Source organism: Methylotenera sp. (assembly GCF_030684185.1).
In the GTDB taxonomy this organism is placed as follows: domain Bacteria; phylum Pseudomonadota; class Gammaproteobacteria; order Burkholderiales; family Methylophilaceae; genus Methylotenera.
This window is the reverse complement of sequence record NZ_JAUXOY010000027.1, coordinates 57672-173014: the sequence shown is the minus strand read 5'-3', so window position 1 is coordinate 173014 and position 115343 is coordinate 57672. Positions and strand designations below refer to the sequence as shown.

101 protein-coding genes (2 of these 101 cut by a window edge) are annotated in these 115343 nt (G+C 43.4%); 52 read left to right on the top strand and 49 right to left on the bottom strand.

Annotated features, from left to right (window positions below; all coding sequences use genetic code 11):
* The 4 genes in view from Q8J82_RS10785 to Q8J82_RS10770 are tightly spaced (at most 34 nt apart) and all read left to right on the top strand, a layout consistent with a single transcriptional unit that may run on beyond the window.
* A protein-coding gene (locus Q8J82_RS10785) for an alginate export family protein (RefSeq protein WP_304908338.1) crosses the window boundary here: on the top strand, nt 1-1159 show its 3' portion. Its footprint begins 230 nt before the window's first position; only the last 1159 of its 1389 coding nucleotides appear in the window; the start codon falls outside the window, past its left edge; it ends in the stop codon at nt 1157-1159.
* 34 nt (nt 1160-1193) lie between these two features.
* Entirely contained in the window at nt 1194-3650 is a 2457-nt protein-coding gene (nirB, locus tag Q8J82_RS10780) for a nitrite reductase large subunit NirB (RefSeq protein WP_305328293.1), read from the top strand.
* A gap of 31 nt (nt 3651-3681) precedes the next feature.
* The gene (gene nirD / locus Q8J82_RS10775; protein ID WP_304890591.1) at nt 3682-4020 is read left to right on the top strand and encodes a nitrite reductase small subunit NirD; all 339 of its coding nucleotides are present in this window, start codon (nt 3682-3684) and stop codon (nt 4018-4020) included.
* A gap of 12 nt (nt 4021-4032) precedes the next feature.
* Nucleotides 4033-6795 (top strand): nitrate reductase, encoded by a 2763-nt coding sequence (locus tag Q8J82_RS10770; RefSeq protein ID WP_305328292.1) that lies wholly within the window; start codon nt 4033-4035, stop codon nt 6793-6795.
* Nucleotides 6796-6815: 20 nt separating this feature from the next.
* Here Q8J82_RS10770 and chrA read toward each other — a convergent pair whose 3' ends face one another.
* Complete coding sequence (gene chrA, locus Q8J82_RS10765; protein WP_370653535.1) at nt 6816-8195, bottom strand: chromate efflux transporter; 1380 nt, start codon at nt 8193-8195, stop codon at nt 6816-6818.
* A gap of 274 nt (nt 8196-8469) precedes the next feature.
* Here chrA and Q8J82_RS10760 point away from each other — a divergent pair, with 274 nt between their 5' ends.
* The 6 genes from Q8J82_RS10760 (at nt 8470) to mltF (ending at nt 13424) form a co-directional block, all read left to right on the top strand.
* Complete coding sequence (locus tag Q8J82_RS10760; protein ID WP_304890668.1) at nt 8470-8847, top strand: hypothetical protein; 378 nt, start codon at nt 8470-8472, stop codon at nt 8845-8847.
* A 17-nt stretch (nt 8848-8864) separates the two neighbouring features.
* Nucleotides 8865-9356, top strand: coding sequence for a transcription elongation factor GreB (greB, locus tag Q8J82_RS10755; RefSeq protein ID WP_304908058.1), 492 nt, complete (start codon nt 8865-8867; stop codon nt 9354-9356).
* A complete protein-coding gene (gene earP, locus Q8J82_RS10750) occupies nt 9319-10521 on the top strand; it encodes an elongation factor P maturation arginine rhamnosyltransferase EarP (RefSeq protein ID WP_305252097.1) in 1203 nt (400 codons plus the stop codon). The genes greB and earP overlap by 38 nt, the downstream gene beginning before the upstream one ends.
* Nucleotides 10522-10567: 46 nt before the next feature.
* Complete coding sequence (gene efp / locus Q8J82_RS10745; protein WP_304890671.1) at nt 10568-11128, top strand: elongation factor P; 561 nt, start codon at nt 10568-10570, stop codon at nt 11126-11128.
* A gap of 122 nt (nt 11129-11250) precedes the next feature.
* On the top strand, nt 11251-11928 hold the full coding sequence (rpiA, locus tag Q8J82_RS10740; protein ID WP_304908059.1) for a ribose-5-phosphate isomerase RpiA: 678 nt from the start codon (nt 11251-11253) through the stop codon (nt 11926-11928).
* A gap of 62 nt (nt 11929-11990) precedes the next feature.
* Nucleotides 11991-13424, top strand: a complete 1434-nt coding sequence (mltF, locus tag Q8J82_RS10735) for a membrane-bound lytic murein transglycosylase MltF (RefSeq protein ID WP_370653544.1) — start codon at nt 11991-11993, stop codon at nt 13422-13424.
* Nucleotides 13425-13446: 22 nt separating this feature from the next.
* On the opposite strand, the gene serS is transcribed toward mltF, so the two are convergent.
* Genes serS through Q8J82_RS10715 form a run of 4 tightly spaced genes read right to left on the bottom strand, consistent with a single transcriptional unit; the run spans nt 13447 to nt 19071 of the window.
* On the bottom strand, nt 13447-14727 hold the full coding sequence (serS, locus tag Q8J82_RS10730; RefSeq protein ID WP_304908060.1) for a serine--tRNA ligase: 1281 nt from the start codon (nt 14725-14727) through the stop codon (nt 13447-13449).
* Between the two features lie 8 nt (nt 14728-14735).
* Nucleotides 14736-16073 carry a replication-associated recombination protein A gene (locus Q8J82_RS10725; protein ID WP_305328291.1) on the bottom strand — a complete coding sequence of 446 codons (1338 nt, stop codon included), beginning with the start codon at nt 16071-16073 and terminating at the stop codon, nt 14736-14738.
* A 32-nt stretch (nt 16074-16105) separates the two neighbouring features.
* On the bottom strand, nt 16106-16723 hold the full coding sequence (gene lolA / locus Q8J82_RS10720) for an outer membrane lipoprotein chaperone LolA (RefSeq protein ID WP_305252095.1): 618 nt from the start codon (nt 16721-16723) through the stop codon (nt 16106-16108).
* A gap of 32 nt (nt 16724-16755) precedes the next feature.
* Complete coding sequence (locus tag Q8J82_RS10715; protein WP_305328290.1) at nt 16756-19071, bottom strand: DNA translocase FtsK; 2316 nt, start codon at nt 19069-19071, stop codon at nt 16756-16758.
* Nucleotides 19072-19186: 115 nt separating this feature from the next.
* Here Q8J82_RS10715 and Q8J82_RS10710 point away from each other — a divergent pair, with 115 nt between their 5' ends.
* The 5 genes from Q8J82_RS10710 (at nt 19187) to tmpT (ending at nt 22325) form a co-directional block, all read left to right on the top strand.
* Entirely contained in the window at nt 19187-19651 is a 465-nt protein-coding gene (locus Q8J82_RS10710) for a Dps family protein (protein WP_304891298.1), read from the top strand.
* Nucleotides 19652-19796: 145 nt separating this feature from the next.
* Complete coding sequence (gene trxB / locus Q8J82_RS10705; RefSeq protein ID WP_304891299.1) at nt 19797-20741, top strand: thioredoxin-disulfide reductase; 945 nt, start codon at nt 19797-19799, stop codon at nt 20739-20741.
* Complete coding sequence (locus Q8J82_RS10700; RefSeq protein ID WP_370653560.1) at nt 20716-21351, top strand: Smr/MutS family protein; 636 nt, start codon at nt 20716-20718, stop codon at nt 21349-21351. The genes trxB and Q8J82_RS10700 overlap by 26 nt, the downstream gene beginning before the upstream one ends.
* Before the next feature lie 57 nt (nt 21352-21408).
* Nucleotides 21409-21612, top strand: a complete 204-nt coding sequence (locus Q8J82_RS10695; RefSeq protein WP_304891300.1) for a (2Fe-2S)-binding protein — start codon at nt 21409-21411, stop codon at nt 21610-21612.
* A gap of 14 nt (nt 21613-21626) precedes the next feature.
* Nucleotides 21627-22325: a thiopurine S-methyltransferase gene (gene tmpT / locus Q8J82_RS10690; RefSeq protein ID WP_304891301.1), complete on the top strand. Its 699-nt coding sequence runs from the start codon at nt 21627-21629 to the stop codon at nt 22323-22325.
* A gap of 122 nt (nt 22326-22447) precedes the next feature.
* Here the strand turns inward: tmpT and Q8J82_RS10685 are convergent, their stop codons facing one another.
* The 6 genes from Q8J82_RS10685 to Q8J82_RS10660 form a co-directional block, all read right to left on the bottom strand.
* Nucleotides 22448-24274: an ABC transporter ATP-binding protein gene (locus Q8J82_RS10685; RefSeq protein ID WP_305252093.1), complete on the bottom strand. Its 1827-nt coding sequence runs from the start codon at nt 24272-24274 to the stop codon at nt 22448-22450.
* Between the two features lie 83 nt (nt 24275-24357).
* Nucleotides 24358-24837, bottom strand: a complete 480-nt coding sequence (gene ispF, locus Q8J82_RS10680) for a 2-C-methyl-D-erythritol 2,4-cyclodiphosphate synthase (RefSeq protein ID WP_304907904.1) — start codon at nt 24835-24837, stop codon at nt 24358-24360.
* A gap of 7 nt (nt 24838-24844) precedes the next feature.
* Nucleotides 24845-25528 carry a 2-C-methyl-D-erythritol 4-phosphate cytidylyltransferase gene (gene ispD / locus Q8J82_RS10675; RefSeq protein WP_304907903.1) on the bottom strand — a complete coding sequence of 228 codons (684 nt, stop codon included), beginning with the start codon at nt 25526-25528 and terminating at the stop codon, nt 24845-24847.
* A gap of 148 nt (nt 25529-25676) precedes the next feature.
* Entirely contained in the window at nt 25677-26276 is a 600-nt protein-coding gene (locus tag Q8J82_RS10670; protein ID WP_305328289.1) for a PEP-CTERM sorting domain-containing protein, read from the bottom strand.
* Between the two features lie 80 nt (nt 26277-26356).
* Nucleotides 26357-27559: an ammonium transporter gene (locus tag Q8J82_RS10665; RefSeq protein ID WP_304909613.1), complete on the bottom strand. Its 1203-nt coding sequence runs from the start codon at nt 27557-27559 to the stop codon at nt 26357-26359.
* Between the two features lie 193 nt (nt 27560-27752).
* Entirely contained in the window at nt 27753-28427 is a 675-nt protein-coding gene (locus Q8J82_RS10660) for a hypothetical protein (RefSeq protein WP_305328326.1), read from the bottom strand.
* A gap of 193 nt (nt 28428-28620) precedes the next feature.
* Between Q8J82_RS10660 and Q8J82_RS10655 the strand changes: the two genes are divergently transcribed.
* The gene (locus Q8J82_RS10655) at nt 28621-28932 is read left to right on the top strand and encodes a DUF3301 domain-containing protein (RefSeq protein ID WP_304891055.1); all 312 of its coding nucleotides are present in this window, start codon (nt 28621-28623) and stop codon (nt 28930-28932) included.
* A 331-nt stretch (nt 28933-29263) separates the two neighbouring features.
* On the opposite strand, the gene Q8J82_RS10650 is transcribed toward Q8J82_RS10655, so the two are convergent.
* Together Q8J82_RS10650 and Q8J82_RS10645 are read right to left on the bottom strand one after the other, a co-directional pair.
* On the bottom strand, nt 29264-29722 hold the full coding sequence (locus Q8J82_RS10650; RefSeq protein WP_305328288.1) for a bacterioferritin: 459 nt from the start codon (nt 29720-29722) through the stop codon (nt 29264-29266).
* Between the two features lie 41 nt (nt 29723-29763).
* Nucleotides 29764-31842, bottom strand: coding sequence for a TonB-dependent receptor domain-containing protein (locus Q8J82_RS10645; RefSeq protein ID WP_305328287.1), 2079 nt, complete (start codon nt 31840-31842; stop codon nt 29764-29766).
* Between the two features lie 154 nt (nt 31843-31996).
* Between Q8J82_RS10645 and hslO the strand changes: the two genes are divergently transcribed.
* A complete protein-coding gene (gene hslO, locus Q8J82_RS10640; RefSeq protein ID WP_305328286.1) occupies nt 31997-32920 on the top strand; it encodes an Hsp33 family molecular chaperone HslO in 924 nt (307 codons plus the stop codon).
* Nucleotides 32921-32987: 67 nt separating this feature from the next.
* Here the strand turns inward: hslO and Q8J82_RS10635 are convergent, their stop codons facing one another.
* Nucleotides 32988-33479 (bottom strand): pilin, encoded by a 492-nt coding sequence (locus Q8J82_RS10635; RefSeq protein WP_305328285.1) that lies wholly within the window; start codon nt 33477-33479, stop codon nt 32988-32990.
* 13 nt (nt 33480-33492) lie between these two features.
* Nucleotides 33493-34287, bottom strand: a complete 795-nt coding sequence (locus tag Q8J82_RS10630; RefSeq protein WP_305328284.1) for an RNA methyltransferase — start codon at nt 34285-34287, stop codon at nt 33493-33495.
* Between the two features lie 129 nt (nt 34288-34416).
* Between Q8J82_RS10630 and Q8J82_RS10625 the strand changes: the two genes are divergently transcribed.
* The 5 genes from Q8J82_RS10625 to Q8J82_RS10605 all read left to right on the top strand — a co-directional run bounded on the left by Q8J82_RS10625 (nt 34417) and on the right by Q8J82_RS10605 (nt 38531).
* Nucleotides 34417-35598, top strand: a complete 1182-nt coding sequence (locus tag Q8J82_RS10625) for an extracellular solute-binding protein (protein WP_305328283.1) — start codon at nt 34417-34419, stop codon at nt 35596-35598.
* 81 nt (nt 35599-35679) lie between these two features.
* Nucleotides 35680-36369 carry an aquaporin Z gene (gene aqpZ / locus Q8J82_RS10620; protein ID WP_304892222.1) on the top strand — a complete coding sequence of 230 codons (690 nt, stop codon included), beginning with the start codon at nt 35680-35682 and terminating at the stop codon, nt 36367-36369.
* Between the two features lie 159 nt (nt 36370-36528).
* Nucleotides 36529-37245 (top strand): pseudouridine synthase, encoded by a 717-nt coding sequence (locus tag Q8J82_RS10615; protein ID WP_305326851.1) that lies wholly within the window; start codon nt 36529-36531, stop codon nt 37243-37245.
* A gap of 153 nt (nt 37246-37398) precedes the next feature.
* Nucleotides 37399-37803, top strand: coding sequence for a hypothetical protein (locus Q8J82_RS10610; protein ID WP_305328282.1), 405 nt, complete (start codon nt 37399-37401; stop codon nt 37801-37803).
* Between the two features lie 158 nt (nt 37804-37961).
* Nucleotides 37962-38531 (top strand): lipocalin family protein, encoded by a 570-nt coding sequence (locus Q8J82_RS10605; RefSeq protein ID WP_305326849.1) that lies wholly within the window; start codon nt 37962-37964, stop codon nt 38529-38531.
* 16 nt (nt 38532-38547) lie between these two features.
* Here Q8J82_RS10605 and Q8J82_RS10600 read toward each other — a convergent pair whose 3' ends face one another.
* The 9 genes from Q8J82_RS10600 to Q8J82_RS10560 form a co-directional block, all read right to left on the bottom strand.
* Nucleotides 38548-39414 carry a TraB/GumN family protein gene (locus Q8J82_RS10600; protein ID WP_305328281.1) on the bottom strand — a complete coding sequence of 289 codons (867 nt, stop codon included), beginning with the start codon at nt 39412-39414 and terminating at the stop codon, nt 38548-38550.
* Between the two features lie 62 nt (nt 39415-39476).
* Nucleotides 39477-41630: a YgiQ family radical SAM protein gene (locus Q8J82_RS10595; RefSeq protein ID WP_304908013.1), complete on the bottom strand. Its 2154-nt coding sequence runs from the start codon at nt 41628-41630 to the stop codon at nt 39477-39479.
* A gap of 294 nt (nt 41631-41924) precedes the next feature.
* The gene (gene hypE / locus Q8J82_RS10590; RefSeq protein ID WP_305328280.1) at nt 41925-42980 is read right to left on the bottom strand and encodes a hydrogenase expression/formation protein HypE; all 1056 of its coding nucleotides are present in this window, start codon (nt 42978-42980) and stop codon (nt 41925-41927) included.
* Nucleotides 42977-44119, bottom strand: a complete 1143-nt coding sequence (hypD, locus tag Q8J82_RS10585) for a hydrogenase formation protein HypD (RefSeq protein WP_305328279.1) — start codon at nt 44117-44119, stop codon at nt 42977-42979. The genes hypE and hypD overlap by 4 nt, the downstream gene beginning before the upstream one ends.
* On the bottom strand, nt 44116-44337 hold the full coding sequence (locus Q8J82_RS10580) for a HypC/HybG/HupF family hydrogenase formation chaperone (protein WP_305328278.1): 222 nt from the start codon (nt 44335-44337) through the stop codon (nt 44116-44118). Before Q8J82_RS10580 ends, hypD begins: the two co-directional genes overlap by 4 nt.
* 9 nt (nt 44338-44346) lie before the next feature.
* Entirely contained in the window at nt 44347-45522 is a 1176-nt protein-coding gene (locus Q8J82_RS10575) for a carbamoyltransferase HypF (RefSeq protein WP_305328325.1), read from the bottom strand.
* Nucleotides 45483-46319 (bottom strand): hydrogenase nickel incorporation protein HypB, encoded by an 837-nt coding sequence (gene hypB / locus Q8J82_RS10570; RefSeq protein ID WP_305328324.1) that lies wholly within the window; start codon nt 46317-46319, stop codon nt 45483-45485. The genes Q8J82_RS10575 and hypB overlap by 40 nt, the downstream gene beginning before the upstream one ends.
* A 49-nt stretch (nt 46320-46368) precedes the next feature.
* A complete protein-coding gene (gene hypA / locus Q8J82_RS10565; protein WP_305328277.1) occupies nt 46369-46713 on the bottom strand; it encodes a hydrogenase maturation nickel metallochaperone HypA in 345 nt (114 codons plus the stop codon).
* Nucleotides 46713-47300 carry a HupE/UreJ family protein gene (locus Q8J82_RS10560; RefSeq protein ID WP_305328276.1) on the bottom strand — a complete coding sequence of 196 codons (588 nt, stop codon included), beginning with the start codon at nt 47298-47300 and terminating at the stop codon, nt 46713-46715. Before Q8J82_RS10560 ends, hypA begins: the two co-directional genes overlap by 1 nt.
* Nucleotides 47301-47516: 216 nt before the next feature.
* On the opposite strand from Q8J82_RS10560, the gene Q8J82_RS10555 reads away from it, so the two are divergent.
* The 5 genes from Q8J82_RS10555 to Q8J82_RS10535 all read left to right on the top strand — a co-directional run bounded on the left by Q8J82_RS10555 (nt 47517) and on the right by Q8J82_RS10535 (nt 52658).
* Entirely contained in the window at nt 47517-49325 is a 1809-nt protein-coding gene (locus tag Q8J82_RS10555) for an NAD(P)H-dependent oxidoreductase subunit E (protein ID WP_305328275.1), read from the top strand.
* On the top strand, nt 49312-50037 hold the full coding sequence (locus tag Q8J82_RS10550) for a 2Fe-2S iron-sulfur cluster-binding protein (RefSeq protein ID WP_305328274.1): 726 nt from the start codon (nt 49312-49314) through the stop codon (nt 50035-50037). Before Q8J82_RS10555 ends, Q8J82_RS10550 begins: the two co-directional genes overlap by 14 nt.
* Nucleotide 50038: 1 nt before the next feature.
* The gene (locus Q8J82_RS10545; RefSeq protein WP_305328273.1) at nt 50039-50590 is read left to right on the top strand and encodes an NADP oxidoreductase; all 552 of its coding nucleotides are present in this window, start codon (nt 50039-50041) and stop codon (nt 50588-50590) included.
* Between the two features lie 72 nt (nt 50591-50662).
* A complete protein-coding gene (locus Q8J82_RS10540) occupies nt 50663-52162 on the top strand; it encodes a Ni/Fe hydrogenase subunit alpha (protein WP_305328272.1) in 1500 nt (499 codons plus the stop codon).
* Nucleotides 52163-52166: 4 nt separating this feature from the next.
* Nucleotides 52167-52658: a hydrogenase maturation protease gene (locus Q8J82_RS10535; RefSeq protein WP_305328271.1), complete on the top strand. Its 492-nt coding sequence runs from the start codon at nt 52167-52169 to the stop codon at nt 52656-52658.
* A gap of 36 nt (nt 52659-52694) precedes the next feature.
* Here the strand turns inward: Q8J82_RS10535 and Q8J82_RS10530 are convergent, their stop codons facing one another.
* The 3 genes from Q8J82_RS10530 to Q8J82_RS10520 form a co-directional block, all read right to left on the bottom strand.
* On the bottom strand, nt 52695-53045 hold the full coding sequence (locus Q8J82_RS10530) for a DUF3147 family protein (protein WP_305328270.1): 351 nt from the start codon (nt 53043-53045) through the stop codon (nt 52695-52697).
* Between the two features lie 61 nt (nt 53046-53106).
* A complete protein-coding gene (locus tag Q8J82_RS10525) occupies nt 53107-54513 on the bottom strand; it encodes a multicopper oxidase family protein (protein WP_305252591.1) in 1407 nt (468 codons plus the stop codon).
* Nucleotides 54514-54515: 2 nt separating this feature from the next.
* Nucleotides 54516-55880, bottom strand: a complete 1365-nt coding sequence (locus tag Q8J82_RS10520; protein WP_305252592.1) for a TolC family protein — start codon at nt 55878-55880, stop codon at nt 54516-54518.
* A gap of 698 nt (nt 55881-56578) precedes the next feature.
* Here Q8J82_RS10520 and aat point away from each other — a divergent pair.
* Both aat and Q8J82_RS10510 read left to right on the top strand, forming a co-directional pair.
* Nucleotides 56579-57271, top strand: a complete 693-nt coding sequence (gene aat, locus Q8J82_RS10515; protein ID WP_304890798.1) for a leucyl/phenylalanyl-tRNA--protein transferase — start codon at nt 56579-56581, stop codon at nt 57269-57271.
* A 169-nt stretch (nt 57272-57440) separates the two neighbouring features.
* Entirely contained in the window at nt 57441-58214 is a 774-nt protein-coding gene (locus Q8J82_RS10510) for an arginyltransferase (protein WP_305326843.1), read from the top strand.
* Nucleotides 58215-58265: 51 nt separating this feature from the next.
* Here Q8J82_RS10510 and Q8J82_RS10505 read toward each other — a convergent pair whose 3' ends face one another.
* Together Q8J82_RS10505 and Q8J82_RS10500 are read right to left on the bottom strand one after the other, a co-directional pair.
* On the bottom strand, nt 58266-58781 hold the full coding sequence (locus Q8J82_RS10505; RefSeq protein ID WP_305326842.1) for a hypothetical protein: 516 nt from the start codon (nt 58779-58781) through the stop codon (nt 58266-58268).
* A gap of 59 nt (nt 58782-58840) precedes the next feature.
* Complete coding sequence (locus Q8J82_RS10500; RefSeq protein ID WP_305328269.1) at nt 58841-60625, bottom strand: aldehyde dehydrogenase family protein; 1785 nt, start codon at nt 60623-60625, stop codon at nt 58841-58843.
* Nucleotides 60626-60774: 149 nt separating this feature from the next.
* On the opposite strand from Q8J82_RS10500, the gene Q8J82_RS10495 reads away from it, so the two are divergent.
* The 3 genes from Q8J82_RS10495 (at nt 60775) to aroA (ending at nt 64698) form a co-directional block, all read left to right on the top strand.
* Nucleotides 60775-62367, top strand: a complete 1593-nt coding sequence (locus Q8J82_RS10495) for a hypothetical protein (protein WP_305328268.1) — start codon at nt 60775-60777, stop codon at nt 62365-62367.
* Nucleotides 62368-62495: 128 nt separating this feature from the next.
* Entirely contained in the window at nt 62496-63389 is an 894-nt protein-coding gene (locus Q8J82_RS10490) for a prephenate dehydrogenase/arogenate dehydrogenase family protein (protein ID WP_305328267.1), read from the top strand.
* A 28-nt stretch (nt 63390-63417) separates the two neighbouring features.
* Complete coding sequence (aroA, locus tag Q8J82_RS10485) at nt 63418-64698, top strand: 3-phosphoshikimate 1-carboxyvinyltransferase (RefSeq protein ID WP_304891085.1); 1281 nt, start codon at nt 63418-63420, stop codon at nt 64696-64698.
* 262 nt (nt 64699-64960) lie between these two features.
* Here the strand turns inward: aroA and Q8J82_RS10480 are convergent, their stop codons facing one another.
* The gene (locus Q8J82_RS10480) at nt 64961-65185 is read right to left on the bottom strand and encodes a DUF2061 domain-containing protein (RefSeq protein ID WP_305252600.1); all 225 of its coding nucleotides are present in this window, start codon (nt 65183-65185) and stop codon (nt 64961-64963) included.
* Nucleotides 65186-65283: 98 nt separating this feature from the next.
* Here Q8J82_RS10480 and cmk point away from each other — a divergent pair, with 98 nt between their 5' ends.
* The 6 genes from cmk to Q8J82_RS10450 all read left to right on the top strand — a co-directional run bounded on the left by cmk (nt 65284) and on the right by Q8J82_RS10450 (nt 70877).
* A complete protein-coding gene (cmk, locus tag Q8J82_RS10475) occupies nt 65284-65979 on the top strand; it encodes a (d)CMP kinase (protein ID WP_305328266.1) in 696 nt (231 codons plus the stop codon).
* Nucleotides 65980-66117: 138 nt separating this feature from the next.
* On the top strand, nt 66118-67638 hold the full coding sequence (rpsA, locus tag Q8J82_RS10470; protein ID WP_304891088.1) for a 30S ribosomal protein S1: 1521 nt from the start codon (nt 66118-66120) through the stop codon (nt 67636-67638).
* A gap of 62 nt (nt 67639-67700) precedes the next feature.
* Entirely contained in the window at nt 67701-67982 is a 282-nt protein-coding gene (locus tag Q8J82_RS10465) for an integration host factor subunit beta (protein WP_013148307.1), read from the top strand.
* A gap of 237 nt (nt 67983-68219) precedes the next feature.
* Complete coding sequence (gene lapB, locus Q8J82_RS10460; protein ID WP_304891089.1) at nt 68220-69407, top strand: lipopolysaccharide assembly protein LapB; 1188 nt, start codon at nt 68220-68222, stop codon at nt 69405-69407.
* Nucleotides 69408-69451: 44 nt separating this feature from the next.
* Nucleotides 69452-70192 carry an orotidine-5'-phosphate decarboxylase gene (gene pyrF / locus Q8J82_RS10455; protein ID WP_305326837.1) on the top strand — a complete coding sequence of 247 codons (741 nt, stop codon included), beginning with the start codon at nt 69452-69454 and terminating at the stop codon, nt 70190-70192.
* Nucleotides 70193-70352: 160 nt separating this feature from the next.
* Nucleotides 70353-70877, top strand: coding sequence for a helix-hairpin-helix domain-containing protein (locus Q8J82_RS10450; RefSeq protein WP_305252602.1), 525 nt, complete (start codon nt 70353-70355; stop codon nt 70875-70877).
* 159 nt (nt 70878-71036) lie between these two features.
* Here the strand turns inward: Q8J82_RS10450 and Q8J82_RS10445 are convergent, their stop codons facing one another.
* Nucleotides 71037-71516: a hypothetical protein gene (locus tag Q8J82_RS10445; protein WP_304891092.1), complete on the bottom strand. Its 480-nt coding sequence runs from the start codon at nt 71514-71516 to the stop codon at nt 71037-71039.
* 128 nt (nt 71517-71644) lie between these two features.
* Complete coding sequence (gene metG, locus Q8J82_RS10440) at nt 71645-73798, bottom strand: methionine--tRNA ligase (protein ID WP_305328265.1); 2154 nt, start codon at nt 73796-73798, stop codon at nt 71645-71647.
* 244 nt (nt 73799-74042) lie between these two features.
* Here metG and apbC point away from each other — a divergent pair, with 244 nt between their 5' ends.
* Nucleotides 74043-75131 carry an iron-sulfur cluster carrier protein ApbC gene (gene apbC, locus Q8J82_RS10435; protein WP_305326835.1) on the top strand — a complete coding sequence of 363 codons (1089 nt, stop codon included), beginning with the start codon at nt 74043-74045 and terminating at the stop codon, nt 75129-75131.
* 43 nt (nt 75132-75174) lie between these two features.
* Here apbC and Q8J82_RS10430 read toward each other — a convergent pair whose 3' ends face one another.
* The 4 genes from Q8J82_RS10430 to Q8J82_RS10415 all read right to left on the bottom strand — a co-directional run bounded on the left by Q8J82_RS10430 (nt 75175) and on the right by Q8J82_RS10415 (nt 80185).
* Nucleotides 75175-75594, bottom strand: coding sequence for a group II truncated hemoglobin (locus Q8J82_RS10430; RefSeq protein WP_305326834.1), 420 nt, complete (start codon nt 75592-75594; stop codon nt 75175-75177).
* Nucleotides 75595-75628: 34 nt separating this feature from the next.
* Entirely contained in the window at nt 75629-76828 is a 1200-nt protein-coding gene (purT, locus tag Q8J82_RS10425; protein WP_305326833.1) for a formate-dependent phosphoribosylglycinamide formyltransferase, read from the bottom strand.
* Nucleotides 76829-76967: 139 nt separating this feature from the next.
* Complete coding sequence (locus Q8J82_RS10420; RefSeq protein ID WP_305328264.1) at nt 76968-79490, bottom strand: ABC transporter permease; 2523 nt, start codon at nt 79488-79490, stop codon at nt 76968-76970.
* Complete coding sequence (locus tag Q8J82_RS10415; protein WP_305328263.1) at nt 79487-80185, bottom strand: ABC transporter ATP-binding protein; 699 nt, start codon at nt 80183-80185, stop codon at nt 79487-79489. Before Q8J82_RS10415 ends, Q8J82_RS10420 begins: the two co-directional genes overlap by 4 nt.
* Nucleotides 80186-80187: 2 nt before the next feature.
* On the opposite strand from Q8J82_RS10415, the gene Q8J82_RS10410 reads away from it, so the two are divergent.
* Nucleotides 80188-80901 carry an arylesterase gene (locus Q8J82_RS10410; RefSeq protein ID WP_305328262.1) on the top strand — a complete coding sequence of 238 codons (714 nt, stop codon included), beginning with the start codon at nt 80188-80190 and terminating at the stop codon, nt 80899-80901.
* Nucleotides 80902-80907: 6 nt separating this feature from the next.
* Here the strand turns inward: Q8J82_RS10410 and tilS are convergent, their stop codons facing one another.
* From tilS to Q8J82_RS10365, 9 genes are all read right to left on the bottom strand, one after another.
* Nucleotides 80908-82284: a tRNA lysidine(34) synthetase TilS gene (gene tilS / locus Q8J82_RS10405; RefSeq protein WP_305328261.1), complete on the bottom strand. Its 1377-nt coding sequence runs from the start codon at nt 82282-82284 to the stop codon at nt 80908-80910.
* Nucleotides 82253-83224, bottom strand: a complete 972-nt coding sequence (locus Q8J82_RS10400; RefSeq protein WP_305328260.1) for an acetyl-CoA carboxylase carboxyltransferase subunit alpha — start codon at nt 83222-83224, stop codon at nt 82253-82255. The genes tilS and Q8J82_RS10400 overlap by 32 nt, the downstream gene beginning before the upstream one ends.
* 53 nt (nt 83225-83277) lie before the next feature.
* Entirely contained in the window at nt 83278-86787 is a 3510-nt protein-coding gene (gene dnaE, locus Q8J82_RS10395) for a DNA polymerase III subunit alpha (protein ID WP_305328259.1), read from the bottom strand.
* A 287-nt stretch (nt 86788-87074) separates the two neighbouring features.
* Nucleotides 87075-89909 (bottom strand): EAL domain-containing protein, encoded by a 2835-nt coding sequence (locus Q8J82_RS10390; protein WP_305328258.1) that lies wholly within the window; start codon nt 89907-89909, stop codon nt 87075-87077.
* Between the two features lie 603 nt (nt 89910-90512).
* The gene (locus tag Q8J82_RS10385; RefSeq protein ID WP_305328257.1) at nt 90513-95588 is read right to left on the bottom strand and encodes an Hpt domain-containing protein; all 5076 of its coding nucleotides are present in this window, start codon (nt 95586-95588) and stop codon (nt 90513-90515) included.
* Between the two features lie 91 nt (nt 95589-95679).
* Nucleotides 95680-97440: a methyl-accepting chemotaxis protein gene (locus tag Q8J82_RS10380; RefSeq protein WP_305326829.1), complete on the bottom strand. Its 1761-nt coding sequence runs from the start codon at nt 97438-97440 to the stop codon at nt 95680-95682.
* A 137-nt stretch (nt 97441-97577) separates the two neighbouring features.
* Nucleotides 97578-98102 carry a chemotaxis protein CheW gene (locus tag Q8J82_RS10375; protein ID WP_305328256.1) on the bottom strand — a complete coding sequence of 175 codons (525 nt, stop codon included), beginning with the start codon at nt 98100-98102 and terminating at the stop codon, nt 97578-97580.
* Between the two features lie 79 nt (nt 98103-98181).
* The gene (locus tag Q8J82_RS10370; RefSeq protein WP_305326827.1) at nt 98182-98547 is read right to left on the bottom strand and encodes a response regulator; all 366 of its coding nucleotides are present in this window, start codon (nt 98545-98547) and stop codon (nt 98182-98184) included.
* Between the two features lie 2 nt (nt 98548-98549).
* The gene (locus Q8J82_RS10365) at nt 98550-99005 is read right to left on the bottom strand and encodes a PleD family two-component system response regulator (protein WP_370868648.1); all 456 of its coding nucleotides are present in this window, start codon (nt 99003-99005) and stop codon (nt 98550-98552) included.
* Nucleotides 99006-99313: 308 nt separating this feature from the next.
* On the opposite strand from Q8J82_RS10365, the gene Q8J82_RS10360 reads away from it, so the two are divergent.
* Together Q8J82_RS10360 and tpx are read left to right on the top strand one after the other, a co-directional pair.
* The gene (locus tag Q8J82_RS10360) at nt 99314-100465 is read left to right on the top strand and encodes an FIST signal transduction protein (RefSeq protein ID WP_305328255.1); all 1152 of its coding nucleotides are present in this window, start codon (nt 99314-99316) and stop codon (nt 100463-100465) included.
* 151 nt (nt 100466-100616) lie between these two features.
* Complete coding sequence (gene tpx / locus Q8J82_RS10355; RefSeq protein WP_305328254.1) at nt 100617-101120, top strand: thiol peroxidase; 504 nt, start codon at nt 100617-100619, stop codon at nt 101118-101120.
* Nucleotides 101121-101132: 12 nt separating this feature from the next.
* Here tpx and Q8J82_RS10350 read toward each other — a convergent pair whose 3' ends face one another.
* From Q8J82_RS10350 to Q8J82_RS10335, 4 genes are all read right to left on the bottom strand, one after another.
* Nucleotides 101133-101486: a nucleotide pyrophosphohydrolase gene (locus tag Q8J82_RS10350; RefSeq protein ID WP_305328253.1), complete on the bottom strand. Its 354-nt coding sequence runs from the start codon at nt 101484-101486 to the stop codon at nt 101133-101135.
* A gap of 36 nt (nt 101487-101522) precedes the next feature.
* Nucleotides 101523-102668 carry a class I SAM-dependent RNA methyltransferase gene (locus Q8J82_RS10345; RefSeq protein ID WP_305328252.1) on the bottom strand — a complete coding sequence of 382 codons (1146 nt, stop codon included), beginning with the start codon at nt 102666-102668 and terminating at the stop codon, nt 101523-101525.
* Nucleotides 102669-102750: 82 nt separating this feature from the next.
* Entirely contained in the window at nt 102751-103575 is an 825-nt protein-coding gene (locus tag Q8J82_RS10340; protein ID WP_305328251.1) for a polyamine aminopropyltransferase, read from the bottom strand.
* Nucleotides 103575-105497 carry a ribonuclease catalytic domain-containing protein gene (locus Q8J82_RS10335; protein ID WP_305328250.1) on the bottom strand — a complete coding sequence of 641 codons (1923 nt, stop codon included), beginning with the start codon at nt 105495-105497 and terminating at the stop codon, nt 103575-103577. Before Q8J82_RS10335 ends, Q8J82_RS10340 begins: the two co-directional genes overlap by 1 nt.
* 176 nt (nt 105498-105673) lie before the next feature.
* Between Q8J82_RS10335 and Q8J82_RS10330 the strand changes: the two genes are divergently transcribed.
* The 10 genes from Q8J82_RS10330 to Q8J82_RS10285 form a co-directional block, all read left to right on the top strand.
* Nucleotides 105674-106090: a Fur family transcriptional regulator gene (locus Q8J82_RS10330; RefSeq protein WP_305326821.1), complete on the top strand. Its 417-nt coding sequence runs from the start codon at nt 105674-105676 to the stop codon at nt 106088-106090.
* 189 nt (nt 106091-106279) lie between these two features.
* Nucleotides 106280-106483 carry a hypothetical protein gene (locus Q8J82_RS10325; protein ID WP_305326820.1) on the top strand — a complete coding sequence of 68 codons (204 nt, stop codon included), beginning with the start codon at nt 106280-106282 and terminating at the stop codon, nt 106481-106483.
* Nucleotides 106484-107023, top strand: a complete 540-nt coding sequence (locus Q8J82_RS10320; protein ID WP_305328249.1) for a ZIP family metal transporter — start codon at nt 106484-106486, stop codon at nt 107021-107023.
* Nucleotides 107024-107033: 10 nt separating this feature from the next.
* On the top strand, nt 107034-108038 hold the full coding sequence (locus Q8J82_RS10315) for a GTP-binding protein (RefSeq protein ID WP_305326818.1): 1005 nt from the start codon (nt 107034-107036) through the stop codon (nt 108036-108038).
* A 29-nt stretch (nt 108039-108067) separates the two neighbouring features.
* On the top strand, nt 108068-109282 hold the full coding sequence (gene zigA / locus Q8J82_RS10310; RefSeq protein WP_305326817.1) for a zinc metallochaperone GTPase ZigA: 1215 nt from the start codon (nt 108068-108070) through the stop codon (nt 109280-109282).
* A gap of 30 nt (nt 109283-109312) precedes the next feature.
* The gene (locus Q8J82_RS10305) at nt 109313-111316 is read left to right on the top strand and encodes a TonB-dependent receptor (protein ID WP_305326816.1); all 2004 of its coding nucleotides are present in this window, start codon (nt 109313-109315) and stop codon (nt 111314-111316) included.
* Between the two features lie 12 nt (nt 111317-111328).
* Nucleotides 111329-112039: an ABC transporter ATP-binding protein gene (locus tag Q8J82_RS10300; protein WP_305326815.1), complete on the top strand. Its 711-nt coding sequence runs from the start codon at nt 111329-111331 to the stop codon at nt 112037-112039.
* 30 nt (nt 112040-112069) lie between these two features.
* Complete coding sequence (locus Q8J82_RS10295; protein WP_305326814.1) at nt 112070-113488, top strand: DUF3526 domain-containing protein; 1419 nt, start codon at nt 112070-112072, stop codon at nt 113486-113488.
* Nucleotides 113482-114732, top strand: coding sequence for a DUF3526 domain-containing protein (locus tag Q8J82_RS10290; RefSeq protein WP_305326813.1), 1251 nt, complete (start codon nt 113482-113484; stop codon nt 114730-114732). Before Q8J82_RS10295 ends, Q8J82_RS10290 begins: the two co-directional genes overlap by 7 nt.
* Nucleotides 114733-114755: 23 nt before the next feature.
* Nucleotides 114756-115343: the 5' portion of a GTP-binding protein gene (locus tag Q8J82_RS10285; RefSeq protein ID WP_305328248.1), read on the top strand. The gene runs 444 nt beyond the window's last position; 588 of the gene's 1032 nt are visible here — the first part of the coding sequence; it begins with the start codon at nt 114756-114758; the stop codon falls past the right edge of the window.

The window sequence follows — 115343 nt, the reverse complement described above, 5'->3', positions numbered from 1 at the left end:
AAATGCTTTTACTTTGCGTAGTTTGATTGGCTGGCAAACCTCCCCTTTTCATAATTTCAGCCTTGCCGCTCAGCTAATTAATGTGGCAAAACTAAATGACAATTACAATGATGGCACCAGCTTTACGCCCATTAATGCTGCATCAAATCAGCCTGATAGACTTGGTTTTGCTAAAGTAGTTGACCCTGATCAAACCAATATCAATCAGGCTTACATTGACTGGATGGGGATTAAAAATACCAAATTTCGTTTGGGCCGCCAGCAAACAAATTTGGACAACATGCGTTTTATTGGCGACATTGGCTTTAGGCAAGTGATGCAAGTTTTTGACGGTATTTCCGTGACTAATAAAACCATTCCTGATACCAATGTATATTTAGCGCACTTTGAGTCGGTTAATCAAATCAATACCAGATATCGCACCGCAGGTGCTTTAGAGATTGCAAATATGAAATACAGCATTTCTCCTACAGAAAGTATTACTGGGTATGGCTATTTTTCAAGGTTTGACGACTTAGGGTTTGGCAATGGCTGGTTTGGTGCAGGCACGTTAAATAACAACGGGAAACTCAATGCTATTGCTAATCAATCCAACAAAACATTAGGTTTGCGTTTAGATGGAATCCATCCGTTTAACCCAAATTTAAGAGCGCTTTACACTGCGGAATACGCAAAACAAACCGATTACTCAGGCGGCGACAGCCGTATAGATGCGCATTATTACAAATTAGGCGGTGGTGTCGGTATCGATGCTTTCAATATTCGCATCGACCATGAAAAGCTCTCAAGCAATAATGGAAAATTCTCATTCCAAACGCCATTTGGCACTAACCATTTGTTTCAAGGCTGGGTTGATAAGTTCTTGGCAACTCCTGGAGATGGCATTAAGGATACATTTATCACAGCAACTTATCGCCTGGATGACTTCATGTTCTTTGCGGATTATCACCTCATCAATGCTGACCAGGATTTTGCCAAAGTTGGCGGTGGCACAGGAAATAAATACGGCAAAGAATGGAATGCTGCCGTTACTTACAACGTGAATAGCAACATCATGACCAAGCTGGAATACGGTAAATTTACTGAAAGTGACCAATACAATGCTGGTCGCATCAGGGATACCGATAAGTTGTGGCTAACCGCGATGTACACGTTTTAATTTGCTATTCAATAGCATCAATAAGATAAAAAATATGCAGAAAACTCCATCAAAGATGAAACTAGTAGTAGTGGGTAACGGTATGGCAGGTATGCGTACGGTTGAGGAACTATTAAAAATAGCACCTGAACTTTATGACATTACTGTGTTTGGTGATGAGCCCTACCCTAACTACAACCGCATCATGCTATCGCCAGTGTTGGCGAATGAGCAAACTGTTGATGACATTATCTTAAATACCCGTGAATGGTATGCAGAACACAACATCACGTTGTACACAAATGCACGTATCAATAAGATTGATCGCAAAAATCGCGTGGTATATACGGAAGATGGAACAAGTGCGGAATATGACCGGTTGCTGCTGGCTACAGGCTCAAAACCTTTTATGTTGCCAATTCCAGGGAAGGATTTAGAGGGCGTGATTGGTTATCGCGACATTAAAGATACTAACGAGATGATAGCCACAGCAAAAACGCATAAACATGCGGTGGTGATTGGTGGCGGCTTGCTTGGTCTGGAGGCAGCTAACGGCCTGAAAATTCAGGGCATGGAAGTAACAGTGGTACACAAAAATGAATGGCTATTAGAAAAGCAGCTTGATAAAACCGCAGGAAAAATGCTGCAAAAGAATCTGGAAGCTAAAGGCCTTAATTTCTTACTGCAAAAAAATACCGAACTGTTAATTGGTGATACCCCTGATGCTAATGGAAAGTGCCGAGTCAAAACTGCGCGCTTTACTGATGGCCTGGAAATTGCTGCCGATTTAGTGGTAATGGCAATAGGCATACGCCCAAACTTCGCACTGGCTGAATCTGCCGGAATTTATTGTAACAAAGGTATTGTGGTGAACGACACCATGCAAACTTATGACCCACGCATTTACGCGGTGGGTGAATGTGTTGCACACCGTGGCATTTCATATGGCCTGGTTGCACCATTATTTGAAATGGCAAAAGTATGTGCAACCCACTTAGCTAATTTTGGCATTGGCTTATATAAGGGCTCAGTCACTTCAACAAAATTAAAGGTCACTGGCATTGATTTATTCAGCGCAGGTGATTTTACTGGTGATTCAGACACTGAAGAAATAGTTTTACACGACGCAGTAGGCGGGATATACAAAAAGCTCGTCATCAAAAATGACAAAATCATAGGCGGCGTGCTTTATGGGGATACCACGGACGGTTCGTGGTATTTTCAAATGCTTAGAGATGGCAAAGCCATTCATGAGATTCGCGACCATCTGATGTTTGGTCAAGACTCTTTGGGTAACACTGGGCATCAAGGTCAAAACAAAGCCGCAGCCATGAACAATGAAATGGAAGTATGCGGTTGTAATGGCGTGTGTAAAGGTACCATTGTAAAAGCCATTCAAGACCAAGGTCTATTCACGATAGATGATGTGAAAAAGCAGACGAAAGCAGGTTCAAGCTGTGGTTCATGCGTAGGTTTGGTGGAGCAAATACTTGCTTCTACTTTAGGCGGAGGTTACGCACCTCCATCTACCAGTAAAGCAATATGTGGCTGCTCGGATAAAAATCATGAAGAAGTGCGGGCAGAGATTCGTGCACATAAATACTTAAATATTCCAGATGCAATGAAAGGTATGGCCTGGCGCACACCAAATGGCTGCGCTACTTGTCGACCTGCGCTTAATTATTATCTGCTTTCTAGCTGGCCACATGAGGCTGTAGACGATCCACAATCACGTTTTATTAACGAGCGTGTACACGCCAACATTCAAAAAGATGGCACATTTTCAGTCATCCCGCGTATGTATGGCGGTGTTACCACGCCAGATCAATTACGTAAAATTGCTGATGTGGCAGATAAATATGCAGTGCCGATGGTGAAAGTCACAGGCGGTCAGCGCATTGATTTGCTTGGAGTAAAAAAAGAAGACTTGATGGGCATGTGGAAAGACTTGGATATGCCTTCCGGCTATGCATACGCCAAAGGAATCCGCACCGTAAAAACTTGTGTTGGTTCAGAATTCTGCCGATTTGGTACTCAAAACTCCACACAAATGGGTATTGATATTGAAAAAGCATTCGATCACATGTGGGCGCCGCATAAGGTGAAGTTTGCGGTCTCAGGTTGCCCGCGCAACTGTGCTGAATCAGGTATTAAAGATGTTGGCATCATTGGGGTAGATTCGGGCTGGGAAATCTATGTAGGGGGTAACGGTGGCATTAAAACCGAAGCTGCACAGTTCCTTTGTAAGGTAAAAGGTCATGATGAAGTGCTGGAATATTCAGGCGCATTCATCCAAATCTATCGCGAAGAAGCGCGCTACTTAGACAGAACTGTACACTGGATTGAACGTGTTGGTTTAGAGTATGTAAAACAGCGCATACTGGAAGACTCTGAAGGGCGAAAAGCCGCATACGAACGATTGCTGTTCGCCCTGCAGGGTGTTGTAGACCCTTGGGCAGAACGTGTGAATAATCGCGATAAACATAAAGAGTTTGAGACGATTTCAGTTTAGTCATTTTTATTAAGAGTTTTGAAAGAAGTATATGACACATTGGGTTAAAGTCGCACCTTTAAATGAAATTCCAGCATTAGGCGCTCGTATTGTCCGTAGTAAAGGCATTGAAATTGGCGTGTTCCGCTTAGAAGATGACCGCATCTTCGCAATCAACAATCAATGCCCACACAAGGGCGGGCCATTATCGGAAGGTATTGTTTATGGCGACAAAATCGCCTGCCCGATGCATAGCTGGAAAATAAGCTTGATTGACGGAAAGGCTGAAGAACCTGATGTAGGACAAACGGCCTGCTTTAACACCAAAGTTGAAAATGGTTTTGTTTACCTGGAATTAAAAGATCCAGAATTAAAGGACCTAGAGTTATAAAGATTAACTGCTTTGATTAAACAAACCAAATCAACTTGTTGCTACTGTGGCGTGGGCTGCGGCGTCATCATTCACTCCGAAAATGACATAATTGTCGATGTCAAAGGAGATCCTGATCACCCTGCCAACTTTGGGCGTTTATGCACTAAAGGCGCTACGCTACACCTTACCGCAAAGCTTGACAATCGCTTGCTGTATCCTGAAATGCGTTTAACACGCGATGCAATCCGCAAGCGTGTTTCCTGGGATGATTCCTTAGACTATTTAACCGAGAAATTTGCGCAAACAATCGAGAAACACGGCCCCGATGCTGTAGCTTTTTATATCTCAGGTCAATTGTTGACCGAGGATTATTATGTATTTAATAAGCTTGCCAAGGGCTTGATTGGTACAAACAACGTTGACACTAATTCACGGCTATGTATGAGTTCCGCAGTCACTGGATATAAAGCAACACTGGGTGCTGATGCCCCGCCGGCCTGTTATGAAGATATTGACCATACTGATTGTTTGTTTATTGCTGGCTCAAATACTGTGTTTGCCCACCCTATTATTTTTAGGCGCATTGAAGATGCCAGGACAAAAAATCCTAACCTGAAAATAATCGTGGTGGATCCGCGCCGCACCGACACCGCACAGGCGGCTGATTTACACCTTGCGATTTTGCCAGGAACCGATGTAGCGTTATTCAATGGCATGTTACATGTGATGCTGTGGGAAGGTCTGCTTGATATGGCGTACATCAACGCCCATACCAACGGCTTTGCGGAATTGAAAGAAACCATCCGTGAATACACGCCAAAGATGGTGGCTGACATTTGCGGCGTCAAAGAAGCAGACATCATTACTGCGGCCAAATGGTTCGGCAAAGGGCCGAGTTTGTCTATGTATTGCCAAGGGCTAAATCAATCTATTCATGGTACTGATAAAAACGCCGCATTGATTAACTTGCACTTGGCCACGGGGCAAATAGGCAAGTTAGGTGCCGGGCCGCTATCACTCACAGGTCAACCTAATGCGATGGGTGGGCGCGAGGTGGGCGGCATGGCCAATCTCTTGTCTGGTCACCGTGATATGGACAATGCTGAGCATCGCGCAGAAGTAGCAAAACTCTGGAACGTAGAAAGTGTGCCAGAAACACCTGGTAAAACAGCTGTCGAGATGTTCGACGCGATTAAAGATGGCAGCATCAAAGCCATTTGGATTGCCTGCACTAACCCTGCGCATTCCATGCCAGACCTTAATAACGTACTATTAGCTTTAAACAAGGCTGAATTAGTCGTGGTACAAGATGCCTTCAGCAACACAGATACCTGCCAATATGCCGATATTTTGTTACCAGCGAGTACATGGGGCGAAAAAGAAGGCTCTGTCACCAACTCTGAGCGCCGCATTACTCATGTAAACCCAGCGGTACAACCCCCTGCCGAAGCACGTCATGATTGGGAAATTATGGTGGACTTTGCACAGCGTTTAGAAAAACGTTTGGCGACCAACCGTACCTTGGGCTTGTCGAAGGGCGCGACTAAAACCCTATTTCCTTACACTAGTGCTGAACAAATTTTTAACGAACACCGAGAAACCACACGTGGTCGTGATTTAGATATCACAGGTTTAAGCTACGCCTTACTTGATGAACAAGGCCCACAACAATGGCCATTTATTACCGGCGACGTTACTGGCAAAGCACGTCTATACGCAGATGGCATGTTTCAAAAACCGGATGGCAGAGCACAATTTGTGAATGTGACCTACAAAGGTACTGCAGATAAAACTGATGCACGTCACCCACTGCACCTGCTGACAGGTCGCCTGCGTGACCAATGGCATGGCATGAGCCGCACAGGGTCGGTTGCACAGTTATTTAATCATGCGGAAGAGGCTGTTATTCATATGAGTGCAGATGATATGACGCGACGTTCGATTAAACATGGCGACATTGTGAAAGTGAGCAATAAACGCGGAAGCTTAGTGCTGCCAGCGCAAACATCGAATGAAGTTAAACCCTCACAAACCTTTATTGCCATGCACTGGGGAAGCCAGTTTATGCATGGCTTGGGTGTAAATGCATTGATGCCTGCAGCTTTTGATAAAACCTCAAAACAGCCAGAACTCAAGCATACCGCAATTAAAATTGAAAAATTAGAGTTGCCCTGGCGCATGACGGTAATGCGCACTATTCAAGATTTAAGCTTGCTACAAAAAGTACGTGTTTTATTAACCAACTTTGAATATGCCAGTTGCGGCTTATTTGGTCGCGCCACCGAACACCACGCTGGCATGTTAGTTTTACGTGCGGCACATAAGGCAGCGCCTGAAGCCACATTAATTGCTGAAATTGATGCCATACTTGGCATGACAGATGACATGCCACTACTCAATTATATTGATGCTAAACGTGGAGTTAGCAAACGTATTCTGGTTGAAAATAATCTATCCAATAACAACCCTGAAGTTACTGGCGTCCGCTTGGTAGGCGAAACCCTGGCCTCAGACTGGTTAAAAGATATAATGACCACTGGTGAATTTAGCCCTGAGTTACGCCGCTGGGCGTTAGCGCCGCTAAGTTTGCCGCCAGCAGGTCAGCGTAGCCGCGGTAAAATCGTATGTAATTGTTTAGATGTAGCTGAAAACGACATTACTGACACCATACAACTAGGCGCAGATTTAATCACACTTCAAAATAAATTGAAATGTGGCACGGAATGTGGTTCCTGTGTGCCAGAATTAAAACGGCTAGTTCTTCAACATGGCATTAAAATTCACACACTATAGGCACTCAGAAATAATTAACCTCAATACAATACTGAAACGATAAAACCCAATACTGCAAATATTGAAATCAATTTAATAATACTGATTTTCAATCTAAATAATGCAAAAAAACCAAGTACCGCAAGGGTTACTGACAACCAGTCAATGCCGAAAATAATCGTATTCTCAATATAAACTTCATTCGGTAAAAAAACGTGTATTGCAAAAAACAATGCCAAACTTAAAATCACCCCCACCACGGCAGCTGTAATAGCTATAAGGGGTGCAGTAAACTTTAAATTGCCTTGCGTACTTTCAATAAATGGGCCGCCCATAAAAATAAACAGAAACGACGGTAAAAAAGTGAAGAATGTGGCGATAGTGGCTGCCACTATTCCAGATAACAACAGGCTATCAGTACCCAATATTTGATGCGTCCATCCGCCAACAAACCCTACAAAGGCTACCACCATAATTAACGGGCCTGGTGTAGTTTCACCCAAGGCTAAACCATCAATCATTTGTATGGGTGTTAGCCATTGATAATGCTCGACTGCACCTTGGTATACATAAGGCAATACTGCATACGCACCACCAAAAGTGAGCAATGCCGCTTTGGTGAAAAACCAGCCAATTTGCGTAATCGTTGCCTGCCAACCATACATTATCACTAATAAACCCATGGCAAATAACCACAAAACCATACCTGCAGCCAATACTTTCAATAAGTGCTTAAAGTTAAATGTTGCATATTCAGGTGTAGGTGTATCATCATCAATCACCGCCTTACCATAACTTTTATTAGATGCATGATGTCCACCGCCAGCACTAAACGTACTTGGGGAATAACGACTGCCAACATAGCCTATTAAGGCAGCAAATAACACAATTAACGGGAATGGCAGGTGAAACACAGCAATAGCAATAAATGATGCAAAAGTGATCATCCACAGCCATTTGTTTTTTAAAGCACGGCTTCCGATTCTATAGGCCGCAAAAAGAACAATAGCAACTACCGCAGGCTTAATGCCATACAACGCGCCTGCAACTGCTGGTAGATTGCCATATTGTAAATATACAAAAGTAAGTGCGATTAAAATAAACAGAGAAGGCAATACAAATAAACACCCTGCAATTAGCCCACCCTTTGTTCGATGCATTAACCAGCCTATATAGGTAGCCAATTGTTGAGCTTCAGGCCCTGGTAATACCATGCAGTAGTTCAATGCGTGTAAAAACCGCTTTTCTGAGATCCAGCGCTTTTTCTCCACTAAGTCGTGATGCATGATGGCAATTTGCCCAGCAGGCCCGCCAAAGCTGATAAAGCCTAATTTTAACCAATACCAAAAAGCATCTTTTAGCGTAGGCGCAATAGTCGCATCTTCAACACTTTTAAATTTATCCTTGTTTTCAATATTCACAGAGGCCTCTAAGAGTTTAAAAATAACTTTTAACCGGTTTCATTTTAGCCTAACGAACTCAACCCAGAGTCAGCTTACCTGTAGATTTATCCCTACAATATTGAATACAAGTTTCAGAAAAATGTCCGAACAGGTATTATCTGATTTTATCCTAGTTTGTCACCAGACTAACTTTACACTCCATGAAAACACATGGTTAACTAACAATCAATATCCCTGTTTAAGGTTTGTTTGATAGACTAAAAAGTGTCTTTTTTTAATTTTAAGGTAGCGTATGTTCAGTAATCTAAAAATCTTATTAAAGTATTTGATATGGGCAGTGATTATTCCAATTTCTCTTTTTGTTTTATATACCTGGGCAGCGCTCACTTGGGTTTATTCATCAGGTGAACGCGCAGGTTACGTGCAAAAACTGTCTGAAAAAGGATGGGTTTGCAAAACTTATGAAGGCGAATTGATATTGGTTTCCATGCCCGGCACGCAGGCAGAAAAGTTCTTTTTTACCGTCCGGGATAAAACCGTCGCTAAAAAAATCGATGATACTGTAGGCAAGCGAGTGCGTCTAGTTTATGAGGAGCATAAAGGTTTGCCAAGCTCATGCTTTGGTGACACTGCTTACTTCGTTACAGACATTAGTGTTTTGGATAAATAACACCAGAACCTTATAGAATGGCAGACGAGAAAAACTACATCACGCCGCAAGGCCACGCAGCTATTGAGGCTGAATTTCAGCAACTACTCAAAGTAGAACGCCCAGAGTTAGTAAAAGTCGTTTCATGGGCGGCAGGCAATGGCGACAGAAGCGAAAATGGCGATTACATTTACGGTAAAAGGCGTTTACGCCAAATTGACAGTCGTTTACGTTTTTTAATGCAACGTATGGATTTAGCGGTCATTGTCGACCCAGCCAAGCAACAAGGTTTGAACAAAATATTTTTCGGTGCTTGGGTAACTCTGTTTTCACTCAAAGACGACACAGAACATACTTATCGTATTGTTGGAAAAGATGAATTAGAACCGTCACTTGGTTATATTAGCTGGGTTTCACCCCTTGCCCGCGCCATGCTAGGCAAGCAGATTGGTGATGTGGTCAAAGTCCCCACGCCTGCAGGTGAAGATGAGTATGAAGTCATCGCAATTCAATACACCCCGCCAAGTTAAGCAATACGATATGAGCAATAAAGCAGGTCGTCGTTGGGATGTTTTTTGCCGCATTGTAGATAATTTTGGCGACATAGGCGTATGCTGGCGGTTAAGCCAGCAATTAGCACACGAACACCATCTGCAAGTGCGGCTATTCATCGATAACCTTGCCATTGCAAGCAAAATCATCCCCAGCTTAAATGCCGAACTTCCGTCACAAACTATCAATAGCGTTGAAATATGCACTTGGCCTAATGCTGATGAGGACATCAAGCCCGCGGACGTTGCCTTAGAAACCTTCAGCTGCGAATTACCAGCCACCTACTTGGAGGCAATGCAAGCGAGTACATTATGGGTGAATTTAGAATATTTATCAGCCGAACCTTGGGTTGCAGATTTCCACGCCAGAGGTTCTAACAACACCAAAATCACTCGACATTTTTTCTTTCCAGGCTTTACTGATGCAACAGGTGGCTTGATTCGAGAAACTAATATTTTTCAAAAAAATCAAAAACTTGCAAAAAGCCCGCCACTTCAATGTGATTTTTTACAAAGCCTCAACTTAGTACATGATGATGCGCTAAAAATATCATTGTTTAGCTATCCCCATGCGCCTATTCCGTCACTGTTAAACGCCATGGCAGAATCAAATCAACGCATACATTGTTATGTGCCTATCAGCAGTATTTTTCCTAAAGTTGCAGAATATTTTGGCATAGATAGCTCACAACTCAATACCATTCAAACTGGCGAAAAGTTTAGCCAAAAAAATCTAAATGTCACTATATTGCCATTCTTAAGCCAAAGCGATTACGACAAACTGTTAGCGATTTGTGACATCAATTTCGTACGCGGTGAAGATAGCTGGATTCGTGCCATTTGGGCAGCTAAGCCCTTTATTTGGCAGCCGTATTTGCAAACTGAAAATACACACATCACTAAATTGGATGCATTTCTCGATTTATTTTATTCCAGCTGTGATGAAACAGCCAAGTACTCTGTATCCGAAGCACATTCTGCATGGGTGGCAGACAATATAACAATACCAGTTTGGCAAAATTATTTAAATAACCTACCGACAATAAAGCGATTTACATTGCAACAGGCAAATCAACTGGCAGAACAAACCGACCTTGCCGCTAAGCTGGTGATTTTTTTGCAAAAATTATCAGTTAAGGTATAATTCGCGGCTTTATTATTTAACCTATTACAATCAGTAAGGCAATCTCATGAAAACAGCTCAAGAACTCCGCGCCGGCAATGTCATAATGGTTGGCAACGACCCATTAGTAGTGATTAAAGCCGAATATACTAAATCTGGCCGTAGCACTGCTGTTGTAAAAATGAAATTTAAAAATTTGCTCACTGACACGCCTAGCGAGACCATCTACGGTGCTGGCGACAAGTTTGAAGTCATCGTACTTGAGAAAAAAGAAGCGACTTATTCTTACTTTGCAGATCCAAGCTATGTGTTTATGGATGCAGACTATAACCAATACGACGTAGATGCAGAATTCATGGCCGATGCCCTGCCTTACCTTGAAGATGGCATGACAGTCGACATTCGCTTTTACAACGAAAAACCTATTTCAGTAGAATTGCCAACCACGGTTGTGCGCGAAATCACCTATACAGAGCCTGCTGTTAAAGGCGATACCTCAGGTAAAGTCATGAAACCCGCTAAAATCGCTTCTGGTTTTGAATTTCCAGTGCCATTATTTTGTGCGCAAGGCGATAAAATTGAAATCGACACACGTACTGGCGAATATAGAAACCGCGTGTTGAAATAAGTTTTTACTTAGCGAAACTTAACAATTAAGGAGGCCTTTGCCTCCTTTTTTTATGCCCAAAAGGAAATATTCGCGTTAATATACAGGGATACTTCAATAAAAAACAATCGCTGGAGAATGTAATGAACGACAAACAATTGGTCGCTTTACAGGCCGCAAAATATGTAAAAAGTGGCATGCTTGTTGGCTTGGGCACTGGCTCTACTGCCAATTACTTCATTGAGGAGCTTGCTCGTCTACAGCGTGACGAAGGGCTGAAAATAACCACGGTAGCAAGCTCCACTATCAGCGCCCTCAGCGCCCAGTCACTACATCTTCCCATCGTAGCTTTAGAGCATATCAGTAGTATTGATTTGTATGTAGATGGTGCTGATGAAATAACGCCAGACATGACGCTACTTAAAGGCCGAGGTAGTGATTTGGTGAAAGAAAAACTACTCGCTAAGGCTGCCCGCCAATTTATTGCCGTGGCTGACGAAAGTAAACTGGTCAATCACATTGGCCAAAATTTTTTAATCCCAATTGAAGTCATTCCCTTTGCCTGGCAACTCACTAAAAAAAGCCTTGAAGGTGTTGGTGGGCAAGGTGCTTTACGCCCTAACCCCGCTAAAGATGGCTTCTGGGTAACTTCTCACGGTAGCTACGTACTCGACATGAAGTTTGACGAGAGCATAGATGCTAAAACACTCAATGATTTAATCAGCAATACACCCGGTGTGATTGAACATGGTATTTTCTACGGCCTGACTAATGCAGTGTTTATTGCGGAAAATGGTGTCGTTAATGAGCGTTGGGCTTAAGCTTGGATATGTGTTTGAACCAATATTCAAGCGCAGTTCAAAACACACATCGCAACCCTTTAATGCGACTGTTGTTCTACTTTATTATTAGCTGTTGCTTAGCTGCCTGTAATTCACCTGAAGATCAGCAAAAAGAAAAATCTAGGCCATTAAAACAAGAAGCACTTAACGATCACGAGCTTGTTTTTGTTACGCACAACGGCCCTGCAACCTATTATTTAAATGGTGATAACCAGCCTGCTGGCATTGAATACGACTTAGCCACTTTGTTTGTTGAAAAGTATGCACCTGAATATCAAATCAAGTTTTTAGTAGTTAATAGTATCAGCGATATCATACCATCGCTCCTGAAAGGCAAAGCTAATATCGCCGCCGCAAACTTAACAGTTACGCATCTTAGAAAAGAACTTGTTCAATTTTCTAAACCTTATCAAGAGACACAACAACAACTTATCTACAATAATGAAGCTGATAACAAACCTAAAAGTTTGCGCACAATTAAAGAGTTAGCATCTATCGCAGATAAAACCATTGCAGTACCGGAAGGAACCAGCTTTGCAGAACGCCTCAGTGAAATGCAAAAAGAACAGCCATCCCTGCGCTGGCAGGTACTCAAGCATACCAATTCTGAATCACTACTGGATGAAGTGGCTAATGGTGTTTTAGACTTCACGGTAGCCGATAGCCACTTAGTCGCAATGATGCAAAATTACTACCCTAATTTAACGGTAGGCATGGCGCTGGGCAAGCCTGAAAACATTGCTTGGGCATTACCAAAAAATGCAGATCCGCAACTCGTGAAAAAAGTGAATGGATTTTTTGACAAGATTCAAAATGATGGCACATTACGTAATTTGTTGGATCGATACTATGGAAGTAGCAAACGATTAAATACGCAGGACATTATCACTTTCCTTAAACGCACCAACACACTGCTGCCAAAATACACGCATTTATTTAAACAAGCTCAGGAAACTACAGGCCTAGACTGGCGCTTACTGGCGGCTGTAAGCTATCGGGAGTCACATTGGGATACATTTAACACTTCCCCAACTGGGGTGCGTGGCTTAATGATGCTCACAGAAAATACCGCAGATTTAATGGGCGTTACCGATAGGTTAGATCCCAAACAAAGCATACCTGCTGGCGCTAAATATATAGTCAAGATGAGAGATATAATCCCAGACCGAATACCAGAGCCCGACCGCACCTACATGGCACTAGCTGCCTATAATATCGGCTATGCTCATTTAGAGGATGCCAGAGTGCTTGCTAAGCGCTTAAAACTCAACCCTGATAGCTGGGCAGATGTTAAAAAAACCTTAGTACTGTTAAACAATCCGGATTATTACACCACAGTGAAATATGGCTACGCCAGCGGGGGCGCGCCAGTAGTATTTGTTGAGTCAGTTCGCAGCTATCAGCGCATTTTAGAGCGTTATCAACCCAGTCATATGCTTGGCAATGACACCTTCAAAATAGCGCAGGCTGATTAAATGGCGTGCATGACCATCAACGTTATTTAGCAATATCGAACTTCTCCAAACCGTTTAGATAAGGTCTTAATACTTCAGGCACAGTCACACTGCCGTCTGCATTTTGATAGTTCTCAAGCACCGCAACTAATGTACGCCCTACTGCTAACCCTGAACCATTTAGCGTATGCACTAATTCAGGCTTGCCATTTTCATTCCTAAAGCGCGCTTGTAATCGGCGTGCCTGAAATGCCTCGCAATTTGAGACGGATGAAATTTCGCGGTAGGTATTTTGCGCAGGCAGCCACACTTCCAAGTCATAAGTTTTAGCTGCACCAAAGCCAATATCCCCCATGCAGAGAGATACCACGCGATATGGCAAGCCTAAAGCTTTCAAAATATTTTCAGCATGGCCCACCATTTCTTCTAAGGCTTCGTAACTTTTGCTTGGATGTACGATTTGCACCATTTCAACTTTATCAAATTGATGCTGACGAATCATGCCTTTAGTATCACGTCCGTAAGATCCAGCCTCAGAACGGAAGCAAGGGGTGTGTGCAGTAAGTTTAATAGGCAATGATTCTAAAGGCACAATTTCATCGCGCACTGTGTTGGTGAGCGTAACTTCTGAAGTTGGGATTAGATACAGCTTGCTGTCATTGTGAGCCAAGCCAAATAAATCTTCCTCAAATTTAGGTAATTGCCCCGTACCTGTAAGCGTTTCTTTATTCACTAAATAAGGTGTATAGCATTCTTCATAACCATGTTTTTCAGTTTGAGTATCAAGCATAAACTGCGCCAATGCACGGTGTAACTTAGCAATATGACCGCGCATGAAAGTAAAACGAGTACCAGATAGTTTAATACCTGTATCAAAATCCAATCCTAGCGGCGTACCGACATCCGTATGGTCCTTAACTTCGAAGTCAAAACTACGTGGCGTGCCCACTTTACGCACTTCAACATTATCAGTTTCAGATTTGCCCTGCGGAACGCTCGCATGAGGCAAGTTAGGAACATTCAATAACAAGCTCTGTAATTCTGTTTGCAATTCACCCAATCGTGCTTCATCAGCTTTCAACTGGTCGCCCAAACCCGCTACTTCTGCCATGACTGAACCGACATCTTCACCTTTGGACTTGAGCATTCCAATCTGCTTTGAAGCGTTATTGCGCTTAGCTTGCAAATCTTGAGTACGTGTTTGAACGGTTTTACGCTCTTGCTCTAAAGCAGTGAAGCTGGCTGAATCAAAATCAAAACCACGACTATTCAATTGGCTGACAACACCTTCTAAATCACTTCTTAATGCTTGTATATCTAACATATTGTTCTCTATTTTTTCGCTTTTTTATCTAATGCGCGCCTGTCTAAATCTCGCAGGTGCGCTAATTTTTCCGTAATTTTACCTTCTAAGCCGCGCGGTGTGGGCATATAAAATTGCGGCGGGAAATTTTTACCATCATAAAGTTCATCTGGAAAGTAATCTACCCCAGCCGCATAGGCCTCAGGCTCGTTATGAGCATAACGGTAATCCTTGCCATAATCCAAAGCCTTCATCAGCTTGGTTGGCGCGTTTCTTAAGTGCAATGGCACCGGGCGTGATTTATCTTGAGCTACGAAGGCTTTGGCTTGATTATAAGCGTTATAAGACGCATTGCTTTTAGGCGCTACCGCTAGGTAAATCACTGCATTGGAAAGCGCTAATTCACCTTCTGGCGAACCCAGTCGCTCAAAAATCTGGCAAGCTTCTAACGCCATGCCTTGTGCACGCGGATCTGCCAAACCAATGTCTTCAATCGCCATACGCACGATACGTCGCCCCAAATATAAGGGATCTGCACCGCCATCTATCATGCGTAAAAACCAATATAAAGCCGCATCCGGGTTTGAACCACGCACAGATTTATGTAGCGCTGAAATTTGATCGTAAAAAGCTTCACCGCCCTTATCAAACCTTCGAAGCTTGCTCGCCATGGTAGTCTGTAGAAAGGCTTCATCAATCGCTGTTACACCTGCGCCCTCAGCCGCATTAAACAATCCTTCTGCAAAATTGAGTAAACGTCTTGCATCGCCGTCAGCATAGGCCAGTATTTGTTCACGTACATCGTCTGCTATGGTGACATTTTCTGCCACTAATTGCTGTGCACGGGTGAGTAATAGGGCCAACTCCGGTTCACTTAGCGCATTCAACACAAATACTTGCGCACGGCTTAACAGCGCGCTGTTCACTTCAAATGAGGGATTCTCGGTAGTCGCCCCAATAAACGTAATTAAACCACTCTCAACAAAGGGTAAAAATGCATCTTGCTGGCCCTTATTAAACCTATGTACCTCATCGACGAACAGAATGGTTTTGCGTCCATGCTGCTGCAAAGTGAGTTCGGCACGCTCTACTGCCTCACGAATATCTTTAATACCTGATAAAACGGCAGAAATAGGAATGAAATCGGCATCTGCCGTATTGGCAATGAGTCGTGCCAAAGTGGTTTTACCTACGCCTGGCGGCCCCCACAAAATCATCGAGGGCAGCTTGCCCGATTGAAATGCCAGCCGTAATGGCTTATTTACTGCTAATAGGTGAGACTGCCCAACCACTTCATCTAAAGTTTTTGGGCGCAGCCTTTCAGCCAGTGGCGCTTGAGGGGTATTGGGTTCAAACAAACTATTCAAGATTAGCGACCCGAGATAACTTACAAGCCAGCTTATTCACCAACGACATCAACGCCCTTGGGCGGTTTAAAAAGAAAGGTTTTAGCCTCAATCACAGGATTATGCACTATGTTACTAAACACAATTTTTGTTTGATGACCAAAGCTATCAATCATGTCCATTTCTTGCAATACATCACCCTTAAAAGCCAGTGAGATTTTATTAAAACCTGAGTCTGAATCTTTTGGATTAGTACTCACCCAATCAAGCCCGTCTTTACGCGGCGCATTCATCAGCTTGAAGTTTTTGTCTAAATTATCATCACCGGCTAACAGTGCTGCGGGGCTTGACCCAAGGGCTTTACTCAACTCTCGAACAGATACTTGAGCTAATTCGGTATCGTAGAGCCACACCTGTTTACCGTCACTTATAATTTGTTGCTCAAATGGTTTGTTGTAATCCCATCTAAATTTATTGGGGCGTTTTAACTGCATTTCGCCATAAACCTCTTGAATTTTTTTTCCTCTTTTATCAGTCACTACTTGATAAAAATTCGCACTCATCGAGTGAGTTTCATCATAAAACTTCTTAAGACTAGCAATTCCATCTGCCTTAGCTACTAATGGCAAAGCCATTAAGCTGGCCAATATCAGAGTTTTTATTTTATGCATTAAAATCCTTATTTTCTTCAAACTTGAATCAATTAGACATCATTATGCGGCGCAAGCACTTCACGGTTACCGTTACTTTGCATAGAAGACACCAAGCCAGCACGCTCCATATCTTCTATCAACCTTGCAGCGCGGTTGTAACCTATACGCAACTGGCGCTGAACCCCGGAAATGCTGGCACGTCGTGTTTTCAGTACAATACCGACTGCCTCATCATAAAGCGGGTCTACTTCGGAACCACCGCCTGATCCTGAACTGCTGTCGGCAAAGTCTGCGCCACCTTCTTCTGCTTCATTACTTAAGATACCTTCAATATAGTTTGGTTCACCTTGTGCTTTGAGGTAGTTCACCACCTTATGCACTTCCTGGTCAGAAACAAACGCACCGTGAATACGCACAGGGTAACCAGTGCCAGGAGGCATGTACAACATATCACCCTGACCTAATAACGCTTCAGCGCCCATTTGGTCTAATATAGTGCGAGAATCGATTTTACTGGAGACTTGGAAAGAGATACGTGTAGGCACATTGGCTTTAATCAGTCCTGTAATCACATCAACCGATGGGCGTTGTGTGGCGAGTACCAAATGAATACCAGAAGCACGGGCTTTTTGTGCTAAGCGTGCAATCAACTCTTCCACTTTTTTACCAACCACCATCATTAAATCTGCCAACTCATCAATCACCACCACAATCAGCGGCATTTCCATCAATGGTTCTGGGTCATCTGGCGTTAAGCTAAATGGATGCGGTATCTTCTCGCCTGCTTTATCCGCATCTCTGATTTTTTGGTTATAGCCTGCTAAGTTACGCACACCCAACATAGACATCAGTTTGTATCGGCGCTCCATCTCAGCCACACACCAATTAAGCGCATTTGCAGCTTGCCGCATATCTGTCACGACAGGCGCAAGCAAATGCGGAATACCTTCGTAAACAGAAAGCTCCAACATTTTTGGGTCAATTAAAATCATGCGCACTTGGCTGGCATCTGCTTTATACAGCCAACTTAAAATAAGCGCGTTAATAGCCACAGACTTACCTGACCCAGTGGTACCTGCCACCAGTACGTGTGGCATTTTGGCTAAATCAGCCACGGCGGGCTTACCTGAAATGTCTTTACCTAAACAAATTGCAAGCGGTGATTTCACTTCAGCATAGGCTTGGCTACTCATAATTTCAGATAAATAAACGATTTGCCGTTTAGCGTTGGGAATTTCCAAGCCCATGCAGGTTTTACCAGGGATAGTTTCAACCAAACGCACACTCACCACGGAAAGAGCTCTGGCTAAATCTTTAATCAAATTAGTAACTTGGCTACCTTTAACGCCAGCTGCAGGCTCTAACTCAAAACGGGTAATCACGGGGCCCGGCTGTGCAGTAAGCACTTTGACTTCAATACCAAAATCCATCAACTTGCGTTCAATCAAACGTGAAATAAAGTCCAGCGTTTCAGCAGAAGGCAGTTCCACCATGCCCGCTGGGTCATCAAGTAAATATAAAGGCGGTAACACAGAGTCCGGCAGCGTTTCAAATAGCGGTGCTTGTTTCTCTTTTTGCACACGCTCACTTTTAGCCACTTCAAGCACAGGTGGTTCAATGAATACTGGCTCGCGGTCCACCACACGCTTACGCTCAGTTTGCACAAATTCAGCGCGTTCTTGCTCTACTACTTTACCGGCTTTTCTATCTTGCCAATCTTGCCATTTAAATTTGGTGAATTCATAGCCAGTAATGATTGCCGTACCCAACTTTTCGGTAATCATTATCCAGGACCAGCCTGTAAACAGGCTGAAGCCTATCACAAACATTGAAAGCAATAACATACTTGAGCCAGTGTAGCCGAACATGCTGCGTAATCCGCTATCTACCGAAGAACCAAGTATGCCTCCACGCACATCTGGCAAGGTGGCGGGCAAGTTGATTAAATGACCCGCTTCTAAAGCGCATGAAGCAACAAGCAATAAAGCAAATCCAATAAAATTAAAAAGTAAAAAAGGCTTTTCACTTTGGTTAACCACTTCTAACTTTAAGTAAACGAGCCACATGGCATAAAATGCCAAAACCGCCCACCACCAAGCTGAAAAACCAAATAAAAATAGCAGCAAAGCTGAAACCTTAGCGCCGACATTGCCACCAGCATTATGTATCAGCATATGATTCGCCGATACGTTGAACCATGACGGATCTTCACGATGGTAGGTAAAAAGTATCACCGTAATAAAAAGTCCAACCAGCACTAAACCCAGCCACCATGCTTCTTTAATAAGCGTTGCGCCTATTATGTGCGATTCGCTGACCTCAGCCTCTCGGCGGGCATTAACTGGAGTTGATTTTTTGAAAAACAAGATAGTAAAGCCTTACAAATTTAACATTAAATCAAATTATAGCAGTATCAAAGTCGCTGCGTAGCTAATACAATATCAATCTAATTCTAAACATGTTTCCACATAGGGGTTCACCATGGATATTGGCATTAAAGAGCAGGATAGAAAAGACATCGCACAAGGTTTATCGCATCTTTTAGCAGATACTTATACACTGTATTTAAAGACTCATAATTTTCATTGGAACGTCACAGGCCCAATGTTTAACACTCTACACTTGATGTTTGAGGGGCAATACACTGAACTCGCGCTTGCGGTAGATTTAGTGGCTGAACGTATTCGTGCTTTGGATATTTATGCGCCTGGCACCTATCGTGATTTTGCAAGATTATCTTCTATCAAAGAATCTGAATCTGTACCAAAAGCACAAGACATGATTGCTGAATTAGTCGCAGGTCATGAAGCGGTATGCCGCACTGCGCGTAGTGTATTTCCCGCAGCCGATTCAGCGGCGGATGAAGCGACCAAAGACTTACTCACACAACGTTTACAACTACATGAAAAGACTGCATGGATGCTCAGAAGCCTGCTAGAAAAATAGCTTGCTATGCAGTCTTTCGGTGCAGGCTAACCTTAAGGTTATGCCGAAGCCAAAAAACTGGCTGGATGTTACGCAGCCTGCTTGAAAAGTAAGTCAATAAACCCAACATAATCCAAGTAACATTTATCAAAGAAAGCAACACAACATGGCAACACGTCACGTCAAATTACTCATTTTAGGTTCTGGTCCTGCCGGCTATTCAGCTGCTGTGTATGCAGCACGCGCAAACCTTAAACCTGTTTTGATTACAGGCATCGCCCAAGGTGGTCAACTGATGACCACTACCGAAGTAGACAACTGGCCTGCAGATGCTGATGGCGTGCAAGGGCCAGAACTAATGGCACGTTTTCAAAAACATGCAGAACGCTTTAACACTGAAATGATTTTTGACCACATTCACACTACGCACTTAACTGAAAAACCTATCCGTTTACTAGGCGATAGCGGTGAATATACTTGCGATGCGTTGATTATTGCGACTGGCGCTTCAGCCAAGTATTTGGGCTTACCAAGTGAAGAAAAATTCTCGGGTAAAGGTGTTTCTGCCTGTGCAACTTGCGATGGTTTTTTCTATCGCAATCAAGAAGTTGCAGTGATTGGTGGCGGCAATACAGCCGTTGAAGAAGCTTTATATTTATCTAACATTGCCAGCAAAGTGACGCTGGTGCATCGTCGTGATAAGTTTAAAGCTGAAGCGATTTTAGTAGACAAACTGAATGCGCGCGTAGCTGAAGGAAAAATTGTACTAGAGACCTTTCAAACCTTAGATGAAGTACTAGGCGATGATAGCGGTGTTACGGGTATACGTCTTAAAAACGTGAATGACAACACGACTAAAGACATTAAATTAATGGGTGTATTTATTGCCATTGGCCACAAACCAAATACTGACATTTTCGAAGGCCAGTTAGAAATGGAAGGTGGTTACATCGTTACGCAAATGGGTCGTGCAGGCAATGCTACGGCCACCAGCATTCCGGGTGTATTCGCTGCAGGTGATGTGCAAGACCATATTTATCGCCAGGCAGTGACTAGTGCTGGTACAGGTTGCATGGCTGCGTTAGATGCTGAACGATACCTCGACAAATAAGCTTTTAAGCGTAAAAAAGCGCTTAAAGCAAGCATTGGCTGCGCAAAAAAAACTTGTACAAGATGCTGCAAAAAAAATCAGCGAACAATCTGCTGATGAGTTGACGCTTTTTCGTGATGCGGTAAAAGATGTAAAACCTTTTATCGCACCACCAAAAGATGAATACAAGCTGAAACCAAAACCCATTCCCTTACAATTTATCCGTGATGAACAGCAAGCCCTGGCTGATTCGCTGTCTGACCATTTCATCCCAGCACATGAAATTGAAACTGGCGAAGAGTTACTTTATTTGCGTGAAGGACATTCACCCGACATTTTAAGCAAACTACGCCGCGGCCATTGGGTGATTCAAGCCAAAATTGACCTACATGGCTTAGTGAGCGACGAAGCACGACTCTACGTTTCAACTTTTATCAGCGACTGCAAAAAACGTAAAATTCGCTGTGTGCGTATCGTACATGGCAAAGGCTTAGGCTCGCGCAACCGCGAACCCGTTCTGAAACACAAACTACGCGGCTGGCTGATGCAAAAAGATGAAGTGATTGCTTATGCCGAAGCTAAAAAACAAGATGGCGGCAGTGGCGCGGTCATTGTGTTGCTAAAGGCTTAATAATAGTAGATTGACGGAAATTAGATTGATAAATGAAAGTATAAATAGACTTTATTTATGACGACAAAAACTGATAATTTAGACGATGAAGTCATGTGTTCTTGCAGCGGTACCACGCGCGGTCAAATTCTGAGATTTTTTAAAGCAGGCCTTGATATTGATGCAATTTCGAGAAAGACAGGGGCGCTTTCAGGTTGCGCCGGTTGCGAGTGGGATATTGAACAGTTTCTAAAAGAACTTGCCGTGCAACAAATTGAATAACTAAGGGGATTATTATGGATGCAGGTTTTTGGCACCAGAAGTGGGAAGGAAATGATATTGCTTTTCACGAAAATGAGGCCAACCCGCTACTGATTAAGCATTTTAGATCGCTTTCTTTAGCGAAAGGCAGTCGTATATTTGTACCATTGTGCGGTAAAACTCGTGATATTGCCTGGCTACTTACTCATGGCTATCGTATTGCCGGAGCTGAATTGAGCAAAATAGCCATTGTGCAATTATTTACAGAGCTTGGGATAGAGCCAAAAATATCAAGTGTTAGTGAACTAGAACATGGTCAACTAGAACATTACAGCGCAACAAATATCGACATATTTGTTGGTGATATATTTAATTTATCAGGCAACATGCTTGGTCAGATTGATGCAATTTATGACAGGGCCGCTTTAGTGGCTCTTCCCCTAGAAATGCGCAATCAATACGCAGCGCACTTAATGCAAATTACTAATAAAGCCCCGCAGTTGCTAATTTGTTTCGAGTACGACCAAAGCATCATGAGCGGCCCTCCATTTTCTATCAGCAACGAGGAAGTAAATCACCACTATTCAGAGAGTTATGAGTTAAACCTCATTACAGGCATAAATGTATTAGGTGGATTAAAGGGGAAATGTGCAGCAATAGAGAATGTTTGGCTGCTAAAAAAGATTGATGCGTTAGTCACATACAACCCATCATTTAAGCTACACGACTTGTAGCAAAACCTTCACAATCGTCATATTGATGGAAATCGGAATTCAGCGTCTTTGAATCACTAGATTCTGTGTCAAGCTCAGGATGACGAAGTTGTTATCGGATTGCTTGGTGAAATAGCTATATATTAATCATCCCCTAAAAAACCACCACTCTGATGTGCCCAAAAAGTTGCATACAAGCCACCAATCTTGAGCAATGCTTGATGATTACCCTCTTCAGCTATTTTGCCTTCATCCAATACTATCAGTCTATCCATCGCCGCAATGGTTGATAAACGATGTGCGATGGCAACTACGGTTTTACCTTGCATTAGATTATATAAACTAGCCTGTATCGCCTGTTCTACTTCAGAGTCCAGCGCACTGGTGGCTTCATCCAACAATAAAATCGGTGCATCTTTTAGCATAACACGTGCAATGGCAATACGCTGACGTTGCCCACCAGAGAGCTTTACACCGCGCTCGCCTACATGCGCATCATAAGCGGTACGTCCCTTCGCGTCGCGCAAACCTAAAATAAAATCATGCGCCTCAGCGCGCTTGGCTGCGTTAATCATTTCAGCTTCTGTAGCATTAGGGCGGCCGTATAAAATATTGTCACGCACGCTGCGATGCAGCAAAGATGTGTCTTGGGTAACCATACCAATCTGACTGCGCAGGCTATTTTGCGTGACTTGCTTAATGTCTTGCCCATCTATCAACACTCGTCCTTGTTCTACATCATAAAAACGTAACAGCAAATTTACTATGGTAGATTTACCTGCACCTGAACGCCCAACCAAACCAACTTTCTCACCTGGCCTTATACTCAGGTTAAGCGCTTCCAACACGGTACTTTGCAAGCCATAGGCAAAACTGACTTGCTCAAACTTAATATCACCTGCAGTCACTACAAGCGGTTTAGCTTCTGCTGCGTCCGTAATTTGGTGTGCGATTGATAATGTATTAACGCCATCTTGTGCAGTACCAATCTGTTCATAAAGCGATGTCATCTCCCACATCACCCAGTGCGAAATACCGTTTAGTCGCAGTGCCATTGCGGTGACTGCGGCCACACCGCCTACGCTTACTTCCCCTTTAGTCCATAGCCATAAAGCAACGCCTGATGTAGCAATAATCAGCAGCATATTAAGTACATGGTTCATTACTTCAACACCAGTGACGTAACGCATTTGCGCATGCACCGTGCTTAAAAATTCTTTCATGGCAGATTGTGCATGGCTGGCCTCACGTCCTGCGTGCGAGAACAACTTAACCGTGCTGATGTTGGTGTAGGCATCGGTAATGCGACCTGTCATTAGCGAGCGTGCATCGGCTTGCTGTTGTGATACTTTGGCTAAGCGCGGCACAAAGTAACTTAATGACGCAATATATAAAATCACCCAAGCTAAAAATGGCAACATGACCATGACATTAAAATGCCCGACAACAGCCACCATGGTCACAAAATAAATCACTACGAATACCAGAATGTCAGCGACGATAAACCATACATCACGCACTGCCAGTGCTGTTTGCATGACTTTTGCGGCTACGCGACCTGCGAATTCATCTTGGTAGAAACTCATGCTTTGGCTAAGCATGAGTCTATGGAAATTCCAACGCAATCGCATTGGAAAGTTGCCCGCCAGAGTTTGATGTTTAATCAGCGATTGTATTGTGATAAGTATCGGGCTTAACAGCAATATCACTGCCAATAACAGCAGATGATGCTTTTCTGTAACCCACAATAAATCAGGCGAAGTTTTACTTAACCAATCTACCACTTTACCCATTGCCGCAAATAACAGTGCTTCAAAACCACCGATGAGTGCTGTGAACAAGGTCATCACCAAAATGAACCGCCGCGAACCTTTTGTACAAGCCCATACAAACGGCCATAGCGCATCGGGTGGTGGGTTGATTTCGCTTGCGGGAAATGGATTTAGGAGATTTTCAAACCAGCGTAGCATAGAGTGATTTCAATTCAGGTCAGTTTTAATGCCAGCTTATCAAAAAGTAGCGGGGGTTTAAGTTCAAGTGAAATTTAATGAAACTAGACTTTTTGAATCAAACAAACTGCTTCAGCCGCAATGCCTTCACCACGGCCAGTAAAGCCTAGCTTTTCAGTAGTGGTGGCTTTCACATTAATAGCATCTATTTCTACCTGACAGTCTTCGGCAATATTGATGCGCATTTGTTCAGTATGTGGCGATAATTTTGGCATTTCGCATATTACTGTGCAGTCGATGTTGCCCACTATATAGCCCATAGACCTGAGTAGCGACACAACATGACACAACAACTGTCTGGAATTGATGCCTTTAAACCGCATGTCGCTTGGTGGAAAATGTTTACCGATATCCCCCAGCGCCGCAGCGCCAAGCAAAGCATCGCATATCGCATGCAACAATACATCGGCGTCCGAATGACCATCCAAACCCTTTTCAAATTGAATATCCACGCCGCCGATAATGCATTTTCTGCCAACAACTAATTGGTGTACATCATATCCATGGCCGATTCGTATTGTCATATTCTTATCAACTTGAACTAAATAAGGCAGATAATACTGCCAAATCTTGCGGGTAAGTCACTTTGAGATTTTGCAATTCACCTATGACAAGCTTTGGCTTCAAACCTAATGCTTCAATCGCCTCGGCCTCATCCGTCGGCGACCCGCCAAACGCTATAAGTGCTTTTTTAAGCGTAGCATAGCGAAACATTTGCGGCGTTTGCGCCTGCCATAAATCGTTGCGCGGTATTGTTGCTGATACCCGTTGCTCGCTATCTGCACGTTTTAAAGTATCTGCTAATGGCATTGCTAATAATCCACCTACATCATCATTTTCCAGCATACTTAACAAGTGATTCAGCAAGCGATTACTAAGCCCTGGACGCGCGGCATCATGTACTAATATCCAATCGTCCGCTTCAACCTGATTTTCAATGGCGATTAAACCGTTAAGCACGGTATTAGCACGCGTATCCCCACCGCAATAATGCACCTGCAACTTACTACTTGAGTGTAAATAGGTACTGCGCCAGTGCGCGTCTTCTTGATTGAGTAAAACATGAATAGTGTTGATTTTAGTCGACTGATCAAACACTTTAATGACATGCTGAATCAATGTCTTGCCGTGTAAATTCAAATACTGTTTAGGTGCCTCAGCGCCCATGCGGCTGCCATTGCCAGCCGCTGGAATAATAACGTGAAAACGCGCCATGCTAAATTTTATTTAAGTTGAACAACATACGCGAATTTTAGCATAGCACGTATATTTGTTTTTTATTATTCCAGCCTTGATTTTGCTGGACACAAATAAAAACGGGAGCATAAGCTCCCGTTAAAACCAACAAAATAACTTGTCTTGATTAAGATTGGCCTTCTTTTCTGCGACGTGTCATAAAACCAATCAAACCTAATCCAGCCAACATCATAGCGTAACTTTCTGGCTCAGGAACTGCTGCCACACGCCATACATAGTTAGTATAGTTAGATCCCTCATAACCGCTGGCTTCTGAGAACCCATATTCCCTACAATTGGCGTGGTCACACACGTATGCAGAAAATGACGGTGAAGGGCTGTAATTTCCACCGCTGGACGAAAGAGAATATGTTTCGGATGTGGGTGTAAAAAGGTAAGTAGTGTCACCCCACCCATCAAGCCAGGCAGTGTGTGTAATAGTACTCGAATCAACGGTGTCACTGTTGACCGAGATATAGTAATCAGATGCCACACCACCAAACAGCAGCGCCGCCGCTTCGGTCGCACTGTACACTATCGGATTGGAGGTCCAGATAGGGCCATCAAAGACATTAAAATTACCAACGTAAACCGGTGCAGCATTTGCACTAAATGACGCACTTAACAATCCTATGAGTAAAAACTTTTTCATATCAATCCCCCTAACATAAAAGTCATGGCAGTAAAACAGCTTAAAATCTTGTGTGTCACTTACATACCAATTCATAAAGACTTTACAAACGTCTTACGTTGAACCCTACTCCACTTATATTGTAAAATCAATAGACTATTTAAATTAGTCCCCTATCAATCATCCGCAGTAGAAACGATTTTATGAATACTTAAATCTGCTCCATCAAATTCCTCTTCTATACCCATACGAATACCAACCAACTTTTTAATCGTGCCATACACGATAAACCCGCCAGCTAGCGCAATACAAACCCCTAAGCCTGTACCGATAAGCTGCGACATAAAACTAATACCAGCCTCTCCGCCGCCAGTGCCGCCGAGTGCCTTTGCGCCAAAAATACCCGCGGCCAACCCGCCCCAGGCACCACATAACCCGTGAAGTGGCCATACACCTAATACGTCATCAATTTTTAAACGATTTTGTGTTTGGTTAAATGCCCAAACGAATATCACACCCGCAACCGCGCCTGTTACTAATGCACCTAAAGGATGCATCACATCTGAACCTGCACATACCGCGACCAAACCTGCCAGCGGACCATTATGTACAAAACCAGGGTCATTTTTACCCATGATTAAAGCTGCTAAAGTACCGCCTACCAATGCCATGAGCGAGTTTACCGCTACTAATCCAGAAATACCTTGAATGGACTGTGCTGACATGACATTAAAGCCAAACCAGCCTACAGTGAGTATCCATGCACCTAATGCTAAAAATGGAATGTTTGATGGTGGATACGCATGCAAACGACCATCTTTACCATAACGACCAGACCTTGCGCCTAATAAAACCACTGCAATTAACGCAATCCAGCCACCCATAGCATGCACGACAACTGAACCTGCAAAGTCATGAAACTTGGCCCCGAATGTAAGTAATAACCAATTTTGAATTCCGAAATGGTTGTTCCAGGCAATTCCCTCAAAAAACGGATACACGAAACCAACTAACACAAATGTTGCTGCAAGTTGCGGGTTGAATTTAGCGCGTTCGGCAATACCGCCAGACACAATAGCTGGAATGGCTGCGGCAAAGGTGAGAAGGAAAAAGAATTTGACTAGATCGTAACCATTTTTAGCAGCTAATACTTCCGCACCACTAAAAAAATTAACGCCGTAAGCAATGCTATAACCAATAAAAAAATAGGCGATGGTCGATACCGAAAAATCCACCATGATTTTTACTAAGGCATTAACCTGATTTTTTTTACGTACTGTACCCACTTCTAAAAATGCAAAACCCGCATGCATCGCTAGCACCATAATAGCGCCCAGCAGTACAAATAGCACATCGTTTGACGAAACTAACGCTTCCATCCTTAAATTACTCCATTGATTTCAATGCCACAATAGAAAGCAAATAGCGCGCCAAAAAACAAGCTATTGTTTTGTATAAATTAATTTACTTGAAGAATAGTAGAAAGCATTTTATTGGTGCCAGGTATGGTGCATTGCACTTAAATAGTGCATTAACTAGAGGATAATGTGATTTAAATTCTTTAGCTGAGGCTTATAACAGAATATTTCCTGAGCCATCTTTAAGCACCATACTGCTTGCATCAGGGTTGCCAATCCAAAAATGGTAAAACTCGCGCACAACCACCAAAAACAATCGACGATTATTTTTAATGTGAAAAAGCGGCAGCGTAAGGTCAACGGCAGTTCGATAGGATTTGTGGTTTTTTACCGGGGCATTTTTTAAACGAACTAAAATAATTTTAGCTAACTTAGTACGTGTGTCTACCAGCGAAAGTTCAGAACCCTCTTGCCTTAGCGCTTGCGCATAAGCTTTTAATGGCCAATTTTCGGAAGCTTCAAATTTTTCAGTTACCAGACTTTCCATGAGCGACTTTAACGAAGCTGGCAATGGCTTCCATAGCAGTGGGGCAACATCAAACCCTGGATTTATATTTAAAGCTGCAATCGCTTTAATATCTTTTTTCCAGAATGGATAAAACTCACGCGCTGAAGTGAGCGCGGTATGCCAGTCATCCACAAGAATAGTTTCCATGAGATTCTCTACCGCTTCACGATAGACATTACCATCCAATTCCTTACCAGCTAAGTTTACAATCAGTTGCTCTAAAAACAACGATCGTTTGTGCAGAACAGCGCTACCTGCACCTTTGACTTGTATCAGCTTCAAATATGCACGAATGGCTTCATTTTCACGCGTTAAATCCATTGAATTATTATTCTTCATCATGTCTACATAAAACTATATCTGATTACCAGTGGCTTAGCTTACAATTCGACATAATAATAGACTTTATTTTAAGAATAAATCATTAAATAGATGAAAAAATTAATGCGCTTAGTGTTTAAAACACGCTAAACATATCCACGACAATTAAAATAAAAACACTGAAAGTATAAGTATGGAACTCGCACTATTAATACTAATGATTGTAATTGCCTGGTTTTGGCTGGATAGCATGGCTAAACGCGAACGCGCAATTTTATTAGGAAGGGAGCTTGCGGCACGCTTTAACTTACAACTGCTGGATGAAACCGTGGCTTGCAGCAAATTATGGCTAGCAAGAAACAGCCGAGGCCGTATGCATTTATTACGTACTTATGAATTTGATGTCAGTGCTAATGGCGCTGACCGCCTGAATTGCCATTTGATGCTACTTGGCAATCAACTTGGTAGCTGGCATATTCCACCTTATCAGCAACCAGTGCACTGAATGCGCATTTATTACGTTTGGTATTCGCAAGGTTTGGTAGACGCCTAACCGCTTGCTGGGCTACGCCACCCCACAATACGCCCATGTAGCCGTTGCCAGCAACGCGGCAGGTTAAAAGCTAAGCTAGCAAACACTGGCAAAACCGATTGAGGCGAACCATGCCAACCAACTACTTTATGATGACTTAAGTTTCTTAGGGTAACAGCCGCCTTCAACAATAAAAAACGTCACACTCGATGAAGTGTGACGCTAGGCAATAGAACACTGGACAATTCATATTGTGCCAAAAACCCGAAGAAGAACAACAGATTCCTGACTGAATTTTCTACATTTATTCGCTAAAAATACCAACCTCGCCAGGTTTGCGCAACATTTTATTTACTTCGCCTAAATGCAACTCCTCGGCGTAAATCATTTCTCTGGCGTACTCTTCAAGCATGACTGATTTGCCTTCAACCTCAGCCAACAGTGATTTATAGCAATCCAGCGCAGCACCTTCGTGCGCGAGTGACTCGCGTAAAATGTCACCGATATCGTGATTATGCGTTTCCAACAACGGTCCGATACCTAGTGAAGGATGCCCACCCAAGTGCGTAATCAGCTCACCTGCTTTTTGTGCATGTACCAGCGATTCAGCCGATTGACCGCGCAACCAATCAATAATAGGAATACGGTTGTAGCCAAAGACCATCAACGAGTAGTGTGTGTAACGCACTACTCCTGCCAATTCGAACTCCATAATACGATTTAATAAGGCCACTGTTTTTTCTGAAGTCGTTTGTAGTGTCATTTTTTTACTCCTTGATTTAGGTTTAAACTAGAATAACAAACTTAAAAATCATACCGGGCACCTACCTGCACCAACCTCGGCATGCCCGTTAAAATACCACGTGTTCTGTCCGTAATGTAATCTTTATCGAGCAGATTTTTCCCCGTCACAAAGAAGGTCGTTTTATAAGGTTCGTATTTGTAGTTCAGTGCGGCGTTATAAATGGTGTAACTTGCAATTTCGCCATTCTGACCATTGAGTGCGGCTACTTTTGTTTCAGCAAAATCGGCATATTGCTCACCCACATGCACGGCTTCCAGTTGCGCATTCCAGCCACCTACTTTATAACCAAGCGCAACAGTCAGCGTGTTTTCCGGAGCATAAGGCTGGCGATTACCTTTTGCGCTGCCGCCAACAATCGCATTGGTGTCGAATCGTCTGAACGGTGAGTCCTGCTCAGCCACTGGCAACCATGTGTAGGCTAGACGGCTGTAAAAACCGTTGTCAAAATCATACTGTCCACTCAACTCCAAGCCTGTGAACGAGGCCTCACCCTGTGCTAACGCAGGCAAATTAGAGGCCACAGACCCCACTGCAATCAGGTTTTTAAAGTCGTTGTGGAATGCAGTTGCAGCTACGTTCAAGCCCTTCACTGGTTTAGCTCTAAATCCGAGTTCGTAATTGGTCGATTTTTCAGCACTCACTTCTAACACACCACCTGTGGTGTTGCTAATTAAATCTTCAGTACGTGGCGGCGCAAAACCTTCGTGCACACCAGCAAACACGGTAAGATTGTCGTTCGGATTATAGGCAAAGCCGATACCCGGAATCCACTCATGCAAGCTTGCCTCACCTTTTGCACCTGTTAAGCGATTAGTGCGCTCATTTTCTATGTGTTCATAGCGCACTGCGGGGGTGATTGAAAATTGTCCGATATCAAAACGGTTACTGATAAACCCAGAATAAGCATCGGTTTCACGTTTATTTTTTTCTGATGTAGTACCGGTTCTCGCTGTTGGCGTAATACCATTGATCTGTATGCGATTTTGCTCTTCAAAATGCGCTTTTGCACCAAGCTGCAACTCACCCCAGGCATGCGTCACCGTTAAGCGCGGTTCTACGCCATAAGTATCGTAAGTACGCAAGCGACCTTGCACACCTTGGCAGTCATCGCCATTAGTCGCTATGCCTCTAAGCCTTTTTTCTGCCACCCCTTCGACAGATCCCACAGTTGTACAACCAGCACCTGATGCAATGTTTCCCGAGTTACTGCTTTGACGCCACCAGTCGCGGTCAAAATAGCTGTAGTACAAATTGGTAGTCAGCAAGGCATTGGTGTTAATTTGCCAATCATGCGTGGCTGAAACACCGTAGCGCGTAGCTTTAAAACTATCATGATTAAACGGGTTGTATTCACCGCCAAAGTTTTCATATTCTTTCTGCGTAAGCCCGGTATAGCTCACTTGAGAATCCTCACTAAACCAGTTGGCTCGCACGGTAATCGCATGGTCTTCGCCTAGTGATTTAGTCATTTTCACATTCAAATCTTCTATATTTGAATGCGTATTGTCACGAGCACCATCACCCTCTTTATGCGTGTAATCAAACAACACGCCTTTGCCGCCTACATTGATTTTAGTGTTGAGATAATCACGGTTTCCCGCTGTCACACTCATGTGTCCGCCGAATTTTTCTGGCGCATTCGGCGTAATAAAGTTAATCAGGCCACCTGCCGTTTGTGGCCCGTACTTAATCTGCTCTGACCCCTTAAGCACTTCAATACTGCTAAAGCGGTCTATGCTGGGAAAATAATAACTCGCGTTATCGCCATAGGGGGCAAAAGAGAGCGGAATTCCATCTTCTAGCAACAACACCTTGGTTGAACGTGTCGGGTTTAAGCCACGGATGCTGATATTAGGCCGTATGCCCAAACCTTCTTCATCACGCACCACCACACCAGGGGCTTTACGTAAGGCTTCATTAATCGTCAATACATGGCTGGATTCCAACTCCTCCTGTTTAATAATCGTCGCTGAACTGGGTGTTTTAAGCAACTGTTCCTGAGTGCCAATCACATCTACGCGAGGCAAAACCAGCACTTCCGCCTGCTCTGCAAATGATGGACTGTTTGCTATTAGCATCAATGCTGCATAAATAGGTTTAAGCTTAAATTGCATTCTTTTCTCGATTCAATATTACATAGCAAAATTTATTAAATCGTATTCTATATGAGAATCATTATCATTACAATACAAAAGTTGAAACAATAAGTTGGCTCAATGTTAAAATTCGTAGATGAAAAATAATCACGACACGCTACAACGCTTTATATTTGAGAACACACCAGTACGCGGCAATATAGTGAATCTCACGCAAACTTTTCAGCTTGCGCTCAATAAACAACAACTACCCGCTGGTTTAAGAAAATCGCTTGGCGAGCTGATGGCTGCCAGTGCCCTGCTCGCTGCCACGCTAAAAATGAAAGGGGCTTTGGTTTTACAAATTCAAAGCAAAGGTCTGCTAAAACTTTTGGTTGTCGAGTGCTCTTCTGATACTAATGCCGTACTAAAAATTCGCGCTACCGCCAAATGGAGTGGTGATATTCAAGATAGTCAGAATTTATTTGATTTGGTTGATCAGGCACAATTCATGATTACGCTTGACCCTAAAGATGGAGGACAGACCTACCATGGTATCGTGCCGCTAGAAGGTAATAGCATTAGCGCTGTGCTGGAGAATTACATGATGCTTTCAGAGCAAATTGATACCAGAATTTGGTTATGTTGTGACGGAAATTCTGCGGCTGGTATGCTGATACAAAAGTTACCTGAAACGATGAATCAGGTAACGCAAAGCCACGATAATTCAGCTCAAGATTTTGATACTTGGAATCGTGTAGGGCATTTAGCAAGCACGATACAAGATGACGAGTTGCTTAACTTACCGGCAGAAACGATACTTACACGACTCTTTCACGAAGAAGATGTGCGGCTTTTTGAAGCCAGCACAACACGGTTTTTTTGTAGTTGCACACACAAAAGCGTGTCCAGCATGTTGCGCATGCTGGGGAATGAAGAATTAAACAGCATTATTGAGGAGAGAGGAAATATTGAGGTGCACTGCGACTTTTGTAATGCACTTTATGTTTTTGATAAAATTGATGCGGCACAATTAATGGCTGATGAGCCTGCAGTCATCGCCAGCCCCAATATCCACTAAAGCTCAATATGAACTAAATACAAAAACTATTTGTTAAAAAACTGCTTACACCAGTTACGCACATGATTTATTTACACAAATACGGTAAATATTCATCAGAAATATTGGTTTTATTATCACCTTTCAGCGCCATTTTATCAGGTGCTTTTGCCTTGCCACACACCCAAGCCACAGGCACGATCTGAGACTCTTCTATGACTGCGGGTCTGATTGACAGTATTTTACCTTTGATTTTTGGATGGGCTTTATTACCAAAAGTCATATGAATAACGCCATCTTGCAACTCAACTGCGCTAATTAAATTACTTACAATTAGCTCTGGTGCGGGCAATCCGGCTTCTTTATTGTCTGCAGGTAATTTTTTAGACATTTTCCAGGTAGCTACGACTGGCTCTTTTGCAATGTCTGCTAACGGCAAGGCAGCTTGCACTTGCTCTTTAACAATGCGCCCCATACTTGAGGGAATGGCAATCATTGCCAGAATTGCAATAATGGCAACCACAACCATCATTTCAATAGCAGAAAAACCCTTGGACTTTAGCTTGAAAATAGGCTTCATTTTTCAGCAAGACTCAAAGTAAGACTTGACGTTGACGTTCAAACAAACACACTGCAGCTGCAGCGCCAGCATTGAGTGATTCAACAGACCCCAAGGCACTTTTGGCCATAGGGATCGTAATAGGCTTAGTCGTTGCGGCTATAGTTTGTTTGCGTAACCCCGCACCCTCATTGCCAATGACAAATGCCGTGGCCTGTGTTAAATCTTGCACATAAAGAGATTCACCTTGCATGGTTGCAGCATAGCTATTTCCACCAAAATTTTGCAATTCAACAATTAAATCCGCGCGCTCAACTATGGGCAACACAAATTGTGCGCCCTGTCCGCCCCGTAAAGCTTTGGGTGACCATGCATCAGTGCAGCTCGTGCTCAAATAAACAGTTTCAACACCTGCTGCTGCTGCTGTGCGTAACATACTGCCTAGATTACCAGGGTCCTGAATAGCCTCCAGCATCAGCGCGAATGCTGGTTGCTCTGGAGCAGCTAACTGAGGTATTTTTACCAAAGCTAAAATGCCTGTGGCACTAGCGACAGGCGTTAATTCTGCAAACATCAGGGTAGGCAACATAATAGTAGCAATATGCTCTAATGATTGAATCAACCCAGTAGCTTCAACGCTGCTTTGCCCTTCAGGAATGATGATTAACTCAATTCCAGCGTCGTTAAAAGCTTCCAAATAAGCCTCTATCAAATGTACGCCATCTAACAACGTCTTGCCTTCATTACGCCGCTCGCGTGAATTATCTGCAAGTTTTTTTAGCTGCTTAAATACAGGATTATCTCGTGAAACAATATGCTTAAAAGACATAACTAAAAACCAACCCCGCGAAAGACATAACAATAGTTAACAAATTCAGACAACATTTTAACTCATGAGAACAATTATACTTTGCTAATAATTAAAACGAAAAATTAGAATAAAAATTGTTAAAGTGATATGAACACATACAAAAAAACTATTTTACAAGCACTGCTTGGCGCTCTTATTGGCATGGGTTCAACGTGCTATGCAGATGAAGCAAAAGTCCTCAATGTTTACAATTGGACGGACTACATAGCACCTGACACCATTGCCAATTTTGAAAAAGAAACAGGTATTAAAGTGCGCTATGATACCTATGAGAGCAATGAAAGCTTGTACGCAAAGTTACTTACCAAAAAAACTGGCTACGACATTGTAGTTCCGTCATCAAACTGGGCAAAACTTGAAATTGAAAAAGGTGCATTTCAAAAGCTGGATAAATCTAAACTGCCTAACTGGAAAAACCTCGACACTGGCATTCTGACGAAATTAGAAAGTGCTGACCCTGGCAATAATTATTTGGCTGGCTGGTTATGGGGCTACACCAGCATTGGCATCAACACAAACAAAGTGATTAAAGCATTAGGTAATACAACCATTCCAGATAACTTGTGGGAGCTAGTATTTAACCCGGTTTACACCTCGAAACTTAAATCATGCGGCATTGCATATTTAGATGCGCCTGACGAGATATTTCCACTCGCCTTGCAGCACCTAGGCAAACCTGCATTTAGTCAAAATGAGGAAGATTACAGACAAGCATTTGAAATGCTGGTAAAAGTGAAACCAGATATCCAGCATTTCATACCAGCTTCACAATCAATCAAAGCGTTGGCCAGTGGGTCAGTGTGCATATCCATATCTTGGGCAGGCGACATTAATCAGGCTCGAAAGCTCGCAAAAGAAGAAAATACCAATCAATATATAGTGGCAACCATGCCTAAGTCTGGCGCTACACTATTTTTAGATACGATGGCGATTCCTGTTGATGCGGCCCATCCAGATAACGCGCATAAATTCATCAATTACATCCTGAAAGCCGAAGTGCATGCAGGCATAACTAATGCGACAAATTATGCTAACCCCAATAAAGCAGCCTTGAAATTTGTAAAGGCTAATCTTAGAGACGACCAGTCCATCTTCTTATCTAGCGACAATATTGGCAGATTAACTGCACCTGGTATCGTTGACGATAAAACGCGTGCGATTATGCAGGAGTATTTTGCAGCATTTAAGGCAGGCAAGTTAATTCCGCCACTTAAAATCAAAGAACCGATAAAAAAAGAGAAGCCAGTAAAAAAACAGAAACAAAAGTAAGTGCATGTCTTTATTAGTAACTAGAATAGCAGTAATTTTTTAAGTATTTTTCATAACGTCAACATTTTAACAGGGGGTCTTATGTCATTAACTAAACGTTCAGTAGCAGAATTAATCGGTACTTTTTGGTTGGTATTAGGTGGCTGTGGCAGCGCGGTATTAGCGGCTGGCATTCCGGATTTAGGTTTGGGTTATCTAGGTGTTTCGTTTGCCTTTGGCTTAACGGTAGTGACCATGGCTTATGCAATCGGCCATATTTCAGGTTGCCACCTTAACCCTGCTGTTTCTATAGGCCTAGTGGCTGGCGGACGTTTTAAAGCCACTGAATTGCCACACTATATTATCGCCCAAGTGCTGGGCGCAATATTAGCCGCTTTACTTATACGCACTATTGCAAGCGGCATGGAGGGTTACGCAGGCGGCTTAGCGTCTAACGGCTTTGGCGAGCATTCACCACACCATTACAGCATGATTGCCGCTTTAATAACAGAAGTAGCGATGACTGCAATGTTTCTATTCATTATTATGGGCGCGACAGATAAACGTGCGCCAGCCGGCCTGGCACCAATTGCAATTGGCTTTACACTCGCACTCATTCACATGATCAGCATTCCTGTCACCAACACATCAGTGAACCCGGCACGCAGTACTGGCCCGGCATTACTTGAAGGCGGCATTGCTTTAGATCAACTTTGGCTATTTTGGCTGGCACCAATTGTAGGCGCGGTGATTGGTGCACTGATATATAATTTTGTAAGTAAAGAAGATTAAAAGCTTACTGTTAATGCAGGGGCGGTCTGCGCTCGCGAAAGTGTTCGCGCAATGTTCATCATTGCCAATTCCGGATAAATCCGCGAAAATACTACTCCTACCAAAAACAAAACGCCCACAAAATGTGGGCGTTGTTATTTCTATAGTTATAATATCGTCATGGCTAAAAAACTCAATATAGAACGCATTATCAGCAACCAAGGCTTTGGTACACGTAAGCAATGCCGCATCATGATTCTAAACGAAGAAATCACTGTTAATGGCACTATGTGTGACGACCCTGATGCAACTTTTGACCTAGAAAACCTGCATTACACGGTAAAAGGCGAACCGTGGGATTACCGTGAAAAATCCTACTTAATGCTGCATAAGCCCAGCAATTACGAGTGTTCGCACAAAACCCAGCATCACCCTACCATTTATAGCCTGTTACCCCACCCGCTGGTTGTTCGAGACGTGCAGTGTATTGGCCGCCTGGACGAAGATACTACTGGTTTGATTCTAATTTCAGATGACGGACAGTTTATCCATCGCATGAGTTCACCCAAACACAAGGTGCCAAAAGTCTACGAAGTCACCTGTAAACACCCTGTCAGTGATGAACAAATCGCACATGTTTTAAAAGGTGTGCAATTGATCGATGAAAATGCACCCATCGCCGCGCTGGCCTGCACACGAATCAACGAGTATGTAATTCACATGACGCTTGCAGAAGGAAAATATCATCAAGTAAAACGTATGGTTGCCGCAATTAGCAACCGCGTTGAAGGCTTAAAACGTATTCAAATTGGCGAGCTAAAACTACCTGATAACTTGGCCGTGGGCAAATGGTGTTGGCTGACTGCAGATGATATGAAAAAACTTAGCCCAAAATAATTATGCTTTCTTGCGTTAAACTAACTGAAAATTGAGTATCGTTAATTAGCGCCCTTAACGTAGAAATCAATCTATTTGCGCAAAGTTCAAGATAAACTCTAAAAAGTAAGCATATATTGCAGATGTATTTTATTTATTTCGAAAGGCTACTCTATGGCTGTAGGCTGGATTTCCTTACTAAGCGCAGTACCTTGGAAAGAGGTAATATCAAAAGCTCCGGCGATTGCTGATGGTGCGAAAAAACTTTGGAATACCGTCACAAAAAAGTCGCCTGTTGAAAACACATCGCCATTTGAGATTCCCCCGGGCGCATCGACAGACGCTGAAATTATTTCCAAGCTTCTGGTAAAGCTTAACGCTTTTGACGTTACTCTTTCTGAACTACAAAAACAAATGTTAACCTCATCTGAATTAATTCAGGCTTTAGCTATGCAAAACACCGAGTTAATCAAACGGGTTGAAGCTAACCGAATTCGGCTGCGTTGGGTTTCAGGGCTTATTTTTGTATTGGTGATAGTCGTTGCAGCTTTAATCAAGCTGACACTTCAATCAAACTGACAGATAAGAATGAATTTGACATATAAATTGGACTTGAGAATTATATCTAGGTTTTGTCATAAGGCTATGTTAACCCTAAGTGAAAAATTGCAACCATCATCGTCTTTTGTAAAGTCACACGCTCGCGTACATTTAAATTAATGTGTAGGATTGGATTAATGAAAAACACTTTTTTACTCGCTTTTGTTTTTTTACTCAGCTCGTGCATGGGTGTACCAGACAATGTAAATGTCGTCAAAAGTGTCGATGCCAGCCAATATCTAGGCACTTGGTATGAAATCGCGCGGCTTGACCATTCATTTGAACGGGATTTAGAAAATGTAACCGCAACTTACAGTCTGCGCGATGATGGCGGCATTAAAGTCATCAATCGCGGCTTTAATGCCAAAACCAATGAATGGAAAGAAGCTGAAGGCAAAGCTTATTTTATTGACCCGCCAAACGCCGATAAAACTAATACCGGAAAACTCAAAGTATCGTTTTTTGGGCCATTTTATGGGGCTTACAATATTATTGAGTTAGACAAGCCTTACTATAATTACGTAATGATTTGTGGTCCTGATAAATCATATTTGTGGATACTTTCACGCACACCACAGCTTACCTACCCAATTAAACAACACTTGATTGCCCAAGCCAAAGAACTTGGCTTCGACACGGACAAGTTAATCCATGTTCAGCAGACTTCTGAAATCATTCATTACAAAGTTGGGCCGCACGTCAATTAAAAGTGATTCAACATCATCATTTTGCAACAGGGCTTAACGTATATCCAGCGGCATTTAACCTGGCAATCAATCCGCCGTCACCCGCCAGGTGAGAAGCGCCAACAGCTACAAATACTTTTTTGTTTTTGGCTTCGTCAACAATACGTTCTGCCATGACAATATTGCGCTTATCCAATAAACTCACACGCATTTTTTGCCATAACGCTGGTGGTAGCATGCCGCCGGTAATTTTTTCATCCAGTGCCGCTACCTTGTTACTATCACCTGCTAAATAAGCATTTATCAGCAACTCAAAATCTCGTTCTTTTTGCGCTGGTGTACGCTTTAATACAGCGCGCAACATGGTGAGCTGTTCATCGCGGCTAAAGTCATCCATCAAACCAAAATGCTCTTTCGTATCCTCAATACCAATCACTTCTTTGGCCGATTCCTCCGCTTTTGTCATGAGTAAATTATCTTGCGCAAACGGGGTTAAAGGCTTAGGTGAATCAAACACTACAGCTAACAACCATGGTTTCATATGCGTTGCAGCTTCTCGATGCATGACATGAAACTCAGCAAGCGCATATACCTGATCTAATTCTTTTTCCGTCAGCAGGGTTGTTAAGTCTCCGTCGGGCATCATAAATACACTTGGGTCATTCGGCGACAGCGTTTCCATCATAAAGGCATCCACCGACTTTATGGCATTAATGACCGTGGGCGAAAAATCAGTGATTCGATTATCATCGGTATGCATGGTACCAAATAGATAGATATCTTTACTTGCAGGCGATTCTGCTTTCCAGAACAAGCCCTGTTCAGCAAAAACAGAAGCACAGAAAGTGACTAAAAAGCAAAATGCAATTAAGTTTTTAAATGGTTTTTGCAGACTAATAGACATGGTTGACCCTTAGATAGGTAAGCGTAAATAAATCAATGTAAACACTCCCGTATTTAAAATACTTAGGAGTATTTACGTTTGTTTTCTGACACGCGCCTAGGTCGAATAGTTCGCTCTAATTGTTCACCACGTACAGTGGTAATTGGTTTACTTGAAAGCGGTTGCCAAGCAGGAATCAAATGCTGTTTACCATTTCCAATTAAGTCTTCACGACCCATTTTTTTCAAAGCCTCACGTAGCATAGGCCAGTTATTGGGGTCGTGATAGCGAATAAACGCCTTGTGCAACTTGCGCACATTTCCTGCTTTTGGGATTGGCACATTTTCTGAATCTGCCGTGACTTTACGCAATGGATTTTTACCCGAATGATACATGGCAGTAGCCATTGCCATAGGCGTAGGCGTAAAGGTTTGTACCTGGTCTAATTTAAAGTCATACTTTTTGAGCCATAACGCCAAATTCAACATATCATTATCGGTAGTGCCAGGGTGGGCCGCAATAAAATAGGGAATCAGATACTGCTTTTTACCCGCTTCAGCACTAAACTTTTCAAACATAGCTTTGAATTCATCATATGCATCCATGCCTGGCTTCATCATTTTGCTGAGTACGTTTTCCTCAGAGTGTTCAGGCGCTATTTTGAGGTAACCACCGACGTGATGTTGCACCAGCTCTTTAACGTATTCTGGGGACTTCACGGCAAGGTCATAACGTACACCACTGCCGATTAAGATTTTTTTTACGCCTTTAATCGCACGCGCTTTACGGTAAAGTTGAATTAATGCACTGTGGTCGGTATTCAGGTTTTCACATATGTCCGGATATACACAACTCATTTTTCGGCAGGATTTTTCAATCGCCTCGCTCTTGCATGCGATGCGGTACATATTGGCTGTGGGGCCACCAAGGTCAGAAATCACACCGGTAAAGCCTTCAACTTTATCGCGAATTTCTTCTACTTCTTTCAAGATTGAAGCTTCACTGCGGCTTTGGATGATTCGGCCTTCATGCTCGGTAATACTGCAAAACGTACAGCCTCCAAAGCAACCGCGCATGATATTCACACTGAAGCGTATCATCTCCCACGCTGGTATTTTGGCATCTTTATAGGCTGGGTGCGGCTTACGTGCATACGGCATATCGTACACATAATCCATCTCTTTGGTGGTGAGCGGGATTGGCGGCGGATTAAGCCAAACCTCTCTATCACCATGCTTTTGCACCAATGCGCGTGCATTGCCAGGGTTGGCTTCCAGGTGCAGCACCCGTGAAGCATGGGCATATAAAACAGGGTTCTGTGCAACCGCTTCATAGTCAGGCAAGCGCACCACCTGCTTAGTTCTATCGGCTTTGGGTGCTTTTAATCTGGCATTGGGTACTATTTCAATCGCTTTTGTGCCTTCTGGCAACTCTATTTTCGGCTTACTGTCATCCGTCGCGCAGCTGGCATCAGCCTTGCCCATTTTCATTTCGTAAGGATCAACAGGTTTATCAACCACACCTGGGCGATCAAGCTTGGTACTTTCAATCTCACTCCAGCCTTCTGGAATTCGCTTACGCAAAAAAGCCGTACCGCGAACGTCCTGAATATCGGCTACTTTTTCACCCTTGGCGAGTCTGTGACTAAACTCAACCAAAGCACGCTCGGCATTGCCGTATAGCAAAATGTCCGCTTTAGAATCGACCAAAATACTGCGACGGACTTTGTCTGACCAATAATCATAATGCGCGATACGGCGCAAACTCGCTTCAATACTGCCTATCACCAATGGCACATCAGAATATGCCTCACGGCAACGCTGGCTATACACCAGCACTGCGCGGTCTGGTCGTTTATTAGGCGCTGCATCAGGAGTGTAAGCATCATCGCTACGAATTTTTCTATCCGCAGTATAACGATTCACCATACTATCCATATTACCTGCGGTCACGCCAAAATAGAGGTTAGGCTTGCCTAGCGCCTTAAAAGCGCTGGCATTCTGCCAATCTGGCTGGGCAATAATCCCTACGCGAAAACCTTGCGCTTCAAGCAAGCGCCCAACTAGTGCCACACCAAAACTAGGGTGGTCAATATAAGCATCACCTGAAATCAAAATAATGTCGCAACTATCCCATCCAAGCGCATCCATTTCAGCGCGCGACATCGGTAAAACTGGCGCAGCACCAAACCGCTTCGCCCAATACGGGCGATAGCTGTTGATAGGCTTTGCTAACATGGTTAAGTATTGTTCCAAGGCATTTATTACAAAATATGAAGTTCGCGCATTTTACGCGCTAATTGCATGATTAAGAAGATATTTTTTACAAAATTTTAACAATAAAAACCACACTTATAACAAGACTACTCCTAATCTGTTAATTACTAATAGCGATAGAAACTTAATAAAGTCGGAGTTAATGCCCTTACAGGAAAATTGTAAGAATGCCTAAAAAGATATTTTTCGGGTCAAGGTTATATGCATGTAAGTCTTTTGTATATCAATGCTAATGGATACCTTTATAGACAAGCTTTAACAAATTCTTGGTAATTGATCTCCACTGAGCCAATCTACCATACGCCTGCCGCCAAGCTTGGTTTTCATTTGTACGAAACAAGCATCGTCCACAATTACCGCACCTATCTTCGCGGCAGATCGTGCCAAGGGGTGAGCTCGCATCACGGTAAGCAGTTTTTCCACATCGGCTTCTGCACAAATCGCCACCAGCTTACCCTCATTGGCGACATAAAGTGGGTCTAACCCTAAAAACTCGCACGCCGCTGCAACCTGCGGATGTATCGGAATACGGTCTTCCTGTAATATCATGCCTACGCCTGATTGACGGGCTATTTCATTCAGCGTGGTGGCTAAACCGCCGCGCGTTGGGTCGCGCAGGACACGAACGTCGGCACCTGTAGTTAGCATAGCTGCCACCAGTTCATGCAGTGCAGCGCTATCAGATTCAATCGCTGACTCAAATTGCAGACCTTCTCGTTGGGACATAATCGCCATGCCGTGGTCACCAATAGTGCCTGAAAGCAAAATCACATCGCCGTCACGCGCCCGGTTGCCGGCGGGGAATTTGGACGGATGCGCATAACCGACACCTGTGGTGGAAATGTACACGCCATCTCCTTTGCCGCGCTCAACAACTTTAGTGTCGCCAGTCACAATCGCAACACCTGCAGTTTTTGCTGCCTGTGCCATCGAATTCACAATGCGCAGCAAATCGCTCAAAGGAAAGCCTTCTTCCAGTATAAAACTAGCCGAGAGCCATAACGGGCAAGCCCCCATCATTGCAAGATCATTCACCGTACCATGTACCGACAGGCTGCCAATGTTACCCCCAGGGAAAAATAGCGGCGACACCACATGTGCATCTGTAGACATCACCAAATGGCTACCTGGGGGTGGCGACGGCAACACAGCAGCATCGTTACCTTGGCGCAAATATTCATTGTCAAATGCTGCAGCAAACATGGTTTCGATAAGCTGTGCCGATGCACGTCCGCCACTGCCGTGGCTCATATCGATACGTCCATTTTTCAGGTCAAGCGGGCGAATATAAATTGATGCTGCTTTACTCATGAGGCTGCAATCAATTCAAAACTAGGTTTAATTTCGGAAAAACGCCCATAGGTATAATGCGCTGCACAGGCGCCTTCGGAAGAAACCATGCAGGAACCAATGGGATTATCTGGCGTACACACCGTGCCAAATATCTTGCAATCTTGCGGACGTTTTTCTCCGCGCAAAATAGCGCCACATTCACATGCTTTATGATCTGGCACGCTGCTATAAACTAAGTCAGGGTAGCGCACTTCGGCATCAAAATCTCTAAAATTAGGACGTATTTGCAGGCCAGAGGCAGATAATGAACCCAAACCGCGCCATTCAAATGTGTCACGCACTTCAAATACTTCTTCTACCAGCATTTGTGCCTTACGATTGCCTGTTGGCGTAACTGCACGCGTAAATTCGTTTTCTACTTCAGCGCGCCCTTCATTCGCTTGCCGAAGCAACATGAGAATACCCTGCAATAGATCCAGCGGCTCGAAGCCGGAAATGACTATTGGCATTTTAAAGCGCGTTGCAATAGCCTGATAAGGCTGACTGCCTATCACCGTGGAAACGTGTGCAGGGCCAACTATGCCATCTAAAGGTAAAGCACTGGGTTGTGTCAACATCGCCTTCATCGCCGGCAATGTCAGCACATGATTGCACAATACGGAAAAATTCTTCAGTCCAGCAGCACGCGCCTGAAGAATAATACTGGCAGTGGGTGGCGTTGTCGTTTCAAAACCTATAGAAAAAAATACCACTTGCCGCTCCGGGATGTTTATCGCAATATTAAGTGCATCCAGCGCGGAGTAAATCATGCGCACATCAGCGCCACGCGCTTTAGCTTTGAGCAATGACATCTGGTCAGATGCGGGTACGCGCAAACAATCGCCGTAGCTGCATAAAATCACGTCATGCGTTAACGCCAATCGAATTGCCAAATCGACACGCCCGATAGGCAAAACGCACACAGGGCAACCAGGGCCGTGAATCATCCGGATATTAGCGGGCAATATGTCCAGCAATCCATAGCGTGACAGCGCATGCGTATGGCCGCCGCAAAATTCCATAAAACGATAAGTGCGGCCAGTTTGAGCTTGCTGTGTAATACTCTCTGCTAGATTCCTGGCGAGTACACCATCGCGAAATTCATCCACATATTTCATGTCTGGCTAGCCAATTCTGCAAATAAAGCCAAGGTCTGCGCAGCCTCCTCCGTACCCAGCAATTGCAATGCATACCCTACATGTACAATTACGTAATCCCCCACCTTAACCCCTTCAACCAGAGAAAGTGATATTTCTTTACGCACACCACCGAGCTCGATTCGCGCCATGTCATCAGGCAGTAATTCAACCACACATGCAGGAATGGCAAGACACATAGGATTCCTTTAAAACAATTCGTTTTTTAATAAAACAACTTGCGCAGCTATCCATGCCTGCCCTAACGCAATTGCGCTATCCCCGGGCTGAATTGCCTGAGCGGTCAGCACAGTCAGGCCAATCGCTTGGCATTGTGCAGACAACTGCGTCGACAGCAACCGATTAAAGAAACAGCCGCCGCCAAAAGCCACCGTGCTGATACCTGTGTGCTGAGACGCCTGCTGCAGCCATTGGGAAAGCGCTGCAATCAAGGTCACATGAAAAACCGCCGCACCGCGTTCAGCATCTAACTCATCGGTTAAGTATACCAGTGTGGGCAACAGATTTAGTACACCTTCTGGTGTGATTTTCCAACCATTTGGCAAAGCTGGGGGCCAGCCGTACGTGTTGATATAACGTGTAGCCGCCTGCTCTACGGCGATAGCAGCCTGTGCGTCAAAATCTATCTCCTGACATAAACCAAGCAAGCTGGCAGCAGCATCGAACACGCGACCCATGCTTGAGGTGCGCGGGCAGTTAAAGTTTCGCTGCAACATAAATGCAACAGTTGCAGCTGCTGGCTTGGCAGCAAAACGTGATGTAATCGCATCATTACGCCCTATTTCATGCAGCACTGCCGCAGCCATTCGCCATGGCTCCTGTGCAGCGCGGTCGCCTCCGGCTAAAGGCAATAAATGCAAATGCCCGATGCGTTGAAAATCTGACCCATTGACACATAACAGTTCACCGCCCCACGCAGCACCATCTGTCCCTAAACCAACGCCATCTAACGCCAGACCCAGTACAGGTTCATCAAACCGATGCTCTGCGCATATTGCGGCAATGTGAGCATGATGATGCTGTACAGCAATGAGCGGAACGTTTAACTCATCTGCCAGTTGCACTGCAAAACGGCTAGAATAAAAATCAGGGTGCAGGTCATGCGCAATAGCGCGCGGCTTTTCATTTAATTGAACTAACAATTGCCGCGCAATTTTTTCATGCGCACGGCATGCATCAGGGTTATCAAGATGGCCAACTCCGAAGCTGATATAAGCATCACACCCATTAGCCATGCAAAGCGCATTATTGAACCATGCCCCCATAGCCAGCACAGGCGGGGCGGCACGCGGCAAACAAATCAGCTGGGCAATACAAGGCTGTGTCACTTCAAAGCAAGAGCATGCTGTGCATTCGCAATCCATGCCAGCCACGCATACATGCCCTCTCCATTGGTCGCTGACAATTGAATAATCTCAATGTCAGGGTTCACACGCTGCGCGTTAGCAATGACTTGTGCAATATCAAAATTCAAATACGGAAGTAGATCACATTTATTGAGTAGCATAAGACGTGCAGCACGGAACATATCCGGATATTTAAGCGGCTTATCCTCACCTTCAGTGACCGACAGCACCACAACTTTAGCCGCTTCTCCTAAGTCAAAAGCTGCGGGGCAGACTAAATTGCCGACATTTTCAATAAACAGCAACGTCCACTGCTGGAGATCAAGCTGTTTTAGTGCGTGTCCTACCATGCTGGCATCTAGATGACAGCCTTTGCCTGTGTTAATTTGAATCGCATCTACACCTGTCGCACGGATGCGCTCTGCATCGTTGTCAGTCTGCTGATCACCCTCAATCACGGCGATAGCCTGCACTGCTTTTAGTGCATTGAGGGTACGAACCAGTAAAGTGGTTTTTCCCGATCCTGGGCTGGAAAGCAAGTTCAGGGCAAGGATGTGCTTGGCAGCAAAAAAATCACGGTTATTGCTTGCTAAGGCATCATTTTTAGCAAAAAGATCGCGCTCGACTTGAATTACACGCGACTGCACCGCATCTACCGCCTGCTCAGTAAGTTGCAAATGCTCATGCTCAGCGCTACTGACATCGATACTTGCTTTTGGCGAACGAAAGGCGACATTACCACGGCTTTGCCCACGCACAGGCCGCCTGCCGCCTATCAGCACATTCAAACTACCGCATCCGCAAGTGGCACACATCATTAATCCTCATTGTTAGCCAAACTCATCAAATCGTAAGTCATGATTATTACACTACAGCCAGATCTTTAACCCGCACTTGATCACCAGCCGTAATTTTCAAACGCGGACTAGCACAATTCTGGCATAACCCATATTGTTCCTGCATTTCCACTTCTGTGCCACATGCCAAACATACGGCTAATCCCGGCGTTTCAATGAGTTGCAACTCTGCACCTTCAGCCAGCGTACCACGCATCACTGCATCAAAACAAAAGCGCATCGCATCAGGCTCAACAGCAGACAATTTACCTATTTCTAATACCACGATACGAACACGCTGAAAATTTTGTGTGCGTGCCGATTCCTCTATAATTTGCAGGACATTCTCGGCCAGCGACATTTCGTGCATCATCAACCCACAAAATAGAGCGTACCGCCAAACATGGTAATTAAAGCTCCAGTCAAGCGTAACCATTGCGGGCGGCCAATTTTAACCAGTCCGCTTGCTGTTGCGATACCCATCACATGTAATATTAGTGTAGCAAGCATAAAGCCTAAAGCGTAAACCAAGCCTGAAATGCTGTGCGGCATTTCAGCACCATGTGCATAGCCGTGAAATAGCGCGAACATGCCAACGATGGCAGCACTGGCGATTAAAGGGAGCTGAATGGAAAATGCAACTAAAAATCCTAAAATAAGCAATGACAAGAGAATGCCACCTTCAATAAAAGGCAGTGAGATTGCCATCATGCCAAGCACCCCGCCTAAAGCCATTACACTAACAAAGGTCAAAGGTAATGCCCACAGGGTACGACCACCCGTTTGCCTGGCCCACAAGCCGACGGCAACCATAGCGCAGAGGTGATCCAAGCCTGAAAATGGATGCTGAATGCCAGCCAGCCAGCCGCTGACGTGTTCTACACCAACATGGGCGTAAGCTAAACCTGGCAATAAAACCAGCACAAGCAGGGGAAATTTTATATTAAAATTTCGCATCATTGACCGCATTATTATCCTAATAATAATTTAAATTCTTAAACATCAGTCCAGCTAATCACGCCTATAATTATATAGGGTTTAGCTTTGCAGTATGTAGCTTAAATATTGTAATTACACTGTAATGGTAACCCAGTAACATGACCATTTTGTGTTGATTTCATTATCGACACAACGTCTGTTTTGCAAAGCTTGCTGCTATCATTTGGAAGAGTTCTGATGTTGAGTCACATGCACAAACATGCCGAGTATTTAGACCCTATACTCAGCCGCTACCAGTATAATGCGCATCATTTGCTGCAAATACTTCGTGAAGCGCAGGAGTATTATGGATATATTCACGCTGATGCCATTGATTATATGGCTCAACAATTACAACTGGCACGATCCCAGATTGAAGGTGTAGCCAGCTTTTATTCACTACTCTATCTGCAGCCGCAAGGTGAGTATCGTGTGTTGTTTTCCGACAACATCACTGATCGTATGCTGGGAAATATGCAGTTAATGGAAAGTATGTGCAAAGAACTATGGGTTGAAGCAGGCAAGGTTTCAGAAGATGGATTAGTGAGCATCAATACCACCTCATGCACGGGCATGTGCGACCAGGGCCCTGCGATTCTTGTCAACAACATTGTCATCAACCAGCTTACTAAGGAACGCGTAAGTGCTATATGTGAACTGATTCGCGAGCACATACCTTTGTCTGATTGGCCGCCAGAGTTTTTTGCCATTGAAGATCATATCTGCAAAAAAGACATCTTGCTGGATAGCAATTTTAAAGCTGGTTCAGCGCTTGCAAAATCGTTGCGACACAGTGCACTGGAAACTTTACAAGAAATCAAAACGTCTAAACTGCGTGGTCGCGGTGGCGCAGGGTTTTCAACGGCTTCAAAATGGGAATTTTGTCGTTCCGCTACTGGCGAACAACATTATGTTGTGTGCAATGCCGACGAAGGCGAACCCGGCACATTTAAAGACCGTGTTTTACTAACAAGTTATGCCGACATGGTGTTTGAAGGCATGACCATTTGTGCCCACGTCATTGGCGCAAAAAAAGGCTTTCTGTATCTACGTGGCGAGTACCGATACTTACTCGACCATTTACAGGCTGTTTTGCACCACCGCCGCCAGCAATCGCAGCTAGGCAACAACATTCTCGGCCATGCGGGTTTTAACTTCGATATTGAAATTCATCTGGGCGCTGGAGCATATATCTGCGGTGAAGAATCCGCCTTAATTGAGTCACTGGAAGGCAAGCGCGGCACACCGCGTAATCGCCCGCCGTTTCCCGTCACCAGCGGTTATCTTAACCAACCTACGGTGGTTAATAATGTTGAAACATTTGCCTGCGCAAGCTTGATTGGCTTGCATGGCGGAGCGTGGTACGCAAATATCGGCACTGACACTTCTGCTGGCACAAAAATACTCTCTGTGTCAGGCGATTGTGTGCGCCCGGGTTTGTATGAATATCCTTTCGGTGTCACCGTTGCACAGGTGCTCGCAGACTGTGGCGCACAAAATACGCAGGCCGTTCAAATCAGCGGACCATCAGGCATTTGTGTCGCAGCTAATGAATTCGACCGCCGCATAGGCTTTGATGATCTGCCCACTGCGGGCGCGTTTATGGTGTTTGATTATAGTCGCGACATGTTCGAAGTGGCGCGCAACTTTGTACATTTCTTTAAGCATGAAAGTTGCGGCTTCTGCACACCCTGCCGTGTTGGCACGTCTTTATTAGCCAATATGATGGATAAATTAGCGCAGGGTCATGGCTCACCCTATGATTTCGCCGAAATCGAAAAGCTCAACGTGCTGTTGCTATCAACCAGCCATTGCGGTTTGGGCCACTCTGCATGCAACCCCGTGCTGGACACCATCGCCAAGTTTCGCCCTGCCTATGACAAGCAATTAATCCATAAAGAATTTATTCCTGCCTTCGATCTTGATTACGACCTCTCACAGGCGCGCCAAATGACTGGGCGCGATGATGCAGGCGCACATTTGGAGCGTACCAATGTTTCAAAATAAGGATACCTACACTTTTCTGCTTGATGGAAAAACCATCCCCTTTACTGAAGAGCAGACCATTATTCAGGCGGCGATGGCTGCTGGCGAATATATTCCACACCTGTGCTTTAACCCAGAGTTTAAACCGCACGGCTCATGCAAGATTTGTACGGTTAGCGCCAACGGCAGACAGACCGCTTCATGTACCCAACAACCGCAGGCTGGCATGGTGGTTGAAAGCAACACGCCACAAATCAACGGTGAACGACTAGCGTTACTGCAAATGCTGTTTGTTGAAGGCAATCATTTCTGCCCATCCTGCGAAAAAAGCGGCGATTGCCAATTACAGGCCACGGCTTACGAAATGAATATGATGTCATCGCATTTTGATCACTTTTTCCCTGACCGACCAGTCGACGCCTCACATCCGGAATATCTGCTTGATTTCAACCGCTGCATTTTGTGCTCGCTATGTGTACGCGCCAGCAGCGATGTCGATGGTAAGGATGTATTCTCCTTAGCAGGCCGCGGAATCAAAACGCGCTTAATCGTCAATGCTGAATCCGGCAGACTTGCTGATACCAATTTCAGCGGTGACGACAAAGCCGCCCATGTTTGTCCTGTTGGGGTAATTATCAAAAAACGTGTTGGATTTGCCGTGCCCATCGGGCAGCGTAGCTTCGATGAACATCCTATCAGTTTCACACCTCATCCGGCTTTGAAAGATAATTAAGATGCAAGTGCCTGTTAAACCAAAACTAAAGATAGCGACAACAAGTCTGGCTGGCTGTTTTGGCTGTCACATGTCCTTTCTCGACATCGACGAACGCCTGTTCGACTTGATAGAGCTTGCAGAATTTGACCGCTCACCGTTCACAGACATCAAGCATTGCGGGCCATGCGACATTGGCCTGATTGAAGGCGGTTTGTGTAATGCAGAAAACGTGCATGTTCTGCGTGAGTTCCGCGCCAATTGCAAGACACTGGTCGCGGTAGGTGCATGCGCCATTAACGGCGGCTTGCCCGCACAACGCAATCATCTTTCAATTGCTACCGTATTAACAGAAATCTATCATACACAGCACGGTCTGGTTGGCGGCTTTATTCCTAACGACCCAGAGCTACCTTTACCGCTAAATCAAGTTCATCCTATTCACGAGGTAGTCAAAATTGATTACTTTATTCCAGGCTGTCCGCCATCTGGTGAAGCCATTTGGAAAGTGCTCACTGACTTGATTGCCGGACGTGAACCAGACCTTAGTCATGGCCTTATGCAATTCGATTAACAAAGTCTGCCGTATGCACACCAATAAAATGGCAATGCGACTTAATCACCACACATGCTTAAAGGAATGCTTATGTCTTTTGTATTAGAAACTGCTGCCAATCCTGAAAATCTGCGTCGTGTCGCGATTGACCCTTTGTCTCGGGTTGAAGGACACGGTAAAGTCACGATTCTGCTTGACGATCAGAATAAAGTACATCAAGTACGTCTGCATATCGTCGAATTTCGCGGTTTCGAAAAATTCATCCAGGGTCGCCCATACTGGGAAGTGCCAGTCATGGTGCAACGGCTTTGCGGAATTTGCCCGGTCAGCCATCACCTTGCAGCAAGCAAAGCTTTAGATGAAATTGTAGGCGCAAAACAATTAACGCCTACCGCTGATAAAATGCGCCGTTTAATGCACTATGGGCAAATACTGCAATCCCACGCCCTGCATTTTTTTCACCTGAGTTCGCCGGACCTTCTGTTCGGCTTTGATAGCGACATAGCCAAACGCAATATTGTTGGCATTGCGGAGCAACATCCTGAAATCGCAAGGCAAGGTGTGCTATTGCGTAAATTTGGACAAGAGGTAATTCGCCATACCGCAGGCAAGCGTATTCACGGCACTGGTGCAGTGCCAGGCGGTGTCAATAAATCCCTCAGCATTACTGAACGTGATGAACTACTAAAGGATATCGATGACATGATGACATGGAGTCTTGGCGCGGTGCATCTAGTCAAACTAATGCATCAGCAAAACCCTGCACTGTATGATCACTTTGGTGCTTTTAAGGCTAATTTTATGTCTATGGTTGGTTTTGATGGTGGGATGGATTTATATCATGGGCACCTGCGCGCCCGTGACGGAGCCGGCAACATACTATTCGATGGTGTTCACTATCAAAACTACTCGCAGATTATAGAAGAAGAAGTTAAAAACTGGACCTACATGAAGTTTCCGTACTTAAAATCAATGGGGGCAGAAAAAGGCTGGTATCGCGTAGGCCCGCTTTCCCGCATGCAAAACTGTGATTTCATCTCCACACCGCTCGCGGAATTAGAAAGACGTGATTTTATAGAATACAGCGGCGTCATGCCGATGCACGCCCCGCTTGGTTATCACTGGGCACGCATGATTGAGATGTTGCATGCCGTTGAAGTGATAAAAAATCTTTTGCATGATAGTGACATTCTTGGAAATGATCTCATCATAACGGGTGAGCGCGGCTTTGAGGGTGTGGGCGTAATTGAGGCGCCAAGAGGCACGCTGATTCATCACTATCGCGTAGATGAAAATGATCTGGTCACCATGTGCAACCTGATTGTCTCTACCACCCACAATAATCAGGCCATGAACGAAGCGGTGCGCAGGGTCGCGCAGCAGTACCTACATGGACACGAAATCACCGAAGGATTGCTCAATCATATTGAAGTGGCAGTGCGCGCTTTTGACCCCTGCCTGTCGTGTGCAACGCATGCACTAGGGAAAATGCCGTTAGAAATTGAAGTGCTAAATGCCGCTAGTGATCAGTTGTCCCGCTTATCACGCTCCAGCGAAGGCATATTAAGCACCCCATCTTCGGTTGTTTAGTCTGATGGTTGCGCCATTTTTAATTTTCGCCGTTGGCAACGAGTCGCGCGGTGATGACGCGCTCGGTCCCTTGTTATTACGCGACTTAGCGTCATGGTTAATGACAATCGGCTTTTCAGAGCAATTCGAACTTATAGAAGAGTTTCAATTACAAATTGAACACGCACTGGATATGAAAGGCCGACAATTAGTCCTTTTTATCGATGCAGGTATTAACACACGGACGCCCTTTAATTTTTATCGCGCACAACCATGCGAATCACCAGTGCTATATAGCCATGCGCTGGCGCCAGAGGCCTTGCTAAAAGTGTACACAAAGTTCTATCAGGAAGAACCACCAGCCGTATTTATTTTATGCATCGCTGGTGAACATTTCGAACTGGGTGAAAGCCTGTCTGCGAAGGCTAGTAAAAGGTTGGCAATTACGCTTGAATTCAGTAAAAAACTATTGCATCAACCAAACACCAGCCATTGGGAATTGCTGCTCACACGTTAAACCCTTTCTTTCCATAGACAGAACTTATGGGAAACGCTATAGTAAATTCACCCCGAATTGTTTTACCACCAATGCAAATAAAAAAAACATCAGCATAGTAAATATCACACAGCTAATTAAAGTGAACACAAACCCAATTTTCGGCAGCAAATACGGAAAAAGTAAAAACATGGGTAACGTTGGTAACACATACCAAAACGTGTAATAAGCGTGGTTCGCGATTTTGCTCGTTGGCTGCTGTTCAACATAGAGCCAAATAAGTGTAAGCACCGTCACCATGGGCAAAGCGGCAACTAACCCACCCAGTTTATCGCTACGTTTCGCAAACTCTGATACCAGCACAACTACGCCTGCCGTGATCAAATATTTCATAATAATATATTGCATGCCTTCACCTTTCTTCGTTCGTTATTTGATGCCATAAGTAAATAATTATTAATGAGTATCTCTAATGTCCTTCATGCCCAGTTGGCTTACGCACCTGTACTTCTACAGCTGGTTTTTCATCGCTTGCAGATGGTCTTTCGGCTAGAGGTACTGTACCTTCAAACTCATAAGCGACAGTGCCCTTAGGATGTTTGTAAGGTCCGGGGTCTTTGTAATCGTCTTTTGCCAAACCTGCACGCACTTTTACAACGCTGAACATTCCACCCATATCAATCGCGCCGTATTGACCCGTTCCAGTCATCATCGGCAGTGTGTTCTCCGGCAGAGGCATGTCCATCATACTGGCCATCTCAGACATTTCTGCCATACCAGTTTCGCCCATAGCCATGTAATCCGGCACTAGATTGCTGATTTTACCCACTAAATCATCTTGTTTAACGCCTAATAAAGTAGGTACATCATGCCCCATCGCATTCATGGTGTGGTGGCTTTTATGGCAATGAAATGCCCAGTCACCTAACTCATCAGCCACAAATTCAATAGCACGCATCTGACCCACACCAATATCGGTGGTCACTTCGGGCCAACGTGCACTAGGTGGCACCCAACCACCATCTGTGCCAGTCACCTGAAATTCATGGCCATGTAAATGAATCGGGTGATTGGTCATAGTAAGATTGCCAACACGTATTCTTACTCTATCGTTCTTATTCACCACCAATGGATCAATACCAGGAAAAGCGCGACTGTTCCAAGTCCATAGATTAAAGTTCAGCATGGTGTTAATTTTGGGCTTGTAACTACCGGGTTCAATATCATAAGCGTTTAACAAAAAGATAAAGTCACGATCGACTGGCATGAACTTAGGATTTTTTGGATGCGTCACCCAGCTACCCATTAAGCCCATCGCCATTTGCACCATCTCATCAGCATGCGGATGGTACATAAACGTACCTGCACGTTTCGCTTCAAACTCGTACACAAAGGTTTTGCCTGGCGGTATAGCCGGTTGCGTTAAGCCACTTACGCCATCCATGCCGTTAGGCAAACGCTGACCATGCCAATGCACACTGGTCTTTTCGGGCAATCGATTTGTCACGAAAATACGTACACGGTCACCTTCTACCACTTCTATCGTAGGGCCTGGACTTTGCCCGTTGTAGCCCCATAAATGCGCCTTCATGCCAGGGGCAATCTCACGCAACACAGGCTCTGCCACGAGATGGAATTCTTTAACGCCGTTTTTCATACGCCAGGGCAAACTCCAGCCATTGAGCGTCACCACTGGATTGTAAGGTCTGCCCGTATTTGGGTGCAGTGGTGCCTGAGTGTTGGCTTTTTCTGCAGAAACTATTTCTGGCAACGCAGCCAACCCCACCTTGCTCACTGCGCTTAAAGCCACGCCAGCACCAGCAATCTTAAAAAAATCACGTCTTGTTATACGATTTGTTGTATCAGTCGGTTTCATTATTATTTTCCTTCCATGCTGCTAGCGCTGCCAGTAAGCGTCATTTGCAGCGCAGTTTCTGCTAACCAAAATTCATTCAGTTTTTCAATATAGGCATTCACACTTGCTACCTGCGCACGCGCATCGGCAAACAACTCGAACGGGCTTATTAACATACCGTTGTAGCGCAGTTGGTTTTCATCCAAGATTTTTTTACGAAGCGGCACAATCTCATCGTGATAATGTTTTGCCATTTCATAACTTGATTGATAACGGCTATATGCCTCACGTATTTCGGACTGTGCATTGAAAGCCGCTTGTGCAGTACGATTCACGGCTTGCATATAAGTCGCCTCAGCGCGGGCTACTTTAGCCCCACCCCAATCAAACAAAGGCAGTTCAAAACTAATATCAACGCCTTTTTTATACGGATCACCACGCTTGCCTTCCAGCACCCTTGCTGGACCAATTTCCAGCACATTAATAAAACGTGTGATTTTGGTGAGCCCCAGTTGCTTTGCCAAGTTTTGGGTTTCCAAGCGCATGGCTTGCAAATCCAAACGTTGCTCAAAAGCGGTTTTCTCATATAACTGTAACTCTGCGACTGTTTTAGGCAAATCAGGTAAACGTTTCTGTAAATTTATTTGCTCTGCTGAAATACCAAGCAAGCGAGATAAAGTCTCATGTGCGCTGGTTTGCTGATGCTTGGCATTCACATAATCCAACATGGCATCGGCATAAAAACTTTGCTCTCTCGCCTGCTCAAGTTTGCTCCAGTTACCTGCCTGCACCATGCGCCGCGCCAATTCTGCACTGGCTTCTGCCGACTCTTTAACTTGCTCGCTATACAGAAGGTGCTCATTCGCAGCGACTGCATTAAAATATGCCAACCGTGTCTGATAGGCTAATTGCAGCACTTCAAGCGCCACTGCTTGTTTGGTTTTCTCAAAATTTCGACGCTCAATCTCTAACATTTTAGGCATAGCAATGAGAGAAAAAATATTAAAGGTAAGTGCCTGCTCAATTTTGTAATCGCCGTTATTTCGCGCGTAAAACATGGAAAATTTTGGATTAGGCAAACGCCCTGCTTGCACGATATCTGCCTCAGAAATGCCTAAGTTGTAAAATGAGGCCTGCAGCCCTTTGTTATTGAGCAGTGCGATTTGTACGGCGCCATCAGCATCTAATTGCTGTTTTAATAGTTCGCTCACACGTTCTGCAACTATTTTTTGCTCATTCTCAGTTTTTGGCCAAACAACCTCTTGCTTGACATGCTGTGCGGCCGTCTGTTTAACATCACCGAACCCGCCATCTTTAGAAAAAGTGGTACAACCGCTCAGTGCAAGACTTGCACATATGCTAAAAAATGCTAACTTGAAATAACTCATATAAACTCCATTCAAAGAAGACGGTTTATTGTTTAACATTCACAATAAAACCAAAATCTGCTTGCATACCGTTAGCATAGTACCCATTCAGGCACGCGGTCGGTCTAACGGCGGTGCAGGCGCTTATTGAATCAAGCAATGGGAGGTTTTTGGAGTTGTATACTGGTGGGCGAAAGGTAATTTTCTGCAAAAGCAGTGGCTACAATCTTCTGTGGCCGCATGGAAATGACACTAAACTGCCCTTGAGGAATCATAGTCAAACAAGCAAAACAATGACTACAGTTTGTGCAGCTTGACTGTGATTGCGGCTTATTGTGTGATTGCGGATTATTGTATGATTGTACGTGGTCTTGCTGAGCGGTTTGCATGTCATGACAATGCTCAACGAGATGATCATTATTGACTGCAATTTGACTTGAGTTTGAACCAGAATTCCGTTCAACAATCATCATTCCGTTAGCATAAACAGTTTCAGTAATGAATACTGTCAACAACAGAAAAATGAATAACTTTAATATATTAGGATGTACTATCCGCATAAGGTTTATTTAATCATAAGTTGAATAGAACACAAAGAATAAGTACACAAAAGTCCAGTACGGCTAGTCAACATTTTCTATTTACAATGTAACTACTTAATCTAAACTTATGCATCAAAATCTGTCTAATCAAGGATTGGCTAACCAAAATAAAATGTTATGAGCCACGCGTATTATCAATTACCAAATGGCCGAGTCGCAAGTATTGATGGCGATTGTGACTTTCCACCGCTCTCGCAAGCGCTTACAGAGCCCAACGGCTTAATCGCGATTGGCGGTGATTTATCATTTTCTCGATTATTAAGCGCTTATCAACAAGGCATATTTCCTTGGTTTAGCGAGGGCGACCCTATTATGTGGTGGAGCCCAAGCCCGCGCATGGTGTTATACCCAGACGAATTAAACATATCACGCTCGCTTGCCAAAACCCTTAAAAACTCACCTTTTGAAATACGCTTCAATACTGTTTTTCGTGAGGTAATTAGCGCGTGCAGTAACACGGAACGTGGCGGCCAACTTGGCACCTGGATTACAGAAGAAATCATTAACGCTTATTGCGCATTGCATGACGCAGGCCATGCAATAAGCGCAGAATGCTGGTTGGATAACCAGCTGGTAGGCGGCTGCTATGGCGTTAAAATTGGCAATATGTTTTATGGTGAAAGCATGTTTCATCTTGTATCAAACGCTTCAAAAGTTGCCTTTGTTAAATTAGTAGAAAAACTCAAAGGTGAAGGCATTGGCTTGATTGACTGCCAAATGAAAACAGCGCATTTAGCTAGTTTTGGTGCGCGTGAAATAGAACGTGATGATTTTATAAAGCAATTATCAATGCTAATAAAAAATGTCTGATCTCATGAACTACGCTCCCTGAGCTTGCCCACCCTGAGCCTGCCGAAGCGGTCGAAAGGCGTTGTTAATAATTTCCAATATCCGCAATTCCCTTTGACCGCTTCGGCAGGCTCAGGGTGGGCAAGCTCAGGGAAAACAGTTCATACAAGTTTAGGTTTATAATTTTGTCATGACACTGCCTAACGAACCACCTTTACAAAAGCTGCAGTTTTACGTTACCACTGGTTATAGTTGCGGCTATTTGCCTAACAGGCTTGCACAAAGTTTAATCGCCTCACCCCAACATTTAATTGATGCAACCGTTTATAGCGGCCTGATTCAACAGGGCTTTAGACGCAGCGGAAAATTTTCCTACAGACCGCATTGCGAAAACTGCCGTGAGTGCGTAGCTGTAAGAATTATTCTGCAAGACTTTACGCCTAGCAGAAGCCAAAAGCGCGCTTTTAAAAAACATCAAAACCTTAGCACTAGAATTCTGCCTGTGGCATTTTATGAAGAGCATTATGCGCTATACGCATCTTACCAAAAAGCCCGGCACACAACGGAGTTGTTGAATCAAGATGACGAGTCACTTCAAGACGAAAAACCTGAGCAGGATGAAACTGAACAATACCTAAATTTTCTATGCCAAACCAATGTAGAAAGCGTAATGGTTGAGTTTAGAGAAAATAGCCAATTAAAAATGGTGAGTGTTATTGATATTGTGCGTGATGGCATTTCAGCCGTTTATACTTTTTACCAAGTTCACGATTCAAAGTCCAGTAGCACTAAAGTGAGCTTTGGCACTTACAACATACTCTGGCAAGTAGAATGGGCTAAAAGCTTGAATTTACCGTATTTATATCTAGGTTACTGGATCAAAGACAGCAAAAAAATGGCCTATAAGCAAAACTTTAAACCACTTGAAAAACTGTTAGATGGTGAGTGGACTCAGAAAATTTAACGGCATTTCTACTGGAGAGAATTACTCCCCAGTAGAAATATATTTGTTAAATTATTTTAAAGAATATTCACCGTTCCAGTCCACGGTATAAGTAGTTTTTGAGGTGAAGTAACCGTTGTATTTACCTTTGCCTTGAATGCCGCTATATTTTCCAGTACCTGCCACATATTCCCAAGTTCCCTTAAAACTTGTGCGGGGGCTGCCATCATCAGCCAATACCGTGCTGACATCCCCTTTCCATAAAGCTGTTGTTGTGTTGCCATCTTTACTCATAGTGTAATAGCCCGTATGAGGGCCATTACCCTGAAATAACTGGCCTACCTCACGATTATCAACATTAGCATCACTCATAAAATCTGTACCGCCCGTATTTTTGTTGCTTCCGGTTAGCTCCCCGGATACCAGCATGTGACCCCCTGCTGACGGTGCGGCAGATGCTTCTTGTTTGCTATAACTTAATGCGGCGGATCCAGAAATTTTCCCATGCTCCGCCATTGCCTGACCGCTGGATAGTGCAAAAACTGACAGTACAGCTAAAGATAAAGTGATGTTTGATAGATTTTTCATGATATTTCTCCTTTTAATGAATATTGCCGTTGATGATTCATGTAAAAAACATATGCCCACTAGCCCTGCATTGACGCCCAAACGATGCCTGGCACTTTCGCCCAACTAGCCTTTTCTTCCATTTCCACGATACGCCGCGTCACAGTTTGTGCAGTTTGGTGAGTAGGTAACCATGCAGGCTTGGGAAATACGGTCAGAGGTGCGCGTATTACCGCTTTTTCTATACCTTCCAGCATCAAAGTGTTATGTACAAATCCGCTGCCGCTTTGAATGTTATTCAGCGTACTACTAGGGTGAGCACCCCAAGGCGGCGAGGCAAATACAAATGAAAGGCCCGGAAATGTATTGACTGCCACCGTGCCGTACCTAAGATTACATATAGCTCGTTCAAAAGCTGTTTTGATTGCAGGATCTTTTAGGGATTTAGGATGCGCAATAATCGTTGCATTCAGCGTACCCCATAATTTATTGTTGCAAAATTCAACCGCTTTCTCTAAAAACTCCACTGGATTTTTGTTTCCTACTTGAACTTCTGATAACACAGCGCAAAAAGGCTCTTCGTGAAAGAGTATTTCATTTTCATTATTAGGGTCTAACCCAGTGATAAATGTCCAAGGCAAGGCACCTGATTTTGGTTTACCTATACGAATGACATTTGAGCGCCCATGTGTTAGCGCATGCCAGCGATCTTCGGCGCCTGGGTAATAGGCTAGCCTTGGCTCAACAGAAGCACATACCTGTTCTATAGCGCGCATAAAACTTCCACTACCAGCCCAGCCCTTTGGCATCACCATCATCTTTGCGGCATTGCAGAAGAATGAAGCATTCATCGTCATGGCCGCTGCCACAGCTTCTGCTTGGAACCGAATTTCTTTTTCCGTATAGGGGCCAGGGACTATGATGACAGGTGAGATATTACCTAGCTCAGAAGTAATAGATTTTTTCAGCAGCGGCTCATTACGCTGCCTGCGTTCTGCTTGCTCTGAACCATAAGGTCCCCAGACAATTTGATCATGCGTTTTATCTGAGCCGGTAAGGTGAACTTCGTCAATTCCCGGGTGATAAACTAAGTGCCTGCCAATCTCAGCCCCTCCATAAATAACTGCTAGATAATGACGGTCTATCGCCTCTTTAAAAGCTTCTTCGATAAATGGCCCTAGATAGGCATTGACTGGATTCATCTTAAGCAAGCAAACCTTGCCTTCATTGAACATTTTGGTCAATACATCCATCACACCAATGGCGGCAATATTGCCTGCGCCTAATATTAATGCGACCTTCCCCTGATTATCCCGCCCTTGAGTATCAGACTTTTTGTAAAAACTGGCACGGTCGGCTTCAAGGGTTTTTTCTGTCACCTGTGCTTGCATGTATACATCGACTGTCACATTTTTAAACAACATGCCATCAATGGCATTATTAGGGAAAACATTCACGGCCAAATTTCCAGCTATAGTCCGCGTCACCTTACCTATCGAGGTATTGCCAGTTTCCTGAATGGCACGCAGCGATTCAACAAGCAAACGTAATTGACGTACACAACCCCAAGGGCTGGTTGCCCACTCCTCCGCCTCCGCAGGCGAGCCTATGGCGATACCTTTGGCCCTGCATCCAGCGTGTACCATACGCTCAGCAACATGCATTATTCCGCGCTGCATAGATTCGGCAAGTTCAATTCGCTGCCCAATTGCCATGCTTGCGAATTCTTGAGCCGCTCTCCGCAGCTGAGATAATGCCGCATCCATTTCGCCTTGGCTGGATTGTTGAAACATGGATACTGATTGTGCTGGATAACTGGAATATTCACGCAGCTTATCCATTGGCTTGTTGTCGGTCAGTTTCATGGCTATTCCTTTAATAAATTAATTAAATATCTGACTAATTAAACTCATTTAAATCCCCAATTGCACTGTATCTTGATATAAGATAATTTATAAGTTACTTACCGTTACATTGTTACCTGTTACATTGTTTAGAGTTAATAAAACAAAACATGAGCAGTTCGCCTACTAAATGGAACTCTAATGACCTGACACTTTTAGACGAGTGTTTAGATAGCGTGTTATTAAGCCCAGTCTTTGAAAAATCTCACCGTCAACAGGATTTGCTTCGTTTCCTAGTCAAAGAAACGCTCGCAGGAAATGCCCATCGGCTTAAAGGTTATACACTTGGAGTTGAGATTTTTGGGCGAGGAACAGACTTTGATCCATCTGTGGATGCTATTGTGCGGGTTGAGGTTGGGCGATTAAGAACCAAGCTGCGCGAATACTACAGCCTGCACGGGCAATCTGATGCTGTATTGCTTGACTTACCCAAAGGCAGCTATGCGATCAATATATCTTTGCGAGACAAAGACGCCACGCCAGTTCTAGCCTCTAGCTTGGCTCCTAAAGCATGGCCAAATGGCTTTGAACGCGATGTTTCTCTGGCTATTCTACCTTTTACAAACATTGGCTCGAATGCCGAACAAGAGTACTTTGTAGACGGTATCGTTGATAACTTAATCTTTGAGTTATCAAGGCTATCAGGGCTGTTTATCATCTCCCGGCAATCATCATTCAGGTATCGGGATGCAAAAAAATCCTCCAAAGAAGTCGGCGCTGAGTTAGGCGTTAAGTATCTACTGGAAGGCAGCGTTCAACTTTCAGATAAGCGAGTCAGAGTAACTGTAAAGTTGATTGAGGCTAACTCAGAGGGCTATATATGGTCTGATCGCTATGAAAGCAATCTTCAGGAAATTTTTGCTTTACAGGATGAAATCACCCTAAGCATAGTCAAAGTGCTGCAAGTCAAACTATCACCCACGGAAGCCGAGTTGTTTGGGCATGAAGGTACTGAGAGCATCGAAGCGCATGATGCATTATTACGCGGCATGGCATGCCACTGGAAATACTCGCCAAAGTTTATTGCCGAAGCACGTGTGCATTTTTCCAGAGCGGTAGAACTAGACCCTACCTATGCCTCCGCACACGCTTGGCTGGCTCGGACTTTTCTGTTCCAGTGGATCATGAAATGGGATTTAGATGCCAGCCTTAGGGAACGAGGGTTTGATCATGCACAAAAGGCTGTTTCAATTAACAGCAATCTGCCTTTTGCATTATCAATGCTTGGCTGGGCGCATCTCTGGTATAAACATCAGGATTTATCTATCGCAGCATGCCGTCAAGCGGTAGCGCTAGACCCTAATAATTTTGAAGCGCATATGTTTTTATCTATGAGCCTGTCATCGGCAGGTTTTGGCGAAGAAGCACTGTATTACATCGAAAAAGCACAACGAATCAATCCACACTCTTCCCCTTTCTATGAATTCACGCTTGGCCAAGCCTGCTATGTACTGGAAGATTACGATAAGGCTATTGCCGCCTTTAAACGTGGTTGCGCATTAAGCGCAACCTTTCCCCCTAACTATGTCTATCTTTGTACCACTTATGCATTACTTGGTATGGAAGAGGAAATGCGAGCCAGCCGTGAATCCTTTCTATCCATCATGGGTGGCGATAAATCTAGAATGCTGGAACCCCCATGGACTAATGAAGTGCTGGCGGCCACCTATGAGCATTTACTCCAAGTGGCAGAGTTAAGATAAATGGTAAAACTTAGATGCGTGGCATAGCTCTTGGCAAGTTTTGGACAGCTAATACAGGCAATATAAATTACAAAAAGTTAAATGGCAGAAATGCTACAATTCAGTTTTTAATTTTTTAAACTATTGCTTTGAAAAAACTCGTCATATTTGGTGTGGGCTTGATTGGTGGCTCAGTTGCTCTGGCTTTGAAAAAATCGGTGGGGGCGAATAACGCGCTACACATCGTAGGCGTTGGGCGCAGTCAAGAAAGCTTAAATGAAGCGCTAAACCTAGGTGTGATAGATGCATATTCTGATGCTCTGCAAGCCAATATCCATAAGGCTATGGAAGGCGCTGATTTGGTACTCATTGCAGCGCCAGTCGCCCAAACTGCAAGTATTTTACAAAGTATAAAACCGTATTTAAATAACAACACCATTATCACGGACGCAGGCAGTACCAAGAGCGATGTTTTGGCGTGTGCAAAAGAAATTTTAGGTAATCAATTTAATCAGTTTGTAGGCGGCCACCCTATTGCAGGTGCTGAAAAAAGCGGCGTAACTGCTGCTATGGCTGATTTATTTAAAGGCAAAAACGTTGTTTTAACTCCTACATCAGAGACCAATATCCATGCAGTTGCTAGCGTTGCCAAGTTTTGGCAAACCTGCGGTGCAAACGTAAGTGAAATGCCTGCCGAAACACATGACAGCATTTTTGCAGCGGTCAGCCATCTGCCGCATTTATTAGCGTTTGCGCTAGTGGACGAAATAGCCTCACGCCCGAACGCCGCACAATTATTCAGCTTTGCCGCCAGCGGTTTTAGAGACTTTACACGCATTGCAGGTAGCCACCCCGAAATGTGGCGTGACATTAGTTTAGCCAATAAAGCTGCTTTATTAGGTGAGATAAATGCATACCAAGATGAATTGTCGCAATTAAAACAACTGCTTACCAATGATGATGGCGCTGGCCTGCAAGCCTTATTTGAACGCGCAAGTATTGCCCGCAATGCTTGGGCAAATAACAAAAATAACAATCAGTAAAAAAATAATCCAAAGAAAAATAGTAAATATGGAACAACTTCCCCTACTCGCCAGCCATCAAGCCCAAGGAGCTATTACACTACCAGGCTCAAAAAGCATCTCCAATCGTACTTTATTGCTGGCAGCACTATCGAATGGTGTCACTGAGATACGTGATTTATTGGCTTCTGACGACACCTCTCGCATGCTGGAAGCTTTAGAAAAACTAGGTGTAAAGTGCGAAAATTTTGCCAAAAATGCCTGGCGGGTAGCGGGTTGCAATGGCAATTTTCCTAACAAAAATGCTGATTTATTTCTAGGCAATGCGGGTACAGCGTTTAGGCCGCTGACTGCGGCACTTGCTTTAGCTGGTGGAGAATACACTCTTTCAGGCGTGCCTCGTATGCATGAACGCCCGATAGGTGATTTGGTGAATGCATTGCGTCTAACAGGCGCAAACATTGAATACTTAGGAAATGATGGATTTCCACCATTAAAAATATCGCCAGCCAACATTAATCTGGACAAAGCAATCGCTATCCGTGGTGATGTTTCCAGCCAGTTTTTAACGGCCCTGCTTATGGCGCTACCCTTGACTGGCAAGCAAGCCTCTATTGAGGTAATTGGCGAGTTGATTTCTAAACCCTATATAGAAATCACGCTTAATTTGATGGCTAAATTTGGTGTCATTGTGCACCGTGATGGCTGGCAACGTTTCACCATTGCAGCTAACTCAGCCTACACTTCACCCAAACAGATTTTTGTAGAAGGTGATGCCTCGAGCGCTTCGTATTTCTTGGCTGCTGGGGCGATTGCAGGTAATGTACGAGTGGAAGGGTTAGGAAAAGACAGTATTCAAGGCGACGTATTATTCGCTGAGGCACTCGCCTTAATGGGCGGAGAAATTTCTTACGGCGAAAATTATATAGCTTCCAGCAAAGCAAATAAAATTAAAGCCATTGACCTAGACTGCAACCACATCCCTGATGCTGCCATGACTTTGGCAATCGTCGCCTTGTTTGCGGATGGCACTACGACTTTACGAAACATCGCCAGCTGGCGTGTCAAAGAAACTGACCGTATCGCTGCCATGACTGCAGAATTACGCAAAGTCGGCGCAATTGTTGAAGAAGGCGCAGACTACATTAAAATCACACCGCCGGCCCAACTCACTCCTAACGCAGTCATTGATACTTATGACGACCACCGTATGGCAATGTGTTTTTCACTAGTCACCCTAGGTGGCGTGCCAATAACCATTAACGACCCTAATTGCGTTGCAAAAACCTTCCCAAACTTTTTTGCCGAATTTAAAAAACTGGTTTATTAAATTTTACTTAAGGGCATCTCTTTTAATTCAAGTTTCTACCCGTAAGGGACATCTCCACCAATCTAAGCAGCTAAAGCTGCAATATTGGTGCGATAAGCCAGGCAAGGCGCGAACAAAAAATTGTAACGCGGCATATATTTGATATGTAGGGAATTATTTTTTTGTGAGCAACGCAGTATCGCGACATACGACTTTTCAAGCACTTTAGTGCTTAGAAAATCGGAGTGCCTGTGGTGCGAAAGTTGAATTAGGTGCTGTTTAACTAATGCACATGCAACCAGCCTAAACTCACCGTCTTAGCATGTGTTTCGGGGCTTGTTTCTTCAAAGTGCTTCCATGCTTTTTCATGAAAATAAAATATAACGGTATTACATGCTGGCTCAATCACCGCAAGTAAACCGCCAACGACAACACTGCCCGTCACTAAATAACCTACCGTAAATGCAACGGTAAAGTGTAAAATCGCAAATGAAAATGTTTTAGCCATGTTGTCTCTCCAGTAACCTTACTTCAATATGGCTATCATCTATCTAATCAATCTTTTAATCCAATTGATTATTAAAAACCATTTAATAAGTTTTATTTATGAGTAATGTCATTCAAAATAATATTCCTGTGATTGCTATCGACGGTCCATCCGCTTCCGGTAAAGGCACAGTTGCACAGCTTGCCGCATCACGCCTTGGCTTTCATTATTTAGATTCAGGCGCATTGTATAGAATAGTTGCATGGGCAACGCAACAAAGAAACATCGCTTGGGATGACGCCATAGCCGTGACTGAATGCGCAAAAACACTAATCATTGAGTTTATCAATGAACAGGTTTTTCTGAATAATACAGATATCTCAAATGAGATTCGCACCGAAGCCATAGGCAAAGGTGCTTCGCAAGTCGCGGTACATGCGCCATTACGTGCCGCCTTGTTAGATATGCAACATGGCTTTTGCCGAGCGCCCGGCTTGGTAGCAGATGGTCGCGATATGGGTACAGTAGTTTTTCCTAACGCCGAGCTGAAAATATTTCTTACCGCGAAGACTGAGACTCGCGCTCAACGAAGATATCAGCAATTATTAGCAAAAAACCAAGTCTCCCTAGATTTCAGCAACACTTACGGTAGTATTCTGCAAGACTTGCTAGAACGAGATGCACGCGATAAGAACAGAGCAAGCGCCCCGCTTACCTTGGCCGATGATGCTATTTTGCTAGAAACAGATAATTTAAGCATTTCAGCTGCTGTTGATAATGTTTTATATAATTTTCAACAGAAAATTAGCAAATAGTCTTTTATTTTTCAATGTTTTAGTTATAATTCTATTCTTTGTAATTTTTAAGAATTTTTCGCCTGCGTATTACATTGATTCGCAGTTTTTTAATCACCCCACTGCTAGGTGGGATTATTTTTTAGGTAATTTTATTTAATGGCTTCTACTTCTAAATCTACTACTTCTGCTTCATCATCAGGCATGGAATCTTTTGCTGCGCTTTTTGAAGAAAGCTTAGCTCACCAAGAAATGCGTTCTGGTGAAGTGATCACCGCTGAGGTTATCTCAGTTGACCAAGATCACGTGATTGTTAATGCTGGTCTAAAATCAGAAAGCGTAATTGCTGCTGAAGAATTCAAAAACGCTCAAGGCGAAATTGAAGTTCAAGTTGGCGACTTCGTAAAAGTGTTAATCGAAAAACTGGAAGATGGTTTCGGTTCAACATTGCTTTCACGTGAAAAAGCTAAACGCATGGAAACATGGTTAGATTTAGAAGATGCAATGAACGAAGGCCGCATCATCAAAGGTTTCGTCAGCGGTAAAGTTAAAGGCGGTTTACGCGTATCTGTAAACGGCATCATGGCTTTCTTACCAGGCTCATTAGTCGATGTACGTCCTGTAAAAGACACCACACCATTTGAAAACAAAGAGTGTGACTTAAAAGTAATCAAAATCGATCGTAAGCGTAACAACATCGTTGTATCTCGTCGCGCAGTAATGGAAGTTAGTGCTGGTGCAGACCGTGAAGCGCTAATGGGTACATTAGCTGAAGGATCAGTTGTTAAAGGTATCGTTAAAAATATTACAGACTACGGTGCTTTCGTTGATTTAGGTGGCATTGATGGTTTACTACACATTACAGACTTGGCATGGCGTCGTGTAAAACACCCATCTGAAGTCTTAACAGTAGGTGAAGAAGTTGAAGCTAAAATCTTAAAATTCGATCAAGAGAAAAACCGTGTTTCATTAGGTATCAAGCAATTAGGCGACGATCCATGGGTTGCATTGACACGCCGTTATCCAGTAAGCACTCGCCTATTCGGTAAAGTTTCAAACTTGACTGATTACGGTGCGTTCGTTGAAATCGAACCAGGTATCGAAGGTTTAGTTCACGTTTCTGAAATGGATTGGACTAACAAAAACATTCATCCAGGCAAAATCGCTCAATTAGGCGACGAAGTTGAAGTGATGATTCTTGAAATTGACGAAGCGCGTCGTCGTCTATCATTGGGTATGAAACAATGTAAAGCCAACCCATGGGATGACTTCTCTGCAACGCATCACAAAGGTGATATCGTTTCAGGTCAAATCAAATCTATCACAGACTTTGGCGTATTCATTGGCTTGCCAGGCGGTATCGACGGTTTAGTTCACTTGTCAGATCTATCATGGTCACAAACTGGCGAAGAAGCTATTCGCAACTTCAAAAAAGGTGATGAGCTACAAGCAGTTATCTTGGCTATCGATGTAGAAAAAGAGCGTATTTCACTAGGCGTTAAACAACTTTCTGCTGACCCTTCAGGCGCAACTGCTGCAACAGATGATAAAGCTGAAGTTAAACCTAAAGCTAAATCTGCTAAAACCAAAGAAGCTGCAAAAGTTCCGGATGATGGCGCAGCTGCTGGTACAACCAACCTTGGTGCTTTACTAAAAGCTAAATTAGACAGCAAGAAATAAGCTAACTAGCGACAAGATAAAGGTACCTTAAATGAACGCAGATGAAATGAAAGCACATAAGCATGACTAAATCTGAACTAATCACCTTGCTTGCAGAGCGTTTTCCGCAGCTAGTTGTGAAGGATGCTGAGCTATCGGTAAAGGCGATTCTAGACGCGATGTCTGATAACCTAGCTACTGGCGAGCGCATTGAGATACGAGGCTTTGGTAGCTTTAGCTTAAATTATCGTCCTCCACGCTTAGGTCGCAATCCTAAAACCGGCAGTAAAGTACAAGTTCCAGAAAAACATGTACCGCATTTTAAAGCTGGTAAAGAGTTACGTGAACGTGTGGATTTGGGTTAAGCTTTATGCAGAGTCCAATACTATAATAGTTTAAGTTCTAGTGTTTTAAAAGATAAAAACGGCAGCTTCAAGCTGCCGTTTTTTTATTGCCTTCCATCAACATCAAAAGCTTAAATCAACCTTATTGATTAATTTAAGCTAAAATTACACTTATGCAAAACTTAAACCATATACAGAAAACTGGCATATGCCAATTTAATAATCTATACAACAAAATATCAATAAAAGTGAAGCCGCATGGAATTTGAATTTTGGTGGTTATTAGCACTACCGTTATTTTTTAGCTTAGGTTGGCTCGCTGCTCGGGTAGATCTCAAACAACTGCTAGCCGAATCTACCGCTTTACCTGCCGCCTATTTTAAAGGCTTAAATTTCCTCATCACAAATCAACAAGATAAAGCTATTGAAGCCTTTAGTGAAGCCGTGCAGGCCAATACTGACTCACTTGAACTTCACTTTGCATTAGGCAGTCTTTTCAGAAAACGTGGTGAAGTAGACCGTGCAATTCATTTACACCTCAATTTACTTGAAAAAAAAGAACTTGAACCGCAGCAAAAATTAGCCGTTACCGCTGAACTTGCTCAAGATTATTTAAAAGCTGGCTTACTTGACCGAGCAGAAGAACTCTTTGAATCGCTTGATGACGACCGATATCGCCAGCCCGCCCTGCGTGCTTTACTTGAAATTTACGTAAGAGAACGAGAGTGGGAGCGCGCTATCAAAGCCGCCACTGAACTGGAAAGGCTTTCCGGCGTTCCATTTCGAATTGAAATATCCCACTATTACTGCGAAATGGCAGTTAAATCTAAACTTGCCAATGATACACATACTGCCAGATTTGAACTGGATCAGGCCTTAAATGCCAATAAAAACTGCGTGCGTGCCAATGTTCTATTAGGAGATCTTGAAGCAGAAGCTGGTGCACATAAAGAAGCTATCTCTACTTGGAAACGTATCGAATTCCAAAAACCTGAATATCTAGGTTTAATTGCGCCAAAGCTACTTAATAGTTATCGCGCCCTCCATCAAACAACGGAGGGCTTACATTTGTTGCAAACCTATCTGCAAGTATACAAACTATCGTCATTACTTAATGTACTTTACGAAGCAACTTTGGCTGAAGAAGGTGCTGAAAGTGCTGCAAAATTAGCGCGTAATGAACTTATTAAAAAACCTAGCTTAAATACTCTAGACCAATTACTTCAGGCTAGGGCTATTGTAGAAACTAATAATCAGCAAAGTTCAAATCAGCAATATTCGAACCCACAAGACACTCAGCTAATGCAACAAGCTGTTCGTCATGCTATAGGCAATAAAACTGCCTATTATTGCGAACATTGCGGTTTCAAGGCTAAATACCATCACTGGCAATGTCCGGCTTGTAATGCATGGGAAGCATTACCGCCTGAACCCACAACTGTTTGAAATATATATCAACTAATAAACTACAAATAAATCACGTTAAATAAATGAAAATTTCTAACCAACAAACACCCTACAACAATGACCCTAAAATTATTGTTGCCCTAGACTACCAGGATGCAGCTAGTGCGCTCAAATTAGTCAATCAACTTGATCCCGCACTTTGCCGACTAAAAGTGGGTAAAGAACTTTTTACTGCAGCAGGTCCACAATTTGTGACAGAATTAGCCCGTTCAAACTTTGGTGTATTTTTAGATTTAAAATTTCATGATATTCCAAACACCGTAGCAAAAGCTTGCACCGCTGCCAGCAACTTAGGCGTATGGATGCTCAATGTACACGCTAGTGGTGGGCTTGATATGATGCAGGCTGCTCAGCAGGCTGTGCAGAGCAATGAAAATAAACCTTTTTTAATTGCTGTTACTGTGCTTACCAGCATGAACCAGGCTGGTTTAAATCAAATAGGAGTACACACGGACTTAGCCACACACGTTCTCAACCTTGCAATGCTCACTAAGCAGGCCGGATTAGATGGTGTAGTTTGTTCAGCACTTGAAACTAAAATTTTGCGCTCAAAGTTAGGCAACGATTTTTGTTTAGTTACCCCAGGTATACGTCCTGCGAATGTCAGCCAAGACGATCAATCTCGCGTTGTTACTCCTGCAGATGCGCTAAGGAATGGGGCTAGCTATTTAGTCATAGGCAGGCCGATTACGCAGGCAAATAAGCCGCTTAAAGCGCTGGAAGCAATTCATAATGAATGCGTTCATTTATCAACGTTAGATTAGTGTAAGCTTTGCTATGGCATCATGTAATTTAACATTGCAGCCATTTGTATCATTTATACTTTTTAAGTTATGATTGATGCAGTAGTTCAATTTTATTGAATAATACTTTATTTACGCTTGATTTTTTATAACTTGATTTTTACACCATGGAGAAACAAAAATGAAAAAAATGTTGTTAGCATTAGTTACCTTTTTAAGCTTTAGTCTTAGCGCACTTGCTGGCGTAAACATCAACACTGCAACACAGGCTGAACTTGAAAGTTTAGATGGTATTGGCCCGGTGAAAGCTCAGGCGATTATTGATTATCGCAAAAAAAATGGCGCGTTCAAATCTGTTGATGATCTCGAAAAAGTAGACGGTGTTGGTCCTGTGACATTACAAAATGTACGTAAAGATGTTTCAGTAAGCGGCACCACTACTGCCGTTGCTAAAACAGCTAAAGAGACCAAGCCAGTTAAAGAAAAAAAAGAAACTAAAGCCGCACCGGTAGCGACTACACCGGCTGAAAAACCGGCTAAGGCTGAAAAAGCAACTAAAGAAGCTAAATCAACAGCAAAAGTAGAAGATACTGAAAAAGCGGCTAAAAAAGCTGCTGCCGATGAGAAAAAAGCAGCTAAAAAAGCTGCTGCTGAAGAAAAGAAAGCGGCTAAAAAGGCCGCCGATGCAAAAGCAAAAACCCAGTAATTCTCATTATTTCTGAATTCGAAAACAGATTTACGGTAACATTGAATAGCAATGAAAGTTATCGCTAAACTTGCTTAAAATCTAACCATATTTATACTTAGTAGACTGCTCTAAATAAAAAACCCGCTTTCGCGGGTTTTTTTAAAGATACTCGTTTTATTAATGGTCGTGATGATGTTTGTCATGTCCATAAGCGTACCCGTTTTTATGATTACGCTTATGTTTTTTATGTTTCTTATATTCTTGATTGCTGTAATTATTACCTGAACTCTTCTCTGGTTCCGCAATCACTTTACCTATTACAGCCCCGCCTGCCCCACCTGCGCCTGCGCCAATGATTGCGCCTGTTTTACTGCCACTCACCTTACGGCCTATATAAGCACCGCCACCACCACCAACGGCACCGCCAATTACTGCTCCTGTCTGGCCTTCTCCTTTAGTAGTTACTGCGCCGCCAAGCCCGCCGCCAACCGCACCACCAACAACTTCTCCTGTGCTTCCGCCAACCACACCACCAATTGCAGTACCCGCTGCAGCACCTAAGCCACCACCTAATATTGTTTTAACATTACTATCATTTGCCATTACATGGCCAGAAAATAACAGAATCGCTAATAATTGAACATTGATAAATTTCATTACAGTTTCCTTTCCTTACACAAAATAGTGACTTGCACTTTAAATGTTAGTCTAGGAATTTAAGCACACAATTTTAAATATTCCTTGTGTGATATTTTCCCACAACTAAAACTTGGTACATCACAACACTATTTCACACGCATACCTAACTGCGCACCTGCGTCTGGACTAAGAATAAACGGCCCACCATTCTCATCACTTGCTGCTAGCACCATACCCTCGCTCATACCAAACTTCATTTTACGTGGTGCTAAATTCGCTACCATCACAGTTAATCGGCCTTTAAGCGTTTCAGGGTCATAAGCTGATTTAATGCCTGCAAATACTTGACGTGGTTCTTCTTCACCAATATCAAGTGTGAGTTTGAGAAGCTTCTCAGCGCCTTCCACATGCTCAGCATTGACGATTTTAGCAATACGTAAATCCACCTTGGTGAAGTCGTCAATGCTGATATATTCAGCTTCGGCTGTTTCAGCCTTAGCCTCATTTTGCTGATGCGCCGCGTGGCGTTGCTCTGAGTGCGGCTGCGGTGTTGCAGTTAAATTTTCTTTATTGGCTTCGGTCATGGCTTCAATTTGTTTTGCTTCAATGCGTGATATTAAATGCTTATAAGCAAAAACTTCATGTCTTACAGAAAGCAAGTTCTCTGAGTCGCTCCATTTTAGTGGCTGAATATTTAGCATACCTTCAACCTGATAAGCAATTCTTGGGAGTATTGGTTTTAAATAAATAGAAATAAGTCTAAATGCATTCAAAATGACAGAGCAATTCCAATGAGTTATTGTATCTAACTGCTGATACTTAGCTGTCTCCCAAGGCTTAACATCATCGACATAATCATTTACCACATCCACCAATTCCATAATCAGTCGAACAGCTTTATTAAATTCCCTTGATTCATATAATTCACTTATTCGAGAAGCTGAGTTTTGAATTCGCTCAATGAACTCGATTGGTTGTTTTTTTCCCATATCAGGATATTTAACAAGCACTGGAGAATCGAGTGGCAACCGTAAAGTCAAATATGAATTTACACTAATTGATCTATCACTCAGTTTTCCCCCGAACTTTTTAGAGATAAATCCCGCCGTACGACTGGCGATATTGATGTATTTTCCGACCAAGTCGCTATTCACCCGCGCGATAAAGTCTTCTAAATTCAGGTCGATGTCTTCCATCGTGCTATTGAGTTTTGCCGCGTAGTAATAACGCAAATATTCTGGGTTTTTAATATGGTCTAAGTAGCTGCGTGCCGTTATAAACGTGCCGCGAGATTTACTCATTTTTTCGCCGTTCACGGTTAAAAAGCCATGAGCGAATATTTGTGTCGGTTTACGGTAACCAGAAAACTCTAATGTTGCAGGCCAAAACAAGGCATGGAAATATAAAATATCTTTACCGATAAAGTGGTAAAGCTCAGTTTTACTGTCTTGCCCCCAATATTCGTCAAAGTCCAAACCTTGGTCTTGGCAAAGCTTTTTAAAGCTTGCCATATAGCCTATAGGCGCATCTAGCCATACATAGAAATACTTACCTGGTGCATCAGGAATCTCAAAGCCAAAATAAGGTGCATCACGCGAAATATCCCAGTCATTAAGGCCATTTTCAAACCACTCGCCCATTTTATTGGCCGCTTCTCCCTGCAAGGTACCTGAGCGTGTCCAATCTTTTAGAAATTGCTCACATTCTGAAAGTTTGAAAAAATAATGTTCTGTTTCTTTTCGCACTGGTGCTGCGCCTGAAACAGCCGAATAAGCATTAATCAGTTCAGTCGGGTTATAAGTTGCGCCGCATACTTCACATGAATCACCATACTGGTCTTTGGCATGACATTTTGGGCATTCGCCCTTAATAAAGCGGTCAGGTAAGAACATGTTTTTCACTGGATCATAAAACTGCTCTATCGTTTTTGTAGCGATTTTACCGTTAGCTTTTAATTTCTTATAAATACCTTGGGAAAGCACTTTATTCTCAGGCGCATTGGTTGAATAGTAATTATCGAATTCAACCAAGAACTCATTAAAATCCGCAAAATGTTCTTTGTGCACAGCTTCAATCAAAGCTTCCGGTGTAATGCCCTCTTTCTCGGCGCGCAGCATAATCGGCGTGCCGTGCGTATCATCCGCACATACATAATGCACGGTATTACCCTGCATCTTTTGAAAGCGCACCCAAATATCCGTTTGAATATATTCCACCAGATGGCCTAAGTGGATGCTGCCGTTGGCATATGGAAGTGCTGAAGTGACAAGAATTTTACGGGGAGTGATTGCAGTTGCCATGAGATATATGGATCTATAAAGCTAAAACGCTATTCTAGCAAATGACGCCAGCTTAACCCAGCGATGATTATTGATTTTATTCATAATAGCCTAATTAAAATGTACGCAATCAAGCCAAATTTTTTTATATAAAACACTTAAGCTACATATACAATCAACCATACAATCTGGCATACAATCAGTTAAAATACCTTATCTTTTTACTCAAGTTAACACTCTAACTTTTCAATCAGGAATTTACGGAATGGCAATTTCAGAATTACTCATCCAAAGCACTTTAAAAGTATGTATAGACCCTAACACTGACAAAGATTTTATCAGTAGCAAATCTGCTAAAAATATCCAAATCAATGGCAACGACGTCAGCGTAGACATCGTACTTGGCTACCCAGCAAAGTCTGTGATGTCGGACGTACAAGCACTTGTGAGTAATGCACTTAAAGGACTACCTGACATAGGCAATGTAACCGTTAATATCGGCAGTCGTATCGTGGCGCATAAAGCGCAGCAAGGCGTAACTTTATTACCTAATGTTAAAAACATTATTGCTGTGGCTTCTGGCAAAGGTGGAGTTGGCAAATCAACAACATCAGTAAACCTGGCTTTGGCATTAGCCGCTGAAGGTGCAACGGTAGGCTTGCTGGATGCCGACATCTATGGCCCAAGCCAGCCACAAATGCTAGGCATTAGCGGTCGTCCAGAAAGCAAAGATGGCAAAACGATGGATCCGATGGAAGCGCATGGCATACAGGCCATGTCAATTGGCTTTTTAATTGATGCTGACACGCCCATGGTATGGCGCGGCCCTATGGTAACTGGTGCGCTAGAACAATTATTGCGTGATACAAAATGGCGTGACTTGGATTATCTAGTCATTGACTTACCCCCTGGTACAGGCGATATTCAACTGACACTTGCACAAAAAATCCCAGTCACAGGTGCGATTATCGTCACCACGCCGCAAGACATTGCGTTGCTGGATGCGCGTAAAGGCTTAAAAATGTTTGAGAAAGTCGGCATCCCTATTTTAGGCATTGTCGAAAACATGAGCACTCACATTTGCAGCCAGTGCGGCCATGAAGAACATATTTTTGGCGCAGGTGGTGGTGCGCTTATGTGTAAAGATTACAACGTCGACTTACTCGGAAGTTTACCGTTAGACATTAGCATCCGCGAACAAGCTGATAGTGGAAAACCCACAGTGATAGCGACACCAGATTCTAAAATATCAGGTATTTACAAAGAAATAGCGCGTAAAGCAGCCATTAAGATTGCCAATGCCAGCTTAGACCACAGCAGTAAATTTCCTAACATTGTGATTCAGAATACCTAAACACATCATTAACACTAGCTCTTTTAACCGAGAGCTAGTGTTATTATTGATTTCGCATAAAATCAGCCACGCCATACAACTGCTCAGCAAGCCTTTTCATAAGCAAATCTTCATAAGCCAATTGATGCATCGCTTTAATCATGCAATACATCCACTGGTCGCGCGCAGATTCATCGATTGCAAATGGTAGGTGTCGTTTACGCAGCATGGGATGCCCGTAACGTTCTATATATAACTGCGGGCCACCAGTCCAACCTGTTAAGAACATAAAAAGTTTTTCGCGTGCTGAGGTTAAGTCCGCTTGATGCATGGCGCGAATTGGCGCAGCTTTCGGGTCACTGTCCATAATGTCGTAAAAAGTTTCCACCAATTTACGTATATTCTCTGTGCCGCCAGCCTCACCGCCTAGCAAATCAAAAAACGTGGTTTTACTAGTACCCGCTTCTTCTACTTTATTGAGCATGTTTGTTTATTTTCTAAATTAAACCATTTTAAGTTTAAGCGATTTTTGGCTTTACTAAACTTGCCGCCAGCTTTGCCCGTGAGCGTGCTTCTGTCACATCTTTACCCGTAGCAAGTGCTACGCCCATACGTCTTTTAACAAAGGATTCTGGCTTGCCAAATAGACGAATATCACTACTTGGAACTGCCAATGCAGCTTCTACGCCATCAAATACCAAATTATTAGTTTCGTGCTGACCGTAAATCACAGCACTTGCACCAGCATCACGCAAGCTTACATCCACAGGCAAGCCCAAAATAGCACGGGCGTGCAAATCAAATTCGCTAAAACGTTGGCTAGCCATCGTTACCATGCCAGTATCATGCGGACGCGGACTCACTTCGCTAAACCATACACTATCGCCCTTGATAAACAACTCTACACCGAACAAACCTAAGCCACCCAAACTGTCTGTCACTGCTTTTGCAATTCTTTTTGATTCTTGCAATGCGCCTGCAGTCATGGCCTGCGGTTGCCAGCTTTCAACGTAATCGCCCTTTTCCTGCACATGGCCGATAGGCTCGCAGAAATAAGTGTTTATTTCGCCAGATGCATTTTTAGCGCGTACAGTGAGCAAGGTGATTTCATAATCAAAATCAATTTGACCTTCCACAATCACTACCCCTTGATTCACTCGCCCCCCTGAAGCAGCATAATCCCATGCGGTTTTAACTTCACTCGCATTGGTGATGCGTGATTGACCTTTGCCTGATGATGACATGGTTGGTTTAATGAAACATGGGTAACCAATACCTGCATCAATCGCGGCTTGCAGGTCAGCTTCACTTCTGGCAAATGCATAGGGTGAGGTTGGTAGATTGAGTTCTTCAGCTGCCAATCTGCGGATGCCTTCGCGGTTCATGGTAAGTTGCACAGCCTTAACCGTTGGAATCACCGTTGCGATATCTGCTGCTTCAATATCCGCAAGGGTGTTAGTATTAAGCGCTTCAATCTCAGGCACAATCAAATGCGGTTTTTCTTGTGCAATTAAATCACGCAAAGCTTTATCATCAGTCATATCTATGGTGTAAGCGCGATGCGCAACTTGATGGCCTGGTGCATTTTTATAACGGTCTACCGCGATGACTTCCACACCTAAACGTTGCAGCGCGATGATGACTTCTTTACCTAATTCACCGCTTCCGAGCAACATAACACGTGTAGCGCTAGGACTTAATGGGGTACCAATTTGCATGACATTCTTTCATTTTTTGATTGCCTCAATCATAACATGCGAGGCATTTCGAGGTCATTCTTCAATAGAATTTAATAAAAAATTAACTGAAATTAATTGTCTGGAAAACACAGCTTTCTGCAATTTTCTCTACGTTTTCTTAAACGCTGTTGAGCAACTGCCGCACTGGAACATTCAAAAACCCGCGCAAAACAAGCCACGCAGCCAGTGGAATAAGAATAGCTGAAACCAACATGGCACTGCATGCTAGGGTAATGTTCAATTGAAATGGGATATCAAGCACATGAGCACTCATATAATACGCCAGCATATTGGCAGCCACTGCTGCAACAAAAGCCGAGATTAAGCCTATGCACGCAAACTCAGCGATATAGGCAACACCGACTTGCCGCCGTGAAGCGCCAAATACGCGCATCAGCGTGGCTTCCGTGATGCGTTCTTCCCGCGTTGCTACCAGCGCCGCATAAAGCACCGCCATGCCTGCAATCAAACTAAAGGCAAACACATACTCAATGGCATTACTCATTTTCTGCATAATGCCACGCACTTGCTGCATGAGCGCCGCAACATCAATCACGGTAAGATTTGGATAAGTCCGTATCAATTGATTCATTGGCGCATCGGCACCTAAAGGCAAATGAAAGCTGCTAATATAATTAGCAGAAAAATCATCCAGCACACCCGGTGGCGTTACCGCGAAAAAATTGGCACGCATCGTATCCCATTCTACTTTTCTGATACTGGTCACAGTGAGCGTTAATGGGTTGCCTGCAATATCAAACACCAGCTTATCGCCCAGCTTTAAACCTAAACTGATAGCTAAATCTTGCTCAAGAGATAAATACGGCTTGCCATGCTCTGCTGCTGTCCACCAACTGCCAGATAAGAGCTTATTGTCGTCTTGCATGTTTGCAGCCCAAGATAGATTGAACTCTCGCTCGGCAAGACGCTTTGCACGCTCATCTTTCCAGTCTGTTAGTCCGATGTCTTTACCATTGGCACTCATTAACCGGCCACGCACCATCGGAAAAATCGTTCCGCCCTTGATATTCTGATCTTCAAAAAACTGCTTAACACCTTCGATTTGTGTAGGTTGAATATTGATAACGAAACGATTTGGCGCATCAGCCGGCAGCGAAGCTTGCCAGTTACGAATCAGATCACCACGAATCAATGCTAACAACATCAGCACCATCAAGCCCATGCTGAAACCAATCATCTGCACGGTAGACAGACCAAATCGTCGCTTGAGTCCAAGCACGCCGATTTTTATATCATTCAGCACTTGGCTTTTCCACGATAGATTCTGTGATGACAAGTTAAATAAGTGACTGGATAAATTAACTATAAGATACGAAAATCCAACAATTGCAACGCATAGCAGCAACAAGGCAAGAATGGTAGAAAAGGCAAGTTTCACGTCGCGCGCTTGCCAAAAAATCATGGCGAACATCACCAATGCAGCTGGTAGAAATTTCGCTTGCGCTGAAATAGGCTGAGAAAGTGTTTCACGCCGCAGAATATTCATAGCGGTTAAGTTGCGCATTTGCCATGCGTGAGGCAACACCACAGCAAACATCATGGCAATACTGGTCACAATTCCTACTAAAACTGGTGTGGCGGAAGCGGGAGGCAATGCCTCTAAAAATAAACTGCCTGCTAATTTTGCCAAGCCGAACTGGCCGATAAAACCTAAGGCCACGCCCAGCAAAGCACTAAAGAATGCAATTAAAATAGTTTGTATGGCTAGCACTTGTAACACGGTATTTTTTGAAGCGCCAAAACAGCGCATAAGCGCAAATGTATCGAGACTTTGTTTGATGTAAGGCAAACTCGAAAGCAGCATGGCGACCATCGCTAAAATGACGCTGACCATGGAAGACAAGCCTAAAAACTGCTGGGCTTTATCCAGCGCTGATTTAATTTCAGGGCGTGCATTTCGTACATCCTGTATTTTTTCGCCACGGCTTAACTCAGGTTTGCTTTGTTCAAAATATTGATTTATTTTTTGAGGACTTGAAGCGAGCAAGAGTTGGTATTTCACACGGCTGCCGTATTGAATCAACTTGGTAGAAGGCAAATCGTCAGCGTGCATCATCAAGCGGGGTGCAAAACCAAACATGTCGCCACCACGCGATGGCTCACGTATCAATATCGCGCTGACACGCAACTTACGCTCGCCAACTTCAACTTCGCTACCAACTTTGATGTTTAGTAAATTCGCCAATCTTGGCTCAACCCAAACCTCACCGACTTTGGGCGTAGTTTTTACTACATAACCAGCATCAGTGGTATGTTTACCTAGCGTTAGGTCACCTCTTAGCGGAAATTCCTGTCCGACAGCCTTGATTTCAGCAAGTTGATTGACTTCACCAAACACCACCATGCTTGCAAACTCATAGGTTTTAACCATAGCCATACCTTGTGTTGCTGCACGCTCTACAAAACGCTCTGGAATATCATGGTCTGACAAAATAGCAAGGTCGCCGCCAAGCAATAAACCGCCTTGCTGATTCAGGGAAGTTTCGACGCGTTGCGTGAAAAATCCAGTTGAAGTAATCGCTGTCACAGCTAACACCAAAGCAAAAATGAGTACGCGTAACGCACCTGAGCGCCACAAATTGACAGTTTGTGTCCAAGCTAATTTAAACGGAAATCTCATTTTGATACCAACTCTGGTGCAAGCTCAGCCAGCACTCCATTTTCAAGCCTAAGCTGGCGCTGACAACGATTTGCCAAATGCACATCATGCGTTACCAAAACCAGCGTAGTACCAGCTTCCCTATTCATTTTAAATAACAACTCAATAATGACTTGTCCAGTCGTATTATCTAAATTACCTGTCGGTTCATCTGCAAACAAAATCGAAGGCTGTGTGGCAAATGCCCGCGCAATCGCAACACGCTGTTGCTCGCCACCTGAAAGCTGTTTAGGGTAATGCTGCACACGTTCGCTCAAGCCTACTTTTTTTAACGCCTCCAGGCTCAGTACTTTAGCGTTTGGATTACTTTTCAATTGCAACGGCAGCATCACATTTTCTAAAGCGGTAAGTGAAGGCAGTAACTGAAATGACTGAAACACAAAGCCCATGTTTTTAGCACGAATTGCCGCCCTGCCGTCTTCATCCAAACTACTAAAAGGTTTACTTTGGATTTGAACGCTACCGCTGGTTGGTACGTCCAACCCTGCCAGTAAACTCAACAGTGTCGATTTACCAGAACCTGAACTGCCGATAATCGCGACTTGCTCACCCGTTAAAATTGACAAATTTAAGTTCTGAAGCACTCGAATATGGTTATCATAGCTAATAAATTCATAGGTCAAGTTTTGCGCTTGAATGATAGGAGATTGTTGCATTAATGTTTTTCCGCTTATTTTTAATTTTTGAATCGTTTATTTTTGGAATTTTTAAACCGCTAATTTCTAAACTATTGCCATCTAAATTACTGCCATCTAAATTACTTTTACTTAGTCTACTAGGTTTCAGTTTCGTTGCATGTTCTCCGCAAGCAATTGCAGCAAACCCTAAAATTTTGGTTTATGGAGATAGCTTATCAGCTGCATACGGCCTTGCACAACAACAAGGCTGGGTGAACCTATTACAAAAAAGACTAAACGAGCAGCATTATCATTATGACGTCATCAATGCCAGTGTAAGTGGTGAAACAACCAGCGGCGGTTTGACCAGACTCACAAGCACCCTCGCAAAAACAAAACCTGCCGTCATCATACTGGAACTTGGTGCCAATGACGGGCTACGCGGATTACCGCTAAAAGAAATGAACGCCAACCTAAGTGCAATGATCACCCAAAGCAAAAAAGCGAAAGTAAAAGTGCTGCTGGTCGGCATGAGAATACCGCCTAATTATGGCCCTAAATATACCGAAACATTCAGCCAGAGCTATCTACAACTAAGCCAGCAACATAAAGTAAAACTAGTACCATTTATGCTGGAAAACATCGCGGTTAAACCAGACTTAATTCAAAACGATGGCTTGCACCCTAATACACTAGGACAGCCAATGATATTGGATAACATTTGGCCGAAGTTAAAATTGATGCTTAAAAAATGATGGGGATTAAACTGTCAGCTCATGCCAAGTAACTTCTAAACCTTGCTCATGTTCAGCCGCCTGCAGTTCATGAGCAATGCCAATGACTGGCACTAAAGCTAATGTATCGTGCCAATAAATCAGCGGCATATGCTCACGTTGCCAAGGTGGAATATTGGCTTCTTGTAGCAGATGTTTCAGCGTGCGCGTGGGTCTCAAAACATCAGGCTTAAACCGCTCTCCGCCATCTCGATTGGTGATTCTTAATTTAGTCATCCCATGTTTAAGTGCTAACCCTGACCCAGTAACTTGCTGAAATTGCAGCTGGTCACCATTTGGCAACATTAAACTGGGTTCACCGTTCCAAACCATATCAAACGGTTTTGAAACTTGGTCGCGACATAAGTACGCGCGCTGTTGATAGCGTTTTAAGCTTAACTGTTGCAGCTGGATATTGAGATTTGCATCTGGCTTGGCGTTGAGTAACTGCTGGATGATTTCAGTTAAATGTTCAGACGTAGGCATTGCCAGCTGATTTTGTGAAAACCACCATCGCAGCAGGTTCTTGGCGCGGGGAACATCTAAAGCACTTAATCCTTGCAAACATAAACTATTATCATGTAATAAATGCTCGGCATCTACTTTTGCCAATGTATCAAGCAAATTATTCGCTTCAGCTAAGTGAGAAGCCGTTCTGGCAAGTACTGATTGAACTGCGGGATAACGAAGCTGAAAAATCGGCATCACTTCATGACGTACAAAATTACGTTCATATTGCGTATTGTCATTGCTCTCGTCATCGCACCACTGAATATTGTGCAGTTCAGCATATTCTTGCAGCGTTTTGCGCGAGACATCTAGCAAGGGGCGCATCAAACGTCTAGGCTCATCTATTGCAGCCATAGATGACAAACCCTTAACACCAGCCCCTCTGAATAATTGCAGTAGCAGCGTTTCGGCTTGGTCGTCTTGGTGGTGTGCGGTCACAATAAAATCTGGCACTGTTCCATTTGACTGAGTATTGAACAAAACCTGATAGCGCAACTGTCTTGCTGCGGCCTCAATTCCCAGTTTGGAATTTTTATCAACATTGACATGCGCAATTTGAATGGGCACATTGAGGGTCTGACATTGTTGCAAGCAAAACTCAGCCCATTTATCGGCATTGGCACTTAAACCGTGATGCACATGCATGGCATGTAATTCAAAGGGGATTGTTTGCTTAGCAAGCGCTAATAGATGTAGCAGCACAGTCGAATCCAAGCCGCCACTAAAAGCTAATAACAATTGAGTATTAGGCTTTAAGTGACTACTTAAAAAATGACTGAGCTGTAAAAGTAAAGGATGGGCTACAGGATTTGTAGCCTTCTTGCTATTTTTCAGCGACTTCTTTGAATTTGCCATAGCCCATTAAGCGCTCATAACGGCTAACCAGTAAAGATTTAATTGATTTAGGTTTTAACTTGGCGAGCTCTTCTTTTAATGCAACGCGTAAGGTTTCCATTACCACCTCTGGCGCGCGATGCGAGCCACCTAGCGGCTCGGCAATAATACGGTCTATCAAACCCATTGCTTTCAGTCTAGCAGCCGTAATTGCCAGTGATTCTGCAGCCACTGAGGCTTTATCAGCGCTCTTATACAGAATTGAAGCGCACCCTTCAGGTGAAATGACAGAGTATGTACCGTACTGCAACATTAACAATTGATCAACTACACCAAGCGCCAATGCTCCGCCTGAGCCACCCTCACCGATAATCACGCCGATGATAGGCGTTTCAAGCTCAGCCATCACGTATAAATTACGTGCAATCGCCTCTGATTGACCGCGCTCCTCAGCGCCAATGCCTGGATAGGCACCCGGGGTATCAATCAAGGTAATAATAGGGATATTAAATTTTTCTGCTAAACGGAATAAACGCAATGCTTTGCGATAACCTTCAGGTCGCGGCATTCCAAAGTTACGGTATTGACGTTCTTTGACATCGCGCCCTTTTTGATGGCCAATCACCATCACAGGCTGACCTTCAAACCGTGCTAGCCCGCCGACAATAGCAGGATCGTCAGCATACGCTCTGTCTCCATGCAACTCTTCAAAGTCAGTAAATAATCCTTGAATATAATCCAAGGTATACGGACGCTGCGGATGACGTGCCAATTGCGAAATTTGCCAGGCAGTTAAGTTGCCGTATATATCTTCAGATAGTTTTTTATTTTTCTTTTCTAAAGCAGTGAGTTCTTTAGAAATATCTAAAGCATCATTAGCGTCATGTGCAGCCTGCAAACCGTCAATTTGGTTTTCAAGTTCAGCAATGGGTTGCTCAAAATCTAGATAACTTATTTTCATATATTTGACTCAATAATCGTAACTTATTTCTTAAAGGCTACATTCTGTGATGCCTAATTATATAGGATTTTAACATTATCACGACTCAACCATTCAGTTAAACCTGCAATCAATTCTTCATGCAAGTCAACACGCCAGTCATTGCCTAACATCAATTCTACTTTACTGGTTTTATTATGATACTCAATTTTAACCGCACAGCCACGCAGTTCATCAGATGTGTTTTTACAGTAAGGTTTTAGTAAAGCTTTTAGTTTTACAGCATCCGCTTGACCATTACATGAAATTTTCAAAAAACTGGCTTTACTGTTTCTTAAGCTGGATAAGTCATAAATCTTTCTCGCATTCACCCTTACACCGCCAGAAAACTCGTCGTTACTTACACGGCCTTCAATGATAATCAATTGATCATCTTTTAACAAAGACTGTTGCTGATTCAGCAATTCACTGCCCACCACTACTTCAACACGGGTAGTACCATCATCCAAGCCAACTATCGCCATTTTTCCACGGCCCGTCATGCGTATTCGCACGCCAGAAACAATACCAGCTAATAATTGCGGCTGTTCTTTTGGTGATAAATTAGCCAGCGTGGTTGAAATAAATTGGCTGAGGTCTTTTTGATACGCCCAATATGGATGCCCACTAAAATAAAATCCTAGCGCTGCTTTTTCTTCTTGCAAGCGTTGTTGTTCAGACCAGTCTGGCACTGTTGGCAGTATATTCGCAGCTTTATCAGCGATTTCGCCAAACAAACTATTCTGATTACTATTGGCGCTATTTTGCTCAGCGGCGGCCATTGCCATTGCTACACCTGCTAACAAGGCATTACGACTTGGGTTTATATTGTCGGGTGATAGCTTGTCAAATGCGCCAGCACGAATTAAAGATTCCACTACACGACGATTTACTTTACGTAAATCCAAACGATTACAAAAGTCGAATAAATCTTTAAATGGACCATCTTGCCTGCGTGCCTGCAATATCACCTCAATCGCGGCTTGTCCTGTGCCTTTAACCGCACCTAGGCCATACAAAATTTGGGTTTTACTGACAGGTTTAAACTTATACTCGCTCTGATTGACATCCGGCGGCAGCACTTCAATCTGGTTAGGCGCACAATCATCATAAAAAATATGCACGCTGTCTGTGTTATTCATATCTGCAGACATGGTTGATGCGAGAAACGCTGCTGGATAATGCGCCTTTAAATAAGCAGTTTGGTAAGCCACCAAAGCATATGCCGCAGCGTGCGATTTATTAAAACCATAGCCAGCAAATTTTTCCAGCAAATCAAATAACTCGGTGGCCTGACGCTCCGTCATGTTATTTTTAACAGCACCCTCAGTGAAGGTTTTACGCTGCGCATCCATTTCCTCTTGCTTCTTTTTACCCATGGCACGACGTAGCAAATCCGCCCCACCCAAGCTATAGCCTGCCACGACCTGCGCAATCTGCATCACCTGCTCTTGGTAAACAGCAATACCATACGTTTCTTTTAAGATAGGTTCAGTCAGCGGATGCGGATATTCCACACGTTGTTTGCCATGTTTACGACGACAAAAATCTGGAATTAAATCCATTGGGCCAGGACGATACAATGCCACCAGCGCGATAATATCTTCAAAGCAGTCAGGCATCGCCTGTTTAAGCATGTCTTTCATGCCTTTGGACTCTAACTGAAATACGGCTGTGGTATTCGCGGTTTTAAGTAACTGGAACGTAGCCTTGTCATTCAGTGGTAATGTTTCAAAAGATAATGGCGCTAAACCCTCCGTTACGCACTGTTTATTCGCATTAACCAAGGCTAACTCTAAAATAGTCAGTGTACGCAACCCTAAAAAGTCAAACTTTACTAAACCTACCGCTTCAACATCGTCTTTATCATATTGGCTGACTAAACTTGCGCCGTCTGCCTGACAATAAACGGGTGAAAAATCAGAAATCTTGCCTGGTGAAATCAGTACGCCACCTGCATGCATCCCTACGTTACGCACTAAACCTTCCAGCCTCAAGGCAAGCTCCAGCAACTCGCGCAGCTCCTCTTCATTTTCCCTACGCTCTGCTAACTGCGGCTCTTTGACCAAGGCATCAGACAAAGTAATACCTAACTCCAGCGGAATCAACTTACTGATGCCATCCACAAAGTGAAACGGCAAATCCAAGACTCGGCCAACATCCCGAATCACAGCCTTAGCCGCCATAGTACCGAAAGTAGCGATTTGTGAAACGGCATCTAAACCATATTTCTGTTTCACATAATCAATGACACGATCTCGTCCTTCCTGACAAAAGTCGATATCAAAGTCAGGCATCGAAACGCGGTCTGGGTTTAGAAAGCGCTCAAAAAGCAAGTTATACTCTAGCGGGTCTAAATCGGTAATGCCTAAGCTGTAAGCCACCACAGAGCCAGCACCTGACCCACGCCCAGGCCCTACAGGCACGCCATTATGCTTAGCCCATTGAATAAAATCTGCCACAATTAAAAAGTAGCCAGCAAAACCCATTTGATTAATAACATCGGTTTCAAAATCTAAACGCGCGTCGTAATCAGGTTGTTTGGCTGCTCGAACTTGCTCATCTGGATAAAGCACCTCTAAACGTTCGACCAAACCTCTGCGTGCCTCTGCGATTAAATACTCATTTAAACTTTCATTATTAGGCGTAGGGAAATTGGGTAAGTAATTTTTGCCAAGTGTCAGTGTCAAGTTACAGCGTTTCGCAATCTCTACACTGTTGATGAGGGCTTCTGGCATATCTGCAAACAAAACACTCATTTCAACCTGTGTTTTAAAGTATTGCTCGGTTGTGAAATTTTTTGGGCGACGCGTATCGGCCAGCACATAACCTTCCGAAATACAGGTACGCGCTTCATGCGCCCTAAAATCATCAGGCGTAGTAAATTGTATAGGGTGCGTGGCTACAATCGGCAAATTCAGTGTATTCGCAATTGAACGTAAGTGTTGAATGTAGTCTTCCTGCTGAGACTTCTGTGCATTATTGTCTAATGTACTGGCAACACGCTGTACTTCTAAATAAAAACGATCTGGAAATAGGTTTTGCCAATCATCAGCCAACTTAAGCGCCAGCTTTTGATTATCTTGCGCACAAGCCTGACCAACATCTCCAGCCAAAGCACCAGAAAGCAAAATTAGACCTTCCGTGCCACATTCAGTAAACCATTCGCGTTTAAATTCAGCACGACCTCGATATTGGTTAGTTAAATATGCACGGCTCAGTAACTGGCATAACAACAAATAGCCCGCATGTGACTGGCATAACAGAAGTAAACGTGATGGCTGATCACGGTTAACAGTATTTTCTAACCATATATCACAACCTAAAACAGGCTTAATACCTTTACTACGAGCGGCTTTGTAAAACTTAATCGCACCAAATAGATTACTTAAATCAGTGAGTGCCAGCGCCGGCATTTTGTCGTTCAATGCATGCTTTACGTAGTCATCAATCCGCACTATGCCGTCCACAATGGAATACTCACTATGGCAACGCAAATGAACGAACGCAGGGGGGGTTAAATCGGTTTGGCTAGTTTGCAACATAAGGTAAATTTTACCTTATTGAAGAGACTTTAGAGAGCAAAAATTAGCTGGAATAATGACAAAAAGTGACTTATTGCAATACAATTACTGTTGACAAATGTATTCGTTGTTACTTCACAATACATCAGTAACTCGTAGTTGAATCTGAATTTTCATTTTATCCAGGCAAAAAATATACGAGCCAAATTAAGAAGAAACAGAAATTAAACGGTTTTATAACGACCATTCTGCAAGCTAGACTCTCGCCCGATATTTCCGTCAATCTGGAACTTTATAACATAAAGCCATCATCCTTTTTTCAAAAATGCTTCAAACTCTTCTAGAGGAACTGGCTTACTAAATAAATAACCCTGGCAGACTGCACATCCATGCTGTTGCAAGAAGGCGCGTTGCGCCTCCGTTTCCACTCCCTCTGCAATCACCTCCAAACCAAGATTATTACCCATACCAATAATAGTCTGTACGATTACTGCATCAGTATCTTTAATACCAATATTACGGATGAATGATTGATCAATTTTGAGTTGGTCAAGAGGCAGTTGAGTCAGGTAAGCCAATGATGAATGACCAGTGCCAAAATCATCTATAGAAAACCGTACACCAATTTCCCTGAGCGCCTGCATTTTCAGAATAGTATCAGCTATGTCATCAAGCACCAGACTTTCAGTTAGTTCTAGCTTGAGTCTATCGGGATTGATGGCACTACGGATCAGCGCCTGATGAACCAGTTGCACAAAGTCCGCTTGATAGAACTGTCGCGAGCTAACATTGACGGCAAGCTGTAGATTTTGAGTATGAACACTACCTTCCCATGCCTTGATTTGATCGCAGGCAGTTTCCAGCACCCATTGTCCAATGGGTAAAATCAAGCCAGTTTCCTCGGCTAATGGAATAAAGTCAAAAGGTGGCACTAATCCACGTTCTGGGTGCTGCCAGCGAAGCAATACTTCAGCACCGGTGATATGTCGGTTGTGATAGACCTGTGGCTGGTAGTAGAGCATAAACTGATTTTCTTTGAGGGCAATTCGTAAGTCTGCTTCCATGCCAACACGTGCAGTGATGCTTGATTGCATTTGCGGGTCGAAGAATCGCAGCGTATTACGACCAAACTTCTTGGCCTGATACATGGCAATATCAGCATGTTTCAGTAAATCATCCATAGATTCACTGTGGCTTCTGAAAAGGGCAATACCAATACTGGCGGTACTTTGGTATTCATGCGTGGCAAGCCGGTATGGTTTATTGAGGATAGCTAGAATTTTTTCGCCAATGGCCTCAGCCTGCGCTGCAGCTTCAATGTCTTGTTCACTCAAGTCTTCCAGCAGTACCACATACTCATCACCTCCCAAACGAGCAACAGTGTCGCCTTCACGCACGCAGCACTTAATTCTTTCTGCAACTTGTTGTAACAATGCGTCACCAATATCATGGCCGAGAGTATCATTAAGTGTTTTAAAATGATCAAGATCAAGAAACAATAACGCTCCATCTCTACCACTACGTGCACTGGAAGCTAGCGCTTGATTAAGCCGATCCACCAAAAGCCGCCGATTGGGTAGGTGAGTGAGAGAATCATAAAATGCCAAATGTTCAATTTCTTCTGCTGCCTGTTTGCGTTCTGTAATATCGGAGAACAGACATACGTAATTGTTAATAAGCCCTGTGTCATCTCGTACAGCAAAAATATCCAGCCAAACAGCATACTCCTCGCCATTACTGTGACGGTTCCATGTTTCTCCTCGCCATTCAGCCGCATGCTCCTGATCTTGTAGTCGTTTTACAAAGAACTTATTGTCACGCGCAGCAAAGCCTAAATGCTCAGGAGTATTTCCCAACACAGCTTCACGTGCATAGCCGGTAACCTTAGTGAATGCAGCATTAACTTCAACAATGTGCATTTTATTATCAGCAATAAAAATTCCGTCATGTGCATGATTAAACACGGTAGCTGAGAGACTCATTCGATCGGCGTTCTCACGTAGCATACTCAAAGTGTCACGCAGCTTTAGACGCATACGCAGCACGTTAGCCATCAATGTGTCAGGCTTGGCCTCAAGGCCATCATGATCTAAGTCGCCAGCAGCGATTCGTTGCACCACGTCAATCGCTAAGGCTGGGTCAGCACCAATCGGATTAAAGATTAAACGTTGCAACTGCCATAAAATGATAATGATGAGGAATGCACCAAGTAAGATACCAGCGCCTATCACGAACCAGGAGTTTGCTAATCCAACTGCACGAGCCTCGCTTAATGGATAAGCAACGATAACTATGAATCCCCAATTTGGAATATCTTCTCTAACAAACTTCCAACTCTTAGGCTGTTCAAGCAAAAGATTTTCTGCTTTGCTGTTTGGAACATGGGATGAAAGAAATCGGATTTTATTATGGCTATCCAACACCACTGCAAAGCCAGTTTTTAGTTGTCGAGTATTCATAACGGCTTCGCGCAGTACCTTCATATCAACTTTGTAGCCAACATAATAGGCACCGATAATGCTCCCAATATCATTGTAAATTGGGTCGTAACGAGTAATGTATGGTTCGTCGAGAATGTCCACGACACCACTGAAATTATGTCCCGCTTGTAACGCGTTAAAGGCCTTGCTGTTTGGATTCAGATTAGTTCCTGTGGCTCTCGATTCATTGCTACGTCGAACGTTGGTTGTGATACGCACAAAATCATCGTTCGACTTTACAAATATAGTTGCTGTGCCACCAACTAAACTTGAAAGATCATCTACATACTTGAATAGGTTAGTCAGTTCAAATTCTCCAAATTTCAGATTGGGAACTTCCCTGCCAAAAATGTTAATTTCACCGCTAATATTAGGCTCTCCCATCGCTATGCTGCGCTCTTTCATCAAGCGCATGGCAACATTAGTCTGCTCTGTCACTAACTCATCTGTGGCATTGAGCAAACGAACGAGAGTTCTTGCCTGCTCTTGAGCATCTATCTGAATGTTGTCCAATTGCTGCGAAGTTTGTTGTTGAATCAGAACAAAAGGAGCAGCAAGTAAAAGAATTAACACCGGCACCAAAAAACGCCAGATTGTAGAAGATTTATTTCTTGTTGGAATTATTAGATCAATTTTGGACAGCACCAAAATATGGTCGAGCATTTTCAACAGCCAATATCGGCACGTTTTAATTATTGCCTGTAGTTTTAGCATTCGACCATCAATGTAAGCTGAAAAATAACACCAAAATGCACATAGGGTTAAGCTAAAACCAATTGATTAAGTGCGTAACTTACAGTGTTTTGTTTAATGTGATTAGGCATGGTAAAAGAGAAGGTTAGAGTTACATGCAGTCTATATCGACCTGCATAAACTCATTTGCAACAAAAGAAATGCTTTTATGCGCCATTCCAAATGTTTATTGGTATCACTGACTTTAACAAATCCAGTGTAAATTTTGATAAAACTTCTATGGTATGTAACTTTGTACATGTCTATGCTTTAGAGTTTACTGAGTTTTTACATAAAATATGCAACGCGAGGCTAGACGACGAAAAGGAAAAAACACCCTCAAACAGACCGGCGTGAGTTTAACTAATCCTGGATTACAAAGATGGTGTGAATTTGCAAAAAACTGGCACGATGTGAATAGAGGGTGTAAATACTGTTAAACCTTCTTAAGTCGCATTCAGCTCATATAATAAAGTTAATATGAAATCTTATATGGCGTAAGTTAAGCGTATCTAGCAAATGCCAGATTAAGTACTATTGCAGCTTATCTTTTATATTTAATAATGCATTTACTTGCTCCAGCAGTTCATCATCTTGCACAGGTTTACCCAAGAAGGCATTCACCCCTAATTCTTTTGCCACATTACGGTGTTTTTCTGCAGTGCGTGAGCTAATGACTATCAATGGAATTTGAGAGGTTTTTTCGTTATCACGCACGTGCCGTGAAAATTCAAAGCCATCCATACGAGGCATTTCGATGTCTGTCAAAATAATATCCGGCGTGATTAGTTGAAGTTTCTGAACCGCATCCATACCATCATTAGCGGTAATGACTTCAAAGTCTTCACGCTCTAATACACGAGAAAGTACTTTACGCATAGTGAGTGAATCATCAACCACTAGTGCGAGTTTTTTTACTTGCTCAACGACTGGCGCAAATGTGCTTACTTTAATCGCACCTACAGAAAGCGCCTCGCGATTTGCCAACTGTACCGGGTTTATTACCAGCACAATAATACCGTCACCCAATACAGTGGCACCAATCATGCCTGGCACACGTGCTAATTGTGACCCAATTTGCTTCATCACAACCTCTTGGTTGCCAATAATCTCATCTACATGCAAGGCCGTACGATAAGTACCACTTCGCAACAGAATCACCGGCGTGTAGACATGTTGCTGGGCAACGTAATCCACATCACCAATTAACTTGGACAAAAAGTGTAATGGGTATTCACGTCCAGCCCAGCTAACCTTGTGGGCTTGATAAGCGCTAATCAAATCGCCTTGTTTAAGTTTTTGCACTTGCTCGACCATGACGGATGGAATGGCAAACAGTTTATTGCCCACGCGCGCCATTACCACTTGTGCAACAGAAAGCGTTACAGGAAGATAGACATTAAACATTGCCCCCAACCCTGTTACATTACTTACATCAATACGGCCACTTAAGGCAGCAATATCACTGCGCACTGCATCTAAGCCAACACCTCGACCCGCGATTTGAGATACCGCGTCTGCCGTTGAAAACCCTGGCTCAAATATCACGGCCATCAAAGCCTGGTCAGATAATTCCTGATCCGCAGTAAAGAACCCTTTTTCAATGGCCTTTTGTTTTACTTTATCAAGATTAATACCCGCACCATCATCAGTCACTATCAATGTAATTTCATCATTTTCCAAACTGACTTTTAGTGTAATTTGTCCGACTTCAGGTTTACCCAGCTTTTTACGCTCTTCGCTTGATTCTAGGCCGTGTGCAACTGCGTTACGTAACAGGTGTTCCAACGGAGCACCCATCTTATCCAGCACGCCACGATCAAGCTCAATATTTTCACCCTCAATCGTCATTTCAACGCGCTTGTTAAGTTCTCTAGCGGTTTGCCGCACGATACGTTGCAAACGCTCAGAAATCGTTGCAAAGGGCAACATACGAACGCCCATCAAACCTTGCTGCAACTCACGATTCATGCGGTTTTGTTGCTGTAAAGCAGCATCAGTTTGATCCAAATTGAGCAATAATCCATGCTGAATAGTTGAAACGTCGTTCACGCTCTCGGCCATCATACGGGTTAGCTCTTGCAGTCGTGTAAAACGGTCAAATTCTAATGGGTCAAATGTTTCATTCGCTTCTTGCAATAAACTCATGCGAGATTGCATTTGCGTTTCGGCTTCAATTTCAAGCTCACGCAAGTAACCGCGCATTCTACTAATGCTATCGGTTAGATCAGTGGAAGATTGTTTGAAGTTTTGCATTTCTCTGTCCATACGAGAACGCATGATTGAAACTTCACCAGCTTCATTAATCAACCTATCTAATACATCTGCACGCATCCGCAAGAACTGTGATTTACGTTCAACGGAACGCGTTGGTTTAATCACAGTGGCTGCGGCATCAACATCCTGAGCAGAGACATTTACTCCGCTGGTAATATCTTCCAGCATGTAACCAATGCGGTCGAACTCTGCGAACATTTCATCAAACTCGTCTGCAGTAGCTTTATGTCGCAACGCATGGATTACCCTATCCTCCATCTTGTGTACACTATCGCCAATATTTGCCTGCCCCGCCATACGAGCACTGCCTTTTAAGGTATGTAACGCGCGCTGGAGTGAATCTGGAAACTCAGCTTCATGAGGGTTTGCACGCCAACCACGTAAATCTCGACCCACTTGCGGTACTAACTCACGCGCTTCTTCAACAAACAAACCTAACAATTCCTGATCAACAGCCACATCTCTAAGCTGACTGGCGTGCAGAGCTTCAGCTATCAAATTTTCATTTGAAACGGGTTCAGTGACCTCTATAACTTCCGCAAAAGAATCTGTTTTAATTGAATCGGATTTAACAGTTTCAGTTTTTTGTTTTTTAGCTAGATCTTCTTCAGACTCTTCATTTTGTTCAAGCCCGAGTACTGCTGCTTCTGCTTGCTGTGTTGCTATCGCCTGCATCGCAGCGGTAGACTCACCTAAAGCAATAACAAGAGCACGCGTCGACTTTGGATTTTTAAGCGCTTTTGCTTTTTCTAAACCATCGGCAAGTGCCTTAACAACATTGCCATATAAAGCAACATGTTGCTCTATCCAAGCCCCGGCATGCTCATCAAGCCAATGCTCTAACGCACGCGCTAAATCACCGGTAGGTTTAAAACCTGCAGTAAGGGCATTGCTACCCAGTGTATGCGCTGCACGACAACTTGCATCTGAAGGCGGCTCGTTTGAATCTATTTGCAAAGATTTTTGTGCATCAATTAATACTGCCAAATGTTGCTGCGCTTCAGCCAAGAAAATATTAAAAAACGCTTTGCTTAGAGTACGCGTGCCACCAATCAGCACTTCTTCTTTCTGCGGTTTTGGCTTGGCAATCGCCAAATCATGCTCAAATGCTAACTCAAGTTCAGCCGCGCGTTTTTGGAATGGAGTTGGGTTTAACGTAACGCTTTGATTGGATTGTAATTCAGCTATCCAACCTGCAAATTCCGCGCTGACATTTTCAATAAAAGCCAGCTGTTCAGGAGTAGGGAAAACCTTACGTTCCATCACCAGGTTAAGCAGTTTCTCAACCGCCCAAGCTACATCGCTCAACCCTACCAGACCCACAGTTCGGCCACTGCCCTTTAGCGTATGATAAGCACGTCGAACTTCGATCAAAGCTTCACTATCCGTTGCATTGACACGTAACGCTTGAAGATGTTGCGCCAAGTTGGCTAATACTTCTTCGGCTTCGGTTAAGAATATATCTTGCAGCTCAGCGTCAACGGCTTTGTCTGTTACATTATCTATCGTTGTTTCAGTAGATTTATCAGTTGTAGAATCAATGGGCAGAGCTTCAAAATTTAGCGCAGTAGTCTCAACATCCATCTGATTCTGCATGCTATCAGCCGGAATTTCAGCATAATCTTCAGTTACAACTGTTACATCAAAAGCTTGGGCACCCTGTTGCAGACTTGCTAGTGCTTCAGATAATGCTTGTTCAGATTCAGCACGTACTTTAGGCAGCTCTTCCGCATACAGCCCCAACATACTCAAACTCTCAGCCAAAAGTTCGAATTGTGAATCTCTAGAGTCAGTATCTTCGCTAAATCTAAAATGGTTCACGTAGTCAGAACTGAGCTGTGCTATTAACTTTGGCGTTGGCATTTCCAGCATATCAAATGCTGCTACAACCTGTTGCAACGGCTTATTCGCGTCATCCAATACAGCAACATTTTCCGGATTTCTAAAAAATGAATCTAACGCCTTTTCAGCAAGCTGCAATGCACCGATAATTTGTTTAGCCACAGCCTCAATCACGTTAGCATCCAGACTTGCAGTTGCAAACTCGTCAACCGCTGGCATTAGTGTTTTACCTTCAATGATGGATTTCAGGCGCGCAGTTTGTGTGGTGATCTTTTGCTCTGCCTCAGCATCAAGCTGTTGATAATACTCACCAATGTATTCCAGCAAATTGAGTGATGCCGCAATTTCAATAAATGACGTTTCATTGATTTTGGTTTTGTCTGTTTTTAATGCCATCACTGTAGAATGAATAGCATTGATCAGTTTTAATACTTTTTGATTGCTAAGACTTAGCAACACCATAGCCAGATGATCGACTTTGTCAGCAAACGCTTCCAAGTCAACAAAGTAAGTACTTGTACTAATGGTCGCCCATAAATCTTTTAAGCCAGGCAAGTCGGCATTTAGTTGAGCTAATGCAGCACGCTCTGCCGATGTTGCTGCCACACCACCTGATTGATTAGCCGAAGGCAATAACTCATCTAACTCGAATATTTTTTTGACGTTAGCAATATCATCAGTTCTACTATCACTGATGGCCACATAATACAGAACGTTTCGTAGTAATTGCGAAGGTGCTTTTACTTCACCTAGCGACATTTTACGTAATTGTTGATCTAGTCTGCTGCACAATTTTTTTGCGCCAGAATCTTCAGCGATTTGATCTTGTGCTAATGCATCAGTAAAGGCTATTGCAGCCCACCAAAGCGTCTTCAAGGCATTTTTATATTGCACTTGTTGAACGTTAGTAATCGCCAAACGCATGTTATTTAGCGAGTCTGAATCTTTGGTACGCAGCCAATCCAACAATGCTTTTTGGAAAATAACACGCTGCTCAGCCACAAAAATAGGCACAGAAGACTCTGCGATAGGATTAGCAGGTAAATCCTTAGGTGCGCTATAGCTTGTATCTGGGTAAAATAAATCACTGATATCAATTGATTCACCCTGTAACTCAACTAACGGCTTTAAACTCTCATACAGCCTGGTCGGCGTATCTTGCATGCCATTTAATAAATCTTGCAAATATAAAGAAAGTGTATCAACCGCTTGTATTAAAGCCGCCAGTACTGACTGGCTGACAGCAATCTGCTGTTTTTCTAATTTAGCTGTGAGCTTCTCAATTTCCGAACAGTAACGTTTGCAGCCCTCAAGGCCCACCATATCTAAAGCGCCACTGACCTGATACAGATGCGCTGTAGTAAAACGCAAGCTCGCAACTTCGCCAGGTTTGTCAGATACGACAACAAAGCTATCCCGCGCCTTTTTAAGAGACTGATTAATCTCGTCTTTTACCCAAGATAATGGGCCAATATCAAATGCTTCAGCCATTTTCAGCCCTAATTTTATTATGCGACATTGTCATGGGGGTTATATTTGTTCCTGCCATCCAAGCATGTACTATTGATAAAAGAAGCAACGACTAAAGTTTAAAACCAGCCACCGACGAGCGTAGCTCTTCAGCAAGCGAAGTTAGCTGACCGACTGAATCAGCAGTTAATTGCGTACCTTCAGATGTCTGTGTTGTAATCTCCTGAATCAACTGCATATTATTTGCAACCATTGTGGCTGATTCTGTTTGTGCATTAGTCGCAGTTGAAATCGCCTGAATCAATCGCGCCAGATTATTTGTCACCGTTTCAATTTCAGTCAACGCCTGACCCGCAGCATCTGCAACACGCGCCCCTTCAACCACACCCTCTGTACTTTTCTCCATCGCAACCACCGCGCCATGCGTATCCGTTTGAATCGTTTTCACAATCGCACTAATTTGTTTTGTAGCCTCTGATGAACGCTCCGCCAAACGTTGCACCTCTTCCGCAACCACAGTAAAGCCTCGACCCGCTTCACCGGCAGAAGCGGCCTGAATCGCCGCATTCAGCGCTAAAATGTTGGTTTGTTCGGTAATATCAGAAATTAATTCCACGATTTCACTAATTTCTTGTGAGCTTTCACCCAAGCGTTTAATGCGTTTAGAAGTTTCCTGAATCTGTGTACGAATTTCGTTCATGCCTGAAATAGTGTTTTGTACCGCTTGTGAACCCTGATTTGCCGCTTCTAATGAACGTTGCGCCACCTGAGACGCCTGCGCCGCGTTGCTTGAAACCTGTAAAATTGAGCGAGTCATATCTGTTACTGCATCTGTTGTTTGCAGAATTTGTTCAGATTGCGTTTCAGCAGCCGCTAACAACTGAGATGAAGTGCCTTGCGCCACAGATGTCGCTGACGTTACCTGTTCAGTAGCCCGGTTAATCTCAACCACCAAGTCTCGCAAGCTATCAATGGTATAGTTAATAGAATCAGCAATCGCACCAGTAATACTATCGCGCACTTCCGCTTTTACCGTTAAGTCACCATCCGCCAAGTCACCCATTTCATCGAGTAACTGTAAAACAGCCTCTTGGTTGTCTTGCCCTTCTTTTGCCAATTGGTCAGTTAGAACGGTAGATTGCTCCACTTGTTTTTTTCCAAAAAAGTACATCAATAGCACTAAAATTAAACCTAGCAATAGCAAGCCAAATAATACAAACTTAATAAAGTTAGTTTGTGATTCAATCAAACTATTATTTTCATCCCGCACTGCCAGAATAAATGTATTACTCGTTTGCTGAGCCACCTCGAAAGCTGCCGTTAAATCAGATAATGGTGCAGAAGCTGCAACTGTACCCAAAGGTAATGATGGAATATAGCGCGTATGCGCTACCCTAAAGAAATTCTCACCAGCCTTAACAGAGGCTTCCAATGGGCCTTTTAACTTATCATTATTAAGATTTTGTTGCCAGTAAGCTGAGCGCTCTTTGAACAAAGCCTCGAATTTTGCTGCATTTGCAAGCGCTCTATCACGCTTCTCATTATTGAAGTTAGTAGATGCTACATAAGCCTGGTTGTAATATGAAAAAGCATCCACGGGATAAAGTTGCGGGGATGAAGTATCTGACACCAGAAATTGGTATTCTTTCAGAGTGTTATAAACCGGACCATTCACTCGCACTTGGTTAATTACCCAAAAGCTCAGTGCCGCAAACAATATAAACGCAAAAATCTGCAAGTAAAGTTGACGATAATTGCCCTTTAAACTCCCAGCCTTCGAAGAACCTGATCCACTGGTTTTACTTTTTATTTTATTTAAAAACTCACCTATCTGTAACGGCAAGCTTTTTATCGACGCTAGATTTAATGCCATTTTGAACCCCAATTCACAAAATGATTATGCTTTATAAAAACTATTTTTATATTAAGTGTTTAATTTCTAAAGTTTATTTTTTAATTCAATACTTTGTTGCTTATTTTTATAAATTCCAAGACTCTGATTTACAGCATCTAAACTACGGTAGGCTGAATGAATGCCTTATCTTGCACCAGCGCTTCAACATCCAATTCAAACCATTCATTGTTATCAGCATCTTCATACGATTGCTTGCTAAAGAATTCACCATTACTTTCAGCTACAGGCCTTTCCTTCATCGCTTCCACGCTGCGTAGACCCACTAAACTTCCAATGACTAAAGCGGCTTGTGTAGTCGTTTCTGAGTTAATTAAGACAATTCGATTATTAGCTGACTTGGGCGTTGGTGGCATGCCCATAAATTGCGCTAAATCGGTAATGCTATATAAATTACCCCGCACGTTAGCAACACCCAAAAACCATGGCTGCGTTAACGGAACAGCTTGTATCGGAGGCACAGGCAAAACCTCACTCACCTCGCTTAAGTTGATCAATATCTTTTTTTGCCCTACTGTGACCCCTAAACGTGAAGTTGATACCGCACTGCCTTTAGCAGTTGCTTCTTTAAGTCTTAGAAGAATCGCTTCTTGGAATTCACGTAAGTTAGAGGTTTTAGCCATGATTATTTAATGAATAGTATTCCGTCAGTAATTGATAAATTTAACAATTGATAAATATCGGGAGATCATCAACTAAAAACTAGCCTAAAGTTTTTATCAAAGATAACAAGTCTGCACTGACTACAGGCTTGGTTACACAAGCTTTGGCACCCATCTTTAAGGCCCAGGCTAAATCGGTTGCTTGTGACTTACCAGTGCATAAAATCACCGGGATGTGTGCAGTAGTAGCATCCTTAGTCAAGGTACGAGTCACTTGAAAGCCAGTGAGGCCAGGCATTACCACATCACATAAAATTAAATCGGGGTGTTTTGCAGCTACTTTAGCTAAGCATTCCTCACCGCTTTCAGCACCTATAACGTTAAAGCCAGCTGTTTCTAGCAACTCCGTTAAAAAAAATCGGTCAGTCGCTGAATCATCCACCACTAAAATTGTTTCAATAGCCATAGTTAATCTGCCTTTTGTTGATTCGCTCTACTTAACGCCGCATATGTTTGCACTGCATCTATCAGCGTTTCTTGAGTGAAAGGTTTAGTTAGATATTGATCAGAACCCACCATGCGACCGCGAGCCCGGTCAAACAAGCCGTCTTTACTTGAAAGCATAATGACAGGAGTGGATTTATAACGCGCATTTCTCTTGATAAGTGAGCAAGTTTGATAACCATCAAGCCTAGGCATCATAATGTCCACAAAAATGATGTCAGGGTGCTCATTAGAGATTTTGGCTAAAGCATCAAATCCATCTTCAGCTAAAATCACTTCACAACCGGATGATTTAAGAAAAATCTCGGCACTGCGACGAATCGTATTGCTATCATCAATGACCATGACTTTTATTGTAGACAACTGCTCTACACTTAATTTTGGTTGAGATACCTGTCCTTGATTTTCCTGACTTGGCATTTTTTGGCTCACCAGCAAGCTCCCTTATTTATACGCAGCAAAATTAACTTTAATTAAATTGCGTCAATTATGGCTCATTGTATAGATACATTCATACAATAAGCAATAGGTTTAACAATGTTACGCAATATATTAACTTATATGATTATTTTCAACTTTTAATATAATTAGAAAAAATAATAATAATTTTTTCCATTCACCCTTATGGGTAGCATATAATATTTTTGTAACATTTTTTACAATTCTTAACAATTTTTTAATACACTACTCAAAACTTGATGTTTGAGGCAATAACTTGAAGGATTCGCATGATAGTAAAACAAGAATCACTAACAGCAAAAATGACTCTAAAAGATTTACCCGCGGCTTCCCCACTACCTACGGCAAATCTGGTTTTAGTATTCGGATCTGTGAAGCGTTTCGGCGAGGCTAAACTAGCCAGCATATTAAAAACTCGCTACCCAACGGCTCAAATCATCGGCTGTTCAACTTCTGGTGAAATTACTGCAGAGGGTGTATTTGACGAAAGCTTACAAATTACCGCCGTTTTATGGGAAAAAACCGTACAGCGTGTTACACATACAAAAATGACAAGCATGCAGAATTCTCATGAAACTGCAGTGGGTTTAGCTCGTCAATTAAAATCGGATGAATTAAAAGCGGTGCTGGTTTACTCAGATGGTTTGAACGTCAATGGTTCAGAGCTACTGGAAGGTTTTAAAAGTGTACTTGGGGATATACCGCTCATGGGCGGCATGGCAGGCGATGGATTTAATTTTAGCCAAACCATACAAATCTTTAACGATACCATTTCAAATGGCTTAGTCATTGCCGTTGGCTTATATGGCAAAAACTTAGTGGCAGCAACGGGCGTCGGTAGGGGCTGGAAGCCATATGGTCCGCCACGTAAAGTTACTAAGTCAGAAAAAAACGTGGTGCTGGAACTAGATGGCAAACCAGCACTGCCGTTATATAACATGTATATTGGCGCGCAATCTGCAAAAGGCCTCCCGGGTAGCGGCTTAAAATTTCCATTTGCGATTATTGAAGAAGGTAAGCGTGATATTGAAAAAATTCGAACACTGTTAGCTATTGATAGCACTAAAAATAGCCTCACTTTTGCGGGTAACGTAGATGAAGGCGAAACAGTACGTTTCTGCCAGGCCACACATGACAGGCTAGTTGAAGGCGCTGGCGATGCAGCCCACCTGGTAACGGGTCAGGCTAGCACCAATCAAACGGGGTTAGCAATATGTGTGAGTTGCGTTGGCCGTAAAGGCGTGATGGCGGATCTGGTAGTCGACGAAGTAAAACTGGTAAAACAGATATTAGGCTCACAAACGGCCATCACTGGCTTCTATTCATATGGTGAATTTGCGCCGCGTCCTGACACCGCTGATAGCGTACTTCATAATCAGACAATGACGATTGGTTATTTGAGTGAGGATTTGTTAGCTTGATTTTGAATTGGATTAAATAACAAAAGACCCTATTAAAACAAGGGGATATATTATTTCATTAATATCAAAACGCTCAGTGCAAATTGAGCGTTTTTGTTTTATGATAGGCGCATCATCAGCTGTTCAACACTAAAATAATGAGGATTACATCATGGCAAACACCGTCCATTTAAAAGGCAACCCAGTAGCAGTGGGTGGGGACTTCCCACAAAAAGGTCAAACTGCACCTGATTTTCAATTGGCAGATGCAAAACGTAACTTACTTTCATTAGAAGCGTTTGCTGGAAAACGTAAAGTATTGAATATATTTCCAAGTATCGACACGCCTACTTGTGCAACATCTGTACGCACATTTAACCAAAAAGCCGGCGGAATGAACAACGCTGTTGTACTTTGTATTTCAGCTGATCTACCTTTTGCACAAAGCCGTTTTTGCGGTGCAGAAGGCATTGAAAATGTCATCACATTATCAACCTTCCGTGACACAGCAAAATTTTCTAAAGACTATGGCGTACAGATTCTGGACAGCAGCCTAGCTGGCTTAACTGCCCGTGCAGTAATAGTTCTAGATGAAAACAACAACGTATTACACAGTGAATTAGTTGCTGAGATTACTAGCGAACCTCATTACGACGCGGCTTTAGCGGTGTTGTAATTAAATACAGCATTACAAATACTCAGTGTATTTAGCATTACTACCCCGTGCTTTTTCCACGGGGTATTTTTTTGCATTCAGTTCAATCTTTTGATTTGCAGCCTCAATCAAATCAATGTGTAACACTTCGGCAATCCGTAATAAATAAACGAATGTATCAGCCAATTCATGGCTTACCGCCTCGCGCTTTTCTGGTGTTAATTGCTGACTCTCATGCGGCGTACTCCACTGAAACTGCTCGACCAACTCTGCAGCCTCAACAATCATAGCCATTGCCAGATTTTTTGGAGTATGAAATTGCGCCCAATCACGCTCTTCTACAAAAGCACTGATACGTTGCCTAAGCTCATCCAGTGTGTCAGCCATTTATTTTATCCTTACGATTACACTATTTTTATTTGCTTATTTTCGGTTACTGCCAGCCACCATTTTAATTTCAAATAACCTGCATTCAAGCGGCCCGTTGTAAAGAGGTGTTCGTTTACTTGGCGTAAGGCGCATCAACTTTGGCATGGTCAAATCATTGGTTAAAAAGTAAGTATTCCAACCTGCAAATTTACGTTTAAGCGCTTCACCCATTTTAGGGTATAGCAAGGCTAAATCATCGCCTTCACCAATACGCACGCCATAGGGAGGATTAGCCACCAAAACGCCGCTATCGGCTGGCGGAATTACATTGACTATATCGACATGTGAAAGCTGTACTGCAGCCAGTAATCCTGCATCCTCAAGGTTTTGTTTGCTGATACGTACTGCGCGCAAATCTACATCTGAACCATATATCTTTTGAAAAGAGACCGCTTTCACTTTGCTGGCAGCCTGATCTTTAATCTTATTCCAAATATCAGGTTCAAAGTTTTTAAGCTTTTCAAAGCCGAAGCTTCTCTTATATCCAGGCGCCATATCTAGTGCAACCATCGCAGCTTCCAACAAAAATGTACCGCTGCCACACATAGGATCTAACAAAGGCTGCCCTACTTGCCAGCCAGAAAGTTTCAAAATACCTGCCGCTAAGTTTTCACGCAAAGGAGCTTCAATACTGGCGCCTCGGTTGCCACGCTGATAAAGCGCTGCGCCTGATGTATCCAGGTAAAACTGATATTCCTCAGCTGCCAAATAAGCATGAATGCGCACTGCTGGCGTTTTAGTATCAATGTACGGACGACTGCCAACAGCTTGCCGAAACTTATCACACACAGCATCTTTAATTTTTAATGTGGCAAACTCCAAGCTTTTAAGTGGGCATTTTACGCCGGTGACTTTAACCATAAAGTCGTTTTTTACATCAAACCATTGTGGCCAATTAAGCTTGTAAGCCGCTTCAAATAAATCTTCTTCATTCAAATATTTACCACGTGCCACTTGCCATAAAATGCGGGTGGCAATGCGTGAGTGCAAGTTTGCCGCATAGCAGACAGCCCAGTCGCCATCGAAGCTGACACCGCCATCAGTTAGCTTGATTGATTTAGCATTCACTGCCTGCAGTTCGTCTGCAAGTAATTGCTCTAATCCGCGTGGGCAGGTTGCAAAATATCGGTTAGGTACCATGTTATATGTCGCTATTCGTTAACTGTTTTAATAAAATAATTTTTGATTAGAGCTAGGTCTCTATTTCAATCTAAATTGAAATCTAGATTTCAGTTTGAACCAGGCTTCTATTCAAAAATAGTCGGTTACTGCTACTGGGATTATGCTCTGCCAGTTTTTCTATAAACTGCAAAAACTCTATTTGATGAGTTTTCTCAAGTAATTTTGCGCGATCACGTAAATGATTTAATCGCAAATCTGATGGTTCACGCTTAAAGCCAAAAACAACAATATTACCAGGCTTGCCTGTGGGTAGTACCAATACCCGCCCATCAAAACTTTGCTCTATACGCCGCAAGTACACATCGAAATTTTTGTCGCTACCCCATAAATTAATGACGAATACACCGTCTTGCTTAAGGGTTGTTGCGCATTGGTCAAAAAAATCCTGACTGCAAAAATCAGAGGGAATACCATTTCTATCAAAAGCATCAATTAACAGCACTTCAGCATCAGCTGTATGCTCTGCTAAGTAATGCAACCCATCACCTTCAATCACTTCAAATCGTTCGTCATTTTCAGGTACATAAAATTGACTGCGTGCAACCTGAATAATTCTAGGGTTAATTTCTATGATTGTACTCGCTATATCAGAGCAATTCGCATGCACATATTTGGCTACTGAACCACCGCCTAAGCCTATAGTGAGCATATGATTAACATTCTGCTTAAAAAGCAAAAAACACATAATGCCACGCGTATAAGCTAGCTCTAAAGCAAAAGGGTCGCGTATGCGCATTGCACTTTGAATGGTGACTGAGCCTAGATGCAATGAGCGTACGCCATCAGCTTCACTCACATCTACCGTGTCGTTTGCGGCGCTGGCCTTGGTAAACTCGCGTAATAAATGTTTAGCGACGCGAAACATTAAGCGGCCTCTGCCTCGGTTTCATCTTCATCCAGGTTAACATCAACCAGTGCTGGCTCATCTTCAAGCACCTGTATAAATTTTGTGCGTAATTCCATCAGCAACGTATCGATTTCTTGCACTTGTAAACTTACCCGTGTGCCTGTTTTAAGTTCAGGCAGACCATATACTTTGGTCATATAGGGCAAGCTGTCCAGTCGAACTAAGTTTTCACGCCAGACTGTTGCATGCACTTCCTGTAAGTTTTCTTGAATTAAATACTGTAAGCACCAATAGCGTTCCATACGAATTTGAAACTCACTATAAGCTTTATAGGTAAGTTCAAAGTTACGCATATGCGTTGTAAGCGCATCACTATTATGCGGGTATACCGGCGCCGTAGTTTGCGCCACACTGATAATTTGACGCTGATTGATTAAGTCAACCGCGCGACGCAGAGGCGAAGTACTCCAGGCATACTGCGCAACCCCTAAGCCTTGATGAGGCTCTGCCTTGGTGGTCATATAAACCTTGCCGCCTGTCTGCGCACGGTACAGCGCCGGCACCCCGTGCGCCGCTAATAATGCGCCCCACTGATTATTAGCTTCTATCATCAGCTCGGCCACTAATTTATCCATAGGTGAACCACGATGACGCCCTACAATACTCACATTGCCATCATTGACATAAAAGTTGTAATCAACCTGCGGCGGTTTTGTCGGATCATATTTACCGCGGGCCTTTTCTAGTGACACCGCCAAATTAAACAGATACAGAAGCTTAGACCAATATGGATGGCCGCTATCAGCCTCTAATGTCGCTTCATTAAAAAATGGCTCTAACGCATCATGACGCAAGTTTTCAGCAATTTTAATGCGCTCAACTTTGCTATCTCGCTGGGTAATGGTGAGGTCTGCGTTTACATGTAAATATAAAGACAATACAGGCTTTATCTGCCCAGCATCTAAGCTAAATGGCCGTATAGCCTCTTCTGGAAGCATGGTGATTTTATGGCCTGGCATGTAAACCGTAGATAAACGCTGCATCGCTTCAATATCAAGCGGACTACCCACCTCAATACCCAGCGCAGGTGCAGCAATATGGATACCGACGCGAGTAACGCCATCCGCTAAATGTTTGATTGAAAAAGCATCATCAATTTCAGTCGTCGTGCTGTCATCTATACTAAATGCCTCCGACTCGGCCAAAGGTAAATCGTTAAATTGCAAATTCGCCGGAATCTCTGAAATCTCTTCTGCAGTAAAATCTGTACCATTAGCAAAATACTCACGCAAAAAAGCACCCAAATGGAAGTCATGCGCTGAAGGTATGGCACCGCATGCCTGTAATAGCTTGAGATGGCTCAAATGCAACTCACTTGCAGCAGCATCTAATGTTTTGAATTCAAAGGCATTTTTATCAGGCTCATACAGCAGCATATCTAGCTTTTGCATCAACTCATTTGGCATTTTATGCGCCTTGAGCTCTGCAATATATCCCGACATTTTTTCAGCCAATAATCGCTTTTTTTCAAGCCCGGCAAGCGCAGCTTTGAGTATTTCAGCTGGCGCGGCCTTGTAGCGCCCTTTGCCCTTACGATTAAAATACACAGGCGCACTGTGTAACTTAAGCGCAATTGCGGCCGCTTCTATTGAGGTAGGTTTGTGCCCATAATATTCCTGCGCAAATTCTTCAAAGCCAAATTCAGAAGAAAAGTCGGAGCCACTGCAACATTCCCATAAAAAATCCACATCCAGCGTTTCAGCTTCCGTATTAGCGATTTCCATAAAACCAGTCAATGACGTTTCAAAACGCATCAACACATTACTGGTTTTGACCTTACTACGTTTGCCACTAGCAGATTCAATTTGCATAGAACCTTGTGTTTCGGTCATGATGGAGGCAACTTTGAAACTACCGTCTTCTTCAAAAAATACATTCATACTTGGCTATTCATGCAGGTTAAACTAACGAAATTGTGGTCATTTTACCTTGTAATAGTTGATAAGCTTATAAACTAGAAAAATATAGCTGAATTAACACTTTAATAAACATCCATTATCTAAAAATGATAAACACATGTTGTTTATCACCTTTTTGTAGTTGATAATCTTGACTTATGAATACTGAAGAATTAATTACAAATGCGGGACTAAGACCCACTCGGGCGCGCATCGCAGTGCTCAGCACACTCGCAGAAGCTTCTAGCGCCATCAGCCATTCTGAAATTTTGGTGAGAATGTCTCATCATAAAGAGTTTGACCGAGTTACCATTTACCGCGTGTTGGATTGGCTGACCGAGCATCACTTAATCCATAAAATTTCAGGTGATAACCGCGCCTGGAAATTTCAGATATCTCAAAACACGTTGGCAGGCCAACATACGCATCAGCATGCACACTTACAATGTAGCGCTTGTGGAAAAGTCATTTGCATCCACGAACTTGAACCACACTTTCCCAGCAAAATTCTTGCAAAATATCACGTCGAGTCTATTGATATTAACATCAAAGGCTTATGTCCCGACTGCATTTAGCATTATTCTAACCGTCACTGTACTGTTAACCATCCATCAATAGATTAATAATGCAATATTGTTGCATTTATTAATCTGCACCTATAAAATGCAACATTGTTGCTTTATATAGCGTCACCCATGCGCCTAGCAAAGCTTAATTATTACCATTTTTTCTGATCTTAATGCTTTTGTAGCAGGCTGAAACTAATGACTTTGTTACAAATAATTCTTGCCACACTCATTGGCGGTGTATTTTCAGTCATGCTGGCAAGCTTGGTTGCGCTCACCTTTTTAGCCCGCTTTGCCAACCGCATGGTGGCATTTGCCGTGGGCGTGCTACTAGGCTTTGCGCTGACCGATATTTTGCCAGAAGCCGTTAATCTAGGCTTAGATATTACCAAAGCGGGCTAGGTGTTGATTGCAGGCATCATGGGCTTTTTTCTGCTAGAGAAACTCGCCCTATGGCGGCATGACCACGCCACCAGTCTAGGTAAAACACAACTCAAGCCACAAGTTAGCATGATTGTGATTGGTGACGGTATGCACAATTTTGTGGATGGCGTATTGCTTGCGGCGGCTTTTCTTACGGATTGGAAACTAGGCTGGGCAGCCGCTATTGCCATTAGCGCCCATGAAATTCCACAAGAAATATCCGACTTTATGGTGCTGTTAGATGCGGGCGTTTCAAAACGCAAGGCATTGTTACTCAATGCACTTTCAGGTGCAGCCATGACCTTAGGCGGCATCTTAGGCTGGTTAAGTTTAAGCGATGCCCATGCAGCTATCCCCTACATATTGGTGCTGGCGGCAGCTAGTTTTATTTATATTGCTGTGGCGGATTTGGTACCTGAATTACATCGCCACCGCAAGCCGCGCGATATGGCTTTGCAGCTCGGTTTAATGGCGGCAGGGCTGGGTGTAACTGCGCTGGCTAAATTATTACAAAATTGAAAGGCTACACATGACTATAGATAAACGTATTCCCGCCACCATCCTCACTGGCTTTTTGGGCGCAGGCAAAACAACGCTACTCAATCGCATTTTGCAAGAACAACACGGGCAACGCATTGCTGTGATTGAAAACGAATTTGGTGAAACAGGCATTGATGGCGACTTGCTGATTGAAGGTGAAGAGCAAATTGTGGAAATGAATAACGGTTGCATTTGCTGCACAGTGCGTGGCGATTTAGTGCGTATTTTGGGTGACTTATCACAACGTAATCTTGCAGGCCAAAACGCAAGTGATAACAACAAAGAAAAGTTATGCTTTGACCGCGTGATTATTGAAACCACGGGCTTGGCGGACCCAGCGCCTGTGGCACAAACCTTTTTTGTGGAAGAGGATATAAGAAATCAATACAAACTAGATGCCATTATTACCGTGGTAGATGCGGTGCATGGAATGCAACAACTTGACGAACACCATGAAGCACTGGAGCAAGTAGGGTTTGCCGATAGGATTTTGCTTTCAAAAACCGATTTAGTTGCGCCTGAAGCGGTACAAGCGATTATCGCAAGGCTACGCCAAATTAACCCACGCGCGCCTATCAAAAACGTGCATTTTGGCAAAACCGACATTGCCGATATTTTAGATATTGGCGGTTTTTCACTCGATGAAATTCTTAAAATTGAGCCTGACTTTTTAGAAGATGTCAGCCACGAACATGATGATGATATAGGTTCCTTTGTGTTTCGTAGTGAACGTGCGTTTGATTTACAGAAGCTAGAAGTGTTTATGGGTGACTTGCTCGAAATCTACGGCACGGTGTTGTTAAGGTACAAAGGTATTTTAAATATTGATGGCGATGATAAACGCACCGTGATTCAAGGCGTACACATGCTAATGGGCGGCGAGCAAGGCTCGGCTTGGAAACCCAATGAAAAGCGTGAATCTGTATTGGTGTTTATTGGTAAAACCTTGCCAAAAGATACTTTTGAAAAAGGTTTGGCGATGTGCTTGGTTTAAATCTTACCTATTTTTAATGAGGAATACATATGAAAAAACTCCCTGTCACCGTGTTATCTGGCTTTCTAGGTGCTGGCAAAACCACACTGCTCAATCACATTTTAAACAATCGCGAGGGCAAGCGCGTAGCGGTGATTGTGAACGATATGTCTGAAGTTAATATTGACGCGCAATTGGTGCGCGATGGCGGCGCGGCACTCTCGCGCCAAGATGAAAAAATGGTAGAAATGAGTAACGGCTGCATTTGCTGTACCTTGCGTGAAGATTTGCTGATAGAAATCACCCGCCTCGCACAAGAAAACCGCTTTGATTACTTGCTGATTGAAACCACAGGCATTGCCGAACCACTACCCATTGCCGAAACCTTCACTTTTGCCGATGAAGATGGCGTGAGCTTATCGGATGTAGCGCAATTAGACACCATGGTCACCGTGGTTGATGGCTACAACTTTTTAAAAGATTACAGCTCACGCGACTTTATTGCCGACCGTGGCGAATCACTGGGCGAAGAAGACGAACGCACGGTGGTAGATTTATTGATAGAGCAAATTGAATTTTGCGATGTATTAGTGCTAAATAAAACTGATTTGATGTCAGCCGACGAAATTGCGCGGCTTGAAGCCATACTTAAAACCTTTAACCCGCGTGCTGACATTGTGCATAGCAGCTTTGGCAAAGTGCCACTTGAGCGCGTGATGAACACAGGCAAATTTAACTTTGATGAGGCCGCTAACGCGCCAGGCTGGCTGCAAGAACTGCGCGGCGAACACGTGCCAGAAACTGAAGAATACGGCATTTCAAGCTTTGTTTACCGCGCACGAATACCGTTTCACCCACAACGCCTATGGCATTGGCTTAACCAGGAATGGGCTGGGGTCATCCGCTCAAAAGGCCACTTTTGGCTAGCCTCGCGTCCTGAATTTTGCGCTAACTGGTCGCAAGCGGGTGCAATTACCCGCACAGAGCTAGCAGGTTTCTGGTGGGCTGTTTCCCCTAAAGAATACTGGCCTGAAGATGCAGAGCAACTACAAACCATACAAGACCGCTGGCAAGAACCCTATGGCGACAGGCAACAAGAGCTTGTGATTATTGGCATGCAAATGAACCGCGATGCAATTGTTGCTGGCTTTGATGCCTGCCTGCTAAATGAATCTGAAATGGTGTTGGGTATGGAAGGCTGGAAAACGCTACCTGACCCCTTTCCTGAATGGCGAAAAATTGAAGAAGATACAGAAACCGCTTAATTTACCTTTTTATTATTTTGAGAACTTGATATGCAACCGAACATGATTCGCAGTTTAATTACATTGCTATTTTTACCAGGAGGTTATGCCGTCGCTGAGAATGATCGCAATATACAGTTGGATAGTGTTGTAGTGATTGGTCAGTCGGCCACTTCGATTGAAAAAGATCTTGCTGGCTCCGTGGATGTGATTACCCGAGATGAGCTTGAATATGAGCACGTGAGTGATACGCTTGAATTATTTAACAAAACACCAGGCGTTGCCCTGTCACGTTACAACCAAGGTATTATCAATACTGATATTACCATTCGCGGATTTGCAGGTGATGGTTTAACACCTCATGCAAAATTACTCATAGATGGCATTCCATCCAACCTGCACAATGGCTATAACGAGCTTGATCACTTATTCCCCACAGGCATTCAATCCATACAAGTATTTAAAGGCACAAGCGACCCCAGTGTCGGACTGTTCGCGACTGCTGGCAATTATCGGGTGGAAACACGTAAAAATACCGATAAAGTGCTTGAACTAACACTAGGCAGCTTTAATACCAAAGAACTGCAAGGTTATGTTGGATATAAAACTGGCGACTTCACACAAAACTACTCACTGGGTTATCGCAATGCTGACGGTTATCGTGACCATACCAGTATTGAAAAAATTGCCTTATCTGGTCGCTGGCAATATGACTTTGAAAATACAAGCCTGGCACTAAGCACTCGCTATGGTAAATACGAAGCAGATTCCCCTGGCTATTTAAGCAAGCAGCAAGCCAGACAATATCCCCGAAGTTCTGCCAGCTATGCCAATCAAGATGGTGGTGAAAAAGAATCCAAACAAGTCAGTCTACATGCGGATCATTTTTTTAATAATGACTTAGACCTTAGCGTAAAAGCGTACTGGCAAAATTTTGAGCGTGAGCGCTGGGTGCGCCTTACCCAGGCAGGCACATTACAAAATCGTTACGACGACCAAGATATGTCCGGATTTATCGCTAAGCTCAATTGGCAGTTTGACCCTAAATGGCGATTAGAAACTGGCTTTGATATTGAGAAACAACAAGTGATTGAACAGCGTTTTGGCACCATAGGTCAACAACGCGTGCGTAATACTGCAAGCGTCAACAGAAATAGGCACTATAACTTTGATACCAAAGGCGCCTATATGCAAATTGGACACACTCCCAATAAAATGCTTAGCTGGAATGCCGCGATTAGAGCGGATCAGATTGATGGTGATTACAAGCAATTTAATGCCTCAGGTGTTGCAACACCAAGAAAAATATACAATTTCGGCACAATTATTCAGCCTAAACTAAACGCATTCTTAAACCTGAGTGACCATCAAACATTGTTTGCAAACACTGGGCGTAGCTTTCAGCATCCATTTGGTGCTGATGCTTACACTGCAGGCGACACTAACGCGCGTGACGTATCTATGAACGACGGCTGGGAATTGGGCTTAAAAAGCACGTTTGCTAAGCAACTGAACACGCGTATTTCATACTGGGAACAAAAAGCCAAAGACGAGTTTGTTGTCATAGATGGTACAGGGCAAAACGTGGGGGAAACTAGCCGAAAAGGTATAGACTTCAGCTTAAGCTACCCAATATTAGACAATTTCAGTGTTTGGGCTAACGTTTCTAAAGTTTACACCAGCATTAAAAAGAGTGCTTCTACCAGTCAAGCCTTTGAAGGTAACAACCTCAGAGGGATCCCAGATCATACAGCTTCTATTGGTTCGACTTACAATTGGTCTAGCGACTTAGTGATGCGCCTACATGTTGATAGACAAGGTGCCTACCACATCAACGAGGCCAATATTGGAGGAAAATATGGAGCCTATACGTTGGTGAATGCCAGTGCTGACTACAAAACCCGCTGGGGAAAAGTCATCATGCAAGTTAATAACTTATTTGATAAGCATTATGAATACGTATATGACCAGAGTACTAACGCTAACATAGTAGACTCTATTCACTCCCCTGGTGCTGGCCGTAACTTCAGCATCTCCACCCGTGTAGATTTTTAAAACAACACGGCCATGTTACTCAACATTGAACATTTAAGCTTTAGCTATAACGATAAGTCCCTGATTAAGGACTTATCTCTACAAGTTTCCAATGGCGAAGTGGTGGCGATTTTAGGTGGTAACGGCTTAGGTAAATCTACATTACTCAAGCTGATACTGGGCATCATCAAGCCCACTTCCATCTCACCGCAAACGCAATTGTCAGTAGAAAACATCAATATCATTAAGCAGCCTGATTTAGCGCGCCAGCATATTGCTTATTTACCTGAACAAGCTGCACTTTACCCACATTTAACGGGGTTTGAAAACTTGCAGTACATGCTCAGTTTAACTAATAAGAAAAAGCTAAACCGTGATGAGCTAGAAACTTATTTAACCAAAGTGGGATTGCAAGCAGATGCCTGGCATAAGTTAACAACACATTACTCTAAAGGTATGCGACAAAAGCTGATGATTGCCTTGGCATTGGCACGCCAAGTCAATCTGATGTTATTGGACGAGCCTAACACTGGTCTAGACCCTGTTGCGACCGCTGATTTAAATCGCATTATTGATGAGTTAAAACTTAGCGGCGTGGGTATTTTAATTGTGTCTCATGACTTGTTATCAATTGATGAAGTCGCTGAAACACAATTGATATTGCGTGATGGGAAATTAACACCAATCACTGGTTCTATCATGCAAAGCAGCCTTGCTGATTTGCGCAAAATTTTCACCCTCTAAACTTAACAGCATTAAAGTAATGTTAAATCAATGTTCAAAACTTCATTAAAAATCGCGCAGTTTGAGTGGATAAGGCTATTACGTGATAGCAGCAGCCTTAATGTGATAGCGGGGTTGTTACTCGTCACTTTGGCTGCACTTTATCTAACTCATACCAGATTTCAAGAAATCCAACACGAATACGACATTGCAACAGTCATATCAAATGCCCAATGGAATGAGCAGCCTGAACGGCATCCGCACCGTGTTTCTCACTTTGGCGATTTTGTTTTTAAGCCGCTGCACCCTCTATTTAGATTTGATGAGGGTGGTAACGCTTTTACTGGCTATGTGCTGTTTTTAGAATCTCATCGCCAAAACAGTGCTAACTTTAACGATGCCAGTGAAAGTGGCGCACTCATACGTTTTGGGCAGCTAACGCCAGCGTTTATCTTGCAAACCATTTTGGCGCTTGTGCTTATATTTATTGGTTATTCTATTGTTTCTAGCGAACGCGAACAAGGAACATTGCAACAATTGCTGTCAAATGGTGTTAAAACACATCAGTTAATTTTAGGTAAATTGATGGCATTAGCCATACCTAGCGTATTGTTAGTGTTAATGCTAAGCATGATTGGGATGATTGCTGCACCTTCAGAAATTGACATCTACGCAAGAATCACAGTTTTACTGGCTGGCTATACCGTTTATTTGCTAATGTGGTGCACCCTCATTATTGCAGTCTCTACTTATTGCCAATACTCACGTACCGCCTTGCTTATTTTAGTTGCACTGTGGTTAGCCTTTTGCATCGCACTCCCCAGACTAAGCCACGAATTAGCCCATCAACAACACCCTACGCCCAGTTTGGTAGAAGCTAATTTTATGGCAGAAGATGTGCTGAGTAAAATTGGTGACAGCCACAATGCTAACGACCCATATTTCAATACATTTAAAGAGAAATCATTGCAGCAATACGGGGTGAAAAAGGTGGAAGATTTACCAGTAAACTACAACGGCTTGCTATTAAGTGAGGGTGAGCGTCTCACCACACAAGTATACCGTGAGCAATATCAACACATTGCGATGACGATGCAACAGCAACAAAACATGATACGCAAACTTGCATGGTTAAACCCCTCGATTGCCATACAAACGTTATCACGTGCAGCAAGCGGCAGTGACTTAGCCCATCACATGCATTTTTTAGAGTTAGCAGAACAGCGGCGTTATGCCACCATTCAATACCTTAACAGTATCCATATACATCAAGTTAAGCATACAAACGACAAAGAGCAGCGTTTGGATGCAGATTTTTGGAAAAAAGCACCGCGTAAAGACCTCTCTCCAGCAACGATTCAATTGGTATTCCCAGATATTCTGCATACACTATTAACTCTGTTAAGCTGGCTTACTTTCACAGCCCTCGCTTTAATTTTCACCACTAAGCGCTTGAGTCAAACATGCTGAAATTTGAATGCCTCCTTATTTTTCGCCAAAAGTTAATGGTGGCGGCATTGTTATTTTGCATGTTGATATGTGCTATTGCACTTTGGAATGGGTGGTTAAAAACGCAAACCATCCACGAAGAAATTCGCAGGGCAATCAGTACAGAGTCCCACCGCCATCAGCAACAAATCACCAAATTTGGGCGAGGTGGTGAAGCCGGTGAGACGGCTTATTATGTTTACCACACTGTTTATAACACGCCAGGGCAGTGGAGTTTCATTTCACTAGGTAACCGCAGTTACTCGCCGCACGTTCAAAGAGTAAGGTTATTAGGCCTGCAATCTCAGCTATATGACGGAGAATCACACAATCCGGAATATGCGGTAGCTGGCCACTTTGATTTTGCTTTTGTGGTGATTTTTATGTTACCGCTCATTTGTGTCGCACTTGCACATGACCTTTGCCCAATTGAGCGAAGCCAAAACAGACTAACCCTGCTTAAATCGCTCACCACATCACTTAATGCATTATGGATTAGGAGATTACTATTAAGATGGCTCATCGCCAGTGCCAGCATACTATTACCGCTTACGGCTTGCGTCGTTATGCTGCAACTTCCCCTTACCGATTTTGTAAAAATAAGCCTTGCGGTATTGGCATATGGCTTGTTTTGGACATTTCTGAGCGGGTTACTCAGCTTAAGGCGAAGCCAGCCAAGTACAAGCGCTAATGCCACATTATGTTTAGTGTTATGGTTACTTATTGTTATCGTTATTCCCAGTACGGCAAACGTACTTATTAACAAAACCAGCCCCTTCATTTCAGGCGCGGAAATCGCACTTGAACATCGAAAAAAAGTACATGACGCGTGGGATTTATCAAAAGAACAGACTTTTGATACGTTTTTTAAAGCACATCCTGAGTGGAAAGATACGTCAAAAGTTACGACACGTTTTCATTGGAAATGGTATTACGCCTTTCAGCAAGTAGCTGACATGGCGGTTGATAATGCTTTACAACAACGTCATGCCGCTTTATTGCAAAGAGACCAGCGTAGTCGCCTTCTTGGCATACTCATCCCTTCAGTTGCATTACAATACTGGATGGATGACATATCAGACAACAATTTACAGAACCTACTGGCCTTTCGCGCAAAAGTCAGCAACTATCACACTGAACTGCGGCACTACTTTTACCCATATCTTTTTAACGAACACCCCTTCCATCAAAAAGACTTTAAAGCTATGCCAAGGTTTAAACAATAACACTATGACAGATTGAATTAAATATGGACAAACGCATCCCCGTAACTTTACTAACTGGTTTTTTAGGTAGTGGTAAAACCACACTGCTCAATCAGCTGCTGCATCATCCCGCTATGAACGACACGGCCATTATTATCAATGAACTGGGCGATGCAGGACTAGACCAAATTTTTGCCAATAGTAACTTGGCGCAAAATATTGAAAATGAACATATTGCCGATAACACCGTACTTCTAAGCTCCGGCTGTTTATGCTGCACCTTAAAAAATGAGCTGGCAGACACCATGCGCGATTTGTTTTTTAAGCGCGCATTACAAGCAATACCGCAATTCAACCGTCTGATTATCGAAACCACTGGCATGGCTGACCCTGGCCCGATACTTGCCAACCTGATGAATGAACCTGTGATTGAATCTGTCTACAGGCTGGATGCAGTAGTAGTAACGATAGACAGCGTATACGGTTTGCAGCAAATTGAAGTAAATACTGAAGCATTAAAGCAAGCGGCTGTGGCCGATGTATTAGTACTGACTAAAACAGATTTAGCAAGCACCGAACAAATCAACGCCTTAAAAGAAAAACTTATCACCATTAACCCAGGGGCTACACAA

Bases quoted from the DNA above. Each gene is read 5' to 3' on its own strand.
- nirB (WP_305328293.1), top strand. From the start codon at position 1,194: ATGCAGAAAACTCCATCAAAGATGAAACTAGTAGTAGTGGGTAACGGT.
- nirD (WP_304890591.1), top strand. From the start codon at position 3,682: ATGACACATTGGGTTAAAGTCGCACCTTTAAATGAAATTCCAGCATTA.
- Q8J82_RS10760 (WP_304890668.1), top strand. From the start codon at position 8,470: ATGTTCAGTAATCTAAAAATCTTATTAAAGTATTTGATATGGGCAGTG.
- greB (WP_304908058.1), top strand. From the start codon at position 8,865: ATGGCAGACGAGAAAAACTACATCACGCCGCAAGGCCACGCAGCTATT.
- earP (WP_305252097.1), top strand. From the start codon at position 9,319: ATGAAGTCATCGCAATTCAATACACCCCGCCAAGTTAAGCAATACGAT.
- efp (WP_304890671.1), top strand. From the start codon at position 10,568: ATGAAAACAGCTCAAGAACTCCGCGCCGGCAATGTCATAATGGTTGGC.
- rpiA (WP_304908059.1), top strand. From the start codon at position 11,251: ATGAACGACAAACAATTGGTCGCTTTACAGGCCGCAAAATATGTAAAA.
- mltF (WP_370653544.1), top strand. From the start codon at position 11,991: ATGCGACTGTTGTTCTACTTTATTATTAGCTGTTGCTTAGCTGCCTGT.
- serS (WP_304908060.1), bottom strand. From the start codon at position 14,727: ATGTTAGATATACAAGCATTAAGAAGTGATTTAGAAGGTGTTGTCAGC.
- lolA (WP_305252095.1), bottom strand. From the start codon at position 16,723: ATGCATAAAATAAAAACTCTGATATTGGCCAGCTTAATGGCTTTGCCA.
- Q8J82_RS10710 (WP_304891298.1), top strand. From the start codon at position 19,187: ATGGATATTGGCATTAAAGAGCAGGATAGAAAAGACATCGCACAAGGT.
- trxB (WP_304891299.1), top strand. From the start codon at position 19,797: ATGGCAACACGTCACGTCAAATTACTCATTTTAGGTTCTGGTCCTGCC.
- Q8J82_RS10700 (WP_370653560.1), top strand. From the start codon at position 20,716: ATGCTGAACGATACCTCGACAAATAAGCTTTTAAGCGTAAAAAAGCGC.
- Q8J82_RS10695 (WP_304891300.1), top strand. From the start codon at position 21,409: ATGACGACAAAAACTGATAATTTAGACGATGAAGTCATGTGTTCTTGC.
- tmpT (WP_304891301.1), top strand. From the start codon at position 21,627: ATGGATGCAGGTTTTTGGCACCAGAAGTGGGAAGGAAATGATATTGCT.
- Q8J82_RS10685 (WP_305252093.1), bottom strand. From the start codon at position 24,274: ATGCTACGCTGGTTTGAAAATCTCCTAAATCCATTTCCCGCAAGCGAA.
- ispF (WP_304907904.1), bottom strand. From the start codon at position 24,837: ATGACAATACGAATCGGCCATGGATATGATGTACACCAATTAGTTGTT.
- ispD (WP_304907903.1), bottom strand. From the start codon at position 25,528: ATGGCGCGTTTTCACGTTATTATTCCAGCGGCTGGCAATGGCAGCCGC.
- Q8J82_RS10670 (WP_305328289.1), bottom strand. From the start codon at position 26,276: ATGAATTGGTATGTAAGTGACACACAAGATTTTAAGCTGTTTTACTGC.
- Q8J82_RS10665 (WP_304909613.1), bottom strand. From the start codon at position 27,559: ATGGAAGCGTTAGTTTCGTCAAACGATGTGCTATTTGTACTGCTGGGC.
- Q8J82_RS10660 (WP_305328326.1), bottom strand. From the start codon at position 28,427: ATGGATTTAACGCGTGAAAATGAAGCCATTCGTGCATATTTGAAGCTG.
- Q8J82_RS10655 (WP_304891055.1), top strand. From the start codon at position 28,621: ATGGAACTCGCACTATTAATACTAATGATTGTAATTGCCTGGTTTTGG.
- Q8J82_RS10650 (WP_305328288.1), bottom strand. From the start codon at position 29,722: ATGACACTACAAACGACTTCAGAAAAAACAGTGGCCTTATTAAATCGT.
- Q8J82_RS10645 (WP_305328287.1), bottom strand. From the start codon at position 31,842: ATGCTAATAGCAAACAGTCCATCATTTGCAGAGCAGGCGGAAGTGCTG.
- hslO (WP_305328286.1), top strand. From the start codon at position 31,997: ATGAAAAATAATCACGACACGCTACAACGCTTTATATTTGAGAACACA.
- Q8J82_RS10635 (WP_305328285.1), bottom strand. From the start codon at position 33,479: ATGAAGCCTATTTTCAAGCTAAAGTCCAAGGGTTTTTCTGCTATTGAA.
- Q8J82_RS10630 (WP_305328284.1), bottom strand. From the start codon at position 34,287: ATGTCTTTTAAGCATATTGTTTCACGAGATAATCCTGTATTTAAGCAG.
- Q8J82_RS10625 (WP_305328283.1), top strand. From the start codon at position 34,417: ATGAACACATACAAAAAAACTATTTTACAAGCACTGCTTGGCGCTCTT.
- aqpZ (WP_304892222.1), top strand. From the start codon at position 35,680: ATGTCATTAACTAAACGTTCAGTAGCAGAATTAATCGGTACTTTTTGG.
- Q8J82_RS10615 (WP_305326851.1), top strand. From the start codon at position 36,529: ATGGCTAAAAAACTCAATATAGAACGCATTATCAGCAACCAAGGCTTT.
- Q8J82_RS10610 (WP_305328282.1), top strand. From the start codon at position 37,399: ATGGCTGTAGGCTGGATTTCCTTACTAAGCGCAGTACCTTGGAAAGAG.
- Q8J82_RS10605 (WP_305326849.1), top strand. From the start codon at position 37,962: ATGAAAAACACTTTTTTACTCGCTTTTGTTTTTTTACTCAGCTCGTGC.
- Q8J82_RS10600 (WP_305328281.1), bottom strand. From the start codon at position 39,414: ATGTCTATTAGTCTGCAAAAACCATTTAAAAACTTAATTGCATTTTGC.
- Q8J82_RS10595 (WP_304908013.1), bottom strand. From the start codon at position 41,630: ATGTTAGCAAAGCCTATCAACAGCTATCGCCCGTATTGGGCGAAGCGG.
- hypE (WP_305328280.1), bottom strand. From the start codon at position 42,980: ATGAGTAAAGCAGCATCAATTTATATTCGCCCGCTTGACCTGAAAAAT.
- hypD (WP_305328279.1), bottom strand. From the start codon at position 44,119: ATGAAATATGTGGATGAATTTCGCGATGGTGTACTCGCCAGGAATCTA.
- Q8J82_RS10580 (WP_305328278.1), bottom strand. From the start codon at position 44,337: ATGTGTCTTGCCATTCCTGCATGTGTGGTTGAATTACTGCCTGATGAC.
- Q8J82_RS10575 (WP_305328325.1), bottom strand. From the start codon at position 45,522: ATGGATTGCGAATGCACAGCATGCTCTTGCTTTGAAGTGACACAGCCT.
- hypB (WP_305328324.1), bottom strand. From the start codon at position 46,319: ATGTGTGCCACTTGCGGATGCGGTAGTTTGAATGTGCTGATAGGCGGC.
- hypA (WP_305328277.1), bottom strand. From the start codon at position 46,713: ATGATGCACGAAATGTCGCTGGCCGAGAATGTCCTGCAAATTATAGAG.
- Q8J82_RS10560 (WP_305328276.1), bottom strand. From the start codon at position 47,300: ATGATGCGAAATTTTAATATAAAATTTCCCCTGCTTGTGCTGGTTTTA.
- Q8J82_RS10555 (WP_305328275.1), top strand. From the start codon at position 47,517: ATGTTGAGTCACATGCACAAACATGCCGAGTATTTAGACCCTATACTC.
- Q8J82_RS10550 (WP_305328274.1), top strand. From the start codon at position 49,312: ATGTTTCAAAATAAGGATACCTACACTTTTCTGCTTGATGGAAAAACC.
- Q8J82_RS10545 (WP_305328273.1), top strand. From the start codon at position 50,039: ATGCAAGTGCCTGTTAAACCAAAACTAAAGATAGCGACAACAAGTCTG.
- Q8J82_RS10540 (WP_305328272.1), top strand. From the start codon at position 50,663: ATGTCTTTTGTATTAGAAACTGCTGCCAATCCTGAAAATCTGCGTCGT.
- Q8J82_RS10535 (WP_305328271.1), top strand. From the start codon at position 52,167: ATGGTTGCGCCATTTTTAATTTTCGCCGTTGGCAACGAGTCGCGCGGT.
- Q8J82_RS10530 (WP_305328270.1), bottom strand. From the start codon at position 53,045: ATGCAATATATTATTATGAAATATTTGATCACGGCAGGCGTAGTTGTG.
- Q8J82_RS10525 (WP_305252591.1), bottom strand. From the start codon at position 54,513: ATGAAACCGACTGATACAACAAATCGTATAACAAGACGTGATTTTTTT.
- Q8J82_RS10520 (WP_305252592.1), bottom strand. From the start codon at position 55,880: ATGAGTTATTTCAAGTTAGCATTTTTTAGCATATGTGCAAGTCTTGCA.
- aat (WP_304890798.1), top strand. From the start codon at position 56,579: ATGAGCCACGCGTATTATCAATTACCAAATGGCCGAGTCGCAAGTATT.
- Q8J82_RS10510 (WP_305326843.1), top strand. From the start codon at position 57,441: ATGACACTGCCTAACGAACCACCTTTACAAAAGCTGCAGTTTTACGTT.
- Q8J82_RS10505 (WP_305326842.1), bottom strand. From the start codon at position 58,781: ATGAAAAATCTATCAAACATCACTTTATCTTTAGCTGTACTGTCAGTT.
- Q8J82_RS10500 (WP_305328269.1), bottom strand. From the start codon at position 60,625: ATGAAACTGACCGACAACAAGCCAATGGATAAGCTGCGTGAATATTCC.
- Q8J82_RS10495 (WP_305328268.1), top strand. From the start codon at position 60,775: ATGAGCAGTTCGCCTACTAAATGGAACTCTAATGACCTGACACTTTTA.
- aroA (WP_304891085.1), top strand. From the start codon at position 63,418: ATGGAACAACTTCCCCTACTCGCCAGCCATCAAGCCCAAGGAGCTATT.
- Q8J82_RS10480 (WP_305252600.1), bottom strand. From the start codon at position 65,185: ATGGCTAAAACATTTTCATTTGCGATTTTACACTTTACCGTTGCATTT.
- cmk (WP_305328266.1), top strand. From the start codon at position 65,284: ATGAGTAATGTCATTCAAAATAATATTCCTGTGATTGCTATCGACGGT.
- rpsA (WP_304891088.1), top strand. From the start codon at position 66,118: ATGGCTTCTACTTCTAAATCTACTACTTCTGCTTCATCATCAGGCATG.
- Q8J82_RS10465 (WP_013148307.1), top strand. From the start codon at position 67,701: ATGACTAAATCTGAACTAATCACCTTGCTTGCAGAGCGTTTTCCGCAG.
- lapB (WP_304891089.1), top strand. From the start codon at position 68,220: ATGGAATTTGAATTTTGGTGGTTATTAGCACTACCGTTATTTTTTAGC.
- pyrF (WP_305326837.1), top strand. From the start codon at position 69,452: ATGAAAATTTCTAACCAACAAACACCCTACAACAATGACCCTAAAATT.
- Q8J82_RS10450 (WP_305252602.1), top strand. From the start codon at position 70,353: ATGAAAAAAATGTTGTTAGCATTAGTTACCTTTTTAAGCTTTAGTCTT.
- Q8J82_RS10445 (WP_304891092.1), bottom strand. From the start codon at position 71,516: ATGAAATTTATCAATGTTCAATTATTAGCGATTCTGTTATTTTCTGGC.
- metG (WP_305328265.1), bottom strand. From the start codon at position 73,798: ATGGCAACTGCAATCACTCCCCGTAAAATTCTTGTCACTTCAGCACTT.
- apbC (WP_305326835.1), top strand. From the start codon at position 74,043: ATGGCAATTTCAGAATTACTCATCCAAAGCACTTTAAAAGTATGTATA.
- Q8J82_RS10430 (WP_305326834.1), bottom strand. From the start codon at position 75,594: ATGCTCAATAAAGTAGAAGAAGCGGGTACTAGTAAAACCACGTTTTTT.
- purT (WP_305326833.1), bottom strand. From the start codon at position 76,828: ATGCAAATTGGTACCCCATTAAGTCCTAGCGCTACACGTGTTATGTTG.
- Q8J82_RS10420 (WP_305328264.1), bottom strand. From the start codon at position 79,490: ATGAGATTTCCGTTTAAATTAGCTTGGACACAAACTGTCAATTTGTGG.
- Q8J82_RS10415 (WP_305328263.1), bottom strand. From the start codon at position 80,185: ATGCAACAATCTCCTATCATTCAAGCGCAAAACTTGACCTATGAATTT.
- Q8J82_RS10410 (WP_305328262.1), top strand. From the start codon at position 80,188: ATGTTTTTCCGCTTATTTTTAATTTTTGAATCGTTTATTTTTGGAATT.
- tilS (WP_305328261.1), bottom strand. From the start codon at position 82,284: ATGGCAAATTCAAAGAAGTCGCTGAAAAATAGCAAGAAGGCTACAAAT.
- Q8J82_RS10400 (WP_305328260.1), bottom strand. From the start codon at position 83,224: ATGAAAATAAGTTATCTAGATTTTGAGCAACCCATTGCTGAACTTGAA.
- dnaE (WP_305328259.1), bottom strand. From the start codon at position 86,787: ATGTTGCAAACTAGCCAAACCGATTTAACCCCCCCTGCGTTCGTTCAT.
- Q8J82_RS10390 (WP_305328258.1), bottom strand. From the start codon at position 89,909: ATGCTCGACCATATTTTGGTGCTGTCCAAAATTGATCTAATAATTCCA.
- Q8J82_RS10385 (WP_305328257.1), bottom strand. From the start codon at position 95,588: ATGGCTGAAGCATTTGATATTGGCCCATTATCTTGGGTAAAAGACGAG.
- Q8J82_RS10380 (WP_305326829.1), bottom strand. From the start codon at position 97,440: ATGGCATTAAATCTAGCGTCGATAAAAAGCTTGCCGTTACAGATAGGT.
- Q8J82_RS10375 (WP_305328256.1), bottom strand. From the start codon at position 98,102: ATGGCTAAAACCTCTAACTTACGTGAATTCCAAGAAGCGATTCTTCTA.
- Q8J82_RS10370 (WP_305326827.1), bottom strand. From the start codon at position 98,547: ATGGCTATTGAAACAATTTTAGTGGTGGATGATTCAGCGACTGACCGA.
- Q8J82_RS10365 (WP_370868648.1), bottom strand. From the start codon at position 99,005: ATGCCAAGTCAGGAAAATCAAGGACAGGTATCTCAACCAAAATTAAGT.
- Q8J82_RS10360 (WP_305328255.1), top strand. From the start codon at position 99,314: ATGATAGTAAAACAAGAATCACTAACAGCAAAAATGACTCTAAAAGAT.
- tpx (WP_305328254.1), top strand. From the start codon at position 100,617: ATGGCAAACACCGTCCATTTAAAAGGCAACCCAGTAGCAGTGGGTGGG.
- Q8J82_RS10350 (WP_305328253.1), bottom strand. From the start codon at position 101,486: ATGGCTGACACACTGGATGAGCTTAGGCAACGTATCAGTGCTTTTGTA.
- Q8J82_RS10345 (WP_305328252.1), bottom strand. From the start codon at position 102,668: ATGGTACCTAACCGATATTTTGCAACCTGCCCACGCGGATTAGAGCAA.
- Q8J82_RS10340 (WP_305328251.1), bottom strand. From the start codon at position 103,575: ATGTTTCGCGTCGCTAAACATTTATTACGCGAGTTTACCAAGGCCAGC.
- Q8J82_RS10335 (WP_305328250.1), bottom strand. From the start codon at position 105,497: ATGAATGTATTTTTTGAAGAAGACGGTAGTTTCAAAGTTGCCTCCATC.
- Q8J82_RS10330 (WP_305326821.1), top strand. From the start codon at position 105,674: ATGAATACTGAAGAATTAATTACAAATGCGGGACTAAGACCCACTCGG.
- Q8J82_RS10325 (WP_305326820.1), top strand. From the start codon at position 106,280: ATGACTTTGTTACAAATAATTCTTGCCACACTCATTGGCGGTGTATTT.
- Q8J82_RS10315 (WP_305326818.1), top strand. From the start codon at position 107,034: ATGACTATAGATAAACGTATTCCCGCCACCATCCTCACTGGCTTTTTG.
- zigA (WP_305326817.1), top strand. From the start codon at position 108,068: ATGAAAAAACTCCCTGTCACCGTGTTATCTGGCTTTCTAGGTGCTGGC.
- Q8J82_RS10305 (WP_305326816.1), top strand. From the start codon at position 109,313: ATGCAACCGAACATGATTCGCAGTTTAATTACATTGCTATTTTTACCA.
- Q8J82_RS10300 (WP_305326815.1), top strand. From the start codon at position 111,329: ATGTTACTCAACATTGAACATTTAAGCTTTAGCTATAACGATAAGTCC.
- Q8J82_RS10295 (WP_305326814.1), top strand. From the start codon at position 112,070: ATGTTCAAAACTTCATTAAAAATCGCGCAGTTTGAGTGGATAAGGCTA.
- Q8J82_RS10290 (WP_305326813.1), top strand. From the start codon at position 113,482: ATGCTGAAATTTGAATGCCTCCTTATTTTTCGCCAAAAGTTAATGGTG.